The organism is Bradyrhizobium sp. DOA9, from assembly GCF_000617845.2.
In the GTDB taxonomy this organism is placed as follows: Bacteria; Pseudomonadota; Alphaproteobacteria; order Rhizobiales; family Xanthobacteraceae; genus Bradyrhizobium.
This window is the reverse complement of sequence record NZ_DF820425.1, coordinates 293,256-403,241: the sequence shown is the minus strand read 5'-3', so window position 1 is coordinate 403,241 and position 109,986 is coordinate 293,256. Positions and strand designations below refer to the sequence as shown.

The following is a 109,986-nucleotide window of genomic DNA, read 5'->3' as shown; positions in this document are numbered from 1 at the left end:
ACGAAACGACTAAGCGGAACCGGGATCGCCAGGACGGCAGCAGGGCACCTTCATGCTGGGCATTCACGAAATCGGGCTTTTCATCCTGTCGGGCGTGCTGCTCAACATCACGCCGGGGCCGGATTCGGTCTATGTGATCGGCCGCAGCATGCAAATGGGCTGGCGGGGCGGTGCCGCTGCCGCCTTGGGCATCAGTTGCGGCTGCTTCGTCCATGTCGCGGGCGCGGCGATCGGGCTTTCGGCTCTGCTGATGGCCTCGTCCACGGCCTTCTCGATCCTGAAGCTGGTCGGCGCGGCCTATCTGGTCGTGACCGGCCTGCAGATGCTGTGGTCGCGCCCGGTGCCGGCTTCGAGCATCGATGAGCCGGTGCGCAGCTCGCTCTCGCGGGTCTTTCTCCAGGGCGTCTTGACCAATGCGCTCAATCCAAAGGTCGCGCTGTTCTTCCTCGCCTTCCTGCCGCAATTCGTCGCAGCCGATGCGCCGCACAAGCCGCTCGCCTTCCTGACCCTCGGCCTGATCTTCATCTTCACGGGAACGCTGTGGTGCCTGGTGCTCGCCGCATTCGCCGCCAGGGCCGCGCACCGGCTGCGCAAGTCAGAGGGGGCGATTGCCTGGGTCAACCGCGCGCTCGGCGGCCTCTTCATCTATCTCGGCATCCGTGTCGCCATGCTGGAGACGCGGTAGTCTGATTCGAACGAACGATGGTGCGGACGCGACCGGCCCGAAAGTGGCCCCGCGAGGGAGATTCAAGTGGTGAGAGGAAGCTGCCTGTGCGGCGCCGTGCGCTTCGAGATCGACAAGGTCCGCGCGCTGACGCACTGCCATTGCGTCAATTGCCGCAAGCTGACCGGCGCGGCCTTCGCCACCTACGCCCATGTCGATGCCGACAAGTTTCGCTTCGTTGCAGGCGAGAACCTGACCGTGGCCTACGAATCCTCCCCGGGAAGTTTCCGCCATCGGTGCAGGACTTGCGGCTGCCCGACGCCGGGCAAGGCGAGCTATCTCCCGACCGTCAGCATTCCCGCCGGCCTGCTCGATGACGACCCGGAGGTCCGGCCGCGCCTCCACGTTTTCACCTCGTCGCGCGCGCCGTGGTGGACAATCCAGGACGATCTGCCGCAGCAAGAAAAATGGGTGCCGGGCTTTGAGCCAAAATCGTAGGGGTCAGAAGAACTCTTTCGCCAGCGCGCTGCCGGTGAGATAGAGGCCGAGCAGGATCATCGCGATCAGGAACCAGCGGCGAAACGCTTCGGCCGGCATCCGCGCCCGCACCGATTGGCCGATGAACATGCCGGCAAAGGCCATGGCGAGGCCGATCGCACCCGGCACGATATTGGCCGGCGTCAGCAGTCCGACCGCGCTCAGGTTGAAGGCGAGCGCCAGCGTCGCGGTGGTGAAGAACACGCCCAGCGCCTGCACCAGCTCGTCCTTTTCCATGCCGATCGCCTGCATGAACGGCATCGACGGGATCACCTGCACGCCGGTTGAGGCCGAGATCACGCCGGTGACGATGCCGACCACGCCGCCGACCCATTTTTCGTTCTCGGGCGCGACGCGGACGTGGAACTTGTTCAGGCCGATCACGGCGTAGACGACGAGCAGGGCGCCGAGCACGATCGTGCCGTAGCGCGCATGCGGCCCGGTCAGCGCGCCGGCGTTGAGCCAGCAGCCGACCACGGTGCCGATCATCAGCGGCCACAGCCGCTTCAGGATATCGCGCAGATGAGGGCCGACGAAGGTCTGCCAGATGTTGGTGACGATGGCGGGCACGATGACGATGGCGATGGCGCGGCTCGGCGCCATGCTCACCGCCAGCAGGCCCATGGTCACCGTCGGCAGGCCGAGCCCGACCACGCCCTTGACGAATCCGGCAAGCAGGAACACGGCGGCGATGAGGATGAGCAGCGGGTCGATCATCTCCGTACATTGACCGATACCGCGATCAGGCACAATCTGGAGGTTACGGAGAAAGCCTTCGTTCCAAACGAAGGCTGAGGAGACCCAACGCCATGCGCTTCGACCTTGTCGATCTCCAGCTCTTCATCGCGGTCGCCGACCAGCGCAGCATCACCCGCGGCGCGGAGCGCTCGCACCTGGCGCTGGCCTCGGCCAGCGCGCGCATCAAGGGCCTCGAGGATGCGCTCGGCGTCGCGTTGCTCAAGCGCGGGCGCCGCGGAGTGGAGTTGACCGCGGCCGGGGAGAGCCTGCTCGATCATGCCAGGCTCGTGATCCACCAGATCGACGCCATGCGCGGCGATCTCGCCGGCTTTGCCAGCGGCGTGCGCGCCAGCGTACATTTCCTCGCCAACACGTCGGGCCTGTCGGAGCATCTGCCGAAGGCGCTCGCCGGCTTCCTGCGCGCGCATCGCGACGTCGCCGTCGACATCGAGGAGCGCGAGAGCACCGATATCGCGGCCGCCATCACCGCAGGCGCGGCCGATCTCGGCTTCGCCGCCGAGCACGCGCTGCCCGAGCATATCGAGCGCTTCCCCTTCAGCGAGGACCGTCTGACGCTGGTGACGTCGAAACGCGGCCCGTTTGCCGGCCGCCGCCAGATCGACTTTCAGGAGGCGGGGGCTTGCGACTTCGTCGGCCTGACCAGCGCCACCGCGCTCCAGATGCACATCTCGAAGCACGCCGCGCGGCTCGGCATGCGGCCGCATTTCCGCGCGCGCCTGCGCGATTTCGACGCGATCTGCCGGATGGTCGCCGCCGATGTCGGCGTGGCGCTGGTGCCCGAAGCCGCCGCCCGCCGCTGCGCCAAGACCATGCCGCTCGCAATGGTCCGCCTGCGCGATGCTTTCGCCAACCGCAAGCTCGTGATCTGCGCGCGCAGCTTCAAGGCGCTGCCGAAGCCGGCCAAGATGCTGGTGGAGCACTTGCGGTCAGAAGCGGTGTGAGAGGACTCTTACCCTCCCCTGGAGGGGGAGGGTCGATCGCGCGAAGCGCGAGCGGGGTGGGGTGACAGTCTCTCCATGCGGTGCCCGTGTGGAGAGATCACCCCACCCCGCTTCACCTCTCGCTTCGCTCAAGGCAAAGCGACCCTCCCCCTTCAGGGGAGGGTAAGAACACCTGCTTCGCCGTCTCCGCTTCCGCGTCGGACGTGCCGCCGCCCGCTCGCTACTGGTTCAAAAGCTTCAACGCTTCCTCGTGAACCCGTGCGTCGCCGGCTGCGATGATGCGGCCGCCGCCCTGGGCGGGCTTGCCTTCCCAGGTGCTGACGACGCCGCCGGCGCCGGTCACGATCGGGATCAGCGCTGCGATGTCGTAGGGCTTCAGCTCGGTCTCGACCACGAGGTCGACGTGGCCCGCGGCCAGCATGCAATAGGAGTAGCAGTCGCCGCCATAGCGCGACAGCCGCGCGCTCTTCTCGATGCGGCTGAAGATGGCGCGGTCGCGCTCGTTCATCAGCAGCGGGCTGGTGGTGTAGGTGGTGGCCTCCGACAGCGAAGCGCAGCGGCGGACCTGGAGCCGGCGCTCGCCCGATGGCCCCTTGTAATTGGCCGAACCGTTGTCGCCGGAAAAGCGCTCGCCGATGAACGGCTGGTGCATCATGCCGAACACCGGCGTGCCCTTGTGCAACAGCGCGATCAGCGTGCCCCAGATCGGAAAGCCGCCGATGAAGGATTTGGTGCCGTCGATGGGGTCGAGCACCCAGACGTAGTCGGCGTCCTCGCGTTCGTTGCCGAATTCCTCGCCGACGATGCCGTGCTGGGGGAAGTTGGCCTTGATCAGCCGCCGCATCACCGCCTCGGCGGCGCGGTCGGCCTCGGTCACGGGATCGAAATCCTTGGTCTTGCTCTTGTCGTCGATCGACAGCGAGGTGCGGAAGAACGGCAGGATGGTTTCGCCGGAGGCGGTGGCAAGCCGACCGATGAAGGCGGAGAAGTCGATCACCGTCACAGGCGAAATCCTCGAACCGAAAGTTGGATGGGGCTTGCGTCCTGCCTAGCTCAATTCGCCAGCCGGGTGCAGCGCTGTGTTGAGGTTGCTCCCTGGTATTTTGGATGCCGGGGACGCTGCCCCATTCCAGTCATCCGCTGGCCAAATATCGATCACGGAGTTGAAAACTTAGTTCCGAGGTTGCCTTGTTCGTATGCAAATGACAATCAACCCATTGAATTATCTTATCAAAGAAACTGAATCTGGGTTTCCATGGAAGCAACTGAGCCATGTGCGGTTTGCATGGGAAACGGCGCAAAAGCCCTTGCACTTTGTGCGGCGCGGCCGCATATTGTTGCGGTGCGGTAGCGCTTCGCGTTACCGCTGCCCTCCTTGGGCGTTTCCTCCCTAGACTTGGGCCGCTTGCGTCATTCGCGAGCGGCCCTTTTTTCTTGGCTCCGCCGTTTTCATTTCAGGGCGCGCAGGCTTGCGAAGCGAAAGCGCAATCGCGCGCAAGGCCGCGTCGTTTTGAGAGAGCAGCCGCGTCCTATTCCGCTGCGGCCTGGAACGGGCCGAGGTCGGTAAACGGAATCGTGGTCGCCAGCACGTCGGCGAGAACGCCGAAGTCGGAGGCCACTTGCGCAAAGCGCGCGCTGCGCTCGCGCCGCCGCTCATCCATGTAGATCGCGCGATTGAGCTCGAGCTGCACGGCGTGCAGGCCGCTCGCGGGATTGCCGTAATGCTCGGTGATGAAGCCGCCGGCATAGGGCTTGTTGCGGCCGATCGAATAGCCGAGCCCGCTCATGGTCTCCTCGACGCGATCGGGCAACAGCGGCGTGCAGCTGGTGCCGTAGCGGTCGCCGATCACGACGTCGGGCCGGCGCGGCTCGTCCCTGCTGACGCCGACCGAGGGCATCGAATGGCAGTCGACCAGCACCACGGTGCCGAACATCTGGTGCACCTTGTTGATCAGCCGGCGCAGCGCGCGATGATAGGGCTTGTATAGCGTCTCGATCCGCCCCAGCGCATCGTCGACCAGGAGGCGCTCGCGGTAGATTTCCTGGCCGTCGCCGACCACGCGCGGAATGGTGCCGAGGCCGCCGGCGACGCGCATCGAGCGGGTGTTGGCGAAGCTCGGCAGCCGGCCGGTGAACATGCGCGGGTCGAGCTCATAGGGCTCGCGGTTGACGTCGACATAGGAGCGGGGAAAGTTGACCCGCACGGTCGGAAAGCCGCGCGCGCTGAGATGGCCGATCAGCTCGTCCATGAACGAATCTTCCGAGCGCCGCAGCGTCGGCAGGTCGATCCGTGACGCCGCCAGGAATTCCTCCGGATAGGTCGAGCCGGAATGCGGCGAGTTGAAGATGACGGGCGCGCGCCATTCGGCAGGCTCGAAGATCTCGAAGGCTGGCGACATGTCGCCGTCAAAGCGGGTCATCTTCTCAGGCTTCGTCCCTTCGTGCCGCACGATCCGGACAAGCTCCGGGTCCAATGATTCGGCCGATCAAGCGGCTCTTATGTGCCGTCATTGTCCGGAATCGCAACCATTCTGCCAAGTGGAAAGATGTATTGGCCGATTGGAACAGGTCTTAACCGTGCGGGCATCGGGATGGGGACGCGCCCGTCCGGCTCGATTGATTTGGACCTCGTTCCGGTCCACAAAGAGCCGGCAGCGGGGCCGGCAGAGTTAAGATTTTCACCCCAAATTTACCCTCTGTCGGGCTTAGTAACCCCTGCTGATATCCTCTGGGGATTCGACGTTTCCTGCCATGCCAAAGATCCTGCTCGCCGAAGACGACAACGACATGCGCCGTTTCCTGGTCAAGGCGCTGGAAAACGCCGGTTTTCAGGTCTCCTCCCACGACAACGGCATGGCCGCCTATCAACGGCTGCGGGAAGAGCCGTTCGAGATGCTGCTGACCGACATCGTGATGCCGGAAATGGACGGCATCGAGCTCGCCCGCCGGGCCTCGGAACTCGATCCTGATATCAAGATCATGTTCATCACCGGCTTTGCGGCGGTTGCCCTGAACTCGGATTCGGACGCTCCCAAGAACGCCAAGGTGCTGTCCAAGCCCGTTCACTTGCGCGAATTGGTCAGTGAAGTGAACAAGATGCTGGCGGCCTAAATCGGCGCCGTTCCGTCCTTGCGCAGGGTCCCGTGAGCCGTTATAGGGACCCCACCGATGAAATGACCTCTAGGGCACGTAGCTCAGCGGGAGAGCACTACCTTGACATGGTAGGGGTCACAGGTTCGATCCCTGTCGTGCCCACCATCCTTCGCTCGCGATAGCGAGAGAAGGATGCCGCGCCGAAGCCCAAAGGGCGCAGGCGGGCTGTCGCCGCGAGCTTCGGCTCGGCAAGCCGAGAATCTCGTGGCGAAGCGTGTCCGGCGCAGCTCGAAGAGCGAAGACGGACCGGAGCGCCTTGCTCGGGATTCATTGGGACGTCCCTTGGAGCGCAGCGCAATCTGGGCTGTATCCTCCCGGGCACCCGGCGCGGAGGCGGGGTCGTCCCACATTCCGGTCATTGCGAGCGCAGCGAAGCAATCCAGAATCTCTCCGTAAGCAGCAGTCTGGATTGCCTCGGTACGCTCGCAAAGACGATGTGGAGACAACGCGTGTTCATGTCGCGTCCTTGCCCCCAAGCAGCAAGTCCCTCAGCCCAGCCGGATAAAGCTCCGGTCCGCCGTCCACGTCGAGATCGGCAAGGTCGAACCAGCGCGCGACGATTTGCTCTCCGTTGTCCTCGCGGAAGTCGATGCGGTCCTGGCCGGTGAATGCGCCATCCGGAAACGCGACCTCCGCGATGAACATCATCTCGTGGCCGGTTGAACCCTCGTGCACAAAAATGTTCTCCAGCACCAGCGGCTCGCCCACGATGCTGACGTCGATGCCGAGCTCTTCGTTGAATTCCCGCACCAAGGCCGCGCGCCAGCTCTCGCCGAACTCGATCTCGCCGCCGAGCGGGCGCACGCCCTTGATTCGTCCCGCATCGTCGCGCACCTCGGCCGCCAGCAGCCGACCGCCGCGCCAGTGCAGGCCGAGCGCGACGACGCGGATATGGGGATGTGGGCGCCAAGTGGTCATGCGGGATCGTTATAGTCCGCGTCGTTGTCGGCATGCAAAAGCGTCCCAGCCTTGATCCGCGATTCCCCGCCTGCCATTGTCCGTCATCCATCGGATGTAAAAGCAAGGCAGGTGATCGAGATGAGCGTCGTGAACAAGCCGGGCGGCAACTACCTGCCGGTCATCATCCATGGTGGCATTGCCTATGTCAGCGGTCAGCTGCCCCGTCGCGGCGAGGACCTGCTGTATGCGGGCAACGTCGGCGCTGGCGTCGATGTCGCGGCCGCGCAGGAGGCTGCCGCCCTCTGCGCCGATCTCTGCATTGCGGCCATCAACCATGCAACGGGCGGCGAGGACAGGATCGTCCAGGTCCTGCAAGTCGTGGGATATGTCGCCTCGGCGCCTGGATTTACCCAGCAGTCGCAGGTCATGAACGGTGCTTCCGACCGGCTGATCGAACGTCTCGGCGATCGCGGCCGTCACACGCGGACGTCCGTCGGCGTCGCCGAGTTGCCGCGGGGAGCGCCGGTCGAGCTGAACATGATTGCCGCCGTTCGCTCTTAGAACGCCGGCCTATTTGACGAGATATTTGGCGACCGCCGCCTCGTCCCACGCGATCCCGTTGCCGGGCTCCTCGCTCGGCAGCGCGAAGCCGTCCTTGATGTGCAGCCGCGTTGCCAGCACCGCATCGGCCCAGTCGACATATTCCAGCCAATGCGCGGTCGGCGTCACGCAGAGCAGATGCGCGCTGACTTCCGAGAACAGGTGCGACGACATCTCGATGCCGGCGGCGTGGGCGAGCGAAGCGGCCCGCAGCCAGCCGGTGACGCCGCCGATGCGCTGCACGTCAGGCATCACGTAGTCGCAGGCCTCCGCCGAGAGCGCGGCTTGCATGGAAAACGCGCTGTCGAAATTCTCGCCGATCTGGACCGGCGTCTGCAGCGCATCGGCAATGCGGGCGCAGCCGGCATGATCGTCGTGGCGGATCGGCTCCTCGATCCAGGTGAGGCCCTCGTCGTCGAGCATCTCGCCGCGGCGGATCGCCTCGGTGACCGTCAGCGCCTGGTTGTAGTCGCACATCAGCGTGACCTCGTCGCCGACGGCCTTGCGCACCGCGCGCACGACCGCGAGGTCCTCCCGCGCATCGCTGCGGCCGACGCGGATCTTTGCGGCGTGGAACCCCTCGGCCAGCAGCTTGTGGGCTTCCTCCACCGCGGCGCCCACCGGCATGATGCCGAGGCCCTTCGAATTGTAGGCGCGCACCGGCTTCGGCGCGCCGCCGAGCAGACGGGCCAGCGGCAGGCCGCGCGTGCGCGCCAGCGCGTCCCATGCCGCCATGTCGATGCCGGATTGCGCCAGCCGCTGCAGGCCGGCGAGGCCCAGCAGCGTGAAACGCTGGCTCAGCTTGCGCTCGATCTCGAACGGCAGCAGCTCGTCGCCGGCGACGAGCTCTGACATTTCCGTGACCATCGCCGTCAGCGGCTTCAGGGCCGATGGCGTGATCGAGAACAGATAGGCATGGCCGGTTGCGCCGTGGTCGGTCTCGCAGTCAATCAGCACCAGCGGTGCCTTGGCGACCGCCCCGGTCGAGGTCTGGAGCGGCAGGTTCATCGGCACGATCACGGGGCGTGCGACAAAGCGCTTGATGCGGATGGTCTCGGTCATGGCTCTCTCCCGGCGGAGCGGATGCAGGTGGGCGCCGATCTTAAGCATCCGTGATCAAACGAAAAGGCTGCTCTGCCGACCCACCATAAAATGGGGTTGCGTGAGCCTATGATTCTTGGCTCTGTGCCGCCGCATCCTTGTCGCAGATTCCGAGGGGTTTGCGACAAAATCGCACACAACGGAGCCACGACGTGAAACAACAGATCTCCGAAGAACAGCGCAAGAGCGGCGTCCTCACGGGTGCTGCGATCGCCTTCCTCCTGCTCGCTTTGCCGGTCGCGGTGTGGCTGGACCTGACCGAGCTCAGCAAGACGGCGCTGCGGCGCCAGGCGATCGACCTCAATTCGGTGATCACGAGCGTGCGCAGCTACTACGCCTCCAACGTGGTCGGCCGCGTGCTGGCCAATCCGAACGGCACCACAAAAGTCGTTCACAATTACGAATCCGTGCCCGGCGCGATCCCGATCCCCGCGACGCTGTCGCTGGAGCTCGGCCGGGTGATCGGCGCGCAGCAGGAGAACATCACTTACCGCTTCGTCTCGGATTTCCCGTTCCAGAACCGCGCCGCGCACCAGCTCGACAAGTTCGAGAGGGACGCGCTCGATGCGCTGCGCCGGGATCCCGAGCAGAAGATCGTGGAGACCGAGACCTCGCTGTTCAACGACAAGGTCCGCCTCGTTGCGCCTGTCACGATGGGTCCGGCCTGCGTCAGCTGCCACAACAGCCATCCCGAGAGCCCGAAGAAGGACTGGAAGGTGGGGGATGTCCGCGGCATCCAGGAGGTCATCATCGCCCAGCCGATCGCCGCCAACATCTTCTCGTTCAAGTTCCTGCTGGCCTATTTCCTGATCGCCGCCGGCAGCGGCTTGTCGTTCCTCTCGCTGCAGCGCCGCCAGGCGCGCCGCATCAAGACCATGAACAAGGAGCTCGAATCCGCCAACGACTTCCTCGCGTCGCTGTCGATGAAGATCTCGCGCTACATCCCGCCGCAGGTCTACAAGTCGATTTTCAGCGGCCAGAAGGACGTCACCATCCACACCGAGCGCAAGAAGCTCACCATCTTCTTCTCCGACATCCAGAACTTCACCGCCACCGCCGAGCGGCTGCAGCCCGAGCAGCTGACCCAGCTCCTCAATGAATATTTCACCGAGATGTCGGCGATCGCCCACGACTATGGCGGCACCATCGACAAGTTCATCGGCGACGCCATGCTGATCTTCTTCGGCGACCCCGAGACCAGGGGCGACCGGGCCGACGCGCAGGCCTGCCTGCAGATGGCCTGGCGCATGCAGCAGCGCCTCGCCGAGCTCAACGCGAAATGGCGGGCGTCCGGCATCGAGCAGCCGTTCCGCTCGCGCATGGGCATCAATTCCGGCTATTGCAACGTCGGCAATTTCGGCAGCACCGACCGCATGGACTACACCATCATCGGTGCGGAGGCGAACCTCGCTGCACGCCTGCAATCGATCGCCGAGCCCGGCGGCATCGTGCTGAGCTACGAGACCTTCGCCCTCGTCAGCGACATCGTCCGCGCCCACGCGCTGCCGGCGATCACGATGAAGGGCATCAGCCGCGAGGTGATCCCCTATTCGGTCGACGCGCTGAACGACACTGCCGCGGAGAACAGCGGCATCATCACCGAGCGCGCGCCGGGCCTCGAGCTCTATCTCGACCCCGCCGTGGTGAAATCGGGCGACGCCGCGCGCGTCCGCTCGCTGCTGGAGAACGCGCTGGCCTCGCTCAAGCCGGCGTGAGGGGGCATTCCTAACCCTCCCCTGGAAGGGTAGAGCTATCGCATTTGAGAGCTTTTCCCTGCGGCCACGCTTCGAGGCGCCCGCTTGAGTCAGGCTCTCAGGATGAGGTCGGAGTGCGCGGCAGCAGTTTCAACGGGCGCTGACGCTGATCAGCCTCATCCTGAGGAGGCGCGCCAGCGCCGTCTCGAAGGACGAGGCGTGCGCGTAGACCGCCGCTACGAGGGGGCCGGGTCGAGCGTAGCTCGCCCGTGGTCGATCGCGCGCAGCGCGAGCGGGGTGGGGTGATCTCTCAACACGGGCAGAGCATGCGTGGAGAGACCTTCACCCCGCGCAAGCAAGGCCAATGCCGCTGGTCGAGCCGGTGACGATCACGGTCCTACCGTTCGGAATTCCCATCGTAGATTCCTCGTAACGTGCGAACAGGAGCGCGCCATCGGAGTCAAAAGACCAGAGCCTTCTCACCGGCGCGAATCGAGCCGCGAGCCGGCTGTTGCAGATAGTCATGCACCACCGTCCCGAGGCCGAGTGTAAGGTCGGCGCGGATATGGATGGCCGAGACAATGTCCAGGACCGGCAGCTCGGCAACCGGCGCCAATGCGTGTGGTGTGAGGGCCAAGGCCGCCGGTCCGGTCCAGGCCCCTTTCAGCACGATGTCCTCGAGATGGTACCGAACCAGCTCGCAGATGCGTGGGCTGCCGTCGACATGCGGGATGATCTTGAGCAGGAAGTTCGGCTCGTTCAGTGCAGTCTTGACTTTCGCCAGATCGGCCTCGCGGTGCTTGTAGCCCATCGTCCCCGTGGCGACCCGCACGGGGCCATAATCCAGCGTACCGATCAGCGTGTCGATCTCGGTCTGCAAGGTCGGCTGTGCAAGCTTCTTCGGAAAGCCCCAGAGCTCGCGCCCGCCCGCGATGGGTCCTTCGTCGTTGAGGAACATGCAGTGCGTGTAGCCGCCCTTGCGTCCGCGGAACGAGACGGGAATGACCTGTCCGCTTTCGGTGTAATCGCCAAAGCCGTTGCAGTCGGGCATCCGGATGAACTCGTACTTGACGAGCGCTTCTCGCTCGTCGACCTCGAGCGGCTCTGGAACCACGGCCCTCAGCCTGGCCGGATCGGTGCGATAGGTGATGATCAGGTATTCGCGGTCGACGAACCGGTACGGCCCGGGCGGATAGGCCGGGTTGGTCAGCGGCATGGCGAAGGCGCGTTGCTTCACGTCAGTCTCGCGCATTTGCGTTCTCTCCTGGCGATGAGATCGGGCCTACTCGCGGCCGTCATGTTCGAGATCGAAGGTGAAGACGCCATCGGGACTCGAAGGGCGCGCGAGCACCTCGGGATGGCGCAGCGTGCGCAGCGCGTCGTGGTAGCCGGCGCGCCAATGCTCCTGCATGGACAGCCGCGAGAACTCGTAGTCCTTGGAGTGTCCCTCGTGGTTGCGCGCGCGGTAGATGAGATGGACGATGTTGTAGACGTTGCGGGAGACCGCCGTGCTGAGCAGCTTCACGTCATCGTGCTGGCTGAGATCGTCGGGCAGCCGGCCGAGCAGCTCCGTGAGCGCGCGCCGCAGGCGCTGCACCCGCTTGAACTGGTCGGTGCTGGCGCGCGTGCGGCTGGAATACTGGATTTCCTTATGCCGCGTGATCACTTCGGCCATGTTGGCGGGAAGTTGTCCACGCGCGCTCCAGAGGTCGACCTGAAATGCCAGGATGTCCTGCGGGGCATCCGATTCGATCACCCATTGCAGCGGCGTATTGGAAACGAGACCGCCGTCCCAATAATGCTCGCCCTCGATCTCCACCGCCGGAAAGCCCGGCGGCAGCGCGCCGCTCGCCATGATGTGCTCCGGCTGGATGGTGTGAGTCGTGTTGTCGAAATAGACGAAATTGCCGGTTCTGACGTTGACCGCGCCGGCGCTGAAGCGCGTCAGTCCGCTGTTGAGCCGATCGAAATCGACCAGTCGCTCCAGCGTGGTCTTGAGCGCGCGCGTGTCATAGATGCTGGTCGCATCGCTGGCTCCACCTGGCTGCAGCCAGGGCAAGACGGGACGGGCGGAGAAGAATCCGGCGGCGCCACACGCGGCCGCAAGACCGGCGCTCATCTGGTTGAGGAGGTTGCGCGTGCCGTCGCTCTTTGTCCAATCGCCGAAAGCCGACCACTCCCAGGGCGCCGTCGAGGTGACCTGGGTCCAGAAATCGCGCAGGCGATCGACGCGGGACTCCGGCGGGTTGCCGGCGATGATGGCGGCATTGATCGCGCCGATCGAAATGCCGGCGACCCAATCGGGGTGGATGCTGGCTTCGGCCAGGGCTTCGTAGACGCCCGCCTGATAGGCGCCGAGCGCGCCGCCACCTTGGAGCAGCAGGGCGATGCAATCAAAGGGAAGCTGCCGCTGTGCGGATGAGAGCTGCGGTCGAGGCTGGAAGTTCATGAGGGTTGGGCTCTTTGACTGGTGATAGGGGTGCCTTGTTAGTGGCGGCTCGATTCCTGCTTTCCGACTTTGGGCGGCTCGAGCATCACCTCTTTCAAATGGTCGCCGCTGGCGACGATGATCACGAAGTTGAGCTTGCCGTCCTGACGCATCAGACCACCGGCCAACGCGCTGCCGGCTGCTGCTCTCTCGGCGACCTGCACGGCATCCGACAATTCCTGCTTGATCCATCTGAGGGAGAGGATGTTGGCGAGGTCGTCGCGGTCGAGCTCCTTCAGCGAGAACGTCAGCTCCTTGCCGGTGATCCTGCCGGTATTGGCGTCGATGGCGTTCTCCCACACGTGCTCATTCCGGATGGTGCGGACGCGGTAGAGGGGCAAGCCCGCCGACTCGAAGCTGATGTCGGCCGTCTTCGAGCCGCTGTGCAGTTGCTCCGCGATCGTCATGGCGCGGCTGAGGGGGATGCGCGTGGTGCGGAACTCCGAGAGGACGCGGCGGATGGCGGCCTCCTCGCTATTGCTCTGCGAAGCCGCACCTTGGCTGTCGGCCCCCGAGAAATTCCGGACGTCGGCGACGGCGGCGCCGGCGGCGAGCGTGGCGGACCACACGATCAGGGCAAACAAATGCTGTTTCGACATTGGATCAATCCCGGTCTGGTCGGTCAATCTCTCGCCGCGGGCGAGCGCGCGACGACGATTTCCTTGTCGGAGAGCCCCGGCAGCGACTGACTGGTGTCGATCACGACGCGCTCCGGCGGCTTGACGTCGGAGTGGATGCGGATGGGGAGCCGTGCAGGATCCATCTCGGCAGGATGAGCCGGCAGTTGCGCCGGCAGCACCCAGCTCGCCAGCAGAAGCAGGCAGGCCAGCGCGCCACCCACCGACAGGAAATAGCCGCGCAAGGGCAGGGCGGCGTCGGTCGGCTGGCTCGCACGCATGAGCATTGCGGATCGTCGGCTCACGACAGGTCGCTCCCGACGCGCAAATCAGTCCGTCTCATCATCAGATACTCCAGGGGCGCGGGTGCCGGCGTGCGAGCTCGACATCGAGATAACCGCGCTCGTCGAGCCAGTCCGTCGGACAATAGGCGCCGGCTTTCGGGTCGATCATGAATCCGTCGCGCTGGAGCGCCGCTCGCGTTCCGGTGACACCGGTCCACGCCGTCTTGCCACTGGTTGGATCCACTTCGATGACGTCAAAGACTTCGATGAATTTCAGCATGTCGGGCACGCCCTCCGTCCTCTCACGCCCTGCGCGTGAGGCGGTCGGCCTCCTCGGGCGTAACGCCCCTGCGCGCGAGCTCGGCCTCGATCACGTCGAACACGCATTCGACGGGCGCGATCCAGACGCTGACGCAATAGATGATGCAGTCACGGGCGATCAGCAGGGCCGCCGTCATGCGAGGGTCCTCCGCTCCAGCCGAACGGTGCTGAGCTGGCGCGCCGCAAGGGTTTGAGCCCAAGCGATGATCGCGATCGTGATGCCAAGCAGAACGCTTAGGGTCACGAGGCACAGGGCGACAATCACGTTCAGCGATGCGGCGGCGAGGCCGGGCAACGGATTTTCGCGCATCAACGCAAACAGCAGGGTTGACATTCCGCGTCTCCTTAATAAAATACACCGTATAGTTCATATAAATCACGCGCCACGGCCGAAGTCAAGACGAGTGCGTCACAAGCGCGTGTGCAGGATCAAGGCGGCGAGGCTCCGCCATTCAACCAGAAGCCTCGAGCAGAGAAGGGATCTGACATGACGAGATTGATGCCGGCGTTGTTCGCAGCGGCCGTAGTCGCGCTTGGCAGCGCAGCAGCTGTTGCCCAGGAGAACCAGGGCACGGCGGAGCAGCGGGCGGCCTGCACGCCCGACGCCTTTCGTCTGTGCAGTGCCTACATTCCTGATCCGTCGGGAGTCGAAGCCTGCCTGAGGCAGAGAAAATCGGACCTGAGCGCGGCGTGCAAAGCGGTGTTCGACCACGCAACCACCGGCTCGGCGAGGGGAAGATGAGGCAGCTCTGCCGTAGCTGATGCGGCGAGGCCGTGGCCTGAACCGCATCCGCCCGGGACGGAGCCAGGAGTGACATCATGAGCACGATTTACATACCCGCACTGGCCGCCTTCGGCGGCTCGGCGTTCGGCGCGGTGTCGACCATCGTCAGCGGCTGGTTCAGCAGGCGCAAAAGGCTTCGCGAGCGTCATCATGCCCGCTCGTTTTCGAAGCGCGAACGGCTGTACCGCAGCTTCATCGAAGAGGCATCGCGGCTCTATGCCGACGCGCTCGTGAGCGACCGGGCGGAAATCCCGCAGCTCGTCAGCCTGTACACGCTGGTCGGCCGCATGCGGATCCTTTCGACTGACGACGTCGTGCATGCCGCCGAGCGAACCGGTCGTCTCATCATCGAGACCTATTTGTCGCCCAATCGGACATTCGTCGACTTGCCCGACTTCATCGAGGAGATGGACCCATTGCGCGACTTCGGCGAAGCCTGCCGCAGCGAGCTGATGAACCTTCCGGTGCGGTGAGAAGCATGCGCGAGCAGATTGACGATCGAACGAGGAGCGCCCGCCGCAGGATCGTGCAGGCTGCCATCCGCCTCTATGGCGAGATGGGTCACAACAAGACCACCGTCGCCGACATCGCGCGGAGTCTGCCGATGTCTCCGGCAAGCGTCTATCGATTCTTTCCCTCACGGCGCGCGATCGAGGAGGCTGTGGTGGAGGACGTGCTCGAGGAGGCGGTCAGTGCGGCGGCTGAGGCGGCCGGCGGCGGCGGGCCGGCGCTACGGCGCCTTGCCGCAATCCTGAAGGCCATCGCCGACTGCAATGAAGGCCGGCCGGCGAAGCATCGACGGCTGCAGGACCTAGTCACCCTTGCCGTCCGGCAGAACTGGACGGTCGTCCTCGCCTACGATGACAGGATCCGAGGGCTGGTGCGACCGATCATCGGCGCGGGCCAGGCACGCGGCGAACTGCAGGGCGGCAGTCCGATGGCACTGACCTGTTGCCTGCTGGAAGCCATGGATGTCCATCTCAATCCATCGCGGATCGGAGCCGCGACGCTGCGACCGAGCTTCGACGAGATGTTGAGATTTTGTTGGGGCGCTCTGCGCCGCATGCCGTCGTCGCAGCCAGCGGAAATGACGTCGCATGTGCGGCTCAAGGTTGCCGGCTGACTCCGATGCGATATGCGCCGACGGTAGGGCTGGCCCAGAAGCTAGTGCGTCCAGTCTGTCTCGCAGGCCGCCAGGAAGAAGCCGACGCGCTCGCGCACGAAGCCGGGAAGATCCTTCTTCAGGTCCTTCGGGGTTTCGCCGACCAGCGACCGGAACAGCATCGGTAGCAGGATCAGGTCGAGAAAGATCTGCGCGGTGGCGCGGCTTCGCTTGCCACTGAAAGGACCTCTCGGGTCGCGAGCGAGCTTCTGCGTGGCGTCCTCGAGCAGTTGCGACACCGCGGCCTGAGAGCGATCGCGCGCGGCGTCATGAACGTTGCGGCTCAGTTCGGGAAATCGGTGAGATTCGGCGATGGTGGCGCGGACCAAGCCCACCGATTCCTCCGCAAACCTCTCCACGATTGCGGTGCCGAGGTTGGCCAACTTGTCCTCGATGGTGCGGCCTTCTGGCACGAAGCCGTCGAAATCCGTCAATCCCTCGACGGTGCGGGCCACCACCGCCGCGAACAAAGCTTCCTTGCCCGGGAAGTGGGCGTAGATCGTGGGCTTGCTCGCGGGGGCGAGTTCGGAAATGTCGTCAATGCTGGCGCTTTGGTAGCCCTTGTCGAGAAACAGCTGCTGGGCGGCATCGAGAATTCGGGCCTGCGCATCGCCGGCAAGATCCTTTGGCGGTCTTCCCCGCTTCGTCTTCTTCATTTGACCTCCAAAATCACGAGTCTGTGCGCGTTGCTTTCTCACTTGACATGGCCCGCGAAGAAAGGCAAGAAAAAGAAAATATACGGTTTAGTTTATTAATGTGTGAGGTCTGCGTGTCCCCGAGCTTCGGCGGGAGCTCCTGACGATCAGGGTCGCAAAGATCTGGGGCGTTCGACTCCGATCGCCCGAGAGCAATGAGGAGAGTGTCGTGTCTGTCTTGAGCCCAGCCTCGTCTGGTTTGCCGGAAGGCGTGCTGCTGCGCGAGCTGCATCACAGGGTCACCAACGGTGTCGCCTTCGCCATCAATCTGGTCGCCGCCGCCGCCATCCGGGTGGAAGGGACCGAAGCCAAGTGCGCGCTCAGCGAGGTCGCCGAGCTGCTGCAGGGATACGCCGATCTGCATCGTACGTTGGCCATGCCGGCGGGTGAAACGCTGATCCACGCTGCGACTCACATCCGCAAGCTGGGCTGTGGCATACGCCGGGCAGTCCTGGATCGGATGAACATCCAGCTGGCATTCGCGACCCAGTCGCTCGCGCTCCAGCCGCAGCGCTGCTGGCATCTGGGGCTGATCGTCCATGAGCTCGTGATGCACGCCGCAAGGCACGCCTGTTTCGACGCCCGGGCCGGGCAGATCAGGATCAAGCTGACGCGCACCGGCGCGCTCGTGAACTGCGTGATCCTGGACAACGGCTCGCGTCCCGCGCGGGAGGCTTCCGACCGCGAATTGCGCATTGCCAGGGATATCGCCCGGGCGCTGGGCGGCAGGATCGAGCAGGGTTTCGGCGCCGAATTCACCTCGATCGTCCTCTCGTTCCCGCTGACCGAACGCGAGCGGGGCGCGAACTGGTCGATCGCCACGCGCCAGATGAGGGCTCCGCGCCGCACGCGAGCCACTGCTCCAAATGACGCGGCGCCCGTTTCCTGCCGCGCCGCCGATGCGCTTGGCGGACTGTTGTCACCTTCCCATCAGATGGATGCGCCATGACGACCCAATTCTCGAACCCCGTTCGAACGCCACATGTGGGGAAGGCCTTCGCCGCGGCCTCCGTGCTTGTCAGCATTGCGTTGACCGGTTGCAACGATCACGCGGCGCAGACGGCCACACGGGCAGCGCTGGTCCGGACCACGATCGTACAGCCGCGCGATCGGGAATCCTCCCGCACGTTGACGGGAGAAGTCCAGGCACGCTTCCGTGCCGATCTTTCGTTCCGCATCAGCGGACGGGTGGTTGCGCGCATCGTGGACGTCGGTGCGCACGTCAGTAAGGGCGACGTCCTCGCCCGTCTCGATCCAGCCGAGCAACAGGCTGATGTCGATGCTGCGACGGCGGCAGTAGCCTCAGCCGAAGCCCAGTTGCGCGTGGCGAAGGCCACGTTCGAGCGGCAGAAGGCGCTGATCGCAAGCGGCTTCACCACCCGCACCGTCTACGACCAGGCCCAGGAAGGTCTGCGAACCGCAGAGGGTGTGCTGGAGGCGGCCAGGGCACAGCTGGGCACCTCGCGCGATGCGCTCGGATACACCGTCCTGCGCGCCGAAGCGGACGGCGTCGTTACCGCGCGAAATCTCGAGGTCGGTCAGGTCGTTCCGGCTGCCCAACCCGTGTTCTCGCTTGCGCAGGACGGGGAGCGGGATGCCGTCTTCGAGGTCTACGAATCCGTCTTCCTTGGCCAGACGGAGAGCCGCAGCGTCGCGTTGACACTGCTCTCCGACCCGAGCGTGACGGCGATGGGAGAGGTGAGAGAGATTTCACCTGTTATCGACGCGAAGAGCTCCACGATCCGCGTCAAGGTGTCCATCGCGAATCCGCCGGCTGCGATGACGCTGGGCAGCGCCGTCTCGGGGACGGTGAAGGCGAAAGCTCAGAACGAGATCACCCTGCCCTGGAGCGCGCTGATGGCCGCGGGTAGCAGGCCTGCCGTCTGGACCGTTGACCCCAGGACGCAGACAGCGTCGCTGAAGCCGGTCACGGTCGGCGCTTATGAAGCCGGTCAGGTGCTGATCAAGGCAGGCCTCGAGCCCGGCGAGCGCGTCGTCGTCGACGGCGGCAAGCTCCTGAGCGTCGGCCAATCGGTCACTGAAGAGGGAGGTCAATCATGAAGCGAGGGGTGATGATGATCGCTGGCACGCTCGCGGCGGCCGCGTTGCTCGCCGGCTGTCAGAAAGAGACGAAGGCGCCAGAGCCCGTGCGCCCCGTGCTCTCGATGGTAGCCGCGCCGAATAGCGGTGACGGCACGGTTGCGGTCGGCGTCGTCGAGCCGCGCTACAAGACCAACCTCGGCTTTCGCGTACTTGGACGCCTGACGTCGCGTCCGGTCAACGTTGGCGATATCGTCAGCGAAGGACAGATCATCGGCACGATTGATCCCATCGCGCTCGATCTCGCGGTTCGCGCGGCGAAAGCTCAGCTTGCCAAGGCCGAGGCGCAGCTTGTGACCGCCAAGGCCACGGAGGAGCGGCAACGCACGCTGATCACCAGCGATGCGACCACCAGGCAGACGCTCGATAATGCCGAGCAGGCCCGCGCCGGCGCTGAAGCAAGCGTTGCGCAGGAGCAGGCGAGCCTGACCAAGGCCGTCGAGCAACTCGGCTATGCCCGCATCAAGGCCGACTTCGGCGGCGTCGTCACCGCCGTCGGCGCGGAAGTCGGCCAGGTGGTCTCGCCGGGGCAAACCGTGGTGACGGTCGCGCGCCCGGACGTTCGCGAGGCGGTCGTCGATATCGGCGAAGACCTGCCTGGGCCGCTCGAAGTCGGTCTCCCGTTCACCGTCAGCCTGCAGCTCCTCCCCACCGTTCAGGTCGAGGGCAGGATTCGCGAAATCGCGCCGCAAGCCGATGCGGTGACGCGGCTGCGGCGCGTCCGGATCGCGCTCGACGACCCGCCCGAAAGCTTCCGGCTTGGCGCGACGGTCACGGCGAAGTTCGGCAAGGATCAGAGCAATGTCTTGCGCTTGCCCGCATCGGCGGTGCTTGCCAGGGACGGGGCCGATTTCGTCTGGGTGGTCGATCAGTCCGCCGGCACCGTCTCGCTGCAGAAGATCGACGGTGTCGCCGAACGGGCGGGCGTCCGCGTCACCGGCGGGCTTGCCGCAGGCAGCCGCGTCGTCACCGCCGGAATTCATAGCCTCAAGCCGGGACAGCGCGTCCGCTTCGAACAGGATCAAGAGCCATGAAGTCGTTCAACCTCTCCGACTGGGCGCTCGGCCACCGCTCGCTCGTCTGGTATTTCATGATCGCCTTCATGGCGGCCGGCCTGTTCGCCTATCTCCAATTGGGGCGACAGGAGGATCCCGACTTCACCATCAAGACCATGGTGATCCAGGCGCAATGGCCGGGCGCCTCGCCGGAGGAAATGACGCGGCAGGTCACCGACCGGATCGAGAAGAAGCTCGAGGAGCTGGAATCGCTCGACTACACCAAGAGCGTGACGGTCGCCGGTCAGACCACCGTCTTCGTCTATTTGCGCGATTCGACCAAGGCGGCCGACGTCAAGCCGACCTGGGTTCGTGTTCGCAACATGATCGCGGACATCAAGGGCGATTTCCCGCAAGGCGTGATCGGACCTGGTTTCAACGACCGCTTTGGTGACGTCTTCGGCAACGTCTACGCCTTCACCAGCGACGGCTTGAGCCAGCGACAGCTCCGCGACCAGGTCGAGGATATCAGAGCCAAGGTGCTGACCGTGCGCGACGTCGGCAAGGTCGACATTCTCGGCGCGCAGGACGAGGTGATCTACCTCGAATTCTCCACCCGCAAGATCGCAGCCCTCGGCCTCGACATCCACGCCGTCATGAATTCGCTGCAAGGCCAGAACGCGGTGGCGCCCTCCGGCGTGTTCCAGGAGGGACCGGAGCGGATCAGCGTCCGTGTCAACGGCCAGTTCGCCTCCGAGGCGAGCCTGAAAGCGGTCAATCTGCGCATCAACGATCGCTTCTTCCCGCTGACAGACGTCGCCACCATCACGCGCGGCTACGCCGATCCGCCGTCGACGCTGTTCAGATACAACGGTCAGCCCGCCATTGCGCTCGCGATCGGCATGAAGTCCGGTTCCAACCTGCTCCAGTTCGGCGAGGCGCTGAAGGAGGAGATGACGAAGATCATTGCCGACCTGCCGATCGGCGTCGGCGTGCACCTCGTTGCCGACCAGCCCGTCGTGGTCGAACATGCCGTGTCCGGCTTCACCGAAGCGCTGTTCGAGGCCGTGATCATCGTGCTCGGCATCAGCTTCCTGAGCCTGGGGATGCGTGCCGGTCTCGTGGTCGCGATCGCCATTCCGCTCGTGCTCGCGATCACCTTCGTTGTCATGGCCTATTGCGGCATCTCGCTGCAACGCATTTCGCTCGGGGCCCTGATCATCGCGCTTGGTCTTCTGGTCGACGATGCCATGATCGCCGTCGAGATGATGGTGGCCCGGCTCGAGGTCGGCGATCCCCTAGAGAAAGCTGCAACCCACGTCTATACGTCGACCGCATTTCCGATGCTGACGGGCACGCTGGTCACCGTGGCCGGCTTTATCCCGATCGGGCTCAACAGCAGCAACGCCGGGGAGTTCACCTTTACATTGTTCGTGGTGATCGCGGTATCGCTGATCGTCTCCTGGGTCGTGGCCGTCCTGTTCACGCCGCTGCTCGGCGTCACGATCCTTCCGGCAAAGATGAAGGGACATCACGAGCAGAAGGGCCGCCTGGCGCAGATGTTTGCGCGCCTCCTCGTATTCTGCATGCATCACCGCTGGAGCACCGTCGCCGTGACGGTGGGCGCGTTCCTGCTCGCTTTGTTTGGCCTGCAGTTCGTGCAGCAGCAGTTCTTCCCCTCGTCCGACCGCGCCGAGCTGGTGATCGACTGGAACCTGCCGCAGAACGCCTCGATCACCGAGACCAACATGCAGATGGCGCGTTTCGAGCGCGAGCAGTTGCAGGGCAACCAATCGGTCGAGCACTGGTCGACCTATGTCGGCACTGGCGCGCCGCGCTTCGTGCTGTCGTTCGATGTTCAGACCGCCAACACCTGGTTCGGCCAGCAGGTGATCGTGACGAAGGGCGGCATCCCGGCGCGCGACCGGCTCAAGGCGCAGTTCGAGGACTATTTGAGGAGGACGTTCCCGGGCACCGACACCTACGTGAAGCTGCTCGAGGTCGGCCCTCCGGTCGGGCGGCCGGTGCAATACCGTCTCAGCGGGCCCGACATCGCCAAGGTGCGCGATCTCTCACAGAAGCTTGCAGGAATCGTGCGGAGCAGTCCCGATCTCGGCAACGTGGTGTTCGACTGGATGGAGCCGGCCCGCGTCGTCAAGGTCGACGTGTTCCAGGACAAGGCGCGCCAGCTCGGCCTGACCTCGGAGGACATCGCCACCACGCTGAACTCCGTGCTGCAGGGCTCGCCGATCACGCAGGTGCGGGACAGCATCTATCTCGTCAATGTCACGGGACGTGCGACTGCGAAGGAGCGCGCCTCGATCGATACGCTGCGCGACCTGCAACTGACCGGGCTGGGCGGCCAACCGGTCCCGCTCGGGGCCGTCGCCAATCTGCGCTACGAGCTGGAGCAGCCCACGATCTGGCGCCGCGCGCGGATTCCGACCATTACGCTGAAGGCCGCCGTCGTCGGCAACGTTCAGCCGAAGACGGTCGTCGACCAGCTCGCGCCGAAAGTCGCGGAATTCGCCAGGCAGCTGCCGGCGGGCTATTCGATCAAGACCGGCGGCTCGGTGGAGGAGAGTGCCAAGAGCCAGGGGCCGATCATCGCGGTCGTGCCGTTGATGCTGTTCGTCATGGCGACCGTGCTGATGCTTCAGCTGCAGAGCTTTTCGCGCCTGTTCCTGGTGTTCGCCGTTGCGCCGCTCGCGCTGATCGGCGTCGTCATGGCCATGCTCCCGAGCGGCGCGCCGCTGGGCTTCGTCGCCATTCTCGGCGTGCTGGCCCTCATCGGCATCCTGGTGCGAAACTCCGTGATCCTGATCGTGCAGATCGAGGATCTCAAGAAGGAGGGCAGGCCGGCCTGGGATGCCGTGGTGGAAGCCACCGAGCACCGCATGCGCCCGATCCTGCTCACCGCCGCCGCCGCAAGTCTCGCGCTCATTCCGATCGCACGCGAGATTTTCTGGGGCCCGATGGCCTACGCCATGATGGGCGGCATCATCGTCGGCACGCTGCTGACGCTGCTTTTCCTGCCGGCGCTGTATGTGGCGTGGTTCAGGATTCATCCGGATCACGCGGATGAAGCACCTTCACTTCAGCCCGAAGCCGTTGCGAACCACGCGAGGGACGAAGACGCGCCCGCTCGCCATGCACCCGAGCCTGTGCTCGACGCACAGATCTAGAATGGAGACGACGATGATCTCGAAGACGCTATCAGCCTTTGCTGTCACGGTGACGCTCGCGGCGAGTTCGCTCGCTCCGTCCATTGCATTTGCGCAATTTCCGCCGCCGCCACCGATGGCGCCCGCCGGCCCTCCGCCGATGGCTCCGGCAGCCCCTCCAGCCGTCGCCGGCCCCGGTCCCGCCGCACTTGGCGGCCCTCGCCTCGGTCCGGCAGCCGGGCCGCGGGCCGATCTCGCCGCGCGAGGTGTCGGCGGGGGGCCCGCGGTCGTGAGCGCCGCGCGGACGACGGCAATCAACGTCGGCCATGGCGGCTTTTATCGCTATGGCGGTGTCCACGGCTATGGACATGGCTACGGCTATGGTGCGCGCGCTGCGAGCTATGCCGGGGCATACGCGGCCGGCGCCTATGCCGGCTACGCCTATGGCGGCGCGCGCTCCAGCTACTACTCGAGTAGCGACTGCTACTACGTCTATAGACGCCACCGCAGGTATCTCGTCTGCGACTAGCCCATGCGCACGTCGTATCTGAATAGAGCCGTCTCGCTGAGCATCACCAGATGACGGAAGCAAGCAGCGCCCGCCTCGGAGCATGCCGCGCCGGCACCGGTCGGCGAACCGGCGCAGGGTCGAAAATCGTCACGAGCGCGACATGGATATCGTAGGCGCCTTGCAGGTACTGGTGCGGGTCACCGAGACCGGCTCGTTCTCGGCTGCGGCGCGCGAGCGTGACGTCAGCAAGGCGGCCGTGGCGCGGCAGGTCTCCTCTCTCGAGGAGCGTTTTGGCGTTCGTCTGCTGCACAGGACGACCCGCAAGCTCAGCCTGACCGACGACGGACGGATGCTGCTCCAACTCGCCCAGCCGGTGCTCGAGGGCATCGAAACGATGGAAGCTGCGCTCGGGCGACAAAGCGCATCGCCGGTCGGCCTCGTCCGTCTGGGGATCATGGTCGCGGCGAGCCATTTTCTGGCGCCGCGGCTGCCGGCGCTGCTGGCGCGCAACCCCGGACTGAAGGTCGAGTTGATCGTCAGCGACCGGTTCGGCGATATGATCGAAGATCGCCTGGATCTGGCCATGCGGGTCGGGGACATCCTCGATAGGTCGCTGGTCGGACGACGGATCGGGATCGCGGCCCGTGTCATCGTAGCGGCGCCGAGCTACATCGCAGCGTGCGGCGAGCCTCGCAATCCGACCGAGCTCGGAGCTCATGCCTGCATCGTCCATGACACCGGACCGGACTCGGACATCTGGGCCTTTGCGGGACCAAGTGCCGCGCGAGAGGTGCGCGTGTCGGGCGGTATGCTCGCCAATGACGGTGCCGCGGTCCATCTTGCAGCTCGTGCCGGCTACGGCATTGCCTTTCTGCCGCTCGTGCAGGTGGTCGATGACCTCCGCAGGGGCGATCTGGTCCGTCTCTTGAGCGACTATCCCTCGCCAGGACTGCCCTTCAGTCTGGTGTACTCGTCACGCCGCCATTTGGCGCCCCGCACCCGTCTGGTGATGGATTTCATCATCGAGCAGGTGCGGCAGATGCGCACCGAGCAATCGGCCTTGTCCGAAGAAGAGATTGTGTAGCTCGGAGAGGTCGCCTGCGCCTTGCGGCGCGCCCCGGAATGACGAGATAATGGCGCAGCATCAGGAGAACCATCCCATGTACATCGCCATGAACCGCTTCCGCGTCGCCAAGGGCTCCGAGACTGCCTTCGAGCAGGTCTGGCTCACGCGCGACACCCATCTCGACAAGGTGCCGGGCTTCATCGAGTTTCATCTGCTGCGCGGGCCGGAAGCCGAGGACCACACGCTGTACGCCTCGCACACCGTATGGGCGAATTATGCGGCGTTCGAGGCCTGGACCAAGTCGGAAGCGTTTCGCGCGGCGCATCATAAGGCGGGCGACAACAAGCCGCTGTATCTCGGCCATCCCCAGTTCGAAGGCTTCGAGGTGATGCAGACGGTGGGGCGCGGCGCGAAGTAGCGCCGCGCCGCGAAGGTCGGTCGTCGCGAAATCAGCCCAGCGTGATCCTGTCGATCTCGGTCATCTCCTCCGCGCTGAGTTTCCAGGCGATCGCCTTGACGTTCTCCTCGATCTGCTCGACGCGGGTCGCGCCGGCAATCACGCTCGATACTTGCGGGCGCGCGGCGAGCCAGGAGAAGGCGAGCTCCAGCATCGAATGGCCGCGCGCCTTCGCGAAGGCCTGGAGCTTCTCGACGATGTCCTCGTTGCGCGGCGTGACGTAGCGGTCGCGCAGCCGCGGCACCTTGCCGAAGCGGGTGTCGGCAGGCGCGGCCTCGCCCTTCCTGTATTTGCCGGTCAGGAGGCCGCTTGCGAGCGGGAAGAACGGCAACAGGCCGAGCTTGTATTCCGTCGCGGCCGGCAGCAGGTCCTTCTCGATGTCGCGCACGAGCAGGGAATATTCGTCCTGGCATGAGACGAAGCGGCTGACATTCATCGCGCGTGCGACGTATTCGGCTTCCGCGATCCGCCAGGCCGGAAAGTTCGAATTGCCGATGTAGCGCACCTTGCCCTGGCGAACGAGATCGTCGAGTGCGCGCAGGCTCTCCTCGATCGGCGTCAGCGGGTCGTAGTCATGCTGCTGGTAGAGGTCGATGTAATCGGTCTTCAGCCGCTTCAGGCTGGCCTCCACGGCCTCCATGATGTAGCGGCGCGAGGCGCCCTGCTTGGTGCCGTCCTCGGCCATCGGCTTGGCATACTTCGTCGCCAGCACGATGTCCTTGCGGCGATCGCCCAGAACGGTACCGAGCACAGTCTCCGAGCCGCCCATGTTCGAATAGATGTCGGCGGTGTCGAACAGCGTGATGCCGAGGTCGAGCGCGCGATGGATCACCTTGCGCGAGGTCTCGAGGTCGGTGCGTTGGCCGAAATTGTTGCAGCCCAGCCCGACCGCGGACACACGAAGGCCGGAGGCGCCGAGATTGCGAATTTCCATGAGAGATCCTGTCGGAGATGAGCGGCGGGCATTCTGACCACCACGCGCCGCCGCAGCAAGCGGGCGGCCGCGCTGCTGCCATGCCGGCAGCGCGGACAAAAAAATGCGGCCCCTGTCAGACGCGGCGACTGACGGGGACCGCTTGGGGCGCATGATCGGTGACGGGGGCCTGACCAGACGCAGTCGCAGCCTAGCCTTACTATGTTACGCGCGGGTGACACGCGAAGTTATCCACAGGTCCCTAAGGCATGATCAGGAAAAGTTCGAAGCGGTTTTCCGAAAAGATCATGCTCAAACAACAGGCTTAGAATATCTTGCGATAGACGATGAAGCCGGAACGCTCCGCGACCTTGTCGTAGAGGCGCTGCGCCGTGAGATTGGTCTCGTGGGTCTGCCAGTAGACGCGCGGCGATCCCGCCAGCTTGGCGCGCTCGTAGACGCCATGGATCAGCGCCGAGCCGACACCCTTGCCGCGCGCGGCCTCGGAGGTGAACAGATCCTGCAAATAGCAGGACGGCTCGATCGCTGTGGTGCTGCGATGGAACAGGTAATGCGTCAGGCCGAGCAGGTGGCCGTCGCTTTCGGCGACCAGCGCATGCATCGGCTCATAGGCGTCGAAGAAGCGCTGCCACGTCATCCCTGTGATCTCGGGCGCGAGCGCGGTCGGACCGGAGCGGCCGTAAAAGGCATTGTAGCCGTCCCACAGCGGCAGCCATTGATCGTAGTCCTGCCTGGTGAGGGCGCGAATGATGAGCGACATGTGAGTTTCCGCGATCTCCGTGGTGCGCAACGAAGCGGCGCCCTTCATACGTGATGATCGTATGGCCGATCAATCGCGTGGCGATGAGGATTGGTTGTATCGGTGCCGGCTCAGAATTCGGTTCACCTTTCGCCAAGGGAGAGGTGAACCTCCAGCAACCAGCAGAGCTTGAATTCAACACGCTCTACTCCGCAACGCGCAAGGACCGGATCAGCTTGCGGCCGGTCGGGTCGCGCAGCGAGCGGTAATAGTCGGCGCGCGCCGGCGCATCGGTGTGGCGCACGAGGTCGGTCACGGGAGTGTAGCTCAGCATCCGCCCGCCGTCGGGCAGCGCGGTGCAGACGAAGCGCAGCACCTCGCCGTTGCGCAGCTTGATGTTGATCGGCGTCGCATCGCCGACCCGCACCATCTCCATGCGCTGCGCAATGAAGGTGCCGAGCTCGTCCTCGGGCAGCTCGAACGCGCCGGTGTCGCGGCCGTGATACATCAGCGCGATGAAGGGCGGCCTCGCGTCTGCGATCTCGTCCGGCACCGCAAAATAATCGCGGAACGCACGGTTGATGAATTCGGCCCGGGTCTCGGCATCGAGCAGCACGATGCCGATATCGACCTTGTCCAGCGCGGCCGACAACCGCTCGGCAATGGCGTGGCTGCGGCGCTCGGCCGCGAAGCTGCCGAGCAGCCGCTCGCGCATCAGCCCCGTGATGCCGACGGTGCCGAAAGCCGTGCCGGCCAGGAGGCCGAGCTGCACCAGATCGGCGGCGCCGAGGCCGGAAACGCCGTGGCGGCTGAGGAAGAACAGTGCCGCGCCGATCACCGCGACCGTCGCGGTCGTCGCGGCGGAGGCGAGTCCTGCGAGCGCGCCGGCGAGAGCCACGATGCCGACGAACAGCGGGGCGGGCGGGGACGTCGGGACGAGGCGATCGAGCAGCATCGCCAGCAGCAGGATGCCTGCCGTCAGCGCCGGACCGGAGATCGCACGCCATCCCAACCGCATGGGCCTGTCTCGCTCCTCCCGAACGAGGATAGGCCGCAACACTGACTGATTGTTGCGCGACCGCGATGCGATTTCGTGCGGCGTGCTTAAGGCGCGCTTGCGTGCAAGCGTAGGGTTTTCGAATGATTTTAGACCATGTGCGCGCGCTGCTGCGGCGTCGGCGCATTCAGCGTCGACACGCCTGCGCCCTTGCGCGTGCCGACGATGATCAGCAGCGAGGCCGCGACCAGGATGGCCGCAGTCAGGGTGATTGCAACGACTACCACAGGTGATTTCATCGACGTCCTGTCGCGATGCCGGTCGGCGCGGGCCGTACGGCGCCTTGAAGGCTGGTCCAGGATGAAACGGGAATCAGACCGGCAGGCCCATCGCCATGGTCGCCTTGGTCGACAGCACCGTGAGGGTGACGATCAGGCACAGCGAGAGCGCGGCGACGGCGAGCGAAGCCGCGACCGCATGGGTGAGCCGGGAAGACGCAACCGTAGCGGATGGGGTATGAAACCCTGCCGTGCCGGACGCCCGCATCATGGTCTAAATCCTTCAACACGCGAGCGAATCACCCGCGACTCTCCAGAATTTCCTAGTTTCAACCGGCAATATTGCGGCGACGACCGCGCGGAAAGTGGCGGGATTGCGGCAAAGATCGTCCTTGTGCCCGCTATTCGCCGGAGCGGGGCACGCCGTCAGGCGCTCGCGGCGATGCTGGCGGGGTCGTCGATGTCGGCCGGGCGCCAATCCATCGTCACGAAGCCCGGCGCGGCTTCGACGCGCTTCAGCCAGTCCCGGATCGCGGGGAAGGCCTGGAGGTCGAAGTCGCAGCGGTCGGCGAGGTGGGTGTAGCCGTACAGCGCGATGTCGGCGACCGTAAGCTGGCGCGCGGCGAAATAGGAGTTGGTCTTGAGGTGATTCTCCATCACCTGGAGCGCGCCATAGCCGCGCTCCATCCAGTCCTCCAGCGAATGGGTCTGCAGGTCGCGACCGCCCTTGACCAGCGACAGCCAGAAATAGGCAGCGCCGATATTCGGCTCGAGCGCGTGCTGCTCGAAGAACATCCATTGCAGCGCCTCGGCGCGGTCGATGCGGTTCTCCGGCGCGAGCGGCGTGCCGACGGCGACGTACCAGAGGATGGCATTGGACTCGGCGAGATAGCGGTCCTCGCCGACCTCGAGCAGCGGCACCTGGCCCGACGGGTTCTTGGACAGGAAATCCGGCGTGCGGCTCTCGCCGCGCAGAATGTCCACCTCCACCGCTTCGTAAGGCAGATTGAGCAGCGCCAGCGCAAGGCGGACCTTGTAGCTGTTGCCCGAGCGTTGCATCGAATAGAGCTTGTACATTCTGGCGGTCGAATCCGAGGACGAGAAGACGCGGCGCTCGTTGCCCCGCGAGGCGGCTAAACAATGATGCCGATGCGAATCCGCCGCAAGAGCCGGCCGATAGAAAAACTCGAAAACCCTACCGCACTGCAATGGAGCGGAAGATCATTTTCGCGCGACGAGGCAGTTCAGATCACGTGTACGTCAATCCGCGGACACATCGCTCTGCGTAGGCTACCGCATAGACGATCGGGATTAGGACGCCAGTGTTTCCGCATCGTCATGGCCGGGCTTGACCCGGCCATCCACGTCTCACTTGCCGCACGAAGAACGTGGATGCCCGGGACAAGCCCGGGCATGACGACTTCCAATGCACGCAAATTGCTCCGAGGACACGCCTTGCCGGATATGAGGGGTTTGGCCGGCAAAGTTGCGCAATATTGCGGAAAATCGCACTTCGAAACGCTCGAAAATCGCAAACTTTTCCGGGATCGGGCCGAAGTTTCTTGCGGCGCGGCGGCACACGTTTTAGGGTGGGTCATTCCCACAATTGGAGTCGTGAGGCGAAGCGCTTCACGACGCTCGCCAGGAGATGATGATGTCCTTCCTTGCCGCTGCGCTCGACCGTGTGAAGCCGTCCGCGACCATCGCGGTCACGGATAAAGCACGCGCGCTGAAAGCGGCGGGCCGCAACGTCATCGGCCTCGGTGCCGGCGAGCCCGACTTCGACACGCCCGCCAACATCAAGCTGGCGGCGATCCGCGCCATCGAGGCCGGCAAGACCAAGTACACCGCGGTCGACGGCATCCCCGAGCTGAAGGAAGCCATCATCGCGAAGTTCCAGCGCGAGAACGGCGTCGCCTACAAGCCGAACCAGATCATCGTCGGCACCGGCGGCAAGCAGGTGCTCTACAACGCGTTGATGGCGACCATCAATCCGGGCGACGAGGTGATCATTCCCGCGCCCTATTGGGTCAGCTACCCTGAGATGGTCGCGCTCGCCGGCGGCGAGCCGGTGCCGGTGGTCTGCACCGCCGCGACCGGCTTCAAGCTCCAGGCCGAGGCACTCGAGCGCGCGATCACGCCGAAGACCAAATGGGTCATCCTGTGCTCGCCGTCCAACCCGACCGGTGCTGCCTACACGCGTTCGGAGCTGAAGGCGCTCACCGACGTACTGATGAAGCATCCCCATGTCTGGGTGATGACCGACGACATGTACGAGCATCTCGTCTATGACGACTTCCAGTTCACCACCGTGGCGCAGGTCGAGCCCGGCCTCTACGACCGCACGCTCACCGTGAACGGCGTCTCCAAGGCCTATTGCATGACCGGCTGGCGCATCGGCTATGCCGGCGGCCCCGCTCAGCTGATCAAGGCGATGTCGACGATCCAGTCGCAATCGACCTCGAACCCGTGCTCGATCGCGCAATGGGCCTCCGTCGAAGCGCTGAACGGTCCGCAGGAGTTCATTCCCGCCAACAACAAGGTGTTCAAGGAGCGCCGCGACCTCGTGGTCTCCATGCTCAACCAGGCCAACGGCATCGAGTGCCCGCGTCCGGAAGGTGCGTTCTACGTCTACCCGTCCTGCGCCGGCACCATCGGCAAGAAGGCGCCGTCGGGCAATGTGATCGGCAATGACGAGCAGTTCGTCACCGAGCTCCTGGAGACCGAAGGCGTCGCCGTGGTGCAGGGATCGGCCTTCGGCCTCGGCCCGGCCTTCCGCATTTCCTACGCCACCAAGACCTCGGACCTCGAAGACGCCTGCAAGCGCATCCAGCGCTTCTGCGGCAATCTGCGGTAAGCCGAAGAGAGTGCGAATTGAAAAGGCCCGCTTCGGCGGGCCTTTTTGCATTGGCATGTGAAAATTTGCCCAGGGCAAAGAGGCGCACCGCTCTATCCCCGTCATTGCGAGCGCAGCGAAGCAATCCAGAATCCCTCCGCGGCAAGACTCTGGATTGCTTCGCTGCGCTCGCAATGGCGGAGGATCTGGCACCATCACGGCTCTTGTGGCATAGACCATCGCGCAACACGGGTGGGGCGCTCTCTCTGCTCGCATCACACTCATCGCCGGAGACATTCATGCGCCGTTCGTTCCTCTTCGCCGGGCTCACCGCTGCCGGCCTCGTTGCCTCCGTCGCGAACACTGGCGCGCAGCAGCGGATGGCACGGGTCGGCGTGCTGGAATGCCGCGGCGGCGCCAGCGTCGGCTTCATCGTGGGGTCGGTGACCCATCTCGGCTGCGTGCTGCGCGCCGACGGCTTGCCCGACGATCGCTACGTCGCGACCATCCGCAAGGTCGGCCTCGACATCGGCATCACCCAGGAGACGGCTCTGGCCTGGGGCGTGTTCGCACCGGTCGACCGGCTCGGCCCCGGCGACCTCGCCGGCAATTACGCCGGTGCGCAGGGCAGCGCCTCGATCGGCGTCGGCCTCGGCGGCAATGTGCTGGTCGGCGGCTCCAACAATTCGATCGCGCTCCAGCCGCTCAGCGTGCAGGGCCAGGTCGGCCTCAACATCGCTGCGGGCCTCGAGAGCCTGGAACTCCGTCCGGGCCGTTAGCGATTTGTGGGAGGGGCTCTCTCCTCACCTCTCCCTTCGGGAGAGGTGGAACATCGAGCCGGCAGTCGCAGAATTATAAGACTTGATCTAACTGACGACGCACCGCAGCGACGTTTGATGCTTGCCAAATCTAAGGGAGGGGCAGAGCATCGGCGTTTGCCGACCCAATCACGGGCCGAGCTCCACAAGAAGGAGGCGGCGAAATGGGACAAGACGTCAGAAGTCCCCGAGGTCCACGGTGCATCGCGCTGGTGGGCCCTTTCCAAAGCGGTAAAACCACACTTCTGGAAGCAATATTGGCGCGAACGGGCGCAATCCCGCGCGCCGGCAGCGTCGATGCAGGAACGTCCGTCGGCGATGCCACGCCGGAGGCCCGTCATCACAAGATGACCGTCGGTCTCACGGCAGCCACCACGAGTTTCATGGGCGACAGCTACACCTTCCTCGATTGTCCCGGTTCCGTCGAGTTTGCCCACGACATGCGCGCCGCGCTGCCTGCCGTCGACGCCGCAATCGTGGTCTGCGAGGCCGACGAGAAGAAGCTGCCGCAGCTTCAGATCATCCTGCGCGAGCTGGAAGAACTGAAGATCCCGCGTTTCCTGTTCCTCAACAAGATCGACCGCGCCAGCCAGCGCATTCGCGAGACGCTGGCAATGCTGCAGCCCGCCTCGCGGGTGCCGCTGGTGCTGCGCCAGATCCCGATCTGGAAGGGCGAATTGATCGAGGGCTTCGTCGATCTCGCGCTGGAGCGCGCCTTCATCTATCGCGAGCACAAGGCCTCCGAGGTGATCGCGCTCGAAGGCGGCGATCTCGATCGCGAGAAGGAAGCCCGCTTCTCGATGCTGGAGAAGCTCGCCGATCACGACGATGCGCTGATGGAGCAGCTGCTCGAGGACATCCAGCCGCCGCGCGACGCCGTCTTCGACGATCTCGCCCGCGAATTGCGCGAAGGGCTGATCTGCCCGGTGCTGCTGGGTGCCGCCGCGCGCGAGAACGGCGTGCTGCGGCTGATGAAGGCGCTGCGTCACGAGGCGCCCGGTGTCGTGGAGACGGCAAAACGTCTCGGCGTTGCCGAGACCAGGGACGCGCTCGGCTACGTCTTCAAGACGCTGCATTCGCAGCACGGCGGAAAGCTGTCGCTGACACGGCTGCTCGCCGGCCATCTCGACGACGGCGCCACGCTGCAATCTTCCTCCGGCGGCGCAGGCCGCATCTCCGGCATCCTCGCCGTCAACGGCGCCTACGACACCAAGCGCGCCTCGGCCGAAGCCGGCGATACCGTGGCGCTCGCCAAGCTCGATCCGGTCAAGACCGGTGACACGGTTTCGAACGGCAAGTCGGCGCCCGCGGCTTTGATCACGATCGAGCCGACGCCGCCGGTGCTCGCGATCTCGGTCGCGGCCACCGACCGCAAGGACGACGTCAAGCTCGGCCAGGCGCTGACGCGCCTGCACGAGGAGGATCCCTCGCTCATGATCGTGCAGAACGCCCAGACCCACGATACCGTGCTGTGGGGTCAGGGCGAGATGCATCTGCGTGTCGCCAGCGAGCGCTTGCGCGACCGCTTCGGCGTCAAGATCACCTCGCATCCGCCGGCGATCGGCTATCAGGAGACCATCCGCAAGCCGATCACCCAGCGCGGTCGTCACAAGAAGCAGTCCGGCGGCCACGGCCAGTTCGGCGACGTCGTGCTCGACATCAAGCCGCTGTCGCGCGGCGAGGGCTTCAAGTTCACCGAGAAGGTGGTGGGGGGCGCGGTGCCGCGCAACTACATCCCGGCGGTGGAGGAGGGCGTCGTCGATGGCTTGGCGCGCGGTCCGCTCGGCTTCCCCGTCACCGACGTGGAGGTGACGCTGACCGACGGCTCCTATCACAGCGTCGATAGCTCCGATCTCGCCTTCCGCACGGCGGCGCGGGCCGGGCTCAACGAAGGCCTGCCCCAATGCCAGCCGGTGCTGCTGGAGCCGATCCACATGGTCGAGATCGTCTGCCCGACCGACGCCACCGCCAGGATCAACGCGATCCTGTCGGCGCGGCGCGGCCAGATTCTCGGTTTCGACACCCGCGATGGCTGGACCGGCTGGGACTGCGTCCGCGCCATGATGCCGGAAGCGGAGATCGGCGAGCTGATCGTGGAGCTGCGCTCGGCCACCGCCGGCGCCGGCAGCTTCACGCGCCAGTTCGACCACATGGCCGAAGTCACCGGCCGCGCCGCCGACCAGATCATCGCCGCACATCAGCACGCGGCGTGAGTCCGCCTCGCGCGCAGTAAGCGATGCACGCTTTCTTACTCCTCTCCCCGCTCTTCGCGGGGAGAGAGGGTGAGGGGCTGCATCTACACCTGCAGCGTTTCGTGTAGGTCGCGCTCTTTCCACGTCATTGCGAGCGCAGCGAAGCAATCCAGAGTCTTTCCGCGGAGGGGATTCTGGATTGCTTCGCTGCGCTCGCAATGACGGAGGAGGCGCTTGCGTCAGCCTTACAATGATGTATTTTACATCATTGTATACGTTCTAAATATCACTTATAACCGCTCGCAAGTGAGGCCAAGGTGATCACCTCCTTCCAGATGCGGGCAGCCCGCGCGCTGCTCGGCATCGACCAGAAAACCCTGGCCGAGCTCGCCGGCGTGTCGCTGCCGACCATCCAGCGGATGGAGGCCTCGACCGGCAATGTTCGTGGCGTGGTCGAGACCCTGATCAAGGTGGTCGAGGCGTTCGACCGGGCCGGCGTCGAGCTGATTGGCGAACAGGCCCGCAGCGACGGCGGCGGGCGCGGCGTTCGCCTGAAGGAGCCGGGGCCGCCGCGCCGCATCGGAGCGTGATCGCGCGTCGATCGTGCCCGGGATCAAGATGGGCTAGCGCATCGTCGCAACGCGGGACGCACGGTGCTTCGGAGCAGTGTGGGGCCAGCGGAGCATTTTGCTGACATGAGCATCACAAGCGATCAGGCAGGCCGGCTGCACCAGCTGCGTCAGCCGACCTTTGCCGAACTGTATCTGCCGAAGCTCGTCACCGTCTGGCGCGAAGGCTACGGCCTTGCGGATTTCCGCGCCGACGTCTTCGCCGGGCTGACGGTTGCGATCGTCGCGCTGCCGCTGTCGATGGCGATCGCGATCGCCTCGGGCGTGACGCCGGACCGCGGCCTCTACACCGCCGTCGCCGGCGGCTTCATTGCCTCCCTGCTCGGCGGCAGCCGGTTCCAGATCGGCGGCCCTGCCGGTGCCTTCATCGTTCTGGTCGCGGCGACTGCGGAGCGGCACGGCGTCGACGGCGTCATCCTCGCCACCATGATGGCGGGCCTGTTCCTGGTCGGCGCGGGCCTGCTCAGGGTCGGCACCTACATCAAGTTCATTCCCTATCCCGTTACGGTCGGCTTCACCGCCGGCATCGCCATCATCATCCTTGCCAGCCAGCTTCGCGATCTCTTCGGCATCACGCTCGCGGGGAAGGAGCCCAGCGAGTTCGTGCCGAAGCTCGTCGCGCTCGCCGGCGGTCTCAACACGATCAATCCGTCCGCAGTGCTGGTCGCGGTCGTCAGCATCGCCATCATCGCGGCGTTGCGGGTCTGGCGTCCGTCCTGGCCCGGCATCCTGATCGCGGTCGTCTTCGCCGCCTTCGTGTGTGCGATATTCTCGCTGCCGGTGGAAACGATCGGCTCGCGCTTCGGCGGCATCCCGCGCGAATTGCCCTCGCCGGCGCTGCCCGCGTTCTCGCTGGAGAAGGCGAGGGCCGTGCTGCCGGACGCGATCGCGTTCGCGCTTCTGGCGGCGATCGAATCGCTGCTCTCGGCCGTGGTGGCCGACGGCATGACCGGCCGCCGTCACCGCTCCAATTGCGAGCTGGTGGCGCAGGGCGCGGCCAATATCGGCTCGGCGCTGTTCGGCGGCATCTGCGTCACCGGGCTGATCGCGCGCACGGCCACCAACATCCGCGCCGGCGCGCGCGGGCCGCTTGCGGGCATGCTGCATTCGGTGTTCCTGCTGCTGTTCATGCTGGTCGCGGCCCCGCTCGCAAGCTACATCCCGCTGGCCGCGCTTGCCTCCGTGCTGGTCGTGGTGGCCTGGACCATGGCGGAGAAGCACGAATTCGCCACGCTCGTGCGCTCGTCATGGGGCGATGCCGTGGTGCTGCTCGCGACCTTCCTGCTCACGATCTTCCGCGATCTGACCGAAGGCATCCTGGTCGGCTTCGCGCTCGGCGCGGTGCTGTTCATCCATCGCATGGCGGAGATGACCGGCATCGAGGAGCGCACGCCGCTGGTGGTTGCCGATCGCCCCGACGACGGCAACGGCGACCGCGTTCCCTACGATTCCGCGCTTGCGGTCGACCACGACGTGCTGGTCTATCGCATCACCGGCGCGTTCTTCTTCGGTGCCTCCTCGGCGATCGGCAGCGTGCTCGACGACATCGCCGACAGGCGCAAGGCCTTCGTGGTCGATTTCGCCGCGGTGCCGTTCCTGGATTCGACCGCGGCCAACGTGCTCGGCCGCGTCGCCGCCAAGGCGCACCGCCAGGGCATCAAGCTGTTCATTACGGGGGCCTCGCCCGGGGTCCGCCGTGCGCTGCTCACCCACGGCGTCACGCCGCCGCGCGCGCGCTACCGTACGAGCCTCGAGCGCGCCATCGCCGACATCAAGGGCCAGGCCGCCGACGGGGCCGCCGCGAGCTGACCGGGCGCGCTTGACAGAGCGGGCGCGACGCGAAATGGATCGCCTCGGAAACGACCCGAGGGAAAGATGACCGCGTCCAGGATCCCCGCAGCCTGTCTGATCGGATGGCCGGCCGCGCATTCGCGCTCGCCGCTGATCCACCATCACTGGCTGCGCACGCTCGGCATCGAGGGTGGCTATGTCATCGAGGCGGTGCCGCCGGAGGATCTGCGCGATTTCGTGCTGCGGCTGTCGCTGCGCGGCTTCGTCGGTGCCAACGTCACCATCCCGCACAAGGAGGCCGTGCTGGCGCTGTCGACGCCCGACGCGCGCGCGAAGGCGGTCGGCGCTGCCAACACGCTGTGGTTTGCCGAGGGCGAGCTGCGCTCCACCAACACCGATGTCGAAGGCTTCATCAACAATCTCGACGCCAGCGCCCCCGGCTGGGACATGGCCGAGGAGGCGCTGGTGCTGGGTGCCGGCGGCTCCTCGCGCGCGGTCGCCTTCGGCCTGCTGGAAAGAGGCATCCACTGCGTGCATGTCGCCAACCGCACCATCGCGCGGGCCGAGACGCTGGCAAAGCAGTTCGGATCGAACCTGCATGCGCTGCCGTGGGAGGCGATCGGCGACGTGCTGCCGCGCGCAAAACTTCTCGTGAACACGACCTCGCTCGGCATGCATGGCCAGCCGTCACTCGATGTCGACGTCGCGCGCCTGCCGCAAGACGCCGTCGTCGCCGACCTCGTCTACGTTCCCCTGGTGACGCCGCTGCTCGCCGCCGCTGCGACGCGCGGATTGAAGACCGCCGACGGACTCGGCATGCTGCTGCATCAGGCGGTGCGCGGCTTCGAGCTGTGGTTCGGGCGGCGGCCCGAGGTCACCGCCGAGCTGCGCACATTGGTCGAGGCCGATCTCACGAAGTCTTGAGCGCGGCGCGGCGAATAGCGCACCATCTCTGGAGTTCTACCCTCGTGGGACAATCGGAGACCGTCATGACTGTTAAACGTGCAAGTTTCATACGTCCACTGATCGCCGTCGTGATGGTGGCCGCCTCGACCTATTGCGCCTTCGCCCAGAGAGCGCCGGTGCCGACGCGCGTGCGCGGCACCATCGAAAGCGTCAATGGCGACACCATGCAGGTGAAGTCGCGCAGCGGTGAAGAGGTCAAGCTTCGCCTCGCTTCCGACGTGAACGTGTCGGGCGTTACGAAGATTTCACTCGCCGACGTCAAGCCCGGCTCGTTCATCGGCGCGACCACCGTGCCGGGACCGGACGGCAGCCAGAACGCCGTCGAGGTGCACGTGTTTCCGGAAAGCATGCGCGGCACCGGCGAAGGCTCGCGGCCCTGGGACCTCAAGCCCAATTCCAGCATGACCAACGCGACGGTGGCCGAGAGCGTCGTCGGCAATGACGGCCACACGCTGCTGGTCAAATACAAGGACGGCGAGAAGAAGGTGTTCGTCGCCGACGACACGCCGGTCGTGACCTTCGTGCCCGGCGACAAATCCGAGCTGAAGCCCGGCGCCAAGGTCATCGCCTTCATGAAGCAATTGCCGGACGGCTCGTTCGAGACCAGCCGTGTCAGCGTCGGCCGCGACGGCCTGACGCCGCCGATGTGAGGATCGAGCGCTGAACTCGCAGGGTGGCAAAGGCGCAAAGCGCCGTGCCCACGTCCTTCTCACATTCACGCACATTGGTGGGCACGCTACGCTTTGCCCACCCCACGGCCCCCCTCCGCTCACACCGCAATGATGTGATCGTCGATCTCATCCACCCGGTTGACGCCGCACAGGCCCATCGTGGTGAGCAGCTCCTTCTGGATGATGTCGATCGCCTTGGCGACGCCGGCCTGGCCGCCGGCACCGAGGCCATAGGCGTAGGCACGGCCGATCATGCAGGACTTCGCGCCGAGCGCGAGCGCGCGCATCACGTCCTGGCCGGAGCGGATGCCGCCGTCGAACATGATCTCCATCCTGTCGCCGACCGCGTCCACGATCTCCGGCAGCACCTCGATCGAGGACGGCGCGCCGTCGAGCTGCCGGCCGCCATGGTTGGAGACGACGAGCGCCTGCGCGCCGGTCTTGGCGGCGAGCTCGGCGTCCTCGACGTCGAGAATGCCCTTCAGGATCAGCTTGCCCGGCCAGATCGAGCGGATCCAGTCGATGTCGTTCCAGTTCAGCGAGGTGTCGAATTGCGAGCTGATCCAGGTCGACAGCGAGGTGATGTCGTCGCTGACCTTCAGATGACCGGCGAGATTGCCGAAGGTGCGGCGCTTGCCCTGCAGCACGCCGGAGACCCAGGTCGGCTTGCTGGCGAAGTCGAGCAGCTTCGACAGCGACCATTCCGGCGGCACCGTCATGCCGTTCTTGATGTCGGCATGGCGCTGGCCGATTACCTGCAGGTCGACCGTGAGCACCAGCGCGCTGCACTTGGCGGCCATCGCGCGCTGGATCAATTCCTTGATGAAGCCGCGGTCCTTCATCACGTAGAGCTGGAACCAGAACGGCTTCTCGACACTGGCGGCGATGTCCTCGATCGAGCAGATCGACATGGTCGATTGCGTGAACGGGATGCCGGCGGCTTGCGCGGCGCGGCAGGCGTGGATCTCGCCGTCGCCGTGCTGCATGCCGAGCAGGCCGACCGGCGCGAGCATCAGCGGCATGGTCGAGGGCTCGCCGAGGATCGTGGTCGAGGTATCGCGCTTGGAGACGTCGACCAGGATGCGCTGGCGGAACTTGATCGCCTGCATGTCCTCGCGGTTGGCGCGCAGCGTCTCCTCGGCATAGGAGCCGCGGTCGCAATAGTCGAAGAACGCCTTCGGCACGCGGCGCTGGTGCAGCGTGCGAAGATCGTCGATACAGGTAATATGCTTCATGTCGTTTCCCCGGCCCGTCATGTCCCAACAGTCTTGCATCGGAAGATTTCGGGGTCATCTAGCATGGTTGGATGCACAGCCAAATCGTTTGCAGAACGTTTTGGAAGGAGAGCGCCAAGGAGAGCGCAGGGAGAGCACCATGACGAGGCCGCACGCAGGACCGTCGCCGGAAGAGATCAAGGAGAAGCATGATCTCGAGGAGGCGCTGGAAGAGGGACTGGAGGAGACCTTCCCGGGCTCAGATCCGGTCAATGTCACCCAGCCGGCGCCGAGCCGCGAGGACGGCCATGTCAAGCGCACCGGCTAGAGCCGGGTTCCATGCGGGCGCGGCTTTCACACGGAATTATAGTGTTAACAAGACCTTATCGGTCCGGCGCCGCGCCGGTTCCGTAATGATTCATCATATTTTTTGAAACCAAGTTAGCCGCGATGGCATTATAAGACCCCAGCAAATCAGGGATGCGGGGCCCCTTCGGGCAACCCGTGATTGTAGAGGGGATCCCTGGTTGTTGTCTTGGGGGACGATATGAGCCGCAAATATTTCGGGACGGACGGGATTAGGGGCCGCGCCAACGGACTGATCACGCCGGAGCTCGCGCTCAAGGTCGGCCAGGCCGCGGGCCTTGCGTTTCAGCGCGGCGACCACCGCCACCGGGTCGTGATCGGCAAGGACACCCGCCTGTCCGGCTACATGATCGAATACGCCATGGTCGCGGGCTTCACCTCGGTCGGCATGGACGTGCTGCTGGTCGGCCCGATGCCGACGCCGGCGGTCGCGATGCTGACCAAGTCGATGCGCGCCGATCTCGGCGTCATGATCTCCGCCTCGCACAATCTGTTCGAGGACAACGGCATCAAGCTGTTCGGCCCGCAGGGCTTCAAGCTCTCGGACGACGTCGAACGCCAGATCGAGCAGCTGCTCGACGAATCCCTCGACAAGCGGCTCGCCCAGAGCGCGAGCCTCGGCCGCGCCCGCCGCATCGACGGCGTGCACGACCGCTACATCGAGTTCGCCAAGCGCACGCTGCCGCGCGACCTCTCGCTCGAAGGCCTGCGCGTCGTGATCGACTGCGCCAACGGCGCCGCCTACAAGGTGGTGCCCGAAGCGCTGTGGGAATTGGGCGCCGACGTGGTGCCGATCGGCGTCGAGCCCGACGGCTTCAACATCAACAAGGATTGCGGCTCGACCTCGCCGGAGGCGCTCTCGAAGAAGGTACGCGAGATGCGCGCCGACATCGGCATTGCGCTGGACGGCGATGCCGATCGCGTCATCCTGGTCGACGAGCGCGGCCATGTCGTCGACGGCGACCAGCTGCTCGCGGTGATCGCGCAGAGCTGGAAGGAGGACGGCCGCCTGTCGCGTCCCGGCATCGTCGCCACCGTGATGTCCAATCTCGGGCTGGAGCGCTTCCTGCAAGGGCAGGGGATCGACCTCGTCCGCACGCCGGTCGGCGACCGCTACGTGCTCGAGCAGATGCTGAACGGCGGCTACAATCTCGGCGGCGAGCAGTCCGGGCACATCATCCTGTCCGACTACGCCACGACGGGCGATGGTTTCGTCGCCGCATTGCAGGTGCTGGCCGTGGTGCAGAAGCTGCGCCGCCCGGTTTCCGAGGTCTGCCATCGCTTCGATCCGCTGCCGCAGATCCTCAAGAACGTCCGCCACAAGGGCGGCAAGCCGCTCGACAATTCCGACGTCAAGTCGGCGATCTCCGACGGCGAGAAGCGCCTCAACGGCCACGGCCGTCTCCTGATCCGCTCCTCCGGTACCGAGCCCGTGATCCGCGTCATGGGCGAAGGCGAGGACCGTCACCTCGTCGAGGACGTCGTCGACACCATCGTTTCGGCGTTGGGGCAGGCGGCGGCGTAAACTCTCTTCCCTTATGGGAGAAGGTGGCGCGAAGCGCCGCGATTGGCCTGATCATGCGCCCGGCTGCCGGCGATCAGGCCGCTCGCGGTGTTCCTGCCCAAGCTGCCGCGGCACGGGTTAACGCATCCTCTCTTGCTGCGTTGCGGCTTCACACATCGTTAGGGAATGCGGCGAGCTTGTCGCATTGTGCGCGGCATTTTTGCAACGCTCGTGCGGCGCTCGCGTGTAGGGTCAGAAAAAATCAACCTTAAAAATTAGGGTTAAGTGGCGCTTAAGCATTTGCTGGCATCGTCCTCGCCGTGAGTTTCCAGAACGTGAGGCGCTCGTATTTTGCCTCACCGGCCATAAGGACGAAGCCAATGCGTAGCGTGAAGTCTCTCCTTGCCGCGGGTGCGGCAACCCTGATCTCGTCGATGGCGTTCGCCGCCGATATGCCGATCGCGGCGCCCCCTCCCATGTACGCGCCGCCGGCTCCGCCCGCCGATTTCGGCGGCTGGTATCTGCGCGGCGACATCGGCATGACCAACCAGAGCGCCAAGCGGATCGAGAGCAGCCTGCCGGCCGGGTACTCGAAGACGACGGAAGGCCTCGGCTTCGACTCCTCGCCGCTGTTCGGTCTCGGCGTCGGCTACCGCTTCAACAACTGGTTCCGCGCCGACGTGATCGGGCAGTACCGGGGCAAGGCCAATCTGCACGGCAGCGACAACGTCGTCGGACCCGGCTTCGTCGGCGTCAACAACTACACCGGCAGCAAGTCCGAGTGGCTCGTGATGGCCAACGCCTATGTCGACCTCGGCACCTGGTGGTGCGTTACGCCGTTCATCGGCGCGGGCGTCGGCGGCTCCTACAACAAGATCAGCGGCTTCCGTGACGACGGCGTGTCCTACAATCCGCTGCTCAACAACAGCGTCGCCTACTTCGCCGACAACGGAAAGTGGAACCTCGCCTGGGCCGCTCACGCCGGTCTTGCCTACAAGGTCAATCCCGGGTTCACCGTCGAATTGGCCTACAGCTACATGAACCTTGGCGACGCCGCGCCCGGCAATTACCGCTTGTTCGACAACAGCGCCTCCGGCCCGACCTCGATCAAGATCAAGGACATCACCTCGCACGACGTCAAGCTCGGCGTGCGCTGGGATCTCAATAGCCCGCCGGCCTACATGCCGCCGCCGCTCGTCACCAAGGGCTGATCGGCAAGCGGATCGGTTAGGATTTCTTAACGGCGCGGGATCATCCCGCGCCGTTTTGCTTTGCATTTTTTTCATGGCGAGCAGCGACGAAGGCCTCCGACGCAACCATTGGTTAAGGTTAACGAGCCATGATCACCGCGAAAGTTCGAGTTCGATGGAGCGTGGTGATGCGTGGGCTTTTGTTGGCAGCGGTGATGTTGGGGACGGTCTCTGCCGCGCACGCGGCCGACATGCCGGACCTGCCGATCCTGCGCGGTGGCTTCACCGACGGTCTGTCGAAGTCCTCCGTCAATTGGGACGGCTTCTATATCGGCGGCCAGTTCGGATTTGCCACGGCCGACATGGATTTCAGTCACGCTCCGAAATCGATGACGGATTTCATGCTGCGCGACAGCGTCCTGCAGGCACCGGTCGGAGGATGGTCGCTGTTGCCGAAGAATCACGTCCAGACGACGGGATTCGGTGCCTTTGTAGGTCGAAACTGGCAGGTCTACGATGCCGTGCTCGGCGTCGAAGCCAATTACAGCTACATGAACAATTTCGGAAGCACGGCAAGCGATTCCATGAGGCGATTGATCCCCGGTGAAACCGCGCCGACGAATCACGCATATACCTACGACACGACCCTTGGCGGCGGCGCCTCGTTGCAGCTCAAGGATTATGCGACCTTCCGAGGCCGGATTGGATGGTCCGGTGGAGATTTCATGCCCTATGCGTTCGGCGGTCTTGCGATCGGACGCGCCGACGTGTCGAGGTTCGCGACGGTGTCGTATCTGAAATACGACGACTTCACGGATCCCATCACTGGCGTCACAACGCGCTCGACCATCGGCTCCGATACGATGACGCAGTCGGAGCGGCGCGTGAACAGCTTCATCTACGGTTGGACGGCCGGCATCGGTGTCGAATACGCGCTGCTCGACTGTGTGATCCTGCGGGGCGAGTGGGAGCACGTGGGGTTCTCGAACGCCAAGAACATCTCCGTCAACCTGAACAATTTTCGCGTAGGTGCCGGCTACAAGTTCTAGCCACTCCTTTGCAGCCGGTTGACACGGCCGCGTCGTCCTGATGCTCTGTCGTTCCGACAGCGGGGCGGCAGCGATGAAGATCTACGGCGACGGCAATTCCGGAAACTGCCTGAAGGTGAAGTGGGTCTGCGACAAGCTCGCATTGCCCTACCAGTGGATCGAGATCGACACCCGCAAGGGCGAGACGCGCACGCCGCAATTCCTGAAGATGAACGGCGCCGGCCAGGTGCCGACCGTCGCATTCGACGACGGCCGCACGCTGGCGCAGTCCAACGCCATCATCCGTTATCTCGCGCGCGACAGCGCGCTCGTTCCGCGCGACGCCTTCACGGCGGCCAAGATGGACGAATGGCTGTTCTGGGAGCAGTACAGCCACGAGCCCTATATCGCGGTGTGCCGCTTCCTCATGGTCTATCTCGGCAAGGACGCCTCCGAGCTCGATCCTGACAAGGTCAAGCGCGGCTATGCGGCGCTCGATCGCATGGAGCAGCATCTCTCAGCCGGCCGTTTCTTCGCCGGTGATGAGTTGTCGCTCGCCGACGTGTCGCTGCTCGCCTATACGCGTGTCGCCCATGAAGGCGGCTTCGACCTCGGTCGTTACGCGTCCGTCCGCCGCTGGATCGGCGAAGTCGAGGCGTTTCTCGGCCTTCCGCCGGCGCGCTGAGCTTGGAGTTTTCGATATGAGCGCCGAGGCCGTCTCCATCCGTCCCGCACGGCGCGAGGACGTCGCCGCGATCGTTGCGATGCTCGCCGACGATCACCTCGGCCGCGCGCGCGAGCGCGTGGAGGACCCGTTGCCGGCGGCCTATTACGACGCTTTCGCGCGGATCGAGCGCGATCCGAATCTCACGCTGGTGGTCGCCGAGAGCGCGGGCAGGGTGGTCGGCTGCCTGCAGCTCGCGATCCTGCCGGGCCTGAGCTCGCAAGGCGGATCGCGCGGCCTGCTCGAGGACGTTCGCGTTGCCACCGAGTGTCGCAGTCGCGGCATCGGCGAGCAATTGGTGCAATGGGCCGTGACGGAAGCAAAGGCGCGCGGCTGCAATCTGGTCGAGCTGCTGACGCATCAGACGCGCGTCGATGCGCAGCGCTTCTACAAGCGGCTCGGATTCGCTGCGAGTCATGTGGGCATGGCCGTCCGCTTTTGAGGCAGCTGGAGCGTTTTCGCGCGAAGCGGAGACCGGTTCGCGCAAGGAAAACGCGTCGACACGAAATCAGAGCGCCCGTTCCGATTGTATCGGAATGGGGCCCTGGCCGCGAGCCTTGCGCGAGCAGCAAATTCGGATCGCGCATTCGTTCGTGTTAAGAGCCGGTAAACTACCCGGCCTTCGTTCACGTGGACCCGGGAGCGAACGGTGCTACGGCAACGTCACACACCGAGCTCGGTCGGTTCGGGACATTTCGATGACAAGCTATTCGATGATCAAGGTCGGCAACGACTACGTCGTGCAGGCCAATGACAAATGCATTTTGAAGGTCGGCAGCCGCCGCAAGGCCGCGCAATTGATCAGCGATGCCACGGACTTGCTGAACGCGCTCACTTTCGTCGAATCCCCCGATATTGCACCGGAAGCGCCATCACTGGCGCGTGAGGCCCCGGAACTTCCTTGACGGACCTTCCCAATTCCCGTATCAGCCGCGGCGGGACACCTCCCCCCAACGGGAGGCTTACTATCTGGAAGGGTAGATCATGACTGTAGCGAAGCCCGCTTCGCGGCCGAACGTGCCGCATTTCTCTTCCGGCCCCTGCGCCAAGCGCCCCGGCTGGAATGCCCAAAATCTCAAGGACGCAGCGCTCGGCCGTTCGCATCGCGCGAAGGTCGGCAAGACCAAGCTCAAGCTCGCGATCGATCTGACGCGCGAAGTGCTTGAAGTGCCGGCCGATTATCGCATCGGCATCGTGCCGGCTTCGGATACCGGCGCGGTCGAGATGGCGCTGTGGTCGCTGCTCGGCGCACGGCCCGTCACCACGCTCGCCTGGGAATCCTTCGGCGAGGGCTGGGTCAGCGACATCGTCAAGGAATTGAAGCTCAAGGACGTCACCAAGCTCAATGCGGCTTACGGTGAGATCCCCGATCTGTCGAAGGTCGATCCGAAGAGCGACGTCGTCTTCACCTGGAACGGCACCACCTCCGGCGTGCGCGTCCCGAACGCCGACTGGATCAGGGCCGATCGTGAAGGCCTCACGATCTGCGACGCGACGTCTGCCGCCTTTGCGCAGCCGCTCGATTTTGCAAAACTCGACGTCGTCACCTTCTCCTGGCAGAAGGCGCTCGGCGGCGAGGCTGCGCACGGCATGCTGATCCTGTCGCCGCGCGCGGTGGAACGGCTCGAGACCTACAAGCCGGCCTGGCCGCTGCCGAAGATCTTCCGCATGACCAAGGGCGGCAAGCTCAACGAGGGCATCTTCGTCGGCGAGACCATCAACACGCCGTCGATGCTCTGCGTCGAGGATTATCTCGATGCGCTGAACTGGGCCAAGTCGATCGGCGGCCTCAAGGCGCTGATCGCGCGCGCCGACGCCAACACCAAGGTGCTAGCCGACTGGAAGGCGAAGACGCCCTGGATCGACTTCCTCGCCAAGGATGCCTCGATCCGCTCCAACACCTCGGTGTGCCTGAAGTTCACCGATCCCGCGATCACCTCGCTCTCCGAGGATGCACAGGCCGAGTTCTCCAAGAAGCTGGTGGCCCTCGTCGAGAAGGAAGGCGCCGGCTACGACTTCGCCTATTACCGCGATGCGCCGGCGGGCCTGCGCATCTGGTGCGGCGCCACGGTGGAAGCTAAGGACGTCGAGCTGCTGACGCAGTGGATCGACTGGGCCTTCGCGGAGACCAAGGCCACGCTCGCGAAGGCGGCGTAAGCAACCCCAATCCTCGTCATGGCCGGGCTTGACCCGGCCAACCATCAATCAAGAGAGATGGATCCGCGGGTCGAGCCCGCGGATGACGTGCCGTAAATGCAGCACGCACCACGGATCACCCCATGACCAAACCCAAAGTTCTCATTTCCGACGCGCTCTCGCCCGCCGCCGTCCAGATCTTCAAGGACCGCGGCATTGAAGTCGACTTCCAGCCCAATCTCGGCAAGGACAAGGACAAGCTCGCCGAGATCATCGGCAATTACGACGGCCTTGCGATCCGCTCCGCGACCAAGGCGACCGCAAAAATCCTCGAGAAGGCGGCGAAGCTGAAGGTGATCGGCCGCGCCGGCATCGGCGTCGACAATGTCGAGATCCCGGCCGCGACGGCCAAGGGCATCATCGTGATGAACACGCCGTTCGGCAATTCGATCACGACCGCCGAGCACGCCATCACGCTGATGCTGGCGCTGGCCCGCGAGATCCCGCAGGCGGATGCCTCGACCCAGGCCGGCAAGTGGGAGAAGAACCGCTTCATGGGCGTCGAGATCACCGGCAAGGTGCTGGGCGTCGTCGGCTGCGGCAATATCGGCTCGATCGTCGCCGACCGCGCGCTCGGCCTGCGCATGAAGGTGATCGCGTTCGATCCGTTCCTGTCGCCGGAGCGTGCCAAGGACATCGGCGTCGAGAAGGTCGAGCTCGACGATCTCTTGAAGCGCGCCGATTTCATCACGCTGCACACCCCGCTGACCGATAAGACCAGGAACATCATCGACGCGGCCGCGATCGCCAAGATGAAGAAGGGCGTGCGCCTGATCAACTGCGCCCGCGGCGGCCTCGTCGACGAGCAGGCGGTGGTCGATGCGCTCAATTCCAAGCACATGGCGGGCGCCGCCTTCGACGTCTTCGTCGAGGAGCCCGCGACCGCGAACGTGCTGTTCGGCCATCCCAACGTGATCTGCACGCCGCATCTTGGCGCCTCCACCACCGAAGCGCAGGAGAACGTCGCGCTCCAGGTCGCCGAGCAGATGTCCGACTATCTGCTCACCGGCGCGATCTCCAACGCGGTCAATTTCCCCTCGATCACGGCGGAAGAAGCGCCGAAGCTGAAACCGTTCATCGCGCTTGCCGAGAAGCTCGGCTCCTTTGCCGGCCAGCTCACCGAGACCGGAATCCTCAAGGTCGAGATCACCTATGAGGGCCATGTCGCCGAGATGAAGATCAAGGCGATCACCTCCGCGGTGCTGTCGGGCCTGCTGCGCCCGATGCTCGGCGAGGTCAACGTCGTGTCCGCGCCTGTTGTCGCCAAGGAGCGCGGCATGGTGGTGGACGAGATCGTGCGCGCCGCCCAGAGCGACTATGAGAGCCTGATCACCGTCACCGTCACCACCGAGCGGCAGGAGCGGTCGGTCTCGGGCACCGTCTATGCCGACGGCAAGCCGCGCCTCGTCGACATCAAGGGCATTCGTGTCGATGCCGAGTTCGGCAAGTCGATGATCTACGTCACCAACGAGGACAAGCCGGGCTTCATCGGCAAGTTCGCGGGCCTTCTGGGCGACGCCAAGATCAACATCGCGACCTTCCATCTCGGCCGCGTCGCGCCTGGCAGCGATGCCATCGCGCTGGTCGAGGTCGACGGTGTGGTGCCGGCCGACGTGCTTGCCAAGGTGCAGGCCCTGCCGCAGGTCAAGCAGGCCAAGGCGCTGACGTTCTGATCAATCGTCATTCCGGGGCTCGCGAAGCGAGAACTCCGGTGCGCCCTTGCGCACCTGAGAATCTCGAGATTCCGGGTTCGGCTCTTCGAGCCGTCCCGGAATGACGATCATCATATCATATATTCCGACCCGCGGAACAACGCCGTCTCCATCGCCGGAGGCGGCGTTTTTATTTTCCCCACCCCCGATCTTTGTGTACCAATGGCGTTAGGACGCTCCGTTCCAAATCGTTCGACAAGGGAGAAAACAATGCGTGAAGCCGTCATCGTTTCCTATGCGCGCACGGGCCTGGCGAAATCCGGCCGCGGCGGGTTCAACATCACGCCGCCGATGTCGCTCGCGGCCCACGCCATTCACCACGCGGTGGACCGTGCCGGCGTCGAGAAGGACTATGTCGAGGACTGCTATCTCGGCAATTGTGCCCATGGCGCGCCGAACATCGGCCGCCAGGCCGCGCTGCTCGCCGGCCTGCCGAAGACCACCGCCGGCGTGTCGGTGAACCGCTTCTGCTCCTCGGGCCTGCAGACCATCGCGATGGCCGCGAACTCGATCCGCTCCGACGGCGCCGATTGCATCGTCGCCGGCGGCGTCGAGAGCATCTCGATTCCGGGCGGTGCCACGCCGAAGGAATCGGTCGATCCGGAGCTGCTCAAGGTCGCCCCTGATATCTTCATGGCGATGATCGACACCGCTGACATCGTCGCCGAGCGCTACAAGCTCAGCCGTGAATATCAGGACGAGTTCTCGCTGGAATCGCAGCGCCGCATGGCCGCGGCCCAGCAGGCGAACAAGTTCAAGGACGAGATCGTCCCGATGAAGACCAGGATGAAGGTCGTCGACAAGCAGACCAAGGCGGAGTCGATCATCGACTACGTCGTCGATCGCGACGAATGCAACCGGCCCGAGACCACGATGGAGGGCCTGGCCAAGCTCGAGCCGGTCAAGGGTCCCGGCAAGTTCGTCACCGCCGGCAATGCCAGCCAGCTCTCGGACGGCGCCGCCGCGGTGGTGCTGATGGAGGCCAAGGACGCCGAGAAGCGCGGGCTCAAGCCGCTCGGCCGCTTCGTCGCCTGGGCCACCGCCGGCTGCGAGCCCGACGAGATGGGCATCGGCCCGGTGTTCGCGATCCCGAAGCTCTTGAAGCGCACGGGCCTCAAGATCGACGACATCGACCTGTGGGAGCTCAACGAGGCCTTCGCCAGCCAGTGCCTGTACTGCCGCGACCAGCTCGGCATCGATCCGGCCAAGTACAACGTCAACGGCGGCTCGATCGCGATCGGCCATCCCTTCGGCATGACCGGCGCCCGTCTCACCGGCCACCTGCTGCAGGAAGGCGCCCGCCGCAAGGCCAAGTGGGGCGTGGTGACCATGTGCATCGGCGGCGGCCAGGGCGGCGCCGGCCTGTTCGAGATCTACAGCTGAGCCGATCCGAAAGGCTGCGGCTCGACATTCTGGACGCGGCGCCGCAAGGCGCCGTGTTTCGCTTTCGGAACCCGCTTATGCACTCGAACGTGCACAGAGGCGAGTATTTCCAGGAATGCACGTATTTGTACGTGCCCGCAAATTAACGGAAGATTTTACGCATTATTGCTTCATCAACCGTATCGACCACGACCGGGTTCTCGTTCAGATGCGGCTTTCCCTTCGACTCACCCACAAGATCACTGCGATCGGCGTCATTGGTGTCGTCGGCGTCGTCCTGATCGGCGGCATCCACCTCTATGGCGAACGCGCCATGGCGATCTATCGCGACGCCGCCGAGGATGCGCGCACCGTGTTCGAGCTGAACAACAGGATCGCGGTCGAGCTGCTCGAGGCGCGCCGCGCCGAGAAGGATTTTCTGCTGCGCAGCGATCCGGCGAAGGCGCAGCGCCAGGTCGAGATCGGCCGGCAGGTGGCGCTCGACATCGAGACGCTCCGCGGCAGGATCGCGGCCCTCGGCAGGCCCGAGCTGGCGCAGAAGATCGATGCGATGAACGCAGCGCTGAAGACCTACCAGGCGCGCTTTGCCGCCGTGGTCGAGCAACGGCAGCGGCTCGGCCTCGACGAGAAGTCCGGTCTCGAAGGCCGCCTGCGCGCCTCCGTCCACGGCATCGAGGGCCAGGTCGACCAGCTCCAGAATGCCCAGCTCAAGGTGATCATGCTGATGATGCGCCGGCATGAGAAGGATTTCATGCTGCGCCGTGATGCCAGGTATGGCGACGAGATGCGGAAGCGTGCGTCCGAATTTGCGGCCGGCGTCGACGCCGCGACCATTCCCGACGGCGCCAGGGCCGAGCTACGCCAGAAGCTCGCCGACTATCAGCGCGACTTCGGAGCCTGGATGGAAACCGCGCTGAAGCTCGCGGCCGAATTGAAGGCGATGTCCGAGGCCTTCGCGGCGGTCGAGCCCGTGATCGAGCAGGTCTCGACGTCGGTCGAGGCCATCCGCGCCGAAGCCGATCGCCTGAACGAGGCCGAGCGCGCCGGCATCCAGTTCTGGATCGGCGTCGCGATCGCGCTGATCGCCTCCGCCGTGCTCGGCCTCGGCATCTTCATCGGCCGCTCGGTGTCACGGCCCTTGACCGCGATGCGCGCGGCGATGATCGAGCTCGCCAACGGCAATTTCGCCGTCGTTCTTCCCGGCCTCGGCCGGCCCGACGAGATCGGCGAGATCGCGCAAGCGGTCGAGACGTTCAAGATCAACGCGGAGCGGAAGGCGCAGGAGGAGGCCGAAGAGAAGATCCGGCAGGACAAGCTCGCCGCCGAGCGCCGCCGCGCCGACATGATCAGGATGGCCGACGATTTCGAAGGTGCGATCGGCGAGATCGTCGACACCGTGTCGTCGGCGGCCAACGAGCTCGAGGCGTCGGCGGTGTCGCTGACCACGACCGCCGGCCGCTCGACCGAGCTCGCCACGCTGGTCGAGGCGGCGTCCGAGGAGGCTGCGACCAACGTGCAGTCGGTTGCGTCCGCCGCCGAGGAGCTGACCGCGTCCGTGAACGAGATCAGCCGCCAGGTGCAGGCCTCCGCGCGCATGGCGGGCGAGGCCGTCGCCCAGGCCGGGCGGACCAACGATCGCGTCGGCGAATTGTCCAAGGCGGCCGCGCGGATCGGCGACGTGGTCGAGCTCATCAACGCCATCGCGGGCCAGACCAATCTGCTCGCCCTGAACGCCACCATCGAGGCCGCGCGTGCCGGCGAAGCCGGACGCGGCTTTGCCGTGGTGGCCTCGGAAGTGAAGGCGCTGGCCGAGCAGACCGCGAAGGCAACCGGCGACATCGGTCTGCAGATCTCGAGCATCCAGACCGCGACGCAGGACTCCGTCGGCGCGATCAAGACCATCGGCGGCACCATCGAGCGTCTGTCCGAAATCTCATCGACCATCGCGGCCGCGGTGGAAGAGCAGGGCGCCGCGACCAGCGAGATCTCGCGCAACGTCCAGAGCGCCGCCGCCGGCACCACGCAGGTCAGCGCCAACATCTCCAGCGTGCGCCAGGGCGCGACCGAGACGGGATCCGCCTCCTCGCAGGTGCTGTCCGCCGCGCAATCGCTGTCGAACGACAGCAACCGGCTGAAGGTCGAGGTGAGCAGGTTTTTGGAGACGGTGCGGGCGGCGTGATTGCGACGGCAGACTGGCCGTGGCTTAGATCGGTTGCGCCGCGGGCTTAACCTCTCCCGCAAGCTTGCGGGAGAGGGAGGAACACCTCACGCCCCCGCCAGCGCCGGTGCCAGCACCACCTCGATCAGCGTGCCGTGGCCGGCGCTCTTGATGTTGAACCGGGCGCGGTTGGCTTCGACCAGCGCCTTCGTCAGCGACAGGCTCAGCGCCGAGCTGTCGGCGGCATCGCCAGGCGGCGGGGTGCGGAACGGCTCCATCGCGGCGGCGACTTCGCGCTCGGTGAGGCCATGGCCGGTGTCGCGGATGCGAAGCGCGATCTCGCCGCGGTCGGTCAGCGCGGTCGAGACGATGACCTGGCCGCCGGCACTGGCGAGCCGGATCGAGTTCGAGATCAGGTTCATGGCGATCTGCCGCATCGCGCGCGCATCGACGCTCACCTGCGGCAGCGCGTGGGCGAGCGAGGTGCGGATGATGATGCGCTCGCGGTTGGCCTGCGGCTGCATCACCGTGACGCAGGCTTCGACCAATTCGTTGAGGTTCAGATTCGAGAAATTCAGATCGAGCTTGCCGGTCTCGATCCGCGACAGCTCCAGCAAATCATCGATGATGGCGATGACGCGCTCGCCGGACGCGCGGATGTCCTTCATGTATTCGCCGTAGCGCTCGTTGCCGAGCGTGCCGAAGCGCTCGGAGATCATCACCTCGGCAAAGCCGATGATGGCGTTGAGCGGCGTGCGGATCTCGTGGCTGATCCGCGCCAGCATGTCGGCCTTGGCGTTCGCGGCGCCGTCGACGAGGCGGCGCGCCTTCGTCAATTCGCTCTCGCCCTTCTTGGCGTGCGAGAGATCGCGGAACACGGCGAAGAAGTTCGGCCCGTCGGGGCGCGTGCGGCCCATGATCATCGCGAGCGGAATGACGCCGCCCTTCTTCTCGCGGCCCAGCACCTCGCGGCCGTGATCGAGCAGGCTGGAGATGTCCTGGCTCTTCAGGCTTTCCAGATAATCGGTGACGATCTGCTGGCTCTCGGGCGCGAACAGCGTCAGCAAATTTTGCTGCAGCAGCGCCTCGCCGTCATAGCCGAACAGCGCTTCCGCGCTGCGATTGCAGGCGTGGATGTTGCCTTCGGCATCGAACATCACGATGCCCTCGGCCGTGGTGTCGAGGATGGCGGCGAGGTCCTCGGCCTCGGCTTCGCCGGCCGCAGGCTCCGCGTCCGCGGCGTCAGGCTCTGCTTCCACCGCGGTCTCCGCGACGGCAGCTACTGCTGCGATCGGTGCCGCCTGCGGCAACATGCAGATCAGCGCATGCGCGCCGTCGCCGTCCCAGTCGATCGTGTGCAGATGCGCTTCCGTCGTTGGCAGCGGCGCATCGCCATTCGCAATCGTCGCGCTGATCGTGACGGGCGTGCCGCCTTGCGAGGTGCTGCTGGCCGCCGACACGCCCGGCTCGACATAGAGCGCGTCCAGCCCGCCGGCGTTCTCCAGCGCGTTCAGGCTGTCATAGCCCATGCGCGCGAGGAAGGCGGGATTGGCGTAGAGCAGGCGGTCGAGCCGATAGATCAGGATGCCTGATGGCAACAGGTCGAGCAGCGTGCGGTCGCGCGCGCTGATCCCGCGCGGCGGCGGTGCGGGCTCGGTCAGCCATTCGGCTGCGGCCTGCGGCGGCGACTCCGGCTCGGGCTCCGGTGCTTCGGCGGTGATCTCCACCGCCGGCTCGGTCGCGTCGATGGCGATGGTCTCGCGCTCGCGCTCGAGCCGCTCGGACAATTGCCGCGCGAGCTCGTTGAACGCGCTGTTCTCGACCGGCGTTAGCGTCGGGGGCCGCGTATCGCCGCCGGCGCGGAACGGCACGACATTGGGAGGCGTTTCCACGGGCGTGTCCAGTTCGGTTGGGTGTGAAGTCGTCTCGCTTGTGGGGTCTGGCAGGTCAGGCTCGGTTTGCGGCTCGGGCTCGGATGGCGCGATCGGCGGCGGCGCCGCCGCTGCTTCGCCTTCGGCCTCTGTTTCCGCCGCCGCCTCAGGCTCGGCCTCCGCTTCTGGCGTGACGGCCTCAGTGGCGCGATCCTGCGCCGGCGGCTCGCCGCGCAGCTCGAAGCGCCTGAGCGCCTCGAGCCGGTTGAGCGCGTCGAGATCGCGGCAGACGCCGAAGCCGCGGAAGCCGGCGAAGTTGCGGTTGCTGTCGTAGACCGGCAGGCCCGCGAGCTCGACCGGAATGCGCTCGCCGCCGTCGGCCGGCCAGTTCACGGTGATGCCGGCCCAAGTATCCTTGCTTTCGAGCGCCCTCGCCACGCGCCCCTCGGGATCGAGCGAGAATTGCTCGGCGATCTCGCGCCAGGGGCGGCCGAAGCCGGCGGCGGTGTGCGGGCCGATCAGGCGGATGAACTCATCTGAGCCGAGCACAAAGCGGCCCTCGTCATCCATCTGCCAGAGGAAGCGCAGCGGATGCTGACGCGGTGCGGGCGGCTCTTGCTGGCCCCAAGACGGTTGGCCCGAAGACTGTTGGACCGAAGACTGTTGGCCTGGAGAGTCTTGGCTCGAAGAGCACTGGCCCGAAGTCGGCTCGACCATGCCCGCATTGATCGTCGCGGGCTGCGGCGACACAATGGCTTGCGGCTGGTTTTCAACCAGAGTTTTGGCCGCCTCGGGGATGATCGGCTGGGGCGTGGGCGCAATCGTCTCGGCGGGCGGGTCGGCCGGTTCAGTGAAGGCGTCGAACAGCGCGATCGCGGACGGCGCCTCGTCCGGCGGCGCAGGCTGTGCCGGCGTCACCTCCGGCGCGGCCTCGCGCGCCGCTGTGGTGGCGGCCGGCTCGATCAGTGCGACCAGGCCGACATCGGCGCCGCTGCCGACCCGTTGCAGCACCATCTCGCCGATGCCGATGGGCGTCGCGGCGCGGCCGTTTGCCAGCGCATCGCTGCGGGCACGATCGAGGCCGGCCTCGAACAGATCGCGAAAGCCGAGCAGGGAGCGGGCGGCCTCGCTGGCGCCGACGAACAGCCCGTCCGGCGCGAACGCCGCCATCGGCACCTCGGCGCCGGCGACCAGCCGATGCAGCCGCTCGACCAGCGGCATCGTGCGCAGCGTCGGGTCCATCGCGATCACCAGTACCGCATGCCCGCCATCGGCGAAGTCGAGCCGCGCGCAGCCGCAGGTCATCAGCGCCCCGAGCCGGGCGCCGAAGCCGCGCAGCCGTTGGAGCCGCATTGCGCCGTTCGCCGGAAGCTGCCGGGCGAGCCGCACGACCTGGCGGCGGTGGCTGTCGGCGGGGCCGAACACCTTGTCGGCGAGGCTGGCGCTGTTGGCTGCGCCAAATAGTTTGGCGCCGACCGGATTGGCCCACAGCACGCGCGCGCCGTCGGTCGACCACAGCCAGGCCGGCAGGGCGGAGGTCGCATGCACGGCCAGCCGCGGATCGCCCACCCCTCGCAACTGGAAATCCGAACGCGTCATCAGGCCGGCTGCATCTCACGCTTCACGAGTGGCGGCTGCCGGGAATGACAGCCTTAAGAAAGGGTTAGTATCGCCCGGAAGGCGCGACCAGGTCCACGGCCCAAAGCCCGGAAAGGCCCCCCAAGCGGCGATAACCTTAATCCCGCCACCCAAGCAAGCCGAGCCGACGTTGCATCCAAGGGATTTGCAGGGCGCGCTCCGCCGTCATTCCGGGGCGCGCGAAGCGCGAGCCCGGAATCCATCCATCCTCTTGCTCCGCGGTCCGACGGATCCCGCACCTTCGCTCGGGCCCCGGAATGACGACGGATATCATCCCCGCTCACTCAACCCCCGGTTCCCTAGCCCCGGAACCTCATCCTCCCCGAGATTAAATTTCGCAACGCACCCGTCTGCCGCATTGCGATGCACAATGTTGACATGATAGGCAGGCATAGTGCTTGGCGCTGGGCGAGCCGTCTCGAATTGTTTCGCGTTTCCAGTCTTCGTTCCCGCTCAATGCGAGGGCCCAGGTGGGGGCCGGCGGGTGCGCCAGAAGGCTCACTCCATTTTTTCAATTAGCGTGAGGGACCAACATGACAGGTGCGACTGATCCGTTTTCTGCCTCGATCATCCCGTTCGAGGTTCCTGAGCAGGTGCGTGCGTTCGCCGAGAAGGGCGCGGCGCAGGCCCGCGAGAACTACGCCAAGTTCAAGGACGCCGCCGAGACCCACAACGGCACCGTGGAGGCCGTGTTCACCTCGGCCTCCAAGGGTGCGAGCGAGTACACCGCCAAGCTGGTCGAGTTCATGAAGGCCAATTCCTCGGCCCAGCTCGACTTCGCCCAGCAGCTGTTCGGCGCCAAGTCGCCGACCGAAGCGATGGAGCTGTGGACCGGCCACGCCCGCAAGCAGCTCGAGACCTTCCAGTCCCAGGCCAAGGAACTGGTCGAACTCACCCAGCGCGTCGCCGCCGAGACCGCCGAGCCGATCAAGGCCTCTGCCTCGAAGTACTATCCGTCCGCCGCCTGAGCGGCGAAGCCGGTTTGAATGCGAGAAACCCGGGTCGCCAGGCCCGGGTTTTTCTTTTGAAATGGGTCGCCCGGGCGCGCGCCCAGCACTCCGTCCACCTCTCCCAAAGGGAGAGGTCGGATCACCCCCGGCGATGCGCAGCATCGTCCGGCGTGATCCGGGTGAGGGGCTCAGGTCTAAGTAGCCGAAGCGCCCCTCACCCGGATCGCTCCGGCGCGCATTTGCGCACCAGAGCAATCCGACCTCTCCCCGCCGGGGAGAGGTGATCCCGCCCGGCCGATCGACCCGTTTTCCACGCTCTGAAGAGGCCAAATAACGGCTTCTGCGGCCTTGCCAAACCGGGCCGTTGCACCTAGTTTCCGCCCCGTCCAGCCCCCCTCAGGTGTCAGGCCTTTTCAGGCAGCCCAAGGCGCGGCTCGCAAGGATGCAGTTGTAGCTCAGTTGGTTAGAGCGCCTGTCTGTGGAACAGGAGGTCGGTGGTTCGAGCCCACCCAACTGTACCAATCATCGCAATGATTGGCGCGCGATGCAGCATTGCTCCGACCGCTGAATTTTGACGCGTTGTTAGACCGGCCAAAGTGTTGGCGGGCATTGCTCACAGCGCTACTCGGTGATCGCCCGCGGATTGCGGTTTGAGCCCAAGTGGGACGACGCTTGAATCCATCCCTGCATCTGCTTAGATGCCAATTGGCCGATTTATTTAGGCATTTGGCACAAAGCTGCCGAGGCAGAAACCATGGGTAAGAACGAGCGTAGTGGCAAAGGCCTTGCTCGAGATTCCTCGCGGGGCATTCGCGGCTCCGGCTCCCAGACCAGCAAGCAGATCAAGGCGATTGCAGCGTCGGCCCTTACTCAGCGGCCTGACCATAAGAGGGGGTCTCGTAAATCTCCTGACAAATCTCGGAAATCGGCGGAGCCTGAACGCGTGTCCGCCGCCGAGCCGGAACGGACCTATCGGCCCCGACCCGGCGCGGTCGTCGTGCGGGGATATTTTGATGCGGTCACCGGTCTGTCCACCGTCACCGATGCGCCCTCGCTAGGGCTCCGCCAAAACGCGGCGGATGATTCGTACCCCTCGACCGAGCTGTTCGACGTTGTGATCAACGCCAACAATCTGTTTCGCATCGAGCCCGCCGCGCTCAAGCGCCTTGCCAATTACAGCGACGATGAAATCCATGCCCTCGTCGTGCCGAAACGCACGCTGGCTCGGCGTCTGTCGGATGGTGAGCCGCTGACGGTCGAGGAGACTGACAAGGCCGTTCGGCTGGCGCGGGTCGACCGGCTTGCCGCAAACGTGTTCGGCGATGCCGCAAAGGCGCACCGCTGGCTGCGCAAGCCGAAGAAGGCGCTGGGCGGGGAGACGCCGCTCGCCTATCTCGCGACGGAAGCGGGCGCTCGCGTGGTCGAGGAGATGTTGCATCGGATCGATCACGGAATTCTCGCTTAAGGATTCGCCGTGCGGATCTGGCGGATCTCCAATTTCGACGATCTTTCCGGCATTGGCGGGCTGAAGGCCGAAGGCCGCTGGCACAATCGCGGCCGGCATGTGGTCTACGCCGCGGATCATCCGGCTTCGGCGCTGCTCGAAGTGATGGTGCATCTGGAAATCGATGTGGAGGATTTGCCGACCAGCTACCAGCTGCTTGGTATCGACGTGCCTGATAACCTGGCTGTCGAAAAGGTAAGCTTGAGCGACATCCAGAGAGTGTCGCCGAATTGGGCCGGCGATCCCAGGGTGACACGTGATGTGTTGAGGCCATGGTTCGACGAGAGACGCACCGCCGTGGTGTCGGTGCCGTCTGTCATCGTACCGTTTGCGCAGAACTATCTCATCAATCCGAGACACGTGGATGTGGCGCGCATCCGCGTGTCTCATGTCGGGCGCTATCCTCACGACGAGCGGCTGTTTGGGCTGCGAACGGGAAAAGTCTGAGTCTGATAGGTTTCCTGCTTTGCACACATCTGGGGCAACATCCCGACATCAGCCAACATCGACAACCTTTGGAGCCTGAGAAAATGATCTCAGCCGAGTACTGCCGCCTTATGGCCCGCTACAACACCTGGCAGAACGCCTCTCTGGTCAATGCCGCCGACGGGCTGAGCCACGAGGATCGCTGGATGGATCGAGGGGCGTTCTTCCGGTCGATCGCAGCGACGTTGAACCACCTCTATTGGGCTGATGCCCTGATCCTGGAGCGCCTGAAGGGGAACGTGCGTCCGGAGGAAACCATCAAGCACTCCCTCACAAGTCCCTCGGATTGGGATGCCTTCAAGGCGCTCCGCTTGCAACGCAACGAGGACATCGAAGCGTGGGCAGCGCGATTGCGCGAAGCGGACCTGAACGGGATGCTTGTTTGGTACCCGGGAGACGGTTCAACCCGGATCGAGAAGCCAAAGGCGCTCGTTGCAATTCAACTCTTCAATCATCAGACCCACCATCGAGGTCAGGTCCACGCGATGCTGACGGCAGCCGGTGCAAAACCAGAGCCGACTGACATTCATCATCTGGCGTAGCGCGAGGACGCTTCAATCCATCTCGCCCCGCGTCAGGAGATCACCGCCTTGATCTGCGCCGTATCCGCAAACTCGGTCAGCTCCGCAATCTTGCCATCCTGAAATCTGAACAGGTCCAGGATCTCGGTGCTGAAAGTCGTTCCGCTTGGATTGTGTCGAACGAGAACCCGGGAATGGACCGCGGCGCGATCGCCGTCGACCAGTTCAGTCAGGATCTCGCGGTTCTCGAAGCCGAAGGCGGCAGTGAACTGGGTGAACGCCCCGCGCAGCGTCGGGTGCCCCTCCATGCGTCCCGTTAGTTCGAGCGCGCCCTTGTCGCCCATCAAGGTGAAGTGGCCCTCGGGGTGGAAAGCCGTCACCACGCTCTCGACGTCGCCGCCGTCGCGTGCGGCGTAGGCAGTCCTGATCAATGCGAGCATCTCTTCGCGCTGTGCCATCTGCCCTCCCTGAAATGTGTATCGGCGCAGCCTAGCGACCTTTGCGTGCAAAGGCAAAATGATTGCAACCGTGCTGCGCTACCTCCCTCCCGCCACCACCCACACCACCACCGGCAATGTCGCCGCCGCCAGCAGCGTCCCCAGCGCCACTGCGCCCGAGACCGGGTTCACCAGCCGCTGATACTGCAAGGCAAAAATGTACGCATTCGCGCCGGTCGGCATCGCCGCGAACAGCACGATGACGCCGGCCGCGACCGGCGGCAGGCCGAGCAGGTTTGCCAGCACGAACGCCGCCGCCGGCATCGCCGCCAGCTTCAGCGCGCACATCACAAAAATGCTCAGCTTCTCGCCCTTCACCTCGAAGCGGAACAAATTGATGCCGAGCGCGATCAGCGCCGCCGGCGAGCCTGCCTGTGCCAGCAGCTCGATCGTCTTGTCGACGACGCGGGTGAGGCCGAGTCCGGTGAAGCGCCAGACCACGCCGAAGCCGATCGCGAGCATCAGGGGGTTGCGGGCGAGGTCGGCGAGCACGGGGCGGATCACCGAGAGGGCCGAGCCGGTGCGCTTGCGGCTGACCAGCTCCATCTGCAAAATGCCGCAGAGCCAGAGCAGCGGCGTGTTCACTGACAGGATCAGCGCCATCGGCCCTGCGGCCTCGTTACCGAGCGCGGAGAGCACGAGGGGAATGCCGAGCATCACGATGTTGCCGTAGACCGAGCCGATCGCGAACACGACGCCGTCTTCGCGATCTTCCCGCCGCGCGCGCAGGAGCGCGGATATCGCGAGCGCCGCGATCCAGGTCAGCGCCAGCGCGCCGTAATAGGCGCCCCACATCCGCCAGGGGCTGACGTCGGGGAATTCCGAGACGACGATGGTGCGGAAGAGGAGGGCAGGGATGGCGATGCTGAAGGCGAACTCGCTGATGCCCTTGTGCGCGCCTTCCGAGACGAAGCGAAACAGCACCGCGGCATAGCCGGCCGCGATCAGCGCGAACACCGGCGCGACGATCAGCAAGGTGGCCATGCGCCGCTACGACCCCAGCCCAATGATCCGCCGCGCCATCCGCACGTTGGCATAGTCGATCATCTTGCCGTCCAGCGTCACCGCGCCCTGGCCCTGCGCCTCCGCCTGCTCCATCGCCTCGACCACCCGCCGCGCCTGGGCCAGCTCCTCGGCCGACGGCGTGAACGCGCGCAGCGTCGGCTCGATCTGGTCGGGATGGATCACCTGCTTGCCATCGAAGCCCATCGCGGCGGCCTTTTGCGCGCTGGCCTCGGTCAGCCGGGTATCGCGGAACGCGCCGCAGGGGCCGTCAATCGCACGCAGGCCGCACGCGCGCGCAGCCACCAGCAGGCGCATCATCGGATAGGCGAACAGGTCGAGCGGCGCGGCGGCGTAGCCGCTCTGCGCGGAGCCGACGTGGCGGTAGCCGTCCGGCGAGATGCCGATGTCGGAGGTGCGGGCGCCGAGCGAGGCGGCGAGGTCGCCGACGCCGAGATGCAGCGCGGCGACGCTGTCGTGGCTCGCGGCGAGGGCGTCGACATTGACGAGACCGGGCGCGGTCTCGATCAGCAGCTCGAGCGCGAGAGGCGCCGCGCGATCCGGCGCGGCTGCGCGGAAGCGATCAGCGATGCCGACGATGTCGCTCACCCGCTCCGCCTTCGGCACGATCACGGCATCCAGCCCGGGCAGGGCCGCCAGGGTGCGGATCTCCTGGGCGATGAACGGGCTGTCGACGGCATTGAGCCTGACCGCGACATGCTTGTGGCCCCAATCGAGCGAGGACAGCGCGCGGACGGCTTCCGCGAGTGCAACGCCTTTCTCGCCTGGCGGCACGGCGTCCTCGAGGTCCATGAACACCGCGTCCGCCGATGATGCCGCCGCCTTGGCGACGAGGCGGGCGCGATGCGCGGGAACGGCGAGATAGGCCCGCGTCGGGCGCTGCGAGGCCATTGTCACGTTCCCTCGTTGAGGCCGAGCTCGCCGAGGATCTTCTCGTTGTGCTCGCCGACATCGGGCACCGGATCCATCCGCGGCGTCACGCCGGGAATGGTGAGCGCGGGCAGGAAGCTCATCACCGGTCCGCACGGCGATCCCACGCTGCTCACCCGCGAACGCGTGTGAAGCTGCTCATGCTGCAGGAAAGCCTCGACCGAATTCAGGTGCGCGTTCGCGATCGCGGCTTCATCCAGCAGCTGCAGCACCTCCTCGCTGGTGATGGATGCAAAGCGCTGCTCGATATGCAGCTGCAGCTCGTCGCGGTTCTGCATGCGCAGCGGATTGGTGCGGAACTTCGGATGGTCGGCAAGTGCGGCATCGCCGAGCACGATGCGGCACAGCGACCGCCATTCCCGATCGTTCTGGATACCGAAGAAGACGGTCGTTCCGTCGCCGACCCGGAACGGGCCGTACGGCGCGATCGTCGCATGCCTGGCGCCGGTGCGTGGCAGCGGCCGGCCGGTACTCTCGGTGTAAAACGCGGGATAACTCATCCAGTCCGTGATGGAATCGAACAGCGAAGCCTGGAACGCCGTGCCCTTGCCGGTGCGCTCGCGGGCGTACAGCGCCATCAGCACGCCGTTGAGGATGTACATGCCGGTGGCGATATCGACCACGGAAAGCCCGACCTTGGCCGGCTCCGCCTCGGTGCCGTTGATGGCGAGCACGCCGGCCTCGCACTGCACCAGCAGATCATAGGCCTTCTTGTCGCTGTAGGGGCCATCGGTGCCATAGCCGGAGACGTCGCAGGCGATCAGGCGCGGATGCTTGCGCAGCAGCGAAGCGGCATCGAGGCCGAGCCGCTCCGCCGCGCCGGGCGCGAGGTTCTGGATGAACACGTCCGCCCGCGGCAGCAGGGCGTCGAGCACCTTGCGCCCCTCGGGGCTCTTGATGTCGATGGCGAGGCTTTCCTTGGAACGATTGGTCCAGACGAACTGGCTCGACATGCCGTTCATCACATGATCGTAGTCGCGGCAGAAATCCCCAGTCCCCGGCCGCTCGATCTTGATCACCCGCGCGCCCCAATCGGCGAGGTGCCGGCTCGCCAGCGGCGCCGCGATCGCCTGCTCCAGCGAAACCACCGTCACGCCCGACAGCGGCAGCTCCGCCTCATTCCCATTCATGTGATCGCCTCCACTCCCGCTCGCTTCCGATCAGCGCGGGAGAACGAGCACCATCCACGCGCATTTTGATGGTGACATCTTGCCCCTGTTTTGCCCGACGAGTCAAACTTGGCTTCGAAAAATCCTAAAACTCGGCGACGCCAGCGTTTGCAATGACTTGGCTACTGTGCATGGGGTTGTTTTCGCAGTTTCGTGGTGGAGGGCCAGACTCTCCCCGCCCACAGCTGTCATCTCCCGCGCCTGGCAGGCGGGGGATCCAGTACGCCGCGGCCTATCGAGGAACTTCGGACGTCTCTGGAATACTGGATCCCCCCTTCGCGGGGATGACGGCGGTGGAGATGGCGGCCCACTCCGCCCTGTTGCCGAGACCGCACACGTGCCGGCTTTCGCACTTGCCCTCGGTTGCCAACGAACCGCCGTTCACCCACTATTCGCACCGACTCGTCATGTGGGGGGATCGATGCCGGCGTTTCGCTTGAAGTCCTTTGCCAAGCCCTCGGCCGTTGCAAGCCTCGCGCTTGCCCTGGCCGTCCTGGCGCTGCCGCGCGCCGGTTTCGCCTACACCCAGGAGGAGCAGCAGGCCTGCACGCCGGATGCGATGCGGCTGTGCGGCGAGTTCGTTCCGAACGTCGATGCCATCACCGCCTGCATGATCAAGAAGAAGGCGCAGCTCTCGCCGCAATGCGCGGTGTTCTTCCGCCGCGGACCGGAGCCGGGCCAGTCCCGTGCCGGCAAGCCGACCAACATTGCTCCGAAGACCGCCAAGAAAAACAGCAAGCCGGCGAAGAAGAAGTCCAGCCAAGGCTAAGCGCCTAGCGACCAAAGGCTGAGCGCCGAGCGACACGCGTTCCTCTTTTGAAACTCCGCCGAAGGCGCCGGCGCATCCGGCGTGCTCTGGCCACGACTTGGCCTGGTGACAGCCGCCGGACTCGTTTTGTTCGCAAGGCCGGCAGCCTGGGCCGATGACAAGCGCGTGCGCCCGAAAAGAGCCGCGGACAGGTTTGCGCGGCAAGGTTGCATTCCGTCTTCCGCTCGTTGCTCAAAAAACGCACAGACGCGCGCACGAACGCCATTTCATTGCTGCCCGTGTCTTGATCCTGCGAAGCAGTGTGACTCAAAAGCCAACACGTCTTGTTATTTCGTGGCTGTCATGCGGCCCCCGACAAATTTTTCTTTCCCGAATCAGCGGCGTGATTCATTTTCGCGGCCTGGGGTCAATCTGGAGGCCGAAGGTATGAACGTCATTGTTTTTGCATCGCGTAAAGGCGGCTCGGGAAAGAGTACCCTGGCTGCACATCTTGCTGCGCAGATCAAGGCAAGCAAGCAGGTCATGCTCGTGGACGCCGATCCGCAGGGCTCGCTCACGCTATGGCACAAGCTGCGCGGCACCAACGAGCCGCCGATCAAGGCGGCCGTCAACTCCGTCAGCGGCATCGTCTCCGCGGCCAAGCGCGACGGTTATGAATGGGTGTTGATCGACACGCCGCCGAACCTGTCGGCCGTCGTCGACGACGCGATCAAGAACGCCACCATGGTGGTGATCCCGGCGCGTCCCGGCGTGTTCGACGTCAACGCCGTGCAGGAAACCATCCAGATGTGCCGCGCGGCGCGCAAGCCCTACGCGGTCGTGCTCAACGGTGCCCCGGCCAAGCGTGACGAAGCCGAAAGCCCGATCGTCACCATCGCCCGCGAAGCGCTGGCGAAATTCCGCGCTCCGGTGTGGGGCGGCCAGATCACCAACCGTTCGGATTTGCTGATGGCGCTGAGCCACGGCGAAGGCGCGCGCGAGTATCAGGCCGAGAGCCGTGCGGCTCAGGAAATCGCCAGGCTGTGGGCGGCGATCGAGCGTTCGGTCAAGGCTATTCGCGGCACGGCGTCGGCATCCGGCGCAATGCACAAGCAGGCGGCTTGATTTTTCATTGTTTCATTTGGAGCGGCGAAAACGCGCGGGAACGTCCGCGCGTTTTGCGTTTCCGGGCCTTCAGTTCACGCGACCATCAGCATGTAGAACACGATGACCGGCGACAGGGTCAGGATCACCGACCAGATGCCGACGGCCCAGAGAATGTCCTCGGTGGTAAAGCCCTGCTGCTCTGCGTCGAAATGCGACGCCATTTCATTCTGACTATTCACAAACGCCCCCGCGATTTCTTCGCTTATGGGCGTCAGTGATAGCAGCGATGTTTTAAGATCCGGATCGCATCGGCCAGTGCATTTTGAACACAGGTGCTACCACGGATTAACCATCCCGCGCGCGCAGCCTCAGCCGACCAGCCAGACGCGAAACAGCAGCACCGGCATCAGGCCGAGCATCACGGCCCAGAACCCGAATGACGAGACGACGAGAATCCCCCGCACGAGATCGGCGGGCGCGAACTGGCTCGCGGCCGTAGGCCGGTTGCGATACCCCATGGTCATTCCCCCTTCGGTGACTTTGAAGCGAACGATAGGCGCGCTCACGTAAACGAGACGTGGATGCACCTTGCGGCAGCTGCGAAGGCCGTTGGGGCGCGGTTAACCACGCACGTCTCTTGCCCTCCCCTGGAGAGGGAGGGGCGGCTCACATCGAGCGCAGCGAAATGTGAGACGGGGTGGGGTGACGGTCTCTCCGCGATGAACAGTGCCCGTGTTGAGAGATCACCCCACCCCGCTCGCGCTACGCCGCGACCTTCATCCGTCGCTCGATCTCGCGATCGATCGTCGCCGCGAGTTCGCTGCTCACTTCCACCATCGGCAGGCGCACCTCCGGGCTGTCGATCAGGCCGGATCGCCACAGCCAGTACTTCGCCGGCGCGGGGCTCGGCTCGGCGAACAACAGCCGCGTCAGTTCGGCGACCTCGTTCCAGCGCGCCAGCGCCGCGTCGTGGTTGCCGCGCTTGAACTCGGCATGGACGGCCGCGAACGTCGCGGTCTCGACATGGGCCGAGAGCACGATGCCGCCGTCGGCGCCGTCGCTGAGCGCCTCGAAATAGTTGGCGTCCTCGCCGGTGAGCACGCGGAAACCCTTCGGCCGGTCGCGCAAGAGTGCGATCGATTGCTCGCGGCTCGCGCCGCAATCCTTCAGGCCGATGATGTTCTTGTGCTCGGCCAGCCGCAGCATGGTCTGATTGGTGATGTTGACCGCGCAGCGATAGGGAATGTTGTAGAGCGCGATCGGCCATGAGGCGTGGTCGGCGAGCTCCTCGAAATGCGCCAGCAGGCCGCGCTGCGACGGCCGCACATAATAGGGGCTGGCGATCAGGTAGCCGTCGATCGGCCAGTCCGCGGTCTCGTCGAGGCGCTCCTGCAGGCGCGCGGTGTCGGCGCCCGACAGCCCGAGGCAGATCGGCAGGTTGCAGCCAGCGGCCGCCATCTCCTCGCGCACGACTGCGACAAGACGTTCGAGCTCGGCCGGGCGCAGCGTCATGCCTTCACCGGAGGTCGCACCCAGGATGAAGCCGTCGATGCCGTGCGCGCCGTAGTGCCGCGTCAGCCGCCGCAGCGACCTCTCGTCCAGCACGCCGTCCTGGAACGGCGTCACCAGCGGCAGCCACAGCCCGTGCAATTGGTCTCGTAGTCCGGTCATGTTTCCATCTCCTTCTCGGGAAAAAAGCCTGAGACGGAGGGCACATGAAAAAACCCCGTCCAGGCGGCGGGGTTTTGGAAGATTTGCAGCGATGACGAAGTCAGCTAGCGCGCGCAAAGATCCGAGGCCCCGGGATGGGGGCCTTTTTTCGAGACGACGGCCTCGAACGAGATTGCGCACGACTTCGTGATCATTTGGAAATGATGCAGGGGATAGGTGGAACTGTCAACACACGCGGAGAGCGAAGCAACATTTCGACGAAAAAAAGCCGGACCCGAGGGCCCGGCTTAGGTATTGGCCACGTGAGGCCGACACAATCACCTTCCAAGAGGGATTACTGAACTCCCGCGCCACTGGAGGAGGGGGACAAATGCGCAACGCGAAGGCTCAGCGTGCAAACATTATGAGCTTGCCGAGTGCCTTGCAGCAACAGCCGAGGCCGCATGTCAGTCATGCGGAAATCAGGACGGCCAGCGTTGCGCCTTGCTTACCACGAAGTCGCGGAACACCTGCACGCGCGCGACCGTCTTCAACTCCTCGGGATAGACGAAGTAGGTGTCGAGCTGGATCGAATCCGACTCGCCGAACAACTGCACGAGCTTGCTCTGCTCCTCGACCAAATAATCGGGCAGGGCGGCGATGCCGAGGCCCTGTGCGCAGGCGCGGACGAGACCGAGGATGTTGTTGACCTTGAAATAGGCCTCGCGCGGACCCGAGCCGTTGCGCCCGGCTTCGATCAGCCAGTTGCGGTTCTGCAGGTGCGGCGCGAAGTTGCCGTCCGACAGCGTGATGATGCGGTGGGAGTCGAGCTCCTCCAGCGTGCGCGGCGTGCCGAAGCGCTTGATGTATTCCGGCGAGCAATAGGCGTGGAAGCCCATCGCGAACAGCTTGCGCTGGATCAGATCCGGCTGCGTCGGCTTGCGGGTGCGGATCGCAACGTCGGCCTCGCGCATCGACAGATCGAGCTCCTCGTCGGTGACGATCAGCGAGATGCGGATCTCGGGATACAGCGCGGTGAATTCGCCGAGCCGCGGGATCAGCCAGTTGATGCCGACGCCGGGTGTGGTGGTGATCTTGAGATCGCCGCTCGGTCGCTCGCGGCTGTCGGTCAGCTTGGCGCGCGCCGCCTGCAGCTGCATGAACACGTCATGCGCGGTGCGGAACAAGAGGTCGCCCTGCTCGGTGAGGATCAGGCCGCGGGCGTGGCGGTGGAACAGCGAGACCGAAAGCTCCTGCTCCAGCGCCGAGACCTGGCGCGACACCGCCGATTGCGACAGGCCGAGCTGCTCGCCCGCATGCGTGAAGCTGCCCGCCTCCGCCGCGGCGTGAAACACCTTCAGCTTGTCCCAGTCCATATCCGTAAATCCGTCGCGTGTTCGGGGCATGATTCTATTCCGCTGCCGCGCGCTCGCTGGCGCGAAGGGCCAAGAAACGTTCGGCTTCGAGTGCGGCCATGCAGCCGAGGCCGGCGGCCGTCACGGCCTGGCGATAGGTTTCGTCGGCGACGTCGCCGGCGGCGAACAGGCCGGGCACCGAGGTCGCGGTCGAGTTCGGGGCGACCTCGATGTAGCCGGAGGGTTTCAGCTTGACCTGGTCCTTGACGAGCTCGGTCGCCGGCGCGTGGCCGATGGCGATGAAGACGCCGTCGGCCTTCACGTCCGTGAGCGCGCCGGTCTTGACGTTCTTGAGCCGGACATGGGTGACCTTGTTGGGGTTCTCGGTGCCGCAGATCTCGTCGACGGCGGCGTCCCAGATCACCTTGATCTTCGGATGCTTGAACAGGCGCTCCTGCAGGATGCGCTCGGCGCGGAAGTGATCGCGACGATGCACGATCGTGACCTGCGAGGCATGGTTGGTGAGGTACAGGGCTTCCTCGACCGCGGTGTTGCCGCCGCCGACCACGATCACCTCCTTGCCACGGTAGAAGAAGCCGTCGCAGGTGGCGCAGGCCGACACGCCGCCGCCCTGGAACTTGGCCTCCGACGGCAGGCCGAGCCAGCGCGCTTGCGCGCCGGTGGCCAGGATCACGGTCTCGGCGAGATAGACGTCGCCGCTGTCGCAGGTGAGGCGGAACGGCCGCTGCGCCGTCTCCAGCCTGGTGACCAGGTCGGAGACGATCCTGGTGCCGACGTGGACCGCCTGCTTCTCCATCTGCTCCATCAGCCAGGGGCCCTGGATCACGTCGGCGAAGCCCGGATAGTTCTCGACGTCGGTGGTGATCGTGAGCTGTCCGCCGGGCTGGATGCCCTGGATCAGGATCGGCTCCAGCATCGCGCGCGCGGCGTAGATCGCGGCGGTATAGCCGGCGGGGCCGGAGCCGATGATGACGACCTTTGCATGAACAGGAGCGGACATTTCGATGGACGCCTTTCACGGGGGATTTGCAGCGCGGGCGCGGAATGTGCCGGGAGGCCTCGCGGAGGCGCTGAAATATCAGAGCTAATCTAAGCCATCTGGCGAGCCATGCAAGAATTGCATTCCCTCTCGGCGGATTTTTCCAACAGGGAACAAAAGTCGATTGCGCTGCACGCGCAATAAAATTGCGCTAGCGGTGCGGGTTGGGCTATGAGGATTTCGACAAATCACCCAATAGCGCCGCAAAGGCCAGGAGTTCCAATCACGTGTCGCGGAACCTAGACGAGATCGACCTGAAAATTCTGACCGAGATTCAGGCCGACGGTCGAATCACCAATGTCGAGCTGGCCAAGCGCGTCGGCATCTCGCCGCCTCCCTGTCTGCGCCGCGTCCGGGCGCTGGAGGAGGAGGGCTACATCCACGGCTATCGCGGCCTCCTGGACGCCCGCAAGCTGGGCTTCGACGTCACTGTTTTCGCCGCCGTGCACCTGTCCAGCCAGGCCGAGGCGGATTTGCGCGCGTTCGAGCAGTTCGTCCGCGCCGAGCCCCTGGTGCGGGAATGCTGGATGCTGTCCGGCGAGGTCGATTTCATCCTGAAATGCGTCGCCCCCGACATGGCGACCTTCCAGGATTTCGTCACGCACCTGACGGCGGCGCCCCATGTCCGCAACGTGCGCACGTCATTGGTGCTGCACAATTCGAAATACGAGGCGGCAGTGCCGCTCGAGGTGAAGGGGAGGAGGTAGCGCGGATCCGTCATTGCGAGCGCAGCGAAGCAATCCAGAGTCTTTCCGCGGAGGGATTCTGGATTGCTTCGCTGCGCTCGCAATGACGAGTGGTGAGGGCGTGTGTCCGCTGCAACTCCAGCAATCCGCTGAAACAAAAAGGCCGCGCATCGCGCGGCCTTTTCGAAACGTCAGCCCAGCGGCAAATCCTTACCGCCACTCCACCTTGGTGATCTCGTAGGCCTTGGCGCCGCCCGGCGTGTTGACCTCGACCGTGGCACCCTTCTTCTTGCCGATCAATGCGCGCGCGAGCGGCGAGGTGATCGAGATGCGGCCCTTCTTGGCGTCCGCCTCGACCTCGCCGACGATCTGCCACACCGTCTTCTTCTCGGTGTCCTCGTCGACCAGCGTCACGGTGGCGCCGAACTTGATGGTGTCGCCCGAAAGCTTGGAGATGTCGATGATGTCGGCGCGCGCAAGCTTGTCCTCGAGCTCGGCGATGCGGCCCTCGTTGTGCGACTGCTCTTCCTTCGCGGCATGATATTCCGCGTTCTCCGACAGGTCTCCGTGCGAGCGCGCCTCCGCGATGTGCTCGATGATGCGCGGACGATCTTCCGACTGGCGCTTCTTCAATTCTTCCCCGAGCGCGACAAAGCCGGCCTGGGTCATCGGAACCTTTTCCATCTCTTCTCTCGTCCTTCAGTTGCGCGCCCGACAAAAAGCGAGGGCGCGGCAACCTTGATTCGTCGGTATTCCCGGGCTGAACACGCGCCCACCGGGATCTCATGTGGGTCTGGCGCCGGAACAGAACCACTACCTGGCCGGATCGGTTCCTCCGGCCATTGTGGCTTCATTGCCAATCACTTAGCGGAAGCGTTGCCACCGCTAGCGATCAGGTTTCCAAAAAGTAGCTCTGCAGGGTCCGAACCTCAAGGTCCCCGCCCAGATAGGCGCGGATGCCCTGCGCGGCCGCCACGGCCCCGGAAAGAGTGGTGTAATATGGCACTTTATGCAAGAGGGCCGCGCGCCGCAGCGAACGGCTGTCGGCCAGCGCCTGCGGGCCTTCGGTGGTGTTGAAGACGAGCTGGACGTCGCCATTGGTGATGGCATCGACGATGTGCGGCCGCCCTTCCAGCACCTTGTTCACCTTCTCGGTCGGGATGCCCTGGTCGGTCAGGAAGCGCGCCGTGCCCGAGGTCGCCAGCACCTTGAAGCCGAGCGAATGCAATTCGCGCACGGCATCCGCGATGCGCGTCTTGTCGCTTTCGCGCACCGAGACGAACACGGTGCCCTTGCGCGGCACCCGCGTGCCGCCGCCGAGCTGACTCTTGGCGAAGGCCACCGCAAACGAGCGGTCGATGCCCATGACCTCGCCGGTCGAGCGCATCTCGGGGCCGAGCACGGTGTCGACGCCGGGGAAGCGTGCGAACGGGAAGACGGATTCCTTGACGCCGACGTGCTTGAACGTTGCCTTCTTCAGCTTGAAATCGGCCAGCTTCTCGCCGGCCATGATCCGCGCGGCGATCTTGGCGACCGGCGTGCCGACCACCTTGGCCACGAACGGCACGGTGCGCGAGGCGCGCGGATTGACCTCGAGCACGTAGATCTCGCCGTCCTTGATGGCGTACTGCACGTTCATCAGGCCGATGACGTCGAGGCCGAGCGCGAGCTCGCGGGTCTGCCGCTCCAGCTCCTCGATCATTTTCGCGTCGAGCGAGTGCGGCGGCAGCGAGCAGGCGCTGTCGCCGGAATGGATGCCGGCTTCCTCGATGTGCTCCATGATGCCGACGATGAAGGTGTCCTTGCCGTCGCAGAGGCAGTCGACGTCGATTTCCGTGGCGTCCGACAGATAGCGGTCGAACAGCAGCGGGTTCTTGCCGAGCACGGTGTTGATCTGCCCGGTCTTGTCGTTCGGATAGCGCGCCTTGACGTCGGCCGGCACCAGCTCCGGCAGCGTGCCGAGCAGATAATCGTTGAGCTGGTTCTCCTCGCGGATGATCTGCATCGCGCGGCCGCCGAGCACGTAGGACGGGCGCACCACCAGCGGCAGGCCGAGATCGGCGGCGACGAGGCGGGCCTGCTCGACCGAATAGGCGATGCCGTTCTTCGGCTGCTTGAGGCGAAGCTTGTCGAGCACGCGCTTGAACCGGTCACGATCCTCGGCGAGGTCGATGGCGTCGGGCGAGGTGCCGAGGATCGGCACTTCGGCGGCTTCTAGCGCGCGCGCCAGCTTCAGCGGCGTCTGGCCGCCGAACTGCACGATCACGCCGTGCAGCGTGCCCTTGCTGCGCTCCTTGGCGATGATCTCCAGCACGTCCTCGGCAGTGAGCGGCTCGAAATAGAGCCGGTCGGCGGTGTCGTAGTCGGTCGACACCGTCTCCGGATTGCAGTTGACCATGATGGATTCGTAGCCGGCGTCGTGCAGCGCGAAGCAGGCGTGACAGCAGCAATAGTCGAACTCGATGCCCTGGCCGATGCGGTTGGGACCGCCGCCGAGAATGATGACCTTCTTCTTGTCGGAGGGCGCGCTCTCGTCCACGGGCGCACCTGCAAACGGCGCCTCATAGGTCGAGTACATGTAGGCGGTGGGCGAGGCGAACTCGGCCGCGCAGGTGTCGATGCGCTTGTACACCGGGTGAACGCCGAGCGCGTGGCGCTTCGCCTTGACCTCGGCCTCCGTCGTCTCGGCCAGCACGGCGAGCCGCGCGTCGGAGAAGCCCATGGCCTTCAGGGTGCGCATGCCGAAGGCGTTGCCGGGCAGGCCGCTCTTCCTGACCTTCTCCTCCATCTCGACGATGCCGCGCATCTCGGCGAGGAACCACGGGTCGATCTTGCAGGAGTTGAAGATGTCCTCGTTCGACCAGCCGAGCCGCATGGCCTGGGCGACCTGGAGGATGCGGTTCGGCGTCGGCGTTCCGAGCGCGGCGCGGATCGCGTTCTTGTCGTCGTCGCGGCCGAGGCCCTCGATCTCGATCTCGTCGAGGCCGGTCAATCCGGTCTCGAGCCCGCGCAGCGCCTTTTGCAGGCTTTCCTGGAAGGTGCGGCCGATCGCCATGACTTCGCCGACCGACTTCATCGAGGTGGTCAGCGTGGTCGAGGCGCCCGGGAATTTCTCGAAGGCGAAACGCGGCACCTTGGTGACGACGTAGTCGATGGTCGGCTCGAACGAGGCCGGCGTGGCGCCGCCGGTGATGTCGTTGGCGATCTCGTCGAGCGTGTAGCCGACCGCGAGCTTGGCGGCGACCTTGGCGATCGGAAAGCCGGTCGCTTTCGAGGCCAGCGCGGAGGAGCGCGACACGCGCGGATTCATCTCGATCACGACCATGCGGCCGTCCTCGGGATTGACGCCGAACTGCACGTTGGAGCCGCCGGTCTCGACCCCGATCTCGCGCAGCACCGCCAGCGAGGCGTCGCGCATGATCTGGTATTCCTTGTCGGTCAGCGTCAGCGCCGGCGCCACCGTGATGGAATCGCCGGTGTGCACGCCCATCGGATCGAGGTTCTCGATCGAGCAGACGATGATGCAATTGTCGTTCTTGTCGCGCACCACCTCCATCTCGTACTCTTTCCAGCCGAGCACGGATTCTTCGATCAGCACTTCGTTGGTCGGAGACGCGTCGAGGCCGCGCTCGATGATGTCGAGGAACTCTTCCTTGTTGTAGGCGATGCCGCCGCCGGTGCCGCCCATGGTGAAGGAGGGCCGGATGATCGCGGGCAGGCCGATCTCGGACAGCGCCATCATGGCCTGGCCGAGCGCGTATTCCTGATAGCGCTTGCGGCGGTCGCCTTCGCCGAGGGTCCATTGCCGGTCGAGCTCTTCGAGCGCCGCGCCCGACAGCTTCTCGCGTTCGGCATGATATTTGTCGCGGAACGATTTCTTCAGCTCGGAGGCGTTGGCAAGCCGCGACTTCGGGGTCTGCAGCCCGATCTTGGTCATGGCGTTGCGGAACAGCTGGCGGTCCTCGGCCTTGTCGATGGCGTCGGCGGTGGCGCCGATCATCTCGACATCAAACTTCTCCAGCGTGCCCTGCCGGCGCAGCGACAATGCGCAGTTCAGCGCGGTCTGGCCGCCCATGGTCGGCAGCAGCGCGAAGCCGCCGGGAATGACGTGACGTTCCTTCTCGATGATCTTGGCGACGATCTCGGGCGTGATCGGCTCGATATAGGTCGCATCGGCCAATTCCGGGTCGGTCATGATGGTGGCCGGGTTGGAATTGACGAGGACGATACGATAGCCCTCTTCCTTCAGCGTCTTCACCGCCTGCGTGCCCGAATAGTCGAACTCGCAGGCCTGGCCGATCACGATGGGACCGGCGCCGATGATCAGGATGGTCGAGATGTCGGTTCGTTTGGGCATCACCGCTCACGGGCTGGGATCTGGGCACAAAAAAAGGGCGCGCTTGCCGCGCGTCCCCATTTGGCGAGAGCGCGGGGTCTCCCTCGCGCGCGGGTGGGTCTTAAACCAGTTTTTGGAGCGGCGAAACCCCGAAAAACGCCCATCAACCGGCAATTTTGGCGGGTTTGGGGAGGCTGCCGAGCGCGCCCGGCTTCGCCCTTCGGGCTTCGCCGCGGCAGCCTTCGCCACGATAGGGCTTGCCGAGCCGAAGCTGGCGGAGCCAGCGAAGGCTGGAGACCCGGCCTGGATTTGAACCAGGATGTAGAGCGTTGCACCGCCCTCGCGTAGACGCTTCCGCCACCGGGCCGCGGCAATCATTACCGATTGCAGTGCCACAAGCCACAACGGCTAATTGTTATGCTTAACGGACCAGAGGGGGCCTCGCGATGAAGGTCATGCGCCAGCGGTTGTGGCCGATATTGCGGTGGGCGCGCTGGACCGCGAAGCCTGCCGCCTTCAGCTTGGCGGTGATCTCGTCCTCGCTGTAGCGCTGCAGCCCGATGCGCGAGCGCAACTGGCGATAATCCGACAGCGCGGTGCTGATCAGCCCGACCAGCGCGTCCTTCAGGAAACCGTGGCGCAGGCCAAAGCCCAGCAGCGCCATCACATCCCTGACCATGCCGACATTGGGCTGGAGAATGTCGCCCAGCACCAGCTTGCCGGAGGGTTTCAGGATCCGGCGGATGTTCAGTAGCGCGGCATCGAGCTCGTCCGGCGTCATGTATTGCGCGACCGAGTTGATCACGGCGAGATCGATCGACTGATCCTGCATCTTGCGGACGTCGTCGAGCGAGCGGACGCGGATCTTGGTGTTTGGGGCAAAGCGCGCGATCAGCCGGCCGCGCACGCCCGGCGCGGGCTCGGCCAGGATCAGCATGCCGCAGGCGGCTGCCACCTGGCTCGCCGACAGCGCTTCGCCGCAGGCATAGTCCAGCACCGTCGCACCCGGCGAGGGGATGTAGCCGATGATGTCCCGTGCAATGATCTGGAAGTGCAAGTCGCGATGCAGCTTGCTGACATAGATCGTATGCGTCGAGTCGTAATAATCGATCCAATCGTCCATGGTATTCGAAGGTCCCGGCCAACGGTTCCGAAAGAGGAACCGGCGCTGCCCGCCTTGCGTTAGGGGTGCGACGGCGCGCCGTCAATGTCCGCGTCCTAACAGGAAGGTCTCCCGTGAGCAAAAACAACAAGGTCTCGCCTGAACTCGATACCCCCACGGATCTGTCGCCCGACGGGGTCAAGAAGGTCTCGGAGGCACTCAACGTGCTGCTGGCCGACGCCTTCGCGCTTTATCTCAAGACCAAGAATTTCCACTGGCACATCAGCGGGCGCCACTTCCGCGATTACCATCTGCTGCTGGACGAGCAGTCCGACCAGATCTTCGCCACCACCGACCAGCTCGCCGAGCGCGTCCGCAAGATCGGCGGCACCACGCTGAAGTCGATCGGCCAGGTCGCGAAGCTCCAGACCATCAAGGACAACAACGAGGACTACGTCCCGCCGCGCGAGATGCTGCGCGAGCTGATGCAGGACAACAAGCTCGTCGCGGCCGCGATGCGCAAGGCGCATGACGTCTGCGACGAGGCCGGCGACGTCGCCAGCGCCAGCATCTTGGAGAACTTCATCGACGAGACCGAGAGGCGGACCTGGTTCCTGTTTGAGGCCACCCGGCAGGAAGGCGGCAACGAGGCGTAACCCACCACTGTCTCTGTCGGCGGAAACAGAAAAGGTGGGTTACGCCTTCGGCGAACCCACCCTACTGCACCGTGCTTGTGGCTACCGCCACAGCCTCATCAATGCGCCGTCCTTCCCCGTCACGGGATCAGCCGGCGGCAGCGCGACGTGCGGAATCGTCTTCAGCGCTTTGGCATGGTTCTCCGGCGTTGCGCGCGTGATCTCCATCTCGGCGCCTGGCGGATAGGCGCCGATCACGCAGAAATCCTCGCTCGCCTCGATGCATTGATGCCCGGTGCCGGCGGGCAGGACCGCAACGTCGCCGGCCTTGATGTCCAGCTCCTGGCCGTGGTCGCCGCCGAAACGGACGCGGGCGCTGCCGCGCGCGACGCCGAGCACCTCGTGCACCGTCGCGTGATAGTGCAGATAATCGTAGACGCCGTTGCGCCATGTCCCGCCCCAGCCGTTCGCTTCGAACAGGTTTTCGATGGTCTCTGCCGGCCGCTTCGGATCGAGCTTCACCGCGCCCTGGTAGACCAGGAACGGAAGGATGTTGTTCGGCACGAGCCCGTCATCCTCGAACACGATGGCGAGCGGCTCGGCCTTGTCGCGGACGACGGGCATGGCGGGTTCCAAGTTGGCATCAGACCTCGAAATCAAGAGAGAGCAAGGCCTCTTGTTCCTTGACAGTCCATACGCCGGCTTGACGGAGATCAAGGCGCAGGCGGCCATTGGCGGGCACGCCAATCAATGCAAGAAGAGGGAACGCCATGTACGCATCCGAGGTAGCGCAGCGTCATTTCTCGGCGGCCGTCGACGAGGCGGAGACAGCCGGCCTCGGGCACGAAACCGTCTGCCGGGCTTTGCTCAATCTGGTGATTGCGAAATATCTGGAGACGAGGCCGGTCGCCGACATCCAGGCGGAGCTGCGCTTCATCGCCGAGAACTGCGATCCCGACACGGACTTCATGTTCATGCGTCCGTGACGATGGCCACAGCCGGCGGCTTCGTCCGCCGGCGTTCTGGCCCTACGCGCTCTTCTTCTGCCGCATCAGGTCGGCGAAGCGCTGGAACAGATAGTGCGAGTCGCGCGGGCCCGGTGAGGCCTCGGGGTGGTACTGCACCGAGAACACCGGCTTGCCGTCGAGCTGGATGCCGCAATTGGAGCCGTCGAACAGCGAGACGTGGGTCTGTGTCGCGCCCTTCGGCAGCGTGGTCTCGTCCACGGCAAAGCCGTGGTTCATCGAGGTGATCTCGACCTTGCCGGTGGTCTCGTCCTTGACGGGATGATTGGCGCCGTGATGACCCTGATGCATCTTCTTGGTCTTGGCGCCAACGGCGAGCCCCAGCATCTGGTGGCCGAGGCAGATGCCGAAAGTCGGCGTGCCCGACTTGATCACATCGCGGATCACCGGCACCGCATATTTGCCGGTCGCGGCCGGATCGCCCGGACCGTTGGACAGGAACACGCCGTCCGGCTTCAGCGCCAGGATGTCCTCGGACGAGGTCGTCGCCGGCACCACCGTCACCTTGCAGCCGACGCCGGCCAGCAGGCGCAGGATGTTGCGCTTGATGCCGTAGTCGATGGCGACGACGTTGAACTCCGGCTTCTCCTGCCGGCCGAAGCCCTTGTCCCAGGCCCAGGGCGTCTCGTCCCAGGTGAAGCGCTGGCCGCTGGTGACCATCGGCACGAGATCCATGCCTTCGAGGCCCGGCCATTCGCGCGCCTCTTCCTTCAGGCCATGCAGGTCGAACTCGCCGGTCCTGGAATGCGCGATCACGGCGTTGGGCATGCCCTTGGAGCGGATCAGCGCGGTCAGTGCGCGGGTGTCGATGCCGGAGAGGCCGATGATGCCACGGGCCTTCAGCCACTGGTCGAGGTGCTTGGTGGCGCGATAGTTCGAGGGATCGGTGATCGCGGTGCGCAGGATCACGCCGCGCGCGCCGGGCGTCGCGGCCATGTTCACCGTCTCGATGTCGTCGTCGTTGGTGCCGACATTGCCGATATGCGGGAAGGTGAAGGTGATGAGCTGGCCGGCATAGGAGGGATCGGTCAGGATCTCCTCATAGCCGGTCATCGCGGTGTTGAAGCAGACTTCGCCGACGGCGTGGCCCTCGGCGCCGAGACCAAAGCCCTCGAGCACCGTGCCGTCGGCAAGCACGAGGAGCGCGGTCGGTTTGTGGTCCGGCCAGGCGGGATCGTTGTCATGTTGTGTCATGAGCGCGTTTCATAGTCCCCGGCGGCGCCGCCGTCAAAGCGGGAGAGGCCGGATTCACATGCGTTTTTGCATATTTGACAGGCCTCCTCCCGCCCTTAAGCTCGGCCGCACAATTTCCGGCAATTTCCTGGGCTTGCGAGGCAATAATGGACCAGACCACCCCCATTGTGCTGGTTCCGGGGCTGGCCTCCTCGGCCCGGATCTATGCTCCTGTGATCCCGGCGCTGTGGCGGTTCGGCCCGGTGATGGTCGCCAACCATATTCGCGACGACAGCATGGCAGATATCGCCGCCCGGGTGCTGCGCGAAGCGCCGCCGCGCTTCGCGCTCGCCGGCCATTCCATGGGCGGCTACGTCGCGTTCGAGATCATGCGCCAGGCGCCCGAGCGGGTGGCGAAGCTCGCCCTGATCAACACCCAGGCGCGGCCCGATACGCCGGAGGCCACCGCGCGCCGCAGTGCCCAGATGGAGCGCGCCAGGCGCGGCGAGCTGCGCGCCGTGCGCGAGGAGAGTTTTCCGGAGCTCGTGCATCCGTCGCGGCGCGACGATGCCGGGATTCTCGAGCTCGTGCATGCGCAGGACGAGGACGTTGGCGTCGAAGGCTATCTGCGGCAGCAGGCCGCGATCATCGCACGGGCGGATTCGCGGCCCTTGCTGGCGACGATCACATGCCCGACGCTGGTGCTGACGGGCGATGCCGACAACACCATCCCCAACGCCTTCTCCAAGGAGATGGCCGAGGGGATTACCGGCGCGAGACTCGTGATCCTCGATCGCTGTGGGCACCTGCCGCAAGCCGAACAGCCGGAGGCGACGGTGCGGGCGCTGACCGAATGGCTGGAGAGCCAGGTTGTGCGAGGGCCGCAAAGGGCCTAGATCAGGCGTCTATCTCGAAGGGATCACGATCATGCTGCGCGATGACATCAACAATGCGGTCAAGGAGGCCATGAAGGCCAAGGACGAGCGCAAGCTGTCCACGCTGCGCATGGTCAACTCCACCATCAAGAACGCCGACATCGACGCCCGCGGCAACGGCAAGCCGCCGCTGTCGGACGCCGACATCCTCGCGGTGCTGCAGAAGATGATCAAGCAGCGCCAGGAGGCGGTCGAGCTCTACGACAAGGGCGGCCGCGCCGAGCTTGCCGCGCAGGAGCGCGAGGAGATCGCGGTGATCTCGGCGTACCTGCCGAAGCAGATGTCCGAGGACGACGTGAAGAAGGCGATTGCGGATGCGATCGCCGAGACCGGCGCTGCCGGCATGAAGGACATGGGCAAGGTGATCGCCGCGCTGCGCGCGAAATACGCCGGGCAGATGGATTTCGGCAAGGCGAGCGGTTTGGTGAAGGCCGCGCTGTCGGGGTAGGGCTCTTACCCTCCCCTGGAGGGTGTTCAGACCGGGGACATGGTGGACGGGTGTTCGGAGACATCGTGGACACTTTCGACAGCAAAGCAAGGAGGCTGTCGGATGCCGTTCCGCGAGGTGTCTCGGATGGACGCGAGGTTGGAGTTTGTGATGTTGGCCTCGGAAGAGGGCAGCAATGTTCGGCAGCTGTGCCGTCGCTTCGGGATCAGCCCGACGACGGGCTACAAGTGGCTGGAGCGTTGGCGGCTGGACGGGGCGGCTGGACTTGTGGAGCAGCCGCGGCGCCCACAGACGTCGCCCGCGCGCAGCGCCGCGGCGATCGAGGCGGCCGTGCTTTCGGTGAGAGCCGAGCATCCGGCTTGGGGCGGACGGAAGATTGCCAGGCGGCTGAAGGATCTGGGACAGGAAGCCGTTCCGGCGCCTTCGACGGTCACGGCGATCCTGAGGCGACATGGGGTGGAACTTGGCAAATTCGGCGGCGGTTCGCCTGCCTTGATCCGTTTCGAACGATCGCGACCAAACGAGTTGTGGCAAATGGACTTCAAGGGCCACGTGGCCATGCACACTGGCCGACTTCATCCACTGACCGTGCTCGACGATCACTCGCGCTTCTCGGTTGCACTTGCGGCGTGCACCAACGAACGCACCGAGACGGTTCAGGAGCATCTCATCGCGGCTTTCCGCCGCTACGGCTTGCCCGAGAGGATGATCACCGACAACGGCTCGCCCTGGGGCGACGGACCGGGCAGCCCGTTCACCCCGCTCGGGGTCTGGCTGATCGAGCATGGCATCAAGATCAGCCATTCGCGGCCCTATCATCCGCAAACCATGGGCAAGGACGAACGCTTCCACCGCAGCCTGAAGGCCGAAGTCCTGTCCGGCCCGCCCTTCGCCGATCTCGCTGCTGCCGAACATGCCTTCGAGCGCTGGCGCACCATCTACAACACCCAACGGCCGCACGAGGCGCTCGAACTCGCTGTCCCTGCCAGCCGCTATCAACCCAGCCCGCGTGACTATGTCGAGACCATCGCTCCCTTCGAATACGCTCCGGGCGACGAGGTGCGCCGGATCCAGCAAGGCGGTCACGTCAGCTTCCGCGGTCGCAAAATCAAAGTCCCGAAGGCCTTCTACGGGAAGGCCCTCGCGTTTCGGCCAACGGCTCAGGACGGCGTCTTCAGCGTCGTCTTCAGAACCCAGACAATTGCTACCGTCGACATCCGGCCTCTCGACGGAAGCACAGAAAGTGTCCACGATGTCTCCGAACACCCGTCCACCATGTCCCCGGTCTGAACAGAGGGGGAGGGTCGATCGCGCGAAGCGCGAGCGGGGTGGGGTGATCTCTCCCCTTGGGGACCGCCTGCGTGGAGAGACTGTCACCCTACCTCGGTTCGCTCGCAGCTTCGCTGCGTGCGAACCGATCCTCCCCCTCCAGGGGAGGATGGGCACCTTTGATGCGGCATCGGTTCGGTCTACTCTCTTTCGACAAGAAGAAACGGGGAGTCACGATGACCGCGATCAATCCATTTCGCATCGCCATTGGCGACGACATCCTCGCCGACCTGAAGTCACGCCTTGCCCGCACGCGCTGGCCGGACGCCGAACTGGTCGACGACTGGAGCCAGGGCGCGCCGCTGAAATGGATCCAGGAGATCTGCGCCTATTGGGCCAGCGGCTACGACTGGCGGGCCCGCGAGGCAAAGCTCAATCGCTTCGCACAGTTCACCACCGAGATCGACGGGCTCGACATTCACTTCATTCATGCGCGCTCGAAGGAGCCGTCGGCGCTTCCGTTGATCATCACCCATGGCTGGCCTGGCTCGATCGTCGAGTTCCAGAAGGTGATCGCGCCGCTGACCGATCCCGCCGCGCATGGCGGCAATCCCGCCGACGCCTTTCACGTGATCTGCCCCTCGCTGCCGGGCTTCGGCTTCTCGGGCAAGCCGGGGACCACCGGCTGGGGTGTCGATCGCATCGCCGCGACCTGGGCCAAGCTGATGGAGCGTCTCGGCTATGCGCGTTACGGCGCGCAGGGCGGTGACTGGGGCTCGGCGGTGACGACCTCGCTCGGCGCGCAGGACCCCGCTCATTGCGCCGGCATCCACATCACGCTCGCCTTCAACGCGGCGCCGAAGGTCGATGGCGAGCCGACCGCAGAGGAGAAGCGCGCGCTGGCCGGCCTCAAGCATTATGTCGATCTGGATTCCGGCTACTCCAAGCAGCAATCGACGCGGCCGCAGACGCTCGGCTATGGCCTGACGGATTCGCCGAGCGGGCAGGCTGCCTGGATCCTGGAAAAATTCTGGGCCTGGACCGATTGCAACGGCCATCCCGAGAACATCTTCAGCAAGGACGAGCTGCTCGACAACGTCATGCTCTACTGGACGACGCAGACGGCGACCTCGTCGGCGCGGCTGTATTGGGAGAGCTTCGGCAAGCGCCGCACCACGCCGGTGGTGAAGGTGCCGACGGGCGTCGCGGTGTTTCCGAAGGAGATCATCACACCGGTGGGGCGCTGGATGGAGCCGAACTTCCCTCACATCACGCATTGGAGCGAGATGGAGAAGGGCGGTCACTTCGCCGCCTTCGAGCAGCCGGAGCTGTTCGTGCGCGATGTCAGGACGTTCTTTGCGACGGTGCGGTAGGATCAAGCCCATGCTGACCGAAGCCGCAACCTACGACGAGCTCTATCGCAACTTCCGTTGGGACATCCCTGCGCGCTTCAACATCGCGGAGGCGTGCTGCGATCGCCATGCCGACGGTACCGGCCGGCTTGCGCTGATCTATGTCGACGAGACCGGCGCCACCAGCCGCACCTCGTTCGACGAGGTCGCGGAGATGTCGCGCCGTTTCGCCAATGTGCTGAAGGCCGACGGACTTGTCCGCGGCGACCGCGTCGCGGTGTTCCTGTCGCAGTCGCTGGAATTGCCGATCGCGCATATGGCGGCGTTTCGCTCCGCCATGATCTCGATCCCGCTGTTCGCCCTGTTCGGCGAGGACGCGCTGGAATTCCGCCTGTCGAATTCGCAAGCGAAGGCGATCGTCACCGACGAAGCCGGCTGGGAGAAGCTGGCGAAGATCCGCGACCGCCTGCCGGAGCTGAGGAACGTTTACGTCGTCGGCGCGCGCGTGCCCGCCGGCACGACGTCGTTCTGGAATGCGGTGAAGGCCGCTTCGCCCGACTTCACGCGCGCGGATACCTCGGCCGACGATCCCGCGCTGATCATCTACACCTCGGGCACGACGGGCAACCCCAAGGGCGCGCTGCATGCGCATCGCGTCGTGCTCGGCCATCTGCCCAATGTGGAGATGTGTCACAATTTCCTGCCCAAGCCCGGCGATCTCATGTGGACGCCGGCGGACTGGGCCTGGATCGGCGGGCTCATCAACGGCCTGCTCGCGTTCTGGTACCACGGCATTCCCTTGGTCGGCCATCGCGCGCGAAAATTCGAGCCGCGGGCGGCGATGCAGATGATGGCCGATCTTGCCGTGCGCAACGTCTTCCTGCCGCCGACGGCGCTGAAGCTGATGCGGCAGGCCGGCGTCAAGCATTCCGGCGTCAAGCTGCGCAGCATCTTCACCGGCGGCGAATCGCTCGGCGGTGAATTGCTCGGCTGGGTGCGCGAGACATTTGGTGTTGACGCCCATGAGGTGTTCGGCCAGACCGAGTGCAACCTCGTGATCGGCAGCAACGCAAATCTGTTTCCGATCCGCCCGGGTTCGATGGGCAAGGCGACGCCGGGCTTCGATGTCCGCATCGTCAATGACAAGGGCGAGGAATTACCGCGGGGTCGGCGCGGCATTATCGGCGTGCGCCAGCCATGCCCCGTCACCATGCTCGAATATTGGCGCAATCCGGAGGCGACGGCGAAGAAATATGCCGGCGACGTCCTGCTCACCGGCGATCTCGGTGTGCAGGACGAGGACGGCTATTTCTGGTACGTCAGCCGCGAGGACGACGTCATCACCACCGCCGGCTACCGCGTCGGCCCGTCCGAGATCGAGCACACGCTGATGAAGCATCCGTCGGTGGCAATGGCCGCGGTGGTCGGCATTCCCGATCCGATCCGCACCGAATCGATCAAGGCCTGGATCGTGCTGCGCCCGGGCTTTGCCGGCAGCGACGCGCTGGCGCGCGAGATTCAGGACTTCGTCAAGGTGCAGCTCGCCGCGCACGAATATCCGCGCTTCGTCGAGTTCGCCGAGACGCTGCCGATGACGGCGACCGGCAAGGTGCTGCGCCGCGAGCTGCGGGCGAGGGGCTAGTGTCCTTCACGATCGCGCCCTGATCTACCGCCGCGGCTCCGAGAGGGCCGCACGCAGCATCGCGGCGAGATCCTTGCGCCGGAACGGCTTGGTCAGAATGCGCGCGTCGATCCCGTCGGGCGTCTTGACCGGATCCTGGCTGTAGCCGGACGTGAAGAGCACCTTGAGGCCGGGGCGCAGTTGAACGGCTTGCCTCGCCAGCTCCGGCCCGAACATGCCGCCGGGCATCACGACGTCGGTGAACAGCAGCTGGATGTCCGCGGACCGGCGCAGCACGTCGAGCGCCGCAGGTCCGTTCGCCGTCGTGATGACGCGGTAGCCGAGCGCCTTCAGCTCGTTCTCGACATAGGCGCGCACCATGTCGTCGTCTTCGACGACGAGGATCGTCTCGTGTCCCTCGGGTGCGGCGACACGCTCTGCCGCTGACGGCGCCTCGTTCGGCGACGTCGCGAGGCGGGGAAAGAACAGCCGGACCACGCTGCCTTGACCCGGCTCGGACTGCATCTGCACGAGCCCGCCGGATTGCTGCGCAAACCCGTAAACCATGCTGAGGCCAAGGCCGGTTCCCTTGCCGACCTCCTTGGTGGTGAAGAACGGCTCGAACGCGCGCCCCAACACTTCGCTGCTCATGCCGGACCCGGTATCCTTCACGGCCAGCATGACGTAGTCGCCGGGCCGCGGCTCGCCGTTGACGTCGAGGTCGGATTCGCCGAGCGATGTGTTGCGCACCTCGACCGTCAGCTTGCCGCCGTCAGGCATCGCGTCGCGCGCGTTGAGCACGAGGTTGAGCACGGCCGTCGCCAACTGGCCGGGATCGACGCTGGCGAGCCAGAGATCCGGCGCGAAGGTGAAGCTGGATTCGATGTGCTCGCCGAGGGTCCGCTGCAGCAGCTGCGTCATGCCGGTCACCTGCTCGGCGATGTCGATCTCTCGCGGCCGCAGCGGCTGCTTGCGCGCGAAGGCGAGCAGGCTCCGCGTCAGGTCGGACCCGCGCTCGGCGGCGGTGGCAATGTCGTCGGCGATCCCTCGCAATTCCTCGTTGCCCGCAAGCCTGTCGGCGAGGTGCTCGGAATTGCCGAGAATGACGGTCAGGAGATTGTTGAAGTCGTGCGCCACGCCACCGGTGAGCTGGCCCATGGCTTCCATCTTCTGGGACTGGCTGAGCTTGTGGCTGAGATCGGCGATGGCTGCGCGCTGCTGCTCGAGCGATTCGGCCGTGCTGTTGAGCAACCTCATCAATCCGCCGAGTTCGCCGCCCGGGTGAGGCTCCGCAATGCGCGCGCTGAGATCGCCGCGCCCGAGGCACTTCGCCATGGCGGCGAGCCGTCCGACCTGACGTCCGATACTCACGGTCGTGAGGATCCAGAGGCCGGCGAGGAGCAGCAGCGAGGCCACGGCCAGGATAGCCATATCCTCGTAGAGCCGGCGGTTCGCCGCCGCGACCAATCCGTCCTTGGACCGCCCCACCAAAATGGTGAGTCCGGCCTTGCGGATCGCGGGCGAGCGGGCAACGCCCCAGATCTGTGTGCGGCCGCCGCGATCGGTGATCTCCCGAAAGGGCTCGCCGTCGGGCCCTGATGCGAAGCGGAACAGGTCGGAGCCCGCAATGGATCCGCCGACGGGTACGCTCCAGCCGCCATCCTTGGGGGCGGCCAGGACCGTGCCTCTGGCGTCGACGAACAGGATGTCCTTCTCGGCGAGCAGCCGCTTGTGGTGAAACTCCGCAAATTTGTTCAGGTTGAAGGACGCCAGCAGCACGAATTTCAGCGCTCCCGTTTCCGATCGCACCGGATAGGCGATCTGCAGCACCGACAGTCCGGTGAGGCGGCCGAACACCGGCTCCAGCGCGACGACGCCGTGAAGATTTTTGACCTCTCTGAAATAGCCGCGGTCGTTCAGGTCAAGCGTGCGGTTGGTTCGCAGCGAGTCACAGAACAGCCGGCCGTCGGGATCGATCGTCAGGATACCCGTGAACTGCGGATACTCCTCGCGGACATCCGACAGAAACGCCGAGCATGCCGCCTTGTCGCGCGTGTCGAGGTCGCGGGCACGGGCGAGCCCGTAATGAAGCTGGGCAGTCCCCTGGATCTTCTCGCCGAGATCGCTCGCGATGTCGTCGGCGGATGCGGCGAGATTGGCCAGCGCCGCGTCGATTTCGCTCGTCCGGTTCTGCACGAAGCGCAGCCCGACCAGACTAGCCGGTACGAGCATGGCCGCGATGACGAGGATCAGTAACCGGGTACGCAGGCTCATCGGTGGGCGATCCGCTCTCGGGCGAGGGTGCTCGGAGGTACAATTTGAAGCACGATCATCTTGCCCGTCCATAGTGATCGGCGCGAAAAGCGCACGAAAGGCCAACGATTTCGCAGTGCGAGTATTGTTGTTGCGCTGCTACCTCGCGCGCCGGGCGGCATCAAGTTGCGCCGCCGCGCGGCGGCGCTAATATCGCGGCATGCGCGCGACGAAGATCGCGCCGATGCGCGGAGGGAGCTGATGTCCATCTCGGGCAAGGTCGATCCGGTGGTGCGTCCCGTGGCGGCGGCCGACATCGCCGAGGCGCTGGCCCTGGGCCTGCGCGATTTCCAGGCGCTGCCGCTCTACGGTCTCTGCTTCGGCGGCCTCTACGCCGCCGGCGGCATCGTGATCATGCTCTGTCTCACCGCCTTCGGCATGGTCTATCTGGTCTATCCCCTTGCGGCCGGTTTTGCGTTGATCGGCCCGTTCGTTGCGATCGGCCTCTACGAGGTCAGTCGGCGCCGCGAGCGCGGCGAGGCGGTCTCGTTCGGTGCGATCTGGTCCGCGATCCGTTCGCGCAACGAGATCGGCTGGATGGCGTTCGTGACGTTGTTCGTGTTCGTGGTCTGGATGTACCAGGTGCGGCTCCTGATCGCGCTGCTGCTCGGCCTCAATGCCTCGTTCTCGAGCTTGCAGGAGTTCATGACGGTGGTGCTGACGACCAGCGAGGGCCTGCTGTTCCTGGCCATCGGCAATGCGGTCGGGGCCGTGCTGTCGCTGATCCTGTTCTCGCTGACCGTGGTGTCGTTCCCGCTGCTGCTCGATCGCGAGGTCGATTTCGTCACGGCCATGGTGACGAGCGTGCGCGCGGTGGTGACGAGCCCGCTGCCGATGATCGGCTGGGCCGCCGTGATCGTGATGCTGCTGATCGTCTCGGCGCTGCCCTATTTTCTCGGGCTGGTAATCACGCTGCCGGTGCTCGGGCATGCGACATGGCACCTCTATCGGCGGCTGGTGGCGCCCCTTCCGTAGTGCCGTGGGCACGGCGCAAACGCGCCTTTGCCCACCCTACGATACTTCGCGCGCCCCGGGACGACAGCGGTCGACTACGGCATCTTGATCCCCATCGCCTTCAGCGCCTCCAGCAACCGCACCGGCGGGGCCATCTCGATGTGTGGCGCCTTGCCGGTCTCCAGCAGGCTCTTCAATCCGGAGAGGATCGCGGGCCAGCCGGTGCGGCCGCCGGAGAGGATGTCGTCGCTGAGCTCGCGGTCGTGGCGTTGGCTCAAGGTGAGGCGGACGGCTTCGCCGGCCTGCTCGATCTCGTAGGTGACGATGGTGGTGCCGAGCTTTTCCGCGAGACCCGGCCAATTGACGTTCCAGCTCACCGTGAGCTTCCTCGGCGGATCGTATTCGAACACTTCGCCGCGGATGTGCTCGGAGCCGTCGGGCGCGTGCACGATGAAGCCGCCGCCGAGCTTCGGCTCCATCTCCACGGCAAAGCCGGAGAAATATTTTCGGCTGAACTCGGCGGACGTCAGCGCCTCCCACACCTTCTCCGGCGTCGAGGCGATGTAGATGGTGTAGACGGTGAGAGGCTTGAACTGGTCGAGATTCATCGTGCGTCAAATCCTTCGTTGAGCGGACTCACTCGTCGCCGTTCTCCAGCTGACGTTTCAGCTCGCTGAGCGCGGCAAGCTTGCCCTGCTCGAATTTCCTGATCCAGCGTTCGCCGATCCGATGGATCGGCACCGGGTTGAGGTAGTGCAGCTTCTCGCGGCCATGCCTGATGGTGGTGATGAGGTTCGCTTCCTCCAGGACGGCAAGGTGCTTGGTGACGGCCTGTCGCGTCATCGCAAGCCCCTCGCAGAGCTCGTTCAGCGTCTGGCCGTTCCTGGCGTGAAGCCTGTCGAGCAGCGAACGTCGCGAGCCGTCCGCGAGCGCCTTGAAGACCTCATCCATGGCGACGATAATAGGCAACCAAAAGGTTGCATGTCAAGGTGGCATGGAACGGCTCACACGACTTCCGTTCCAGCTTTGGCCATGCATTAATGCGCCCGAACCGCAGCGAGTCCCTCCCATGATGTCCATGCAAGCCTATCTCGCCTTCGTCGCCGCCTGCATTGCGCTGGCGCTGCTGCCGGGGCCGATCGTCACCCTCGTCATCGCCAATGGCTTGCGCCACGGCACGCGTGCGGCGCTCATCAACGTGGCCGGCGCGCAGGCCGGGCTTGCCATCGTCATCGGCATCGTCGCGATCGGCCTGACCTCGCTGATGGCGACCATGGGCTACTGGTTCGACTGGGTGCGCTTTGCCGGCGCCGCCTATCTCGTCTGGCTCGGCATCAAGCTGATCTGGGAGCCGGTCGAAGGCGTCGATGTCGACGCGCCGCCTCCGCCGCCGCGCGGCGGCTTTTTCCTGCAGGGATTTTTGGTGCTGCTGTCGAATCCGAAGGTGCTGGTGTTCTTCGGCGCTTTCATCCCGCAGTTCATGGACATGAGCCAGCCGCATTTCCCGCAGGTCGCGCTGCTGGGTGCCACCTTCATGGTGACGGCCGTGATGACCGATGCGCTCTACGCCATCGCCGCCGGGCGCGCCCGAAAATTCTTCTCGGCGCGGCGCACGCGGATGCTGTCGCGCATCTCCGGCGGCTTCATGATCGGCGGCGGCATCTGGCTGGCGCTGACGCGGGCAAAGTGATCGCTTAACTCATTCCCTGCTCGTGCAGCGTGGCCTCGATCTGGCGCAGGATTCGCGCCAGCCGCTCGGCCCATTGCTGCTGGCCGGCCTCCTCAGTGATCAGGTCCTGGCGGATCTCGATGCCGGTGTTGACGAGGCCGCGCGCCTCGCCGTGGACGGGGATGGTGTAGTCGGTGATGTCGCTCACCGCATAAGGCTGGTTGTCCCCGACGACGAGTTCGCTCTCCTCCCGCAAATGCTGCAGCATCAGCCGCGGCAGCACGGTGTCGCGGCGATAGAGCGTGCCGATGTGCCAGGGCCGCGGCTCGCCGTAATAGACCGGCGTGAAGCTGTGCAGCGCCACCAGCACCGTCGGCTTGCCCGCCTTGACGCGCGCATCGATCGTCGCGCCAATCCGGCCGTGATAGGGATCGAAGATCTCGCGCCGGCGCATGTCCTTGGCCGCGGCCGACAGATCCTCGTTGCCGGGGATGGCGGTCGCCTCGGAGATCTCAGGAATCGAGCTTGCAACGCCGGGCGGCCGGTTGCAGTCGATCACCAGCCGCGAATAACGCTGCGCGATCAGATGCGCATCGAGCATCTTGGCTAGCCGCTCGGCGACACCGGCGATGCCGATGTCCCAGGCGATGTGGCGCACGAGATCGCTGTCCGCGACGCCGAGATCGCCGAGCGCGCGCGGCATCGTCCGTCCGTAATGGTCCGCGGTGAGCAGGAACGGCGATGCCCCTGCAATATTCACCTCATGCACGGGCGGAATGTCGCCCTCGCCGAGCAATTGATCGGTTGCGTCGGCCGTGTCCAAAGCCATCCTGATTTGCCTATGGAATGACAAAGTGTGTAAACGGAGTAGCGGGATCGCACCGATGCCGCAACTCTTGGAACGGCATGAGCTCGGATCGACTCTTCGTTTACGGCACCCTGATGCGCGGCTTCGACCACCCGATGGCGCGGCTGCTCACGAGCCATGCGGAATTCATCAGTGAAGCCACCTGCCGCGGCCGGCTCGTTCTGGTGAAGCATTATCCGGGATTGCTGCTCTCCGAGGTGCCGTCCGACATCGTCCATGGCGAGCTGTTTCACCTGCGCGTGGCGGACGAGCTCCTGCGCGAGCTCGACATGTACGAGGCCTGCGGCGAGGGCTTTCCGGAGCCGACCGAATATCTGCGGCAGATGATCGAGGTGACGTTGCCCGACGGCACCACCGAGAAGGCCTGGACCTACGTCTACAATTGGCCGGTCACCGATCGGCCGCGCATTGAATCCGGGCGCTTCCTCGATCGCTAGATATTCTCGAGCATGATCTTCTCGGAAAACCGCTGCGCACTTTTCCGGATCATGCTTCAAGCCGACAGCACTTCCTTCACCACGCGCACGTCGACCTCGCGCTCGACATAGGTCCACTCCTCTGTCCGCCGCAGCATCGCCACCAGCTCCTCGAACAGCGAGGCGTCGGCGGGTGCGAATTCGAACCAGGTCAGGAAATCGAAGGGGCCGCCGAGGTCGCGGCAATGATAGAGCTGGCGCGCGATCGCGGGCAGGAAACGAAGACTGCTGGCGATGTGGTGCGACCTGTCCTCGAAGATCTTGCGGCGCTCCTCCTGGGTCAGCTCCCACCAGGCCTGCGACTTGCGGATCGGGATCAGCGCCGCGCTGGTGGCTTCGAGCCGGCCGAGGCCGGCCTGCACGGCGACGAGCTGCTCCTTCTCCGCGCGCTCGGTGTAGCGCAGGCTGCTGGCGACCCCGACCAGTCGCCAGGCATTGCGCGAGGGCACCAGCGGCAGCGAAACGGCCTCGCTGTCGGTCACCGACAGCGCCGGCACGAAGGGCAGGGGCTCGCCCGTCACAGGCGAGAGCGAGGTCACCCGCCAGCCCCCGCTCTGGCCGCCCCGAAAGGTCCTGAACATGGCGACATGGAAGCGTGGAACCGGGCGCGGTTCAAGTGGCTCGTCATTCCGGGGCGCGCCCCTTGGCGCGAGCCCGGAATCCATTTCTCCGAGCATCCCGGCGGCGCAATGGATTCTCAGGCGCGCAATTGCGCACCATAGCTCGCGCTTCGCGCGCCCCGGAATGACGGAGCAATGCTGTAGGCCTGTGCATAGGTCGAATAAGCCGGATAACTCGCCTAAACCTGGCCTTTGGCAGCGCCGCACCTATATCCCTGATCCTTCGCCCGACTCACCCCGGTTCGCGCTACACAGAGCCCATGCGCTTCACGCCCCAGTTCCTCGACGAGCTTCGTGCCCGGCTTTCGGTCTCCGAGGTCGTGGGCAAGCGCGTCAAGCTGAAGAAGGCGGGGCGGGAGTGGAAGGGGCTGTCGCCGTTCCAGCAGGAGAAGACGCCGTCCTTCTACGTCAACGACCAGAAGGGTTTTTATCACGACTTCTCCTCTGGCAAGCACGGCGACATCATCAACTTCGTGATGGAGACCGACGGCCTGCCGTTCGCGGAAGCCGTGGAGCGGCTCGCCAACATGGCGGGCCTGCCGCTGCCGGCGGTGACGCCCCACGCGGCGCGCGAGGAGCAGCGACGGCGTTCGCTCTATGACGTGATGGATCTCGCGGCGAAATTCTTCGCCGAGACGCTGGCCTCGCGCGTGGGCGCGAAAGCGCGCGGCTATCTCGCCGACCGCGCCATTTCGCCGGCGACGCAATTGCAGTTCCGCCTCGGCTATGCCCCGCCTGATCGCTTCGCGCTGAAGGAACATCTCGGCAAGCTCGGCGTCTCCGTCGAGGACATGGTCGAGACCGGGCTGTTGATCGGCGGCGACGACATCCCCGTGCCCTATGATCGCTTCAAGGATCGCGTGATGTTTCCGATCACGGATCTGCGCGGCCGCGTCATCGCCTTCGGCGGGCGCGCGCTGGAGAAGGACGTTCCGGCCAAATATTTGAATTCGCCGGAGACGCCGCTCTTCCACAAGGGCGACAATCTCTACAACCACCAGACCGCGCGCAAAGCCACCCACGATGGTGCGCCGCTGATCGTGGTCGAAGGCTATGTCGACGTCATCGCCATGGTCACCGCGGGCTTTGCCGGCAGCGTCGCGCCGCTCGGCACTGCGCTCACCGAGAGTCAGCTCGCGCTGCTCTGGAAGATGGCGGACGAGCCGATCCTCTGCTTCGACGGTGACCGCGCCGGGCAGAAGGCGGCGTATCGTGCTGCGGACCTGGCTCTGCCGTTCCTTAGCCCCGGCAAGAGCTTGCGGTTTGCGCTGCTGCCGGAAGGGCAGGACCCCGACGATCTCGTGCGCTCGGGCGGGCGCGGTGCGATCGAGGAGGTGATCGGCGCCGCCCGTCCGCTCGCCGACATGATCTGGTCGCGCGAGCTCGAGGCCGGCAATTTCGCCACGCCCGAACGGCGCGCCGCGCTGGAAGCCCGCATCAGGGAGCTCACGAATGGCATCCGCGACGAGGTGGTGCGGCGCTATTATCGCGACGACTTCGTCGAGCGGCTGCAGCGCACCTTCGCGCCCGATGGCGGGCGCGGCTTTGGCGGCCGGGGCAATTTCCGCCCCGGTGGCGGCCGGCCGTTTCAGCCGCGGGGCGGGGCGAATCGATTCGGCGGACAAGGATTCGGCGGACAAGGGTTCGTCGGCGGCCGCCGCGGCGCCCCGGGTCCGGCTCCGCTCCCCTCCGGCCCCTACCAGGCGGCGAGCCCCCAGCTGGCGGCAAGCCCGATCATGCGGGGTCAGCGCAGCGCCATCTCCCGTCGGGAGGCCCTGATCCTGCAAAGCCTGATCAACCACCCCTGGCTGCTGCACGAGCATCTGGAGGAGGTTGCCGCCCTGGAGCTGGCCCATCCCGAGGCCCACAAGCTCCGGGCCGGCATCATCGCCGCCTTCGCCAACGACCATCACCACTCGCCGGACCCTGGCGAGCTTGCCGAAAAGATGCGCGGCGATCTCGAAAAGGGCGGATTTTCTCAAACCCTTCAAAGGGTTGAGAATGCCATCACGACCCAGGCGGTGTGGGCCGCCCGCGAGGGCGCGGCGCGGGACGACGTTCTTGCCACCTGGCACCAGCTGGTTGCCTTGCATCGGCAATGGCATTCACTACTTAGAGAGCTGAAAGACGCCGAGCTGGCCTTGGGGGAGGATCCCAGCGAGGCCAATTTGGCGTGGCTGCGTGACGTCAAGGCTCGGATAGGGGAAGTCGACGGTACCGAGGCCCTGATCGAGGGTTTTGGCGAGCTGTCGGGCCGGCTCCAGAAGAGCATGTGATGAAAGAAACATGCGGACGGACGGGCCAGGTACCGCTAAAAGACTCGCCAAATCCGTGATTTGGCGGCAAAAACAGGGTTAATCGAGGCTTAACGGTCTTGTAGCACTTTGGCCCCAAGGCGGCCGCAGGCATAACAGACGCGTCAGGAATGAATCCGCGCAATCGCTGTTGGCACTACACCTGCATCCGCCGCGACAAAGAGGCTGACGAAGCGTTAGGCAATTCCGGCGAGAGAAAGTTGGGGGTGGCGAGAGGTTTGTGCGCCGCCCTTTCCGTGTCGAGAGCTGCCGAAGCGAGAGCGTCGAGCAACAGGTTCATGTGAATTCACGCGAAGGCGCGGGCATGCGTCTCGCATGAAGCGCGTTTAGGAGCAATGGATGGCCACCAAGGCAAAGACGCTGCAGGCGAAGGACAAGGAAAAAGACGACAAGGCAGCGGATGCGCCGGAGAAGGATTCCCAGGACGCGCCCTCGCCCTTGCTCGACCTGTCCGACGCGGCCGTGAAGAAGATGATCAAGCAGGCCAAGAAGCGCGGCTTCGTGACCTTCGATCAGCTCAACGAAGTCTTGCCGTCCGACCAGACCTCGCCCGAACAGATCGAGGACATCATGTCGATGCTCTCGGACATGGGCATCAACGTCACCGAAGCCGACGACTCTGAAGGCGAGGAGGAGAAGGACGAGGGCGAGGACGAGACCGACAACGAGCTCGTCGAGGTCACCCAAAAGGCCGTCACCGAGGTCAAGAAGAGCGAGCCGGGCGAGCGCACCGACGATCCCGTGCGCATGTATCTGCGCGAGATGGGCACGGTCGAGCTGCTCTCCCGCGAGGGCGAAATCGCCATCGCCAAGCGCATCGAGGCCGGCCGCGAGGCGATGATCGCAGGGCTCTGCGAAAGCCCGCTGACCTTCCAGGCCATCATCATCTGGCGCGACGAGCTCAACGAAGGCAAGATCTTCCTCCGCGACATCATCGATCTCGAAGCCACCTATGCCGGCCCGGATGCCAAGGCCGGCATGAACAATGCGATGATCGCAGGTCCCAATGGCGAGGGCGGCGGAGCCTCTGCCGAGGGTGGCGAGGCCACCGCCTCTGGCGCCGCGCCCGCCCATGTCGCGCCGCCCGCAGCGCCGCCGTCGCCGACGCCGTTCCGCGCCGCGCCTGCCGGCGGTGGTACCGATGCCGGCGAGGAGAAGGATCCCGGCGAGGCCGCGGCCGAAGCCGACATGGATGACGACGAGTTCGAGAACCAGATGTCGCTCGCGGCGATCGAGGCCGAGCTCAAGCCGAAGGTGGTCGAGATCTTCGACAAGATCGCCGAGAGCTACAAGAAGCTGCGCAAGCTGCAGGAGCAGGACATCCAGAACCAGCTCGACAGCAGCACGCACGGGCCCTCGCTGTCGCCGCCGCAGGAGCGCAAGTACCGCAAGCTGAAGGACGAGATCATCGTCGAGGTGAAGTCGCTGCGCCTCAACCAGGCCCGCATCGACAGTCTCGTCGAGCAGCTCTACGACATCAACAAGCGCCTCGTCTCGCATGAGGGCCGCCTGATGCGCCTTGCCGACAGCCACGGCGTCGCGCGCGAGGACTTCCTGCGCAACTACACCGGCTCGGAGCTCGATCCGCGCTGGCTCAACCGCGTCTCGAAGCTCTCGGCCAAGGGCTGGAAGAACTTCGTCCACCACGAGAAGGACCGCATCAAGGACCTCCGCCACGAGGTGCATCAGCTCGCCGCGCTGACCGGCCTCGAGATCGTCGAGTTCCGCAAGATCGTGCACTCCGTGCAGAAGGGCGAGCGCGAGGCCCGCCAGGCCAAGAAGGAGATGGTGGAAGCCAACCTCCGCCTCGTGATCTCGATCGCGAAAAAGTACACCAACCGCGGCCTGCAGTTCCTCGACCTGATCCAGGAAGGCAACATCGGCCTGATGAAGGCGGTCGACAAGTTCGAGTATCGCCGCGGCTACAAGTTCTCGACCTACGCGACGTGGTGGATCCGGCAGGCGATCACCCGCTCGATCGCCGACCAGGCCCGCACCATCCGCATCCCTGTGCACATGATCGAGACGATCAACAAGATCGTGCGCACGTCCCGCCAGATGCTCAACGAGATCGGCCGCGAGCCGACCCCGGAAGAGCTCGCCGAAAAGCTCGGCATGCCCTTGGAGAAGGTCCGCAAGGTCCTCAAGATCGCCAAGGAGCCGCTGTCGCTGGAGACGCCGGTCGGTGACGAGGAGGATTCGCATCTCGGCGATTTCATCGAGGACAAGAACGCGATCCTGCCGATCGACGCGGCGATCCAGTCCAACCTCCGCGAGACCACGACGCGCGTTTTGGCCTCGCTCACCCCGCGCGAAGAGCGCGTGCTCCGCATGCGCTTCGGCATCGGCATGAACACGGATCACACGCTGGAAGAAGTGGGACAGCAGTTCTCGGTGACGAGAGAGCGCATCAGGCAGATCGAAGCGAAGGCGCTGCGGAAGCTGAAGCATCCGTCGAGGTCGCGGAAGCTGCGGAGCTTCTTGGATAATTGATCCGAAGGCCGTTATTGGCATCCAGAACGGCGGGCGTGAGCCCGCCGTTTCTTGTTTAGATCATGGTTGCAGGCGTAGCCGGATAACGTCTTCTTCGCGCGGCTTTCGATTGCCGCCACCCCATACGTTTTCGATCTGGCCCGCTTTGGCAAGGTCGACACAAATGTCTTTCACGTTTGTTTCCCGCAACATGAATGGTTGCAGTAGAGCGGGAACGACTTTCGAAAACCTAAGCGCCCCATGTTGACTCAATAACTCCAACATGTAACCCGCTGCTAATCGTTTTTGTTCGCCAACGATTTCCTCGACGGTTGCCTCGCTTAGTTCGGCGCGCTGACTTGCAAACAGGTCGGCAACGTTTGATCGCTCCTCTCTTCTTGCTTCTATTGCGTTCGCCCTACTTGCCGCATGCCTTCGCAGTGCGTCGTATTCAATATCACGGAATGTCTTCAATCCTTTTGCGCTCTTGGTGCCGTATGCAATGAAGAAATGGGGGCGCTCGACTGTTGCTTTGTCGATCTTCGTGGATATTACGAATTCGAAGTTTCCCGCCTTTTGTAGTGTATCGCGGAAGAGCTTCTCAACGGCGAGACCGCGCGAGATCTCTCGATCGAGACGATTGGGCCAATCGGCTCCGCCCAGAATGGGAGCCAGCGAGTCTATGATTTCTTGGTCTGCGCTATATGAAAATCGATTGATAAAGTCGTACATGAAGTTGATCAGCACTTCGCATTTGGCTCGGGCAAATAAGGGCCTGATCTTATCGAATGGGTAACCAGTCCACCCGGTGGGGTCGATAAATATTAGAGGGAAGGATGTGCCAACGAAAGATCGAATTATGTCGACCGCGTCCTCGAAGTTTCCTTCGTAAGTTTTTATTTCGAAGCCGTCCTCAGGTTTATGGAATTCGGCAACTGCACTCGCTAGTAGGGAATACGCCTTTGCGTTCTTCTCGGAAAAGAAACATTTGATACGTCGTCTTTTTCCGGTTCGCGTTAGCACTTGGCTTTGAGCGTCCTTTAAGACGTGGATTGCGATCATGAAGGATGAGTCGCTAAAGTCGGTCGTCTTGGATTCCCAAGGACCTGAAAATCCGTCGACATACGCCACGTCAGAAAAGTTCAATACCTTAAACGCGAGCGCCTGAAGGTAACTTTTCAAGATGAAATGCTTGGCCTTCGTCTGCTCGCGACCGAAGTAAGGGTCGGTCACAACTAGCCTCTCTATTCGGCTGCCTCTAGTAATCTGGTTCGGGAAATTCGGGGGTATTGATTCCATTCACGGCCGCGCAGGAGCCGCCCGCCCGACTTCGGTCGGGTGCCGCCCCATTGCTTGAAGAAAAAAGCAACCTTCGCTGTTCGACATTGATCGCGAATTTCAATTGCCCACTCCTCCGCCATTGGCCGGGCGCGTGGGCCGCTTTCACCTCCCACAATCGCCCAATCGATCCCTTTGAGGTCAAGCTTGCCGACAGGACCAAGCAGAGGCTCGAACGAAACGAACTTCGTCGCCGCGCGCGCGGCGTGGAGATGCTTTAGTCGAACAGCGTTTTGTGCGTCCTCGATAGATACGCCCAGCCAAATGTGAGGAGGAGCCTTTTCCGTTCGATATCGACTCTGGAGATATCGTGTCATGAGCGAACTGCGTTTCGTCAGTACCTGAAATGTATGCCAATTCGCGGTCTCCATCGTCTTGAAGATGGAGTCGATGAATGACTTAGGGATCTCTTTGTGAAAGAGGTCGCTCATGGAGTTGACGAAGATGCGCCGCGGCTGGCGCCAAGTGAGCGGTTGCTCGAGCCGTTCCGGACGCAGTTTTAGATCAAAGCCGGATTCGAATGGATGACCATGCACGCCTCTAAATCGCTCCGAAAAGCGCTCCGCGTAGCAGAGGTCGCAGCCACGTGTAATCTTTGTGCATCCGGTGACCGGATTCCACGTGGCATCAGTCCACTCAATCTGGGTCGAGAAAGCCATATCACATCCTAGAACAAAAAGAGAACGCAGTCAAACCTATAAAGACGTACCAAAGACCAGCACTACCTTTAGTTAAAGTAGCCTCCGCGCAACGCGAGTTCGCTCGGTCCAGATTCCAGAGTTTTGTTTCGCAATACCCAGTCACAGTCGAGTCGTTGCCTCACCGTCTACTACAACACCCGCTGCCCCGTTTGCGAGGCATCGACTGGCAGCGCAACAAGCTGCTGGCGCTGGTGCGTGGGGCGCGGTCGAGTTCAGGGACATCAACGAGCAGCGCGATGCACTGGCGCAGTTTGGCGCTTCGCTCGACGACATCAGGCGACGCCTGCATGCAACCGATGAGGCCGACCGGCTCATCGGTCGGCGCGGATGTCGCGATTGCGCTCTGGCGGCTGACGCAGGGGGAGGGGTGGCTTGCGGCGCCATCAGGCAATCGCGTGGCGCTGCCGGTCACGCGGTTTGTCTACGACCGGTTTGCCGATCTGCTGTTTGCCTGGAATAGATGGAGCGGGCGCTGGTCAGCGCACCTCGGCCCGCCTACTTCTTCTTCGCCCCCACCCGCTCGATCCGCTTGATCTCCAGCGCCGGCTTGCCGCTCTTCTCCGCGATCTCGCGGTCCTGCTCCATGATGAAGCCGCGGGCGGGTTCGTCGCCGTCGAGGCCGCCGAGGAGTTCGGCTGGCACGCGGCGGTTGGAGCGTTGGGAATCGTCTTCGTAGACGACGTTGAAGAAGGCGAATTCGCCTTTGGGGTTGGTTCCGGGTTTCTTGGCCATGGCGGCTTGTCGTCGATAGCCGCGCCGCAGTCAAATGACTTCGGCAATTGTCGACATCCGCGTTGTGCCGGAGCGGTGGATTGACGAACAGTGCGGCTGCTGTGGTTGATCGCGGAAGCGGGTGGGGCGCCTGCTGCAGGGTCTTCGATGCGGCCCTTGCCTCGATAAACGGCGGGCGGCGAAGCCCGCCGTTTATCTTGGTCTTCAGCGTCGCCCGGGGCTGGCGGGGCGACAACCTAGAATAGAAGGCTATCGGCTGCGCGCTGCGATGGCAAGGCAAATCGTGGCGGCGTCGATGTCGCACCGCGCGCGGCAGATATGCAACTGGTCGCGATATCAGGAAACAATGAGTCTCGGAACGATCTGTTTCAAGCCGCAAATCATTCCGTTCATGTTGATGGCTTTCGCAACGCAGCGTGCGCGTGCGCTTGCGTTCGCCTGCACGTGTTACCTCCGCGGGACAACGCCGCACGATTAACATATGTTAACGGGCGCGTATGCCACCGGCTCTCGCATCACTTGGTCCGCACGCGCGCGGGCTGCTCCTGCAACGACGGCCGCGATCCATGTCCGCCGCCTTTGTCGCTGCGCTCTTTCCGTCCCTGCGCCATGATCGCGCTGCCCATCGCGGCCGAGCCGAAGGTGATGAGGAAGGCGGCGAGCAGCAGCACGAGCGCAATGCCGGGTGCGCGGTCGGCGAAGATCAGCTCGCGCAGATGCCCGGGGTTGAGCCAGAGCAGGCCGCCGACCAGGAGCATTGCGGCGCAGGCGCCGATCGCGAGGTTGATGGCGAGCAGGCGAAACAGCGGGATGCGCAGGAGCGAGCGGGGTGATTGCGGCTGCCGGCGGTCGGGCATGGCGATGCCGCCTCCCTCACGCCGCCGGCGCGGCGCGCGCGGCCTGCTGCCGCTCCACCATGGTCTGCCACAACGTCGCGATGCTCGCTTGCGTCTGCGGCGCGATCAGGCAGTGGCCCTCATTGTCGAAGCCGCAGAACCGCACGGAAGCGTCCTTCTTCACCTCGGTCAGCGCCTGGTTGATCATCTCGAGGCACGTCATGACCTCGCCGACCTCCGAGAGGCGGGTGTGATGCAGGATGTCCATCAGGCGGAACGTCATCACCGCGGGACGGCCGAAGCTGATGCCGGGACGGCCGAGCTCGAACAGCACGTTCACGGCAGGAAGCACGCCGCGGATGTGCTCGAGCACGCCGGCCATGTCTTCCACGCTGCAGGCGAGGAGATGGGGGACTTGCGGCGGCGCGGCCGCCGGCATCCGCGGCGCAAGGCCGAGCGCGGCGATCACCTCCTGCTCGATCCATTGCCGCACCGGGGCGGGCGCATTGCGAATCTGCTCGGCCGTCAGGGTAATTCCGGTCATGTGCGGTTCTCCTGCTCGGCTCAGTCTAGAGAGCACGGCGTGAGACGTTTTGATGCGGATCAAGCGTCGCGCTTTGACGCTCGCGGCGTTCCCGGGCATGATCCGTGAGCTGCTTCGCGCAAGGATTTTTTTGGGGATTGCTCCACATGTCGAGACTGCTTCTGGCCGCCGCCTTCGTGCTTTCTCTGGCCGGCGGGTCGGCGCAGGCCGCGCGCTGCGGCGGCGACTTCAATGCGTTCGTCGCCACCATGGCGCAGGAAGCGCAGGCCGCCGGCGTCTCGGCGAGCGTGACCCAAGCGGCGCTCAGCGGCGTGACGCCCGACCCTGCGGTGCTCGCCTTCGACCGGCGCCAGCGTTACACCTTCAACAAGACCTTCGAGCAGTACGTCTCGACCCGCGTCGGCCCCGGCCGCATCAATGGCGGGCGCGCGCTGCTGCAGCGCCATGCCGCGCTGCTGTCGCGGATCGAGCAGAAGTTCGGCGTGCCGCGCACTATCCTGGTCGCGATCTGGGGGCTGGAGAGCGATTTCGGCAAGGGCGACATCGGCAAAATGCCGGTGGTCCGCACGCTGGCGACGCTCGCGCATGATTGCCGCCGCACCGACCTGTTCCAGGGCGAGCTGCTCGCTGCGCTGAAGATCGTGCAGCGCGGCGACCTGCCGCTGCGCGACCTGATCGGCGCCTTTGCCGGCGAGATCGGCCAGACCCAGTTCCTGCCGTCGTCCTACATCAAGTACGGCGTCGATTTCGACGGCGACGGCCATGTCGATCTCCGCCACAGCATCCCCGACGTGCTCGCCTCGACCGCCAACCTCCTGCACACCAGCGGCTTCAAGATGGGCCAGCCCTATGGCGAGGGCACGCCGAACTTCGAGGCGATGCGCGAGTGGAACCGGGCGGTGGTCTATCGCAAGACGATCGGCTATTTCGCGGACCGGCTAATGGGGCAGTAGCCACATACGCGGTCTCGTAGGGTGGGCAAAGGCGCCCTCGCGCCGTGCCCACGCGATTATGTCGTCGCACGAGATCGTGGGCACGCTCCGCTTTGCCCACCCTACGACAGCGGCGTGTGTGGCAACGCCATCGCGTCACATCACGTCCCCTTCGCCATCTTCTCCAGCTTCCGCTGCAGCGGCGCCCAATAGGTTCCCGGGCGGATGCGCTGCAGCAGGTCCATGAAGCGGGCGTCGTTGCCGATCAGGATGCGCGGCTCGTTGCGCTCGATGCCCCTGATGATGCGCAGTGCGGCGTCCTTCGGCGAGGTCTTCGCCGCGTTCTCGAACCGCTCGATCGCTTGCGCGCGCCGGGCATTGTCGGTGACGCCGGCGCCGGTGCGGGCGTTGCGCGCGATCGCGGTGGCGACGCCGCCGGGATGCACCACCGACAGCTTCACCGGGCTGCCCGCGACGCTGAGCTCGTGCCGCACGCTCTCCGAGAAGCCGCGCACCGCGAACTTCGCCGCGGCATAGGCCGATTGGCCCGGCGGGGCGATGATGCCGAAGATCGAGGAGAGGTTGACGATGTGCGCCTCGCCCATCGTCTTCAGATGCGGCAGGAAGGCGCGCGTGCCGTGCACCACGCCCCAGAAATTGATGTCGAACAACCAGTCCATCTGCGCCTGGTCGATCTCCTCGAACGTGCCCATCAGCGCAACGCCCGCATTGTTGACGACGATGCCGAGGGCGGGATGCGCGGCGATGGCCTCGCTTGCGAATTGCGCGATGTCGTCGGGCTCACCGACGTCGACGCGATGCAGGCTGACCTTGCGCGTTGTTCCAATCTCTGCTCCGACCGCCTTCAATCCGCCCTCGTCGCGATCGGCCAGCGCGAGGTCGCAGCCGCGCTGCGCGAGCTCGATCGCCAGCGCCCGGCCGATGCCGCTGGCGGCTCCCGTGATGGCGGCGGCGCCCCGAATCGTCGTCATGAATTCCCCCGTCAAGTCCCCGATCGTGGAACTATGAATTACTTTTTTTTGAAATGAAACCGAACCCTGGCCCGCCCCGGTTTTTAACATGCGTTATGGAGGCAAGCATTGGGAGCCGCCGATGGGACAAGCAAAGCCATTACGCGCGACAGCGCTGATCGTTGAAGACGACGCCATGCAGCGGGAGATGCTTTGCGTCCTCCTTGAGGAGAGCGGCTACCAGGTCATCCAGTGCGAAAGCGCCGAGGCCGCCGAGCGCGTGCTCGACAAGAATGCCGGCGCGCTCTGCCTGATGCTGACCGACGTTCAGCTGGCCGGCCGCATGGACGGCGTCGAGCTCGCCCATGTCGCCAAGCACCGCAATCCCAAGCTCGACGTCGTCGTCACCTCAGGCCGCCCGTTGAAGCAAGCCTTGCCCGACGGCGCCAAGTTCTGGGCCAAGCCCTGGGCGCCGCTCGACGTGCTGCGGGAGGCCGAGATCGCTCAGCTGTCCTGACGCGCCCGCTTTCTTGCCGCGCGAGGCGGTGATAGCGTCGGTCCATGACCTGGTCCTTCCTGCTCACCTCGCTCATCGTCGTCGCTTCGCCCGGTACCGGCGTGCTCTACACGCTGGCGGCGGCGCTGACCCGCGGCTCGCGCGCCAGCGTGGCGGCCGCCTTCGGCTGCACGCTCGGCATCGTGCCGCACATGGCGGCGGCCATGCTCGGCCTTGCCGCCGTGCTCCACACCAGCGCGCTCGCCTTCGCCGCGCTGAAATGGTGCGGCGTCGCCTATCTGCTCTACATGTCCTGGCAGGCGCTGCGCGAGACCGGGGCGCTGGCGGTCGGCGGCGAGATCAGGGAAAGATCGAGCAGTCGCGTCATCGTCACCGGCTTCCTGATCAACATCCTCAATCCGAAGCTGTCGATCTTCTTCCTCGCCTTCCTGCCGCAGTTCATCGCGGCCGACGAGGCCCATGTGCTGGCGCGCATGCTGGAATTGAGCGGGGCCTTCATGGCGATGACCTTCGCGGTGTTCGTGCTCTACGGCTTCTGTGCCGCCGCGGTGCGCGAGCGCGTCATCTCCCGCCCGGCCGTCATGGCCTGGCTGCGCCGCAGCTTTGCCGCCGGCTTCGCCGCACTCGGCGCCAAGCTGGCATTGTCGGAGCGGTAGGTGTCTCGTCACCTCTCCCCGCAAGGGCGGGGCGAGGAGCGAATTCTCGCGCAATAAAAAAGCGGGCCTTGCGCCCGCCATCTTCCATCGACCTGATGCCCGGGCGGAGCTGAGTCCACCCGGGCAAAGAAACAGAAGCCTCGTTACTTCTTCTTCGCCTTCTTGGCCTTTTTCGCCTTCTTCTTCGCCGCCTTCTTCGCTTTCTTAGCCATAGTATCCTCTCAAGGGTTAATGGTGGAACGCGACACGAGGGATGCTCGGCGGAGGGCCAGCCTCGCAACATCCTCGACGACAAACTCAGCAGATTCGGAGCCGGCTGCCCCGCGTCGTCACATCCATGTCATCCTGTTATCCACAGCTCAGATGCATTTTCGGGTGATTTTTGGTCGCGAATCCGCCTCGCGCGTCAGCACGGCCATCCGCGGCGACAGGCTTAACGATCCGACAACAGCCGCGTGCCGTTCATGAATCCAAAACCAAGGGCGCGTTTTCGCAAGCCGCAGTGAGACTCCATTAAGCGCAACGGCCGCATTGTCCTCCGCAAGAAAACGGGGATGGGTCATGGACGAACGGCTGCCAGGGACGGGGGGCGGGACGCTGCGCGCGCTGCACGCGCCATGCTGAACGTACCGACATTGTGGACGGTCTTCGTCGTCAACTTCCTGGCGCTCGGGGTGATCTGGGCCTACGTGACGCGCTCCTATCCGAATTTCGCGGCTGCGCGGTTCTGGATGGCATCAGCCTTCGTCGGTGCGGCCGGCGCGATGGTCGCCCTGATTGGCCTCTCGGCCCTGTCTCCTCTCCCGCTTCTGATCGCGGGCGCCGGCATTATCGCGTCGAGCTGCTTCGCCGCAATGGGCATCCAACGCTTCTATGATCGGCCGGTCTCCTGGCGGTTCATGGTCGCGACCGGGGCCTTGAGCCTCGGCACCGTCGCCTTCTTCAAGTTCGGCTTCGATCACATGCCGCTGCGGATGTTCTGCTACACGCTCGGGCAGTCCTTGCCGCTGTTGCGCGCGCTGCCTCTGTTGCTGTCTCCGCCGGAAGGGCGGGTTAGTCCGGGAGCCCGGCTGTCCGGCATCGTCATCATCGCCATGGTCGCGACGTTCAGCACGCGCATCGTCGGCAACCTGCTCGACTATGATTTCTCGGCCGTGGCCGGCGGTCAGAACCATGCCATCATGGTGCTGGGGTTGCTGTTCCTGTCCATGACGCTCAATTTCGGCTTCCTGCTGATGGCAATAGACCGGCTGCGGGGGGAGGTCGCCGACCTTGCGCTGCTCGACGATCTCACCGGCGTCGCCAACCGGCGGCATCTGTTGCAGCGGCTGTCCGAGGAATGCGCACGTTCCCAGCGTAGTGGTGAGCCGTTCTCGCTGCTGGTGATCGATCTCGACGGCTTCAAGACCATCAACGACACCCATGGCCATGCTGCCGGCGATGCCTGCCTGAAGCATTTCACCTTGATGGCGCAGACGCGTCTGCGGCCCGGCGACATGCTCGCCCGCACCGGCGGCGACGAGTTCTGCATCGTGCTGCCGTCCTCGTCCCTGCGCGAGGCCGCCGCGATCGCCCGCCGCGTGCTCGAGGTCTGCCGCCAGGATGCCGCCAGCTGCAGCGACCGCGACATTCCGATCGCGATCTCGATCGGCGTCGCGGAGTGGGATCGCGGCATCGGCGAATTCCCGGACCGCCTCATGGCCAATGCCGACCACGCGCTCTATGCCGCCAAGAAGAACGGCAAGAACGACTTTGCGGTCTATGACACCGCTCCGCCGCTGTCGCCCGATTCTGTCGAGACGGTGAGGACTTTCGCGTAAAGCCTGTTAGGCTCGGGTCGTTATTGGACCCTGCATGATGCTGTTTCGCCTGCTCGCGGCCGTCCTGGCCGCTCTCCTTCCGGTCGTCTCCGCCGCTGCTGCGGATGCCGAGCTCGCCACGCTCGCGCGCGCCTCCGGCACGCCCGACATCCCCGGCCTGAAGATCGTCTGGCTGGCGCCGTGGGGTGATGTCGCCAGCGCAAGACCCTGGCGCAACATCATCGTGCACCAGACCGAGGGGCCGGCCGGCTCGGCGCGCGGCGGCGCGCAGGCCCAGGCGAAGAACCCGACGCGGCGCGGCGTCACGGTCTGGGTCGAGACCGACGGCACGGTCTATTGGGCGGTCGCCGAGACCCTCGTGCCGACCCACGGCGACGGCGCCAACCGCAACGACAACAAATACATCGACAACCGGCCGACCTACCGTCAGGTGGTGCGCGACAATTCGATCGGCGTCGAGTTCGCCGGCAATTATCCCGACGTGACGACGGGACCGACGGCCGCGCAGGTCGCGGCGTGGAAGATCCTCGTGAAGGTGCTGCGCGCGCGCTACGACATCCCGCTCGACCGCGTCTACGCGCACAACTGGATCGACTACAAGGACGCCCGCTATTGCGAAGGCTGCGCGCTCGCGACGATGGCAAGGCAATGGGGGGAGTAGGCGGTGTGCCCGCACGCACCGCTATCGGGTGCAGCGCGCATCACGCCAAACAAGAAAGCCGGCGTTGCCGCCGGCTTTCTGTCTCTTTCGATCCGCCAATTTCTGGCGCTGAACCGCCGAGCTTAATGCGCGGCTTCCAGCGCGGCCTGTTCGGCCCTTGCGATCGTGCCCTTGACCGCGGACTGCACCTTCTCGAAGGCGCGGACCTCGATCTGGCGGACGCGCTCGCGCGACACGCCGAACTCGGCAGCAAGGTCTTCCAGCGTCATCGGCTCATCGGCGAGGCGGCGCGCCTCGAAGATGCGGCGTTCGCGCGGGTTGAGCACGCCCATGGCGCCGTTCAGCGCGTCACGGCGGTGATCATACTCCTCGTGCTCCGCCATCATGGCTTCCTGGTTGGGCGTGTTGTCGACCAGCCAGTCCTGCCATTCGCCGGCTTCGCCGTCGTCGCGGATCGGTGCGTTGAGCGACGCGTCGCCGCCGAGCCGGCGGTTCATGTCGATCACGTCCTGATCGGTGACGCCGAGGCGCTTGGCGATCAGCTTGACCTGGTCGGGGCGGAGATCGCCTTCGTCCAGTGCGTTGATCTTGCTCTTCGCCTTGCGCAGGTTGAAGAACAGCTTCTTCTGGTTCGCGGTGGTGCCCATCTTCACGAGCGACCACGAACGCAGGATGTACTCTTGAATCGACGCCTTGATCCACCACATGGCGTAGGTGGCGAGACGGAATCCCTTCTCGGGTTCGAAACGCTTCACCGCCTGCATCAAGCCGACATTGCCTTCCGAGACGACCTCGGAGATCGGCAGGCCGTAGCCGCGATAGCCCATGGCGATCTTGGCCACGAGGCGGAGATGGCTGGTGACGAGTTGGTGCGCCGCGTCGCGATCGTCATGCTCGCGCCAACGCTTGGCGAGCATGTACTCCTCCTGCGGTTCCAGCATCGGGAACTTGCGGATCTCGGCGAGGTAGCGGGAAAGGCCGGATTCTCCGTTGAGGACCGGCAAAGCAGCGGTACGGGCCATAGTGCGCCCTCCAAAAGGTTCAGGCCCCCGATAGCGGCGGGCCAGGCAGACGACCGCTGTGTTAAAGCCGGCCGTAGCTGCGATGTTCCGCGTTGGTGATTTCAACGCAGCCGCAATATATCCCATCGGGGGGCAAAAAGGGAAGGATTGCTGACGTCACGTCCCCGTGTGGCAGCTATAACTTTTTGTAATGTAAAGGCTTTCTGAAACGACCTGCGTCATAGCGCCGCTTTGAGGGCGCGTTCGAGGAGAAGCAAATCCTCCGGCAGAGGCGCCTCCCAGTGGAGTAATTCTCCCGTCCTCGGGTGCTCCAATACCAGCAGGTAAGCATGTAAGGCCTGCCGCCCCAGCGCCGCCAGAGCGGCCTGCGACTGAGGCGCCAGCTGGTTGGCCTTGGTCTTGAAATGCGGGCCATAGACGGCATCGCCCAGCAGCGGGTGGCCGATATGGGCGAGATGGACGCGAATCTGATGGGTGCGGCCGGTCTCGAGCTCGCAGGCGAGCAGGACGGCGACACCCTTGCCGTCGCGTCCGTTAAAGCTTTCCAGGATTTCCCAATGCGTCACCGCCTCGCGGCCGCCTTGGCGCACGGCCATCTTCTCGCGCGCATGCGGATGCCGGTCGATCGGCGCATCGACGGTGCCGCGGTGCCGGTTCGGCACGCCCCAGGCAAACGCCATGTAGCCGCGCCGCATCTGGCCCGTGCGGCCGTGGTCGGCGAACTGCGCCGACAGCGAGGCATGGGCGAGGTCGTTCTTGGCGACCACCATCAGCCCTGTCGTGTCCTTGTCCAGCCGGTGCACGATGCCGGGCCGGCGCACCCCCCCGATGCCGGAGAGCGAGCTGCCGCAATGGGCGATCAGCGCATTGACCAAAGTGCCGGTCTCGTGGCCGGCGGCCGGATGCACAACCAGCCCCTTGGGCTTGTTGAGGACGACGATGTCGTCGTCCTCGAACACGATGTCGAGGGCGATCTCCTCCCCCTTCGGCTCCGGAGCAGCCGCCTCCGGCACGTCGATAATGATCGTCTCGCCGGATGCGACATGATAAGCGGGGTCGCGGATGGCGGAAGCCTTCAGGCTCACCGCGCCCGCCAAAATCAGGGCTTTCAGCCGCGATCGCGACAGGTCGGCGAGGTGCGCCGCCAGCACGCGGTCGAGCCGGGGCGAGCCCTCGGAGCCTTCGACCACAACCTTCAACCTTTGCGCTGACCCAGGGCTATTCATGACGACGTCTGATACCGTTGTTCCCGAACCGACCCCCGAGCAGGCCGCGCTGTTCGCGCGGGTGCGGCGGATGATGCTGATCGCGGGGTTGACCACGGCGCTGGCGATCTGCGCCGTGCTGATCGCGGTGGGCTACCGCCTTTTCAAGTCGGAGGGAAGGGCGGCCGGGCCGGCGGGCGATGTCACCGCCACCTTGCCGAAGGGCGCGAGAATCGTCTCGACCGGGGTCGCCGGCGACCGCTTGGTTGTCACGCTGGATCTCGGCGGAATCATCGAGATCCGTACCTTCGACGCTCATACCCTCAAGCCGGCCGGACGGCTGAAATTCGCCAATGAGCCGTAAAAGGCCCGTCGGGGTCCTTGCGGCGGACAAATTTCGAGGCTATTGGCTAGCCCTCACGCTCCCTTCGTCTAGCGGTTAGGACGCGGCCCTCTCAAGGCTGAAACAGGGGTTCGATTCCCCTAGGGAGCGCCATTTCGGCAGCAACCTTGCTGCGACGATCAGCCGGACCGGCGCCATTGTTCCGCCGTCAAGGTTTCCAGCTCGGCGAAATAGGCCTCGTTCGGGTCCCGCTTCGAAGTCTGCTCCACGCCATAGCTGACCGATCTGGCCTCGCTCACCAGATCGTGCATCTGGGCGGCGACCACCGAGCCGATGGCGTGAATGGCCTCGTGACGATCCAGCCCTTCGGACATCAAGCGCCGCGCGATGCGTCGCACCGGCAGGTCGGGATCGGCAATCTGGCTCTCTGCGATAGCGTGAAATGCAGCATGTGCTTGCGCGCGCGGGACGCGGATCCGCGCACGGCGATGGTACTCCACGACGAGATCGATCCGCTCCTGTTCATCCAGCGCAAGCCATTGTTCGGGGTCAGGCTGCGCGAACGGATCATAGTCCCGCAACGCTCGTTGCGCCTGCTCATGGACCGGAGGGGCGATTTCCCGCTCCTGCGGATCGTGCCGATGCAATCCGGATGGGAGTTCGGCCCCGCTTTGTGAGTTGAGACAGCACTTCTTGAACTTCTTGCCGCTGCCACAGGGGCAGGGGTCGTTTCGTCCTACTCTCTTGTCTGAATTCACCATGGGAACGCCATCTCTTGCACGACAAACTCTCTTCCCGGCGACCGGCAATATGGAACGACGACGCGCCGAGTAACTTTCCCGCGCCGGCTATGGCTGGCATTGCCCGGATCGTTCACTCCCTCAGTTCGCTCAGGCCCAATTCCGTCCATAGCCACGTGAAATCGTAACTGTCCATCGGATTGTTCGGATCGGAAGGGTTCGCCGACCGGTTCTCCATGAACTTGAGCCACTCGACGACCTTGATCCGTCCGCCTGCGGTTTTGACCGCGGCACGCGGTGTTTGTCCGCCAAGCGCGGGAACTGGTTGATCGAGCACGTCGCGGTAGTGCCGGTCCAGGTAATCATGGACGATGGCGCGCTGCTCGTCCTCGGGAATATCGAACTGCTGCGGCGCGCCGGAATTGCGCGAGGCTATGATCTGCTCGATCGATGTGGTCTCGACCCGGGGTTTCCGCAGGCGTCTGCCGAAGACATCGGACAGCAGCGCGCATCCGCGGTCGCAACGCTGCTTGGAGTTCGTGCTGAGCACCAGCGTCCTGTCATCCAGCCGTATATCTGCGAGCACGAGGCTGTCCTCGTCCGACCACGCTTCGTAGGTGAACGTTTCCTGCAATGGCCGATCGCGCTTCGACGCCATGGCGGCCGGTTTGGCAACGTCGCCCGCATCGGCGACCCAGCTCCAGGACGTCGAGCTTGTGGCACGAAACTCCGGACGCGCTTCCAGACCGGCTCTGATGTCATGCTCCGCGGTGCGGGCGGCGAGCGGGAAACGCGCCTCGCACAGCATCACTTCGTCCCCTTCGGCGTTCCGCACATCGGGAATCTGCGGTGACCGAACTCTGTCGATCGCGTCGATGAGCCAGAATGTCGTGAAGATCGGAGCGGAGACACGCAGCCTTTCGGTCGGGGAAAGATCCATGAATGCTTCGTCGTCGAAGTCATATCCATTCGCCTCGGCAAGCTCCCGCTTCTCCTCGCTGCTGAGCGAGTCGAGCCTTTCGAGGGATTCGAGGAGAATTTCCGACGTCTCGTGGTCGAATACCAGCAAGCCGCCGCCGATCTCCGTTCGCGGCCCGACCTGAACGAGGCGGGCGGCAATTCGGTCCCACGATCTCAGGCTTTGAGTCGCGCTGCGCTCGCTGATCAGAACCGGATCGCCGCCGCGGATGAGATCCCGCGCCAGAAACGAGGTGCCGCGGACGATGTCGCTGACCTCATAGAGGCTCATCACCGAATGTCGCATCGCAGCCAGGTAGGTGCGCACCGACGCGGATTCCTTCCGGCCACCCCGTTTCAGATAGTCGTCAATTGCGTTTCCGCCGCGCTCGAACTCACGCGTCAGGAAGTCTTCGAAAGCGCAGGCCCACGCCGTGCTCATGAACAGGTCTTCGCCGAGGATCGAGACGATATCATTCATCCCGAGGCCGGCTTCGTCGCACGCCTCGATGAGATGATCTTCGAGAATCGCCTCAAACCGTTCGGCCCAGCGGTCGCGCATGGACCATTTGATCAGCCCGTCGAGGATATGCCTGGTTGTCATGTTGCTGCTCGCGTGCCCGAGAATGCAATCGCGGCTTCGGATGTGACTGCACCGCAGATTAGCAAGCGTACGCCAGCGACGCGATCCGGAACCGGACCGGTCCGGATGACATCAACTGTCTTTTGCGTCGCACTCGGACCCCGCAGGCCGCGTCGAATCATTGGGATGGCGAAAATATCAAGCCATCTCAAATGCATAAGGTCCGCGATTGTGTTCGAAGCGGAGTGCCATCCAATCCTAACCCATTGAAAACCTGCACCCTCTAGGCAACCATGTCAGCCTTGGAGAGGCCGCCCTGCTACACACGTGGCCTCACAAGGTGGTCGGCAAATGGCGATCGCGTCAACATGGCAATCCTGATCCCGAGTCTCGGCTTCGCGCGCTTCGACAGCCGTGGGGAGCTGCGGCTGGCGGAACGACTGAAGGACTTCCTCGAGGAGAACGCCGTCGTCTGGCACAACCTGCCTGTTGGTCCTCGCAACCGGCATCCGGATTTCATCATCATTCATCCCGCGAACGGCCTGCTCGTGCTCGAGGTGAAGGACTGGCGCCTGGACACCATCGTTTCGGCGGACAAGACCAGGGTCGAGCTGCTGACAGATCGTCGTGTCGTGCGGGAAAGCCATCCGCTCGAGCAGGCTCGCAAATATACGTTCGAGGTCGTGCGCACGCTGGAGCGGGACGGGCAATTGTTGTTTCCTCAGGGCCATCGCCTCGCAGGCCGGTCCATCGTTCCGTTCGGCTTCGGGGCCGTATTCACCAACATCACGCGCAAGCAGTTCGATCAGACTGATCTCAAGGAGGTGTTCTCCGAGCATCTCTGCCTGTTCAAGGACGAGATGACCGAAGGCGCGGACCCCGAGGAATTCCGGTCGAAATTGTGGCGCATGGTTCATCCGCGTCTTGGAGAGCCGTTGTCGATGCCGCAGTTCGATCGGCTGCGCGCGCTGCTGTTTCCCGAGATCCGCATCCAGCAAATAGCCCTGCCTCTGGAAGACGCGCCGGCGGCTGATCCTTCCGACCGGACGCTCGCGGTCATGGACCTGCATCAGGAGCAGTTCGCGCGCAGCCTGGGCGAGGGGCACCGCATCATTCGCGGCGTCGCCGGCTCAGGCAAGACCATGATCCTCGCCTTTCGCGCCGAGTATCTGGCGCGTGCGGCGGCGAAGCCGGTGCTGATCCTGTCTTACGCCAACGGCATCGCCGGCCGGCTCGAGGATGCCATGCAGAGCAGGGGCGTCGAGGACCGCGTTCAGGTTCTCACCTTCCACTCGTGGTGCTACCGCATGTTGCGGACTTTCGGGATTCCC

At 64.8% G+C, this 109,986-nt stretch carries 111 protein-coding genes, 4 tRNA genes and 1 pseudogene (1 of these 116 cut by a window edge); 64 read left to right on the top strand and 52 right to left on the bottom strand.

Annotated elements, in window-relative coordinates; translation table 11 throughout:
* Positions 1-52 precede the first annotated feature (52 nt).
* Together BDOA9_RS01805 and BDOA9_RS01800 are read left to right on the top strand one after the other, a co-directional pair.
* Positions 53-685: a LysE family translocator gene (locus BDOA9_RS01805; protein ID WP_025032238.1), complete on the top strand. Its 633-nt coding sequence runs from the start codon at positions 53-55 to the stop codon at positions 683-685.
* A gap of 69 nt (positions 686-754) precedes the next feature.
* Complete coding sequence (locus BDOA9_RS01800; RefSeq protein WP_244521445.1) at positions 755-1,162, top strand: GFA family protein; 408 nt, start codon at positions 755-757, stop codon at positions 1,160-1,162.
* 3 nt (positions 1,163-1,165) lie between these two features.
* On the opposite strand, the gene BDOA9_RS01795 is transcribed toward BDOA9_RS01800, so the two are convergent.
* Positions 1,166-1,918, bottom strand: coding sequence for a sulfite exporter TauE/SafE family protein (locus BDOA9_RS01795; protein WP_025032236.1), 753 nt, complete (start codon positions 1,916-1,918; stop codon positions 1,166-1,168).
* A 92-nt stretch (positions 1,919-2,010) separates the two neighbouring features.
* Between BDOA9_RS01795 and BDOA9_RS01790 the strand changes: the two genes are divergently transcribed.
* A complete protein-coding gene (locus tag BDOA9_RS01790) occupies positions 2,011-2,901 on the top strand; it encodes a LysR substrate-binding domain-containing protein (protein WP_025032235.1) in 891 nt (296 codons plus the stop codon).
* Between the two features lie 220 nt (positions 2,902-3,121).
* Here BDOA9_RS01790 and hisN read toward each other — a convergent pair whose 3' ends face one another.
* Together hisN and BDOA9_RS01780 are read right to left on the bottom strand one after the other, a co-directional pair.
* Positions 3,122-3,904: a histidinol-phosphatase gene (hisN, locus tag BDOA9_RS01785; RefSeq protein ID WP_025032234.1), complete on the bottom strand. Its 783-nt coding sequence runs from the start codon at positions 3,902-3,904 to the stop codon at positions 3,122-3,124.
* Between the two features lie 526 nt (positions 3,905-4,430).
* On the bottom strand, positions 4,431-5,321 hold the full coding sequence (locus BDOA9_RS01780) for an N-formylglutamate amidohydrolase (protein WP_025032233.1): 891 nt from the start codon (positions 5,319-5,321) through the stop codon (positions 4,431-4,433).
* 331 nt (positions 5,322-5,652) lie between these two features.
* Between BDOA9_RS01780 and cpdR the strand changes: the two genes are divergently transcribed.
* Positions 5,653-6,012: a cell cycle two-component system response regulator CpdR gene (cpdR, locus tag BDOA9_RS01775; RefSeq protein WP_007597092.1), complete on the top strand. Its 360-nt coding sequence runs from the start codon at positions 5,653-5,655 to the stop codon at positions 6,010-6,012.
* 72 nt (positions 6,013-6,084) lie between these two features.
* Positions 6,085-6,159: transfer RNA gene (locus tag BDOA9_RS01770), tRNA-Val, on the top strand.
* Positions 6,160-6,507: 348 nt separating this feature from the next.
* Here the strand turns inward: BDOA9_RS01770 and BDOA9_RS01765 are convergent.
* Entirely contained in the window at positions 6,508-6,972 is a 465-nt protein-coding gene (locus BDOA9_RS01765; protein WP_025032232.1) for an NUDIX hydrolase, read from the bottom strand.
* Between the two features lie 120 nt (positions 6,973-7,092).
* On the opposite strand from BDOA9_RS01765, the gene BDOA9_RS01760 reads away from it, so the two are divergent.
* Positions 7,093-7,515, top strand: coding sequence for an Atu1372/SO_1960 family protein (locus tag BDOA9_RS01760; RefSeq protein ID WP_025032231.1), 423 nt, complete (start codon positions 7,093-7,095; stop codon positions 7,513-7,515).
* A gap of 9 nt (positions 7,516-7,524) precedes the next feature.
* Here the strand turns inward: BDOA9_RS01760 and BDOA9_RS01755 are convergent, their stop codons facing one another.
* Positions 7,525-8,616: an enolase C-terminal domain-like protein gene (locus BDOA9_RS01755; RefSeq protein ID WP_025032230.1), complete on the bottom strand. Its 1,092-nt coding sequence runs from the start codon at positions 8,614-8,616 to the stop codon at positions 7,525-7,527.
* A 191-nt stretch (positions 8,617-8,807) separates the two neighbouring features.
* Between BDOA9_RS01755 and BDOA9_RS01750 the strand changes: the two genes are divergently transcribed.
* Positions 8,808-10,370 (top strand): adenylate/guanylate cyclase domain-containing protein, encoded by a 1,563-nt coding sequence (locus tag BDOA9_RS01750; RefSeq protein WP_025032229.1) that lies wholly within the window; start codon positions 8,808-8,810, stop codon positions 10,368-10,370.
* 439 nt (positions 10,371-10,809) lie between these two features.
* On the opposite strand, the gene BDOA9_RS01745 is transcribed toward BDOA9_RS01750, so the two are convergent.
* From BDOA9_RS01745 to BDOA9_RS01720, 7 genes are read right to left on the bottom strand one after another with little or no spacing between them, the layout of a single operon-like run.
* Positions 10,810-11,601, bottom strand: a complete 792-nt coding sequence (locus tag BDOA9_RS01745) for an acetoacetate decarboxylase (protein WP_025032228.1) — start codon at positions 11,599-11,601, stop codon at positions 10,810-10,812.
* A 30-nt stretch (positions 11,602-11,631) separates the two neighbouring features.
* The gene (locus BDOA9_RS01740) at positions 11,632-12,798 is read right to left on the bottom strand and encodes a DUF3734 domain-containing protein (RefSeq protein ID WP_025032227.1); all 1,167 of its coding nucleotides are present in this window, start codon (positions 12,796-12,798) and stop codon (positions 11,632-11,634) included.
* 38 nt (positions 12,799-12,836) lie between these two features.
* A complete protein-coding gene (locus BDOA9_RS01735) occupies positions 12,837-13,463 on the bottom strand; it encodes a PepSY domain-containing protein (protein ID WP_244521443.1) in 627 nt (208 codons plus the stop codon).
* Complete coding sequence (locus BDOA9_RS01730) at positions 13,460-13,759, bottom strand: hypothetical protein (RefSeq protein WP_152033084.1); 300 nt, start codon at positions 13,757-13,759, stop codon at positions 13,460-13,462. Before BDOA9_RS01730 ends, BDOA9_RS01735 begins: the two co-directional genes overlap by 4 nt.
* 40 nt (positions 13,760-13,799) lie before the next feature.
* Complete coding sequence (locus BDOA9_RS01725; protein ID WP_025032224.1) at positions 13,800-14,018, bottom strand: hypothetical protein; 219 nt, start codon at positions 14,016-14,018, stop codon at positions 13,800-13,802.
* A gap of 22 nt (positions 14,019-14,040) precedes the next feature.
* Complete coding sequence (locus BDOA9_RS38710) at positions 14,041-14,196, bottom strand: hypothetical protein (RefSeq protein WP_192859538.1); 156 nt, start codon at positions 14,194-14,196, stop codon at positions 14,041-14,043.
* Positions 14,193-14,393, bottom strand: coding sequence for a hypothetical protein (locus BDOA9_RS01720; RefSeq protein WP_025032223.1), 201 nt, complete (start codon positions 14,391-14,393; stop codon positions 14,193-14,195). The genes BDOA9_RS38710 and BDOA9_RS01720 overlap by 4 nt, the downstream gene beginning before the upstream one ends.
* 153 nt (positions 14,394-14,546) lie before the next feature.
* On the opposite strand from BDOA9_RS01720, the gene BDOA9_RS01715 reads away from it, so the two are divergent.
* The 3 genes from BDOA9_RS01715 to BDOA9_RS01705 all read left to right on the top strand — a co-directional run bounded on the left by BDOA9_RS01715 (position 14,547) and on the right by BDOA9_RS01705 (position 15,966).
* On the top strand, positions 14,547-14,801 hold the full coding sequence (locus tag BDOA9_RS01715) for a hypothetical protein (protein ID WP_025032222.1): 255 nt from the start codon (positions 14,547-14,549) through the stop codon (positions 14,799-14,801).
* A gap of 77 nt (positions 14,802-14,878) precedes the next feature.
* The gene (locus BDOA9_RS01710; protein WP_025032221.1) at positions 14,879-15,316 is read left to right on the top strand and encodes a hypothetical protein; all 438 of its coding nucleotides are present in this window, start codon (positions 14,879-14,881) and stop codon (positions 15,314-15,316) included.
* 5 nt (positions 15,317-15,321) lie between these two features.
* Positions 15,322-15,966 (top strand): TetR/AcrR family transcriptional regulator, encoded by a 645-nt coding sequence (locus BDOA9_RS01705; protein ID WP_025032220.1) that lies wholly within the window; start codon positions 15,322-15,324, stop codon positions 15,964-15,966.
* Positions 15,967-16,007: 41 nt separating this feature from the next.
* On the opposite strand, the gene BDOA9_RS01700 is transcribed toward BDOA9_RS01705, so the two are convergent.
* A complete protein-coding gene (locus BDOA9_RS01700) occupies positions 16,008-16,661 on the bottom strand; it encodes a TetR/AcrR family transcriptional regulator (protein ID WP_025032219.1) in 654 nt (217 codons plus the stop codon).
* Between the two features lie 208 nt (positions 16,662-16,869).
* Here BDOA9_RS01700 and BDOA9_RS01695 point away from each other — a divergent pair, with 208 nt between their 5' ends.
* The 7 genes from BDOA9_RS01695 (at position 16,870) to BDOA9_RS01665 (ending at position 24,954) form a co-directional block, all read left to right on the top strand.
* Positions 16,870-17,649 (top strand): histidine kinase dimerization/phosphoacceptor domain -containing protein, encoded by a 780-nt coding sequence (locus BDOA9_RS01695; protein ID WP_244521442.1) that lies wholly within the window; start codon positions 16,870-16,872, stop codon positions 17,647-17,649.
* The gene (locus BDOA9_RS01690; protein ID WP_025032217.1) at positions 17,646-18,761 is read left to right on the top strand and encodes an efflux RND transporter periplasmic adaptor subunit; all 1,116 of its coding nucleotides are present in this window, start codon (positions 17,646-17,648) and stop codon (positions 18,759-18,761) included. Before BDOA9_RS01695 ends, BDOA9_RS01690 begins: the two co-directional genes overlap by 4 nt.
* On the top strand, positions 18,758-19,834 hold the full coding sequence (locus BDOA9_RS01685) for an efflux RND transporter periplasmic adaptor subunit (RefSeq protein ID WP_025032216.1): 1,077 nt from the start codon (positions 18,758-18,760) through the stop codon (positions 19,832-19,834). Before BDOA9_RS01690 ends, BDOA9_RS01685 begins: the two co-directional genes overlap by 4 nt.
* The gene (locus BDOA9_RS01680) at positions 19,831-22,980 is read left to right on the top strand and encodes an efflux RND transporter permease subunit (protein ID WP_025032215.1); all 3,150 of its coding nucleotides are present in this window, start codon (positions 19,831-19,833) and stop codon (positions 22,978-22,980) included. Before BDOA9_RS01685 ends, BDOA9_RS01680 begins: the two co-directional genes overlap by 4 nt.
* A gap of 13 nt (positions 22,981-22,993) precedes the next feature.
* Positions 22,994-23,488: a hypothetical protein gene (locus tag BDOA9_RS01675; protein WP_192859537.1), complete on the top strand. Its 495-nt coding sequence runs from the start codon at positions 22,994-22,996 to the stop codon at positions 23,486-23,488.
* A gap of 142 nt (positions 23,489-23,630) precedes the next feature.
* Positions 23,631-24,554 carry a LysR family transcriptional regulator gene (locus tag BDOA9_RS01670; protein ID WP_025032213.1) on the top strand — a complete coding sequence of 308 codons (924 nt, stop codon included), beginning with the start codon at positions 23,631-23,633 and terminating at the stop codon, positions 24,552-24,554.
* A gap of 76 nt (positions 24,555-24,630) precedes the next feature.
* A complete protein-coding gene (locus tag BDOA9_RS01665) occupies positions 24,631-24,954 on the top strand; it encodes an antibiotic biosynthesis monooxygenase family protein (RefSeq protein WP_025032212.1) in 324 nt (107 codons plus the stop codon).
* A gap of 31 nt (positions 24,955-24,985) precedes the next feature.
* Here BDOA9_RS01665 and BDOA9_RS01660 read toward each other — a convergent pair whose 3' ends face one another.
* The 6 genes from BDOA9_RS01660 to BDOA9_RS01640 form a co-directional block, all read right to left on the bottom strand.
* The gene (locus BDOA9_RS01660) at positions 24,986-25,927 is read right to left on the bottom strand and encodes an aldo/keto reductase (protein ID WP_025032211.1); all 942 of its coding nucleotides are present in this window, start codon (positions 25,925-25,927) and stop codon (positions 24,986-24,988) included.
* A gap of 304 nt (positions 25,928-26,231) precedes the next feature.
* Positions 26,232-26,687: a GNAT family N-acetyltransferase gene (locus BDOA9_RS01655; RefSeq protein ID WP_025032210.1), complete on the bottom strand. Its 456-nt coding sequence runs from the start codon at positions 26,685-26,687 to the stop codon at positions 26,232-26,234.
* A gap of 184 nt (positions 26,688-26,871) precedes the next feature.
* Entirely contained in the window at positions 26,872-27,684 is an 813-nt protein-coding gene (locus BDOA9_RS01650) for a PAS-domain containing protein (RefSeq protein WP_025032209.1), read from the bottom strand.
* 128 nt (positions 27,685-27,812) lie between these two features.
* Positions 27,813-27,950 carry a hypothetical protein gene (locus BDOA9_RS37610; protein ID WP_192859668.1) on the bottom strand — a complete coding sequence of 46 codons (138 nt, stop codon included), beginning with the start codon at positions 27,948-27,950 and terminating at the stop codon, positions 27,813-27,815.
* An 85-nt stretch (positions 27,951-28,035) separates the two neighbouring features.
* Complete coding sequence (locus BDOA9_RS38705; protein WP_192859536.1) at positions 28,036-28,212, bottom strand: hypothetical protein; 177 nt, start codon at positions 28,210-28,212, stop codon at positions 28,036-28,038.
* A 155-nt stretch (positions 28,213-28,367) separates the two neighbouring features.
* The gene (locus tag BDOA9_RS01640) at positions 28,368-29,018 is read right to left on the bottom strand and encodes a glutathione S-transferase family protein (protein ID WP_025032208.1); all 651 of its coding nucleotides are present in this window, start codon (positions 29,016-29,018) and stop codon (positions 28,368-28,370) included.
* Between the two features lie 577 nt (positions 29,019-29,595).
* Here BDOA9_RS01640 and BDOA9_RS01635 point away from each other — a divergent pair.
* From BDOA9_RS01635 to BDOA9_RS01605, 7 genes are all read left to right on the top strand, one after another.
* A complete protein-coding gene (locus tag BDOA9_RS01635; protein WP_025032207.1) occupies positions 29,596-30,798 on the top strand; it encodes a pyridoxal phosphate-dependent aminotransferase in 1,203 nt (400 codons plus the stop codon).
* Positions 30,799-31,076: 278 nt separating this feature from the next.
* Positions 31,077-31,556 carry a DUF992 domain-containing protein gene (locus BDOA9_RS01630; protein ID WP_025032206.1) on the top strand — a complete coding sequence of 160 codons (480 nt, stop codon included), beginning with the start codon at positions 31,077-31,079 and terminating at the stop codon, positions 31,554-31,556.
* Positions 31,557-31,759: 203 nt separating this feature from the next.
* Entirely contained in the window at positions 31,760-33,808 is a 2,049-nt protein-coding gene (locus tag BDOA9_RS01625; protein WP_025032205.1) for an elongation factor G, read from the top strand.
* A gap of 296 nt (positions 33,809-34,104) precedes the next feature.
* Positions 34,105-34,377: a helix-turn-helix domain-containing protein gene (locus tag BDOA9_RS01620; RefSeq protein ID WP_025032204.1), complete on the top strand. Its 273-nt coding sequence runs from the start codon at positions 34,105-34,107 to the stop codon at positions 34,375-34,377.
* A 105-nt stretch (positions 34,378-34,482) separates the two neighbouring features.
* Positions 34,483-36,225 (top strand): SulP family inorganic anion transporter, encoded by a 1,743-nt coding sequence (locus BDOA9_RS01615; protein ID WP_025032203.1) that lies wholly within the window; start codon positions 34,483-34,485, stop codon positions 36,223-36,225.
* Between the two features lie 66 nt (positions 36,226-36,291).
* Positions 36,292-37,131, top strand: a complete 840-nt coding sequence (locus BDOA9_RS01610) for a shikimate dehydrogenase (protein WP_025032202.1) — start codon at positions 36,292-36,294, stop codon at positions 37,129-37,131.
* 65 nt (positions 37,132-37,196) lie between these two features.
* A complete protein-coding gene (locus BDOA9_RS01605; protein ID WP_025032201.1) occupies positions 37,197-37,823 on the top strand; it encodes a hypothetical protein in 627 nt (208 codons plus the stop codon).
* Positions 37,824-37,942: 119 nt separating this feature from the next.
* Here the strand turns inward: BDOA9_RS01605 and BDOA9_RS01600 are convergent, their stop codons facing one another.
* Complete coding sequence (locus BDOA9_RS01600) at positions 37,943-39,079, bottom strand: alpha-hydroxy acid oxidase (RefSeq protein ID WP_025032200.1); 1,137 nt, start codon at positions 39,077-39,079, stop codon at positions 37,943-37,945.
* A gap of 139 nt (positions 39,080-39,218) precedes the next feature.
* Here BDOA9_RS01600 and BDOA9_RS38700 point away from each other — a divergent pair, with 139 nt between their 5' ends.
* The 11 genes from BDOA9_RS38700 (at position 39,219) to BDOA9_RS01550 (ending at position 51,340) form a co-directional block, all read left to right on the top strand.
* Positions 39,219-39,386, top strand: coding sequence for a hypothetical protein (locus tag BDOA9_RS38700; protein WP_192859535.1), 168 nt, complete (start codon positions 39,219-39,221; stop codon positions 39,384-39,386).
* 219 nt (positions 39,387-39,605) lie between these two features.
* Positions 39,606-40,949 (top strand): phosphoglucosamine mutase, encoded by a 1,344-nt coding sequence (glmM, locus tag BDOA9_RS01595; protein ID WP_025032199.1) that lies wholly within the window; start codon positions 39,606-39,608, stop codon positions 40,947-40,949.
* 359 nt (positions 40,950-41,308) lie between these two features.
* Positions 41,309-42,139, top strand: coding sequence for an outer membrane protein (locus BDOA9_RS01590; protein WP_025032198.1), 831 nt, complete (start codon positions 41,309-41,311; stop codon positions 42,137-42,139).
* A 167-nt stretch (positions 42,140-42,306) separates the two neighbouring features.
* Complete coding sequence (locus tag BDOA9_RS01585) at positions 42,307-43,167, top strand: outer membrane protein (RefSeq protein ID WP_025032197.1); 861 nt, start codon at positions 42,307-42,309, stop codon at positions 43,165-43,167.
* A 73-nt stretch (positions 43,168-43,240) separates the two neighbouring features.
* Entirely contained in the window at positions 43,241-43,831 is a 591-nt protein-coding gene (locus BDOA9_RS01580) for a glutathione S-transferase family protein (protein WP_025032196.1), read from the top strand.
* A gap of 16 nt (positions 43,832-43,847) precedes the next feature.
* Positions 43,848-44,312 (top strand): GNAT family N-acetyltransferase, encoded by a 465-nt coding sequence (locus BDOA9_RS01575; RefSeq protein ID WP_025032195.1) that lies wholly within the window; start codon positions 43,848-43,850, stop codon positions 44,310-44,312.
* A gap of 271 nt (positions 44,313-44,583) precedes the next feature.
* Positions 44,584-44,775 carry a hypothetical protein gene (locus tag BDOA9_RS01570; protein WP_244521441.1) on the top strand — a complete coding sequence of 64 codons (192 nt, stop codon included), beginning with the start codon at positions 44,584-44,586 and terminating at the stop codon, positions 44,773-44,775.
* Between the two features lie 79 nt (positions 44,776-44,854).
* Positions 44,855-46,027, top strand: a complete 1,173-nt coding sequence (locus BDOA9_RS01565; RefSeq protein ID WP_025032193.1) for a phosphoserine transaminase — start codon at positions 44,855-44,857, stop codon at positions 46,025-46,027.
* 122 nt (positions 46,028-46,149) lie between these two features.
* On the top strand, positions 46,150-47,739 hold the full coding sequence (gene serA / locus BDOA9_RS01560) for a phosphoglycerate dehydrogenase (protein ID WP_025032192.1): 1,590 nt from the start codon (positions 46,150-46,152) through the stop codon (positions 47,737-47,739).
* A gap of 249 nt (positions 47,740-47,988) precedes the next feature.
* Positions 47,989-49,161, top strand: coding sequence for a thiolase family protein (locus tag BDOA9_RS01555; RefSeq protein ID WP_025032191.1), 1,173 nt, complete (start codon positions 47,989-47,991; stop codon positions 49,159-49,161).
* Between the two features lie 208 nt (positions 49,162-49,369).
* Complete coding sequence (locus tag BDOA9_RS01550) at positions 49,370-51,340, top strand: methyl-accepting chemotaxis protein (RefSeq protein ID WP_025032190.1); 1,971 nt, start codon at positions 49,370-49,372, stop codon at positions 51,338-51,340.
* An 86-nt stretch (positions 51,341-51,426) separates the two neighbouring features.
* On the opposite strand, the gene BDOA9_RS01545 is transcribed toward BDOA9_RS01550, so the two are convergent.
* On the bottom strand, positions 51,427-54,789 hold the full coding sequence (locus BDOA9_RS01545; RefSeq protein WP_025032189.1) for a PAS domain-containing sensor histidine kinase: 3,363 nt from the start codon (positions 54,787-54,789) through the stop codon (positions 51,427-51,429).
* Positions 54,790-55,361: 572 nt separating this feature from the next.
* On the opposite strand from BDOA9_RS01545, the gene BDOA9_RS01540 reads away from it, so the two are divergent.
* The 5 genes from BDOA9_RS01540 to BDOA9_RS01520 all read left to right on the top strand — a co-directional run bounded on the left by BDOA9_RS01540 (position 55,362) and on the right by BDOA9_RS01520 (position 58,310).
* Positions 55,362-55,796, top strand: coding sequence for a phasin (locus BDOA9_RS01540; protein ID WP_025032188.1), 435 nt, complete (start codon positions 55,362-55,364; stop codon positions 55,794-55,796).
* 426 nt (positions 55,797-56,222) lie between these two features.
* Positions 56,223-56,299: transfer RNA gene (locus tag BDOA9_RS01535), tRNA-His, on the top strand.
* Between the two features lie 233 nt (positions 56,300-56,532).
* Positions 56,533-57,243 (top strand): type II RES/Xre toxin-antitoxin system antitoxin, encoded by a 711-nt coding sequence (parS, locus tag BDOA9_RS36615; protein ID WP_082847772.1) that lies wholly within the window; start codon positions 56,533-56,535, stop codon positions 57,241-57,243.
* A gap of 9 nt (positions 57,244-57,252) precedes the next feature.
* The gene (locus tag BDOA9_RS01525) at positions 57,253-57,729 is read left to right on the top strand and encodes an RES family NAD+ phosphorylase (RefSeq protein ID WP_025032186.1); all 477 of its coding nucleotides are present in this window, start codon (positions 57,253-57,255) and stop codon (positions 57,727-57,729) included.
* 83 nt (positions 57,730-57,812) lie between these two features.
* The gene (locus BDOA9_RS01520) at positions 57,813-58,310 is read left to right on the top strand and encodes a DinB family protein (RefSeq protein WP_025032185.1); all 498 of its coding nucleotides are present in this window, start codon (positions 57,813-57,815) and stop codon (positions 58,308-58,310) included.
* 32 nt (positions 58,311-58,342) lie between these two features.
* Here the strand turns inward: BDOA9_RS01520 and BDOA9_RS01515 are convergent, their stop codons facing one another.
* The 4 genes from BDOA9_RS01515 to BDOA9_RS01500 form a co-directional block, all read right to left on the bottom strand.
* Positions 58,343-58,747, bottom strand: coding sequence for a nuclear transport factor 2 family protein (locus BDOA9_RS01515; RefSeq protein ID WP_025032184.1), 405 nt, complete (start codon positions 58,745-58,747; stop codon positions 58,343-58,345).
* 78 nt (positions 58,748-58,825) lie between these two features.
* The gene (locus BDOA9_RS01510; RefSeq protein ID WP_025032183.1) at positions 58,826-59,770 is read right to left on the bottom strand and encodes an AEC family transporter; all 945 of its coding nucleotides are present in this window, start codon (positions 59,768-59,770) and stop codon (positions 58,826-58,828) included.
* Positions 59,771-59,776: 6 nt separating this feature from the next.
* Entirely contained in the window at positions 59,777-60,700 is a 924-nt protein-coding gene (locus BDOA9_RS01505; protein ID WP_025032182.1) for an HpcH/HpaI aldolase/citrate lyase family protein, read from the bottom strand.
* Positions 60,701-60,702: 2 nt separating this feature from the next.
* The gene (locus tag BDOA9_RS01500; protein ID WP_025032181.1) at positions 60,703-61,869 is read right to left on the bottom strand and encodes a CaiB/BaiF CoA transferase family protein; all 1,167 of its coding nucleotides are present in this window, start codon (positions 61,867-61,869) and stop codon (positions 60,703-60,705) included.
* 460 nt (positions 61,870-62,329) lie between these two features.
* Here BDOA9_RS01500 and BDOA9_RS01495 point away from each other — a divergent pair, with 460 nt between their 5' ends.
* Together BDOA9_RS01495 and BDOA9_RS01490 are read left to right on the top strand one after the other, a co-directional pair.
* Positions 62,330-62,677: a hypothetical protein gene (locus BDOA9_RS01495; protein WP_025032180.1), complete on the top strand. Its 348-nt coding sequence runs from the start codon at positions 62,330-62,332 to the stop codon at positions 62,675-62,677.
* A gap of 426 nt (positions 62,678-63,103) precedes the next feature.
* Positions 63,104-63,781, top strand: coding sequence for a ParA family protein (locus tag BDOA9_RS01490; protein ID WP_025032179.1), 678 nt, complete (start codon positions 63,104-63,106; stop codon positions 63,779-63,781).
* Positions 63,782-63,855: 74 nt separating this feature from the next.
* On the opposite strand, the gene BDOA9_RS39360 is transcribed toward BDOA9_RS01490, so the two are convergent.
* The 5 genes from BDOA9_RS39360 to trxB form a co-directional block, all read right to left on the bottom strand.
* The gene (locus BDOA9_RS39360; protein WP_025032178.1) at positions 63,856-64,038 is read right to left on the bottom strand and encodes a hypothetical protein; all 183 of its coding nucleotides are present in this window, start codon (positions 64,036-64,038) and stop codon (positions 63,856-63,858) included.
* A 93-nt stretch (positions 64,039-64,131) separates the two neighbouring features.
* Positions 64,132-64,287, bottom strand: coding sequence for a hypothetical protein (locus BDOA9_RS38695; protein ID WP_192859667.1), 156 nt, complete (start codon positions 64,285-64,287; stop codon positions 64,132-64,134).
* Positions 64,288-64,525: 238 nt separating this feature from the next.
* A complete protein-coding gene (locus BDOA9_RS01485; RefSeq protein WP_025032177.1) occupies positions 64,526-65,434 on the bottom strand; it encodes a 4-hydroxy-tetrahydrodipicolinate synthase family protein in 909 nt (302 codons plus the stop codon).
* A gap of 461 nt (positions 65,435-65,895) precedes the next feature.
* The gene (locus tag BDOA9_RS01480) at positions 65,896-66,819 is read right to left on the bottom strand and encodes a LysR family transcriptional regulator (protein ID WP_025032176.1); all 924 of its coding nucleotides are present in this window, start codon (positions 66,817-66,819) and stop codon (positions 65,896-65,898) included.
* A gap of 4 nt (positions 66,820-66,823) precedes the next feature.
* Positions 66,824-67,789: a thioredoxin-disulfide reductase gene (gene trxB / locus BDOA9_RS01475; RefSeq protein ID WP_025032175.1), complete on the bottom strand. Its 966-nt coding sequence runs from the start codon at positions 67,787-67,789 to the stop codon at positions 66,824-66,826.
* Positions 67,790-68,055: 266 nt separating this feature from the next.
* On the opposite strand from trxB, the gene BDOA9_RS01470 reads away from it, so the two are divergent.
* Positions 68,056-68,535 (top strand): Lrp/AsnC family transcriptional regulator, encoded by a 480-nt coding sequence (locus BDOA9_RS01470; RefSeq protein WP_025032174.1) that lies wholly within the window; start codon positions 68,056-68,058, stop codon positions 68,533-68,535.
* A gap of 189 nt (positions 68,536-68,724) precedes the next feature.
* Here BDOA9_RS01470 and greA read toward each other — a convergent pair whose 3' ends face one another.
* The 4 genes from greA to BDOA9_RS01455 form a co-directional block, all read right to left on the bottom strand.
* The gene (gene greA, locus BDOA9_RS01465; RefSeq protein WP_008544783.1) at positions 68,725-69,198 is read right to left on the bottom strand and encodes a transcription elongation factor GreA; all 474 of its coding nucleotides are present in this window, start codon (positions 69,196-69,198) and stop codon (positions 68,725-68,727) included.
* 208 nt (positions 69,199-69,406) lie between these two features.
* Complete coding sequence (carB, locus tag BDOA9_RS01460) at positions 69,407-72,871, bottom strand: carbamoyl-phosphate synthase large subunit (protein ID WP_025032173.1); 3,465 nt, start codon at positions 72,869-72,871, stop codon at positions 69,407-69,409.
* Between the two features lie 270 nt (positions 72,872-73,141).
* Positions 73,142-73,217, bottom strand: a tRNA-OTHER gene (locus BDOA9_RS37595).
* A gap of 54 nt (positions 73,218-73,271) precedes the next feature.
* Positions 73,272-73,973 carry a class I SAM-dependent methyltransferase gene (locus BDOA9_RS01455; protein ID WP_025032172.1) on the bottom strand — a complete coding sequence of 234 codons (702 nt, stop codon included), beginning with the start codon at positions 73,971-73,973 and terminating at the stop codon, positions 73,272-73,274.
* Between the two features lie 113 nt (positions 73,974-74,086).
* Between BDOA9_RS01455 and BDOA9_RS01450 the strand changes: the two genes are divergently transcribed.
* Positions 74,087-74,608 carry a Dps family protein gene (locus BDOA9_RS01450; RefSeq protein WP_025032171.1) on the top strand — a complete coding sequence of 174 codons (522 nt, stop codon included), beginning with the start codon at positions 74,087-74,089 and terminating at the stop codon, positions 74,606-74,608.
* An 81-nt stretch (positions 74,609-74,689) separates the two neighbouring features.
* Here BDOA9_RS01450 and BDOA9_RS01445 read toward each other — a convergent pair whose 3' ends face one another.
* Together BDOA9_RS01445 and BDOA9_RS39860 are read right to left on the bottom strand one after the other, a co-directional pair.
* A complete protein-coding gene (locus BDOA9_RS01445; protein ID WP_025032170.1) occupies positions 74,690-75,211 on the bottom strand; it encodes a cupin domain-containing protein in 522 nt (173 codons plus the stop codon).
* A 19-nt stretch (positions 75,212-75,230) separates the two neighbouring features.
* Positions 75,231-75,359 (bottom strand): hypothetical protein, encoded by a 129-nt coding sequence (locus tag BDOA9_RS39860; protein WP_256375385.1) that lies wholly within the window; start codon positions 75,357-75,359, stop codon positions 75,231-75,233.
* On the opposite strand from BDOA9_RS39860, the gene BDOA9_RS01440 reads away from it, so the two are divergent.
* A complete protein-coding gene (locus BDOA9_RS01440) occupies positions 75,358-75,573 on the top strand; it encodes a hypothetical protein (RefSeq protein ID WP_025032169.1) in 216 nt (71 codons plus the stop codon). The genes BDOA9_RS39860 and BDOA9_RS01440 overlap by 2 nt on opposite strands.
* 42 nt (positions 75,574-75,615) lie before the next feature.
* Here BDOA9_RS01440 and carA read toward each other — a convergent pair whose 3' ends face one another.
* Positions 75,616-76,806 (bottom strand): glutamine-hydrolyzing carbamoyl-phosphate synthase small subunit, encoded by a 1,191-nt coding sequence (carA, locus tag BDOA9_RS01435; protein WP_025032168.1) that lies wholly within the window; start codon positions 76,804-76,806, stop codon positions 75,616-75,618.
* A gap of 146 nt (positions 76,807-76,952) precedes the next feature.
* Here carA and BDOA9_RS01430 point away from each other — a divergent pair, with 146 nt between their 5' ends.
* The 5 genes from BDOA9_RS01430 to BDOA9_RS01410 all read left to right on the top strand — a co-directional run bounded on the left by BDOA9_RS01430 (position 76,953) and on the right by BDOA9_RS01410 (position 82,431).
* The gene (locus tag BDOA9_RS01430; RefSeq protein WP_025032167.1) at positions 76,953-77,681 is read left to right on the top strand and encodes an alpha/beta fold hydrolase; all 729 of its coding nucleotides are present in this window, start codon (positions 76,953-76,955) and stop codon (positions 77,679-77,681) included.
* Positions 77,682-77,712: 31 nt separating this feature from the next.
* Complete coding sequence (locus tag BDOA9_RS01425; protein ID WP_025032166.1) at positions 77,713-78,168, top strand: GatB/YqeY domain-containing protein; 456 nt, start codon at positions 77,713-77,715, stop codon at positions 78,166-78,168.
* A gap of 102 nt (positions 78,169-78,270) precedes the next feature.
* The gene (locus BDOA9_RS01420) at positions 78,271-79,458 is read left to right on the top strand and encodes an IS481 family transposase (RefSeq protein ID WP_025032165.1); all 1,188 of its coding nucleotides are present in this window, start codon (positions 78,271-78,273) and stop codon (positions 79,456-79,458) included.
* A 215-nt stretch (positions 79,459-79,673) separates the two neighbouring features.
* A complete protein-coding gene (locus tag BDOA9_RS01415) occupies positions 79,674-80,810 on the top strand; it encodes an epoxide hydrolase family protein (protein ID WP_025032164.1) in 1,137 nt (378 codons plus the stop codon).
* A gap of 10 nt (positions 80,811-80,820) precedes the next feature.
* The gene (locus BDOA9_RS01410; RefSeq protein ID WP_025032163.1) at positions 80,821-82,431 is read left to right on the top strand and encodes an acyl-CoA synthetase; all 1,611 of its coding nucleotides are present in this window, start codon (positions 80,821-80,823) and stop codon (positions 82,429-82,431) included.
* Between the two features lie 24 nt (positions 82,432-82,455).
* Here BDOA9_RS01410 and BDOA9_RS01405 read toward each other — a convergent pair whose 3' ends face one another.
* On the bottom strand, positions 82,456-84,684 hold the full coding sequence (locus BDOA9_RS01405; protein WP_025032162.1) for an ATP-binding protein: 2,229 nt from the start codon (positions 84,682-84,684) through the stop codon (positions 82,456-82,458).
* Positions 84,685-84,924: 240 nt separating this feature from the next.
* Between BDOA9_RS01405 and BDOA9_RS01400 the strand changes: the two genes are divergently transcribed.
* Positions 84,925-85,698 carry a DUF2189 domain-containing protein gene (locus tag BDOA9_RS01400; protein ID WP_025032161.1) on the top strand — a complete coding sequence of 258 codons (774 nt, stop codon included), beginning with the start codon at positions 84,925-84,927 and terminating at the stop codon, positions 85,696-85,698.
* Between the two features lie 74 nt (positions 85,699-85,772).
* Here the strand turns inward: BDOA9_RS01400 and BDOA9_RS01395 are convergent, their stop codons facing one another.
* Positions 85,773-86,285 carry an SRPBCC family protein gene (locus tag BDOA9_RS01395; RefSeq protein ID WP_025032160.1) on the bottom strand — a complete coding sequence of 171 codons (513 nt, stop codon included), beginning with the start codon at positions 86,283-86,285 and terminating at the stop codon, positions 85,773-85,775.
* A 28-nt stretch (positions 86,286-86,313) separates the two neighbouring features.
* Positions 86,314-86,628 (bottom strand): ArsR/SmtB family transcription factor, encoded by a 315-nt coding sequence (locus tag BDOA9_RS01390; protein ID WP_025032159.1) that lies wholly within the window; start codon positions 86,626-86,628, stop codon positions 86,314-86,316.
* A gap of 118 nt (positions 86,629-86,746) precedes the next feature.
* Here BDOA9_RS01390 and BDOA9_RS01385 point away from each other — a divergent pair, with 118 nt between their 5' ends.
* A complete protein-coding gene (locus tag BDOA9_RS01385; RefSeq protein WP_082847771.1) occupies positions 86,747-87,367 on the top strand; it encodes a LysE family translocator in 621 nt (206 codons plus the stop codon).
* A gap of 4 nt (positions 87,368-87,371) precedes the next feature.
* Here the strand turns inward: BDOA9_RS01385 and BDOA9_RS01380 are convergent, their stop codons facing one another.
* Entirely contained in the window at positions 87,372-88,175 is an 804-nt protein-coding gene (locus BDOA9_RS01380; protein WP_025032157.1) for an N-formylglutamate amidohydrolase, read from the bottom strand.
* A 77-nt stretch (positions 88,176-88,252) separates the two neighbouring features.
* Here BDOA9_RS01380 and BDOA9_RS01375 point away from each other — a divergent pair, with 77 nt between their 5' ends.
* Complete coding sequence (locus tag BDOA9_RS01375; RefSeq protein ID WP_025032156.1) at positions 88,253-88,651, top strand: gamma-glutamylcyclotransferase family protein; 399 nt, start codon at positions 88,253-88,255, stop codon at positions 88,649-88,651.
* Positions 88,652-88,707: 56 nt separating this feature from the next.
* Here BDOA9_RS01375 and BDOA9_RS01370 read toward each other — a convergent pair whose 3' ends face one another.
* Positions 88,708-89,271 (bottom strand): chlorite dismutase family protein, encoded by a 564-nt coding sequence (locus BDOA9_RS01370; protein WP_025032155.1) that lies wholly within the window; start codon positions 89,269-89,271, stop codon positions 88,708-88,710.
* Positions 89,272-89,570: 299 nt separating this feature from the next.
* Between BDOA9_RS01370 and dnaG the strand changes: the two genes are divergently transcribed.
* Both dnaG and rpoD read left to right on the top strand, forming a co-directional pair.
* Positions 89,571-91,586, top strand: a complete 2,016-nt coding sequence (dnaG, locus tag BDOA9_RS01365) for a DNA primase (RefSeq protein WP_025032154.1) — start codon at positions 89,571-89,573, stop codon at positions 91,584-91,586.
* Between the two features lie 378 nt (positions 91,587-91,964).
* Positions 91,965-94,118 (top strand): RNA polymerase sigma factor RpoD, encoded by a 2,154-nt coding sequence (rpoD, locus tag BDOA9_RS01360; protein ID WP_025032153.1) that lies wholly within the window; start codon positions 91,965-91,967, stop codon positions 94,116-94,118.
* Between the two features lie 60 nt (positions 94,119-94,178).
* On the opposite strand, the gene tcmP is transcribed toward rpoD, so the two are convergent.
* Together tcmP and BDOA9_RS01350 are read right to left on the bottom strand one after the other, a co-directional pair.
* A complete protein-coding gene (tcmP, locus tag BDOA9_RS01355) occupies positions 94,179-95,330 on the bottom strand; it encodes a three-Cys-motif partner protein TcmP (protein ID WP_025032152.1) in 1,152 nt (383 codons plus the stop codon).
* An 11-nt stretch (positions 95,331-95,341) separates the two neighbouring features.
* Complete coding sequence (locus BDOA9_RS01350) at positions 95,342-96,094, bottom strand: DUF5131 family protein (protein WP_025032151.1); 753 nt, start codon at positions 96,092-96,094, stop codon at positions 95,342-95,344.
* A 123-nt stretch (positions 96,095-96,217) separates the two neighbouring features.
* Between BDOA9_RS01350 and BDOA9_RS39355 the strand changes: the two are divergent.
* Positions 96,218-96,669 (top strand): annotated as a pseudogene (locus BDOA9_RS39355) (thiol-disulfide oxidoreductase DCC family protein).
* Here the strand turns inward: BDOA9_RS39355 and BDOA9_RS01345 are convergent.
* The 3 genes from BDOA9_RS01345 to BDOA9_RS01335 all read right to left on the bottom strand — a co-directional run bounded on the left by BDOA9_RS01345 (position 96,632) and on the right by BDOA9_RS01335 (position 98,248).
* Positions 96,632-96,868: a hypothetical protein gene (locus tag BDOA9_RS01345; RefSeq protein ID WP_025032150.1), complete on the bottom strand. Its 237-nt coding sequence runs from the start codon at positions 96,866-96,868 to the stop codon at positions 96,632-96,634. The pseudogene BDOA9_RS39355 and the gene BDOA9_RS01345 overlap by 38 nt on opposite strands.
* A 515-nt stretch (positions 96,869-97,383) precedes the next feature.
* On the bottom strand, positions 97,384-97,725 hold the full coding sequence (locus BDOA9_RS38690; RefSeq protein WP_025032149.1) for a hypothetical protein: 342 nt from the start codon (positions 97,723-97,725) through the stop codon (positions 97,384-97,386).
* A 16-nt stretch (positions 97,726-97,741) separates the two neighbouring features.
* Positions 97,742-98,248: a hypothetical protein gene (locus tag BDOA9_RS01335; protein ID WP_025032148.1), complete on the bottom strand. Its 507-nt coding sequence runs from the start codon at positions 98,246-98,248 to the stop codon at positions 97,742-97,744.
* Between the two features lie 146 nt (positions 98,249-98,394).
* Here BDOA9_RS01335 and BDOA9_RS01330 point away from each other — a divergent pair, with 146 nt between their 5' ends.
* Positions 98,395-99,201, top strand: a complete 807-nt coding sequence (locus BDOA9_RS01330; protein WP_025032147.1) for a lytic murein transglycosylase — start codon at positions 98,395-98,397, stop codon at positions 99,199-99,201.
* A gap of 140 nt (positions 99,202-99,341) precedes the next feature.
* Here the strand turns inward: BDOA9_RS01330 and BDOA9_RS01325 are convergent, their stop codons facing one another.
* A complete protein-coding gene (locus tag BDOA9_RS01325) occupies positions 99,342-100,172 on the bottom strand; it encodes an SDR family NAD(P)-dependent oxidoreductase (protein ID WP_025032146.1) in 831 nt (276 codons plus the stop codon).
* 121 nt (positions 100,173-100,293) lie between these two features.
* On the opposite strand from BDOA9_RS01325, the gene BDOA9_RS01320 reads away from it, so the two are divergent.
* From BDOA9_RS01320 to BDOA9_RS01305, 4 genes are all read left to right on the top strand, one after another.
* Positions 100,294-100,668: a response regulator gene (locus tag BDOA9_RS01320; protein WP_025032145.1), complete on the top strand. Its 375-nt coding sequence runs from the start codon at positions 100,294-100,296 to the stop codon at positions 100,666-100,668.
* A gap of 44 nt (positions 100,669-100,712) precedes the next feature.
* On the top strand, positions 100,713-101,324 hold the full coding sequence (locus BDOA9_RS01315; RefSeq protein WP_025032144.1) for a LysE family translocator: 612 nt from the start codon (positions 100,713-100,715) through the stop codon (positions 101,322-101,324).
* 617 nt (positions 101,325-101,941) lie between these two features.
* A complete protein-coding gene (locus BDOA9_RS01310) occupies positions 101,942-103,144 on the top strand; it encodes a GGDEF domain-containing protein (RefSeq protein WP_025032143.1) in 1,203 nt (400 codons plus the stop codon).
* A 34-nt stretch (positions 103,145-103,178) separates the two neighbouring features.
* Entirely contained in the window at positions 103,179-103,805 is a 627-nt protein-coding gene (locus tag BDOA9_RS01305; protein ID WP_025032142.1) for a peptidoglycan recognition protein family protein, read from the top strand.
* 122 nt (positions 103,806-103,927) lie between these two features.
* Here BDOA9_RS01305 and rpoH read toward each other — a convergent pair whose 3' ends face one another.
* Together rpoH and BDOA9_RS01295 are read right to left on the bottom strand one after the other, a co-directional pair.
* The gene (rpoH, locus tag BDOA9_RS01300) at positions 103,928-104,827 is read right to left on the bottom strand and encodes an RNA polymerase sigma factor RpoH (RefSeq protein WP_025032141.1); all 900 of its coding nucleotides are present in this window, start codon (positions 104,825-104,827) and stop codon (positions 103,928-103,930) included.
* A gap of 218 nt (positions 104,828-105,045) precedes the next feature.
* Entirely contained in the window at positions 105,046-106,053 is a 1,008-nt protein-coding gene (locus tag BDOA9_RS01295) for an RluA family pseudouridine synthase (protein WP_025032140.1), read from the bottom strand.
* Between BDOA9_RS01295 and BDOA9_RS01290 the strand changes: the two genes are divergently transcribed.
* Both BDOA9_RS01290 and BDOA9_RS01285 read left to right on the top strand, forming a co-directional pair.
* Entirely contained in the window at positions 106,052-106,396 is a 345-nt protein-coding gene (locus tag BDOA9_RS01290) for a hypothetical protein (protein WP_025032139.1), read from the top strand. The genes BDOA9_RS01295 and BDOA9_RS01290 overlap by 2 nt on opposite strands.
* Before the next feature lie 57 nt (positions 106,397-106,453).
* A tRNA-Glu gene (locus BDOA9_RS01285) sits at positions 106,454-106,528 on the top strand.
* A gap of 26 nt (positions 106,529-106,554) precedes the next feature.
* Here the strand turns inward: BDOA9_RS01285 and BDOA9_RS39350 are convergent.
* Together BDOA9_RS39350 and BDOA9_RS01270 are read right to left on the bottom strand one after the other, a co-directional pair.
* On the bottom strand, positions 106,555-107,136 hold the full coding sequence (locus tag BDOA9_RS39350) for an SEC-C metal-binding domain-containing protein (protein WP_244521440.1): 582 nt from the start codon (positions 107,134-107,136) through the stop codon (positions 106,555-106,557).
* A gap of 112 nt (positions 107,137-107,248) precedes the next feature.
* Positions 107,249-108,676 carry a hypothetical protein gene (locus tag BDOA9_RS01270; RefSeq protein WP_025032137.1) on the bottom strand — a complete coding sequence of 476 codons (1,428 nt, stop codon included), beginning with the start codon at positions 108,674-108,676 and terminating at the stop codon, positions 107,249-107,251.
* A 347-nt stretch (positions 108,677-109,023) separates the two neighbouring features.
* Between BDOA9_RS01270 and BDOA9_RS01265 the strand changes: the two genes are divergently transcribed.
* On the top strand, positions 109,024-109,986 hold the 5' portion of the coding sequence (locus tag BDOA9_RS01265) for a UvrD-helicase domain-containing protein (RefSeq protein WP_025032136.1). The gene runs 855 nt beyond the window's last position; only the first 963 of its 1,818 coding nucleotides appear in the window; the start codon lies at positions 109,024-109,026; its stop codon lies beyond the right edge, outside the window.

What these genes read in the sequence shown, in the direction of transcription:
- BDOA9_RS01380 (WP_025032157.1), bottom strand. Translation starts at nt 88,175, where the DNA reads ATGGCTTTGGACACGGCCGACGCAACCGATCAATTGCTCGGCGAGGGC.
- BDOA9_RS39860 (WP_256375385.1), bottom strand. Translation starts at nt 75,359, where the DNA reads ATGGCGTTCCCTCTTCTTGCATTGATTGGCGTGCCCGCCAATGGCCGC.
- BDOA9_RS01325 (WP_025032146.1), bottom strand. Translation starts at nt 100,172, where the DNA reads ATGACGACGATTCGGGGCGCCGCCGCCATCACGGGAGCCGCCAGCGGC.
- BDOA9_RS01410 (WP_025032163.1), top strand. Translation starts at nt 80,821, where the DNA reads ATGCTGACCGAAGCCGCAACCTACGACGAGCTCTATCGCAACTTCCGT.
- BDOA9_RS01480 (WP_025032176.1), bottom strand. Translation starts at nt 66,819, where the DNA reads ATGCCCCGAACACGCGACGGATTTACGGATATGGACTGGGACAAGCTG.
- BDOA9_RS01490 (WP_025032179.1), top strand. Translation starts at nt 63,104, where the DNA reads ATGAACGTCATTGTTTTTGCATCGCGTAAAGGCGGCTCGGGAAAGAGT.
- BDOA9_RS01315 (WP_025032144.1), top strand. Translation starts at nt 100,713, where the DNA reads ATGACCTGGTCCTTCCTGCTCACCTCGCTCATCGTCGTCGCTTCGCCC.
- cpdR (WP_007597092.1), top strand. Translation starts at nt 5,653, where the DNA reads ATGCCAAAGATCCTGCTCGCCGAAGACGACAACGACATGCGCCGTTTC.
- carB (WP_025032173.1), bottom strand. Translation starts at nt 72,871, where the DNA reads ATGCCCAAACGAACCGACATCTCGACCATCCTGATCATCGGCGCCGGT.
- BDOA9_RS01690 (WP_025032217.1), top strand. Translation starts at nt 17,646, where the DNA reads ATGACGACCCAATTCTCGAACCCCGTTCGAACGCCACATGTGGGGAAG.
- glmM (WP_025032199.1), top strand. Translation starts at nt 39,606, where the DNA reads ATGAGCCGCAAATATTTCGGGACGGACGGGATTAGGGGCCGCGCCAAC.
- BDOA9_RS01510 (WP_025032183.1), bottom strand. Translation starts at nt 59,770, where the DNA reads ATGGCCACCTTGCTGATCGTCGCGCCGGTGTTCGCGCTGATCGCGGCC.
- BDOA9_RS01550 (WP_025032190.1), top strand. Translation starts at nt 49,370, where the DNA reads ATGCGGCTTTCCCTTCGACTCACCCACAAGATCACTGCGATCGGCGTC.
- BDOA9_RS01455 (WP_025032172.1), bottom strand. Translation starts at nt 73,973, where the DNA reads ATGGACGATTGGATCGATTATTACGACTCGACGCATACGATCTATGTC.
- BDOA9_RS01520 (WP_025032185.1), top strand. Translation starts at nt 57,813, where the DNA reads ATGATCTCAGCCGAGTACTGCCGCCTTATGGCCCGCTACAACACCTGG.
- BDOA9_RS38700 (WP_192859535.1), top strand. Translation starts at nt 39,219, where the DNA reads ATGACGAGGCCGCACGCAGGACCGTCGCCGGAAGAGATCAAGGAGAAG.
- BDOA9_RS01320 (WP_025032145.1), top strand. Translation starts at nt 100,294, where the DNA reads ATGGGACAAGCAAAGCCATTACGCGCGACAGCGCTGATCGTTGAAGAC.
- BDOA9_RS01685 (WP_025032216.1), top strand. Translation starts at nt 18,758, where the DNA reads ATGAAGCGAGGGGTGATGATGATCGCTGGCACGCTCGCGGCGGCCGCG.
- BDOA9_RS01700 (WP_025032219.1), bottom strand. Translation starts at nt 16,661, where the DNA reads ATGAAGAAGACGAAGCGGGGAAGACCGCCAAAGGATCTTGCCGGCGAT.
- BDOA9_RS01755 (WP_025032230.1), bottom strand. Translation starts at nt 8,616, where the DNA reads ATGACCGAGACCATCCGCATCAAGCGCTTTGTCGCACGCCCCGTGATC.
- BDOA9_RS01295 (WP_025032140.1), bottom strand. Translation starts at nt 106,053, where the DNA reads ATGAATAGCCCTGGGTCAGCGCAAAGGTTGAAGGTTGTGGTCGAAGGC.
- BDOA9_RS01655 (WP_025032210.1), bottom strand. Translation starts at nt 26,687, where the DNA reads ATGTCGCTCATCATTCGCGCCCTCACCAGGCAGGACTACGATCAATGG.
- BDOA9_RS01420 (WP_025032165.1), top strand. Translation starts at nt 78,271, where the DNA reads ATGCCGTTCCGCGAGGTGTCTCGGATGGACGCGAGGTTGGAGTTTGTG.
- BDOA9_RS01370 (WP_025032155.1), bottom strand. Translation starts at nt 89,271, where the DNA reads ATGTTCAGGACCTTTCGGGGCGGCCAGAGCGGGGGCTGGCGGGTGACC.
- BDOA9_RS01545 (WP_025032189.1), bottom strand. Translation starts at nt 54,789, where the DNA reads ATGACGCGTTCGGATTTCCAGTTGCGAGGGGTGGGCGATCCGCGGCTG.
- BDOA9_RS01610 (WP_025032202.1), top strand. Translation starts at nt 36,292, where the DNA reads ATGACCGCGTCCAGGATCCCCGCAGCCTGTCTGATCGGATGGCCGGCC.
- BDOA9_RS01555 (WP_025032191.1), top strand. Translation starts at nt 47,989, where the DNA reads ATGCGTGAAGCCGTCATCGTTTCCTATGCGCGCACGGGCCTGGCGAAA.
- BDOA9_RS01290 (WP_025032139.1), top strand. Translation starts at nt 106,052, where the DNA reads ATGACGACGTCTGATACCGTTGTTCCCGAACCGACCCCCGAGCAGGCC.
- BDOA9_RS01805 (WP_025032238.1), top strand. Translation starts at nt 53, where the DNA reads ATGCTGGGCATTCACGAAATCGGGCTTTTCATCCTGTCGGGCGTGCTG.
- BDOA9_RS01680 (WP_025032215.1), top strand. Translation starts at nt 19,831, where the DNA reads ATGAAGTCGTTCAACCTCTCCGACTGGGCGCTCGGCCACCGCTCGCTC.
- BDOA9_RS38695 (WP_192859667.1), bottom strand. Translation starts at nt 64,287, where the DNA reads ATGACCATGGGGTATCGCAACCGGCCTACGGCCGCGAGCCAGTTCGCG.
- BDOA9_RS01720 (WP_025032223.1), bottom strand. Translation starts at nt 14,393, where the DNA reads ATGTCAACCCTGCTGTTTGCGTTGATGCGCGAAAATCCGTTGCCCGGC.
- BDOA9_RS01500 (WP_025032181.1), bottom strand. Translation starts at nt 61,869, where the DNA reads ATGAATGGGAATGAGGCGGAGCTGCCGCTGTCGGGCGTGACGGTGGTT.
- rpoD (WP_025032153.1), top strand. Translation starts at nt 91,965, where the DNA reads ATGGCCACCAAGGCAAAGACGCTGCAGGCGAAGGACAAGGAAAAAGAC.
- BDOA9_RS01635 (WP_025032207.1), top strand. Translation starts at nt 29,596, where the DNA reads ATGTCCTTCCTTGCCGCTGCGCTCGACCGTGTGAAGCCGTCCGCGACC.
- BDOA9_RS01790 (WP_025032235.1), top strand. Translation starts at nt 2,011, where the DNA reads ATGCGCTTCGACCTTGTCGATCTCCAGCTCTTCATCGCGGTCGCCGAC.
- BDOA9_RS01390 (WP_025032159.1), bottom strand. Translation starts at nt 86,628, where the DNA reads ATGGATGAGGTCTTCAAGGCGCTCGCGGACGGCTCGCGACGTTCGCTG.
- trxB (WP_025032175.1), bottom strand. Translation starts at nt 67,789, where the DNA reads ATGTCCGCTCCTGTTCATGCAAAGGTCGTCATCATCGGCTCCGGCCCC.
- BDOA9_RS01310 (WP_025032143.1), top strand. Translation starts at nt 101,942, where the DNA reads ATGCTGAACGTACCGACATTGTGGACGGTCTTCGTCGTCAACTTCCTG.
- BDOA9_RS01615 (WP_025032203.1), top strand. Translation starts at nt 34,483, where the DNA reads ATGAGCATCACAAGCGATCAGGCAGGCCGGCTGCACCAGCTGCGTCAG.
- parS (WP_082847772.1), top strand. Translation starts at nt 56,533, where the DNA reads ATGGGTAAGAACGAGCGTAGTGGCAAAGGCCTTGCTCGAGATTCCTCG.
- BDOA9_RS01395 (WP_025032160.1), bottom strand. Translation starts at nt 86,285, where the DNA reads ATGAATCTCGACCAGTTCAAGCCTCTCACCGTCTACACCATCTACATC.
- BDOA9_RS01330 (WP_025032147.1), top strand. Translation starts at nt 98,395, where the DNA reads ATGTCGAGACTGCTTCTGGCCGCCGCCTTCGTGCTTTCTCTGGCCGGC.
- BDOA9_RS01650 (WP_025032209.1), bottom strand. Translation starts at nt 27,684, where the DNA reads ATGCGGTTGGGATGGCGTGCGATCTCCGGTCCGGCGCTGACGGCAGGC.
- BDOA9_RS01515 (WP_025032184.1), bottom strand. Translation starts at nt 58,747, where the DNA reads ATGGCACAGCGCGAAGAGATGCTCGCATTGATCAGGACTGCCTACGCC.
- BDOA9_RS01675 (WP_192859537.1), top strand. Translation starts at nt 22,994, where the DNA reads ATGATCTCGAAGACGCTATCAGCCTTTGCTGTCACGGTGACGCTCGCG.
- BDOA9_RS01430 (WP_025032167.1), top strand. Translation starts at nt 76,953, where the DNA reads ATGGACCAGACCACCCCCATTGTGCTGGTTCCGGGGCTGGCCTCCTCG.
- BDOA9_RS01585 (WP_025032197.1), top strand. Translation starts at nt 42,307, where the DNA reads ATGCGTGGGCTTTTGTTGGCAGCGGTGATGTTGGGGACGGTCTCTGCC.
- BDOA9_RS01540 (WP_025032188.1), top strand. Translation starts at nt 55,362, where the DNA reads ATGACAGGTGCGACTGATCCGTTTTCTGCCTCGATCATCCCGTTCGAG.
- BDOA9_RS01740 (WP_025032227.1), bottom strand. Translation starts at nt 12,798, where the DNA reads ATGAACTTCCAGCCTCGACCGCAGCTCTCATCCGCACAGCGGCAGCTT.
- BDOA9_RS01640 (WP_025032208.1), bottom strand. Translation starts at nt 29,018, where the DNA reads ATGTACAAGCTCTATTCGATGCAACGCTCGGGCAACAGCTACAAGGTC.
- BDOA9_RS01705 (WP_025032220.1), top strand. Translation starts at nt 15,322, where the DNA reads ATGCGCGAGCAGATTGACGATCGAACGAGGAGCGCCCGCCGCAGGATC.
- BDOA9_RS01335 (WP_025032148.1), bottom strand. Translation starts at nt 98,248, where the DNA reads ATGACCGGAATTACCCTGACGGCCGAGCAGATTCGCAATGCGCCCGCC.
- BDOA9_RS01425 (WP_025032166.1), top strand. Translation starts at nt 77,713, where the DNA reads ATGCTGCGCGATGACATCAACAATGCGGTCAAGGAGGCCATGAAGGCC.
- BDOA9_RS01570 (WP_244521441.1), top strand. Translation starts at nt 44,584, where the DNA reads ATGATCAAGGTCGGCAACGACTACGTCGTGCAGGCCAATGACAAATGC.
- BDOA9_RS01780 (WP_025032233.1), bottom strand. Translation starts at nt 5,321, where the DNA reads ATGACCCGCTTTGACGGCGACATGTCGCCAGCCTTCGAGATCTTCGAG.
- BDOA9_RS01400 (WP_025032161.1), top strand. Translation starts at nt 84,925, where the DNA reads ATGTCCATCTCGGGCAAGGTCGATCCGGTGGTGCGTCCCGTGGCGGCG.
- BDOA9_RS01270 (WP_025032137.1), bottom strand. Translation starts at nt 108,676, where the DNA reads ATGACAACCAGGCATATCCTCGACGGGCTGATCAAATGGTCCATGCGC.
- BDOA9_RS01665 (WP_025032212.1), top strand. Translation starts at nt 24,631, where the DNA reads ATGTACATCGCCATGAACCGCTTCCGCGTCGCCAAGGGCTCCGAGACT.
- BDOA9_RS01625 (WP_025032205.1), top strand. Translation starts at nt 31,760, where the DNA reads ATGGGACAAGACGTCAGAAGTCCCCGAGGTCCACGGTGCATCGCGCTG.
- BDOA9_RS01600 (WP_025032200.1), bottom strand. Translation starts at nt 39,079, where the DNA reads ATGAAGCATATTACCTGTATCGACGATCTTCGCACGCTGCACCAGCGC.
- BDOA9_RS01305 (WP_025032142.1), top strand. Translation starts at nt 103,179, where the DNA reads ATGATGCTGTTTCGCCTGCTCGCGGCCGTCCTGGCCGCTCTCCTTCCG.
- BDOA9_RS01765 (WP_025032232.1), bottom strand. Translation starts at nt 6,972, where the DNA reads ATGACCACTTGGCGCCCACATCCCCATATCCGCGTCGTCGCGCTCGGC.
- BDOA9_RS39350 (WP_244521440.1), bottom strand. Translation starts at nt 107,136, where the DNA reads ATGGTGAATTCAGACAAGAGAGTAGGACGAAACGACCCCTGCCCCTGT.
- BDOA9_RS01440 (WP_025032169.1), top strand. Translation starts at nt 75,358, where the DNA reads ATGTACGCATCCGAGGTAGCGCAGCGTCATTTCTCGGCGGCCGTCGAC.
- BDOA9_RS01580 (WP_025032196.1), top strand. Translation starts at nt 43,241, where the DNA reads ATGAAGATCTACGGCGACGGCAATTCCGGAAACTGCCTGAAGGTGAAG.
- BDOA9_RS01405 (WP_025032162.1), bottom strand. Translation starts at nt 84,684, where the DNA reads ATGAGCCTGCGTACCCGGTTACTGATCCTCGTCATCGCGGCCATGCTC.
- BDOA9_RS01415 (WP_025032164.1), top strand. Translation starts at nt 79,674, where the DNA reads ATGACCGCGATCAATCCATTTCGCATCGCCATTGGCGACGACATCCTC.
- BDOA9_RS38710 (WP_192859538.1), bottom strand. Translation starts at nt 14,196, where the DNA reads ATGACGGCGGCCCTGCTGATCGCCCGTGACTGCATCATCTATTGCGTC.
- BDOA9_RS01565 (WP_025032193.1), top strand. Translation starts at nt 44,855, where the DNA reads ATGACTGTAGCGAAGCCCGCTTCGCGGCCGAACGTGCCGCATTTCTCT.
- BDOA9_RS01485 (WP_025032177.1), bottom strand. Translation starts at nt 65,434, where the DNA reads ATGACCGGACTACGAGACCAATTGCACGGGCTGTGGCTGCCGCTGGTG.
- BDOA9_RS38705 (WP_192859536.1), bottom strand. Translation starts at nt 28,212, where the DNA reads ATGATGCGGGCGTCCGGCACGGCAGGGTTTCATACCCCATCCGCTACG.
- BDOA9_RS01630 (WP_025032206.1), top strand. Translation starts at nt 31,077, where the DNA reads ATGCGCCGTTCGTTCCTCTTCGCCGGGCTCACCGCTGCCGGCCTCGTT.
- BDOA9_RS01375 (WP_025032156.1), top strand. Translation starts at nt 88,253, where the DNA reads ATGAGCTCGGATCGACTCTTCGTTTACGGCACCCTGATGCGCGGCTTC.
- BDOA9_RS01670 (WP_025032213.1), top strand. Translation starts at nt 23,631, where the DNA reads ATGGATATCGTAGGCGCCTTGCAGGTACTGGTGCGGGTCACCGAGACC.
- rpoH (WP_025032141.1), bottom strand. Translation starts at nt 104,827, where the DNA reads ATGGCCCGTACCGCTGCTTTGCCGGTCCTCAACGGAGAATCCGGCCTT.
- serA (WP_025032192.1), top strand. Translation starts at nt 46,150, where the DNA reads ATGACCAAACCCAAAGTTCTCATTTCCGACGCGCTCTCGCCCGCCGCC.
- BDOA9_RS01385 (WP_082847771.1), top strand. Translation starts at nt 86,747, where the DNA reads ATGATGTCCATGCAAGCCTATCTCGCCTTCGTCGCCGCCTGCATTGCG.
- BDOA9_RS01710 (WP_025032221.1), top strand. Translation starts at nt 14,879, where the DNA reads ATGAGCACGATTTACATACCCGCACTGGCCGCCTTCGGCGGCTCGGCG.
- BDOA9_RS01445 (WP_025032170.1), bottom strand. Translation starts at nt 75,211, where the DNA reads ATGCCCGTCGTCCGCGACAAGGCCGAGCCGCTCGCCATCGTGTTCGAG.
- BDOA9_RS01345 (WP_025032150.1), bottom strand. Translation starts at nt 96,868, where the DNA reads ATGGCCAAGAAACCCGGAACCAACCCCAAAGGCGAATTCGCCTTCTTC.
- BDOA9_RS01760 (WP_025032231.1), top strand. Translation starts at nt 7,093, where the DNA reads ATGAGCGTCGTGAACAAGCCGGGCGGCAACTACCTGCCGGTCATCATC.
- BDOA9_RS01575 (WP_025032195.1), top strand. Translation starts at nt 43,848, where the DNA reads ATGAGCGCCGAGGCCGTCTCCATCCGTCCCGCACGGCGCGAGGACGTC.
- BDOA9_RS01725 (WP_025032224.1), bottom strand. Translation starts at nt 14,018, where the DNA reads ATGCTGAAATTCATCGAAGTCTTTGACGTCATCGAAGTGGATCCAACC.
- BDOA9_RS01505 (WP_025032182.1), bottom strand. Translation starts at nt 60,700, where the DNA reads ATGGCCTCGCAGCGCCCGACGCGGGCCTATCTCGCCGTTCCCGCGCAT.
- BDOA9_RS01350 (WP_025032151.1), bottom strand. Translation starts at nt 96,094, where the DNA reads ATGGCTTTCTCGACCCAGATTGAGTGGACTGATGCCACGTGGAATCCG.
- BDOA9_RS01715 (WP_025032222.1), top strand. Translation starts at nt 14,547, where the DNA reads ATGACGAGATTGATGCCGGCGTTGTTCGCAGCGGCCGTAGTCGCGCTT.
- BDOA9_RS01660 (WP_025032211.1), bottom strand. Translation starts at nt 25,927, where the DNA reads ATGGAAATTCGCAATCTCGGCGCCTCCGGCCTTCGTGTGTCCGCGGTC.
- BDOA9_RS01795 (WP_025032236.1), bottom strand. Translation starts at nt 1,918, where the DNA reads ATGATCGACCCGCTGCTCATCCTCATCGCCGCCGTGTTCCTGCTTGCC.
- BDOA9_RS01495 (WP_025032180.1), top strand. Translation starts at nt 62,330, where the DNA reads ATGCCGGCGTTTCGCTTGAAGTCCTTTGCCAAGCCCTCGGCCGTTGCA.
- BDOA9_RS01590 (WP_025032198.1), top strand. Translation starts at nt 41,309, where the DNA reads ATGCGTAGCGTGAAGTCTCTCCTTGCCGCGGGTGCGGCAACCCTGATC.
- greA (WP_008544783.1), bottom strand. Translation starts at nt 69,198, where the DNA reads ATGGAAAAGGTTCCGATGACCCAGGCCGGCTTTGTCGCGCTCGGGGAA.
- BDOA9_RS01745 (WP_025032228.1), bottom strand. Translation starts at nt 11,601, where the DNA reads ATGCGCGAGACTGACGTGAAGCAACGCGCCTTCGCCATGCCGCTGACC.
- BDOA9_RS01605 (WP_025032201.1), top strand. Translation starts at nt 37,197, where the DNA reads ATGACTGTTAAACGTGCAAGTTTCATACGTCCACTGATCGCCGTCGTG.
- carA (WP_025032168.1), bottom strand. Translation starts at nt 76,806, where the DNA reads ATGACACAACATGACAACGATCCCGCCTGGCCGGACCACAAACCGACC.
- dnaG (WP_025032154.1), top strand. Translation starts at nt 89,571, where the DNA reads ATGCGCTTCACGCCCCAGTTCCTCGACGAGCTTCGTGCCCGGCTTTCG.
- BDOA9_RS38690 (WP_025032149.1), bottom strand. Translation starts at nt 97,725, where the DNA reads ATGCCCGACCGCCGGCAGCCGCAATCACCCCGCTCGCTCCTGCGCATC.